The organism is Streptomyces ovatisporus (assembly GCF_042653885.1).
In the GTDB taxonomy this organism is placed as follows: domain Bacteria; phylum Actinomycetota; class Actinomycetes; order Streptomycetales; family Streptomycetaceae; genus Streptomyces; species Streptomyces ovatisporus.
Window position 1 is genome coordinate 1 of record NZ_JBHSFH010000004.1, and the last position, 115,343, is coordinate 115,343.

General features: G+C 69.9%; 91 protein-coding genes and 2 pseudogenes (1 of these 93 running past the window's edge). 55 read left to right on the forward strand and 38 right to left on the reverse strand.

Annotated elements, in window-relative coordinates:
• Positions 1–57 precede the first annotated feature (57 nt).
• From ACFPA8_RS04930 to efeO, 4 genes are all read right to left on the reverse strand, one after another.
• A complete protein-coding gene (locus ACFPA8_RS04930) occupies positions 58–747 on the reverse strand; it encodes a hypothetical protein (RefSeq protein ID WP_386442859.1) in 690 nt (229 codons plus the stop codon).
• Between the two features lie 82 nt (positions 748–829).
• Complete coding sequence (efeU, locus tag ACFPA8_RS04935) at positions 830–1,702, reverse strand: iron uptake transporter permease EfeU (protein ID WP_386442862.1); 873 nt, start codon at positions 1,700–1,702, stop codon at positions 830–832.
• Positions 1,703–1,725: 23 nt separating this feature from the next.
• Positions 1,726–3,063 (reverse strand): iron uptake transporter deferrochelatase/peroxidase subunit, encoded by a 1,338-nt coding sequence (gene efeB, locus ACFPA8_RS04940; protein WP_386442865.1) that lies wholly within the window; start codon positions 3,061–3,063, stop codon positions 1,726–1,728.
• Positions 3,064–3,073: 10 nt separating this feature from the next.
• Complete coding sequence (gene efeO, locus ACFPA8_RS04945; RefSeq protein ID WP_386442868.1) at positions 3,074–4,213, reverse strand: iron uptake system protein EfeO; 1,140 nt, start codon at positions 4,211–4,213, stop codon at positions 3,074–3,076.
• 146 nt (positions 4,214–4,359) lie between these two features.
• Between efeO and ACFPA8_RS04950 the strand changes: the two genes are divergently transcribed.
• From ACFPA8_RS04950 to ACFPA8_RS04965, 4 genes are all read left to right on the forward strand, one after another.
• Positions 4,360–4,803, forward strand: a complete 444-nt coding sequence (locus tag ACFPA8_RS04950; RefSeq protein ID WP_386442870.1) for a hypothetical protein — start codon at positions 4,360–4,362, stop codon at positions 4,801–4,803.
• Between the two features lie 264 nt (positions 4,804–5,067).
• On the forward strand, positions 5,068–5,565 hold the full coding sequence (locus tag ACFPA8_RS04955; protein WP_386442873.1) for a hypothetical protein: 498 nt from the start codon (positions 5,068–5,070) through the stop codon (positions 5,563–5,565).
• A 274-nt stretch (positions 5,566–5,839) separates the two neighbouring features.
• On the forward strand, positions 5,840–6,670 hold the full coding sequence (locus tag ACFPA8_RS04960) for a SigB/SigF/SigG family RNA polymerase sigma factor (RefSeq protein ID WP_386442876.1): 831 nt from the start codon (positions 5,840–5,842) through the stop codon (positions 6,668–6,670).
• 237 nt (positions 6,671–6,907) lie between these two features.
• Positions 6,908–8,131: an FUSC family protein gene (locus tag ACFPA8_RS04965; protein ID WP_386442879.1), complete on the forward strand. Its 1,224-nt coding sequence runs from the start codon at positions 6,908–6,910 to the stop codon at positions 8,129–8,131.
• Positions 8,132–8,320: 189 nt separating this feature from the next.
• Here the strand turns inward: ACFPA8_RS04965 and ACFPA8_RS04970 are convergent, their stop codons facing one another.
• Positions 8,321–8,626, reverse strand: a complete 306-nt coding sequence (locus ACFPA8_RS04970; protein ID WP_386442882.1) for an ANTAR domain-containing protein — start codon at positions 8,624–8,626, stop codon at positions 8,321–8,323.
• An 89-nt stretch (positions 8,627–8,715) separates the two neighbouring features.
• Positions 8,716–8,919 (reverse strand): hypothetical protein, encoded by a 204-nt coding sequence (locus ACFPA8_RS04975; protein WP_386442885.1) that lies wholly within the window; start codon positions 8,917–8,919, stop codon positions 8,716–8,718.
• Positions 8,920–9,184: 265 nt separating this feature from the next.
• On the opposite strand from ACFPA8_RS04975, the gene ACFPA8_RS04980 reads away from it, so the two are divergent.
• The 4 genes from ACFPA8_RS04980 to ACFPA8_RS04995 all read left to right on the forward strand — a co-directional run bounded on the left by ACFPA8_RS04980 (position 9,185) and on the right by ACFPA8_RS04995 (position 12,643).
• On the forward strand, positions 9,185–9,739 hold the full coding sequence (locus ACFPA8_RS04980) for a peroxiredoxin (RefSeq protein WP_386444610.1): 555 nt from the start codon (positions 9,185–9,187) through the stop codon (positions 9,737–9,739).
• A 7-nt stretch (positions 9,740–9,746) separates the two neighbouring features.
• Entirely contained in the window at positions 9,747–10,280 is a 534-nt protein-coding gene (locus ACFPA8_RS04985) for an alkyl hydroperoxide reductase (RefSeq protein ID WP_386442888.1), read from the forward strand.
• Between the two features lie 255 nt (positions 10,281–10,535).
• The gene (locus tag ACFPA8_RS04990) at positions 10,536–11,891 is read left to right on the forward strand and encodes a sensor histidine kinase (RefSeq protein WP_386442890.1); all 1,356 of its coding nucleotides are present in this window, start codon (positions 10,536–10,538) and stop codon (positions 11,889–11,891) included.
• A gap of 50 nt (positions 11,892–11,941) precedes the next feature.
• Positions 11,942–12,643 carry a response regulator gene (locus ACFPA8_RS04995; protein ID WP_386442893.1) on the forward strand — a complete coding sequence of 234 codons (702 nt, stop codon included), beginning with the start codon at positions 11,942–11,944 and terminating at the stop codon, positions 12,641–12,643.
• A gap of 133 nt (positions 12,644–12,776) precedes the next feature.
• On the opposite strand, the gene ACFPA8_RS05000 is transcribed toward ACFPA8_RS04995, so the two are convergent.
• The 5 genes and pseudogenes from ACFPA8_RS05000 to ACFPA8_RS05020 all read right to left on the reverse strand — a co-directional run bounded on the left by ACFPA8_RS05000 (position 12,777) and on the right by ACFPA8_RS05020 (position 20,617).
• On the reverse strand, positions 12,777–14,969 hold the full coding sequence (locus tag ACFPA8_RS05000) for a SpoIIE family protein phosphatase (protein WP_386444613.1): 2,193 nt from the start codon (positions 14,967–14,969) through the stop codon (positions 12,777–12,779).
• Between the two features lie 240 nt (positions 14,970–15,209).
• Positions 15,210–15,839, reverse strand: a complete 630-nt coding sequence (locus tag ACFPA8_RS05005; protein WP_386444616.1) for a class I SAM-dependent DNA methyltransferase — start codon at positions 15,837–15,839, stop codon at positions 15,210–15,212.
• A gap of 583 nt (positions 15,840–16,422) precedes the next feature.
• Positions 16,423–17,196 (reverse strand): annotated as a pseudogene (gene fomD / locus ACFPA8_RS05010) (cytidylyl-2-hydroxypropylphosphonate hydrolase); the annotation flags it as partial.
• A 169-nt stretch (positions 17,197–17,365) separates the two neighbouring features.
• Complete coding sequence (locus tag ACFPA8_RS05015) at positions 17,366–18,760, reverse strand: class II fumarate hydratase (protein WP_386442896.1); 1,395 nt, start codon at positions 18,758–18,760, stop codon at positions 17,366–17,368.
• Positions 18,761–18,913: 153 nt separating this feature from the next.
• Entirely contained in the window at positions 18,914–20,617 is a 1,704-nt protein-coding gene (locus ACFPA8_RS05020; RefSeq protein ID WP_386442898.1) for a fumarate hydratase, read from the reverse strand.
• Positions 20,618–21,028: 411 nt separating this feature from the next.
• Here ACFPA8_RS05020 and ACFPA8_RS05025 point away from each other — a divergent pair, with 411 nt between their 5' ends.
• The 3 genes from ACFPA8_RS05025 (at position 21,029) to ACFPA8_RS05035 (ending at position 23,008) form a co-directional block, all read left to right on the forward strand.
• Positions 21,029–21,739, forward strand: coding sequence for a DUF1707 SHOCT-like domain-containing protein (locus ACFPA8_RS05025; RefSeq protein ID WP_386442901.1), 711 nt, complete (start codon positions 21,029–21,031; stop codon positions 21,737–21,739).
• A 230-nt stretch (positions 21,740–21,969) separates the two neighbouring features.
• On the forward strand, positions 21,970–22,341 hold the full coding sequence (locus ACFPA8_RS05030) for a WhiB family transcriptional regulator (protein WP_045862824.1): 372 nt from the start codon (positions 21,970–21,972) through the stop codon (positions 22,339–22,341).
• Between the two features lie 136 nt (positions 22,342–22,477).
• Entirely contained in the window at positions 22,478–23,008 is a 531-nt protein-coding gene (locus ACFPA8_RS05035; RefSeq protein ID WP_386442904.1) for a GNAT family N-acetyltransferase, read from the forward strand.
• 13 nt (positions 23,009–23,021) lie between these two features.
• Here the strand turns inward: ACFPA8_RS05035 and glpX are convergent, their stop codons facing one another.
• On the reverse strand, positions 23,022–24,056 hold the full coding sequence (gene glpX, locus ACFPA8_RS05040) for a class II fructose-bisphosphatase (protein ID WP_386442907.1): 1,035 nt from the start codon (positions 24,054–24,056) through the stop codon (positions 23,022–23,024).
• Between the two features lie 178 nt (positions 24,057–24,234).
• Between glpX and ACFPA8_RS05045 the strand changes: the two genes are divergently transcribed.
• Positions 24,235–24,888, forward strand: coding sequence for a DUF4245 domain-containing protein (locus tag ACFPA8_RS05045; RefSeq protein WP_386442910.1), 654 nt, complete (start codon positions 24,235–24,237; stop codon positions 24,886–24,888).
• 45 nt (positions 24,889–24,933) lie between these two features.
• Here ACFPA8_RS05045 and ACFPA8_RS05050 read toward each other — a convergent pair whose 3' ends face one another.
• The 3 genes from ACFPA8_RS05050 to xseA form a co-directional block, all read right to left on the reverse strand.
• On the reverse strand, positions 24,934–25,527 hold the full coding sequence (locus ACFPA8_RS05050; protein WP_386442913.1) for a malonic semialdehyde reductase: 594 nt from the start codon (positions 25,525–25,527) through the stop codon (positions 24,934–24,936).
• 136 nt (positions 25,528–25,663) lie between these two features.
• Positions 25,664–26,020: an exodeoxyribonuclease VII small subunit gene (locus ACFPA8_RS05055; protein ID WP_386442916.1), complete on the reverse strand. Its 357-nt coding sequence runs from the start codon at positions 26,018–26,020 to the stop codon at positions 25,664–25,666.
• A 9-nt stretch (positions 26,021–26,029) separates the two neighbouring features.
• Entirely contained in the window at positions 26,030–27,244 is a 1,215-nt protein-coding gene (xseA, locus tag ACFPA8_RS05060; RefSeq protein ID WP_386442918.1) for an exodeoxyribonuclease VII large subunit, read from the reverse strand.
• Between the two features lie 138 nt (positions 27,245–27,382).
• Between xseA and ACFPA8_RS05065 the strand changes: the two genes are divergently transcribed.
• The gene (locus ACFPA8_RS05065) at positions 27,383–28,405 is read left to right on the forward strand and encodes a 4-hydroxy-3-methylbut-2-enyl diphosphate reductase (protein WP_386442921.1); all 1,023 of its coding nucleotides are present in this window, start codon (positions 27,383–27,385) and stop codon (positions 28,403–28,405) included.
• Positions 28,406–28,486: 81 nt separating this feature from the next.
• Here ACFPA8_RS05065 and ACFPA8_RS05070 read toward each other — a convergent pair whose 3' ends face one another.
• The gene (locus ACFPA8_RS05070) at positions 28,487–29,239 is read right to left on the reverse strand and encodes a DUF6542 domain-containing protein (protein ID WP_386442924.1); all 753 of its coding nucleotides are present in this window, start codon (positions 29,237–29,239) and stop codon (positions 28,487–28,489) included.
• Between the two features lie 196 nt (positions 29,240–29,435).
• Between ACFPA8_RS05070 and ychF the strand changes: the two genes are divergently transcribed.
• From ychF to mads5, 4 genes are all read left to right on the forward strand, one after another.
• Positions 29,436–30,524 carry a redox-regulated ATPase YchF gene (ychF, locus tag ACFPA8_RS05075; protein ID WP_386442927.1) on the forward strand — a complete coding sequence of 363 codons (1,089 nt, stop codon included), beginning with the start codon at positions 29,436–29,438 and terminating at the stop codon, positions 30,522–30,524.
• Positions 30,525–31,451: 927 nt separating this feature from the next.
• Positions 31,452–33,644, forward strand: a complete 2,193-nt coding sequence (locus ACFPA8_RS05080; RefSeq protein ID WP_386442930.1) for an AIPR family protein — start codon at positions 31,452–31,454, stop codon at positions 33,642–33,644.
• 262 nt (positions 33,645–33,906) lie between these two features.
• Complete coding sequence (gene mads2 / locus ACFPA8_RS05085; protein WP_386442932.1) at positions 33,907–36,093, forward strand: methylation-associated defense system DNA methyltransferase MAD2; 2,187 nt, start codon at positions 33,907–33,909, stop codon at positions 36,091–36,093.
• Positions 36,090–37,514: a methylation-associated defense system restriction endonuclease subunit S MAD5 gene (gene mads5, locus ACFPA8_RS05090; protein ID WP_386442934.1), complete on the forward strand. Its 1,425-nt coding sequence runs from the start codon at positions 36,090–36,092 to the stop codon at positions 37,512–37,514. Before mads2 ends, mads5 begins: the two co-directional genes overlap by 4 nt.
• 24 nt (positions 37,515–37,538) lie before the next feature.
• On the opposite strand, the gene ACFPA8_RS05095 is transcribed toward mads5, so the two are convergent.
• Together ACFPA8_RS05095 and ACFPA8_RS05100 are read right to left on the reverse strand one after the other, a co-directional pair.
• Positions 37,539–37,730 (reverse strand): DUF397 domain-containing protein, encoded by a 192-nt coding sequence (locus tag ACFPA8_RS05095; protein ID WP_386444619.1) that lies wholly within the window; start codon positions 37,728–37,730, stop codon positions 37,539–37,541.
• Positions 37,731–38,017: 287 nt separating this feature from the next.
• A complete protein-coding gene (locus ACFPA8_RS05100; RefSeq protein ID WP_386442936.1) occupies positions 38,018–38,317 on the reverse strand; it encodes a Scr1 family TA system antitoxin-like transcriptional regulator in 300 nt (99 codons plus the stop codon).
• Between the two features lie 612 nt (positions 38,318–38,929).
• Between ACFPA8_RS05100 and mads6 the strand changes: the two genes are divergently transcribed.
• From mads6 to mads8, 3 genes are read left to right on the forward strand one after another with little or no spacing between them, the layout of a single operon-like run.
• Positions 38,930–43,180: a methylation-associated defense system protein kinase MAD6 gene (mads6, locus tag ACFPA8_RS05105; protein WP_386442938.1), complete on the forward strand. Its 4,251-nt coding sequence runs from the start codon at positions 38,930–38,932 to the stop codon at positions 43,178–43,180.
• On the forward strand, positions 43,180–44,874 hold the full coding sequence (gene mads7 / locus ACFPA8_RS05110; RefSeq protein ID WP_386442941.1) for a methylation-associated defense system protein MAD7: 1,695 nt from the start codon (positions 43,180–43,182) through the stop codon (positions 44,872–44,874). Before mads6 ends, mads7 begins: the two co-directional genes overlap by 1 nt.
• A gap of 8 nt (positions 44,875–44,882) precedes the next feature.
• A complete protein-coding gene (mads8, locus tag ACFPA8_RS05115; protein ID WP_386442944.1) occupies positions 44,883–50,423 on the forward strand; it encodes a methylation-associated defense system ATP-binding protein MAD8 in 5,541 nt (1,846 codons plus the stop codon).
• Between the two features lie 419 nt (positions 50,424–50,842).
• On the opposite strand, the pseudogene ACFPA8_RS05120 reads toward mads8, so the two are convergent.
• Positions 50,843–50,955: pseudogene (locus ACFPA8_RS05120) on the reverse strand (transcriptional regulator); the annotation flags it as partial.
• A gap of 64 nt (positions 50,956–51,019) precedes the next feature.
• On the opposite strand from ACFPA8_RS05120, the gene ACFPA8_RS05125 reads away from it, so the two are divergent.
• From ACFPA8_RS05125 to ACFPA8_RS05135, 3 genes are all read left to right on the forward strand, one after another.
• Positions 51,020–51,322 carry a hypothetical protein gene (locus ACFPA8_RS05125; protein ID WP_386442947.1) on the forward strand — a complete coding sequence of 101 codons (303 nt, stop codon included), beginning with the start codon at positions 51,020–51,022 and terminating at the stop codon, positions 51,320–51,322.
• Between the two features lie 32 nt (positions 51,323–51,354).
• Positions 51,355–52,404 (forward strand): TerC family protein, encoded by a 1,050-nt coding sequence (locus ACFPA8_RS05130; protein ID WP_386442949.1) that lies wholly within the window; start codon positions 51,355–51,357, stop codon positions 52,402–52,404.
• Between the two features lie 364 nt (positions 52,405–52,768).
• Positions 52,769–53,404, forward strand: coding sequence for a hypothetical protein (locus ACFPA8_RS05135; RefSeq protein ID WP_386442952.1), 636 nt, complete (start codon positions 52,769–52,771; stop codon positions 53,402–53,404).
• A gap of 56 nt (positions 53,405–53,460) precedes the next feature.
• Here the strand turns inward: ACFPA8_RS05135 and ACFPA8_RS05140 are convergent, their stop codons facing one another.
• Positions 53,461–56,271 (reverse strand): LuxR C-terminal-related transcriptional regulator, encoded by a 2,811-nt coding sequence (locus ACFPA8_RS05140; protein ID WP_386442954.1) that lies wholly within the window; start codon positions 56,269–56,271, stop codon positions 53,461–53,463.
• 469 nt (positions 56,272–56,740) lie between these two features.
• On the opposite strand from ACFPA8_RS05140, the gene ACFPA8_RS05145 reads away from it, so the two are divergent.
• The 4 genes from ACFPA8_RS05145 to ACFPA8_RS05160 all read left to right on the forward strand — a co-directional run bounded on the left by ACFPA8_RS05145 (position 56,741) and on the right by ACFPA8_RS05160 (position 62,579).
• On the forward strand, positions 56,741–57,493 hold the full coding sequence (locus tag ACFPA8_RS05145; RefSeq protein ID WP_386442956.1) for a GntR family transcriptional regulator: 753 nt from the start codon (positions 56,741–56,743) through the stop codon (positions 57,491–57,493).
• Between the two features lie 171 nt (positions 57,494–57,664).
• Complete coding sequence (locus ACFPA8_RS05150; protein ID WP_386442959.1) at positions 57,665–57,901, forward strand: SPOR domain-containing protein; 237 nt, start codon at positions 57,665–57,667, stop codon at positions 57,899–57,901.
• A gap of 90 nt (positions 57,902–57,991) precedes the next feature.
• Positions 57,992–60,442 carry a SpoIIE family protein phosphatase gene (locus ACFPA8_RS05155; RefSeq protein ID WP_386442962.1) on the forward strand — a complete coding sequence of 817 codons (2,451 nt, stop codon included), beginning with the start codon at positions 57,992–57,994 and terminating at the stop codon, positions 60,440–60,442.
• Between the two features lie 343 nt (positions 60,443–60,785).
• Positions 60,786–62,579, forward strand: a complete 1,794-nt coding sequence (locus tag ACFPA8_RS05160; protein WP_386442965.1) for an ATP-binding SpoIIE family protein phosphatase — start codon at positions 60,786–60,788, stop codon at positions 62,577–62,579.
• Positions 62,580–62,706: 127 nt separating this feature from the next.
• Here the strand turns inward: ACFPA8_RS05160 and ACFPA8_RS05165 are convergent, their stop codons facing one another.
• The 6 genes from ACFPA8_RS05165 to ACFPA8_RS05190 all read right to left on the reverse strand — a co-directional run bounded on the left by ACFPA8_RS05165 (position 62,707) and on the right by ACFPA8_RS05190 (position 70,265).
• Complete coding sequence (locus ACFPA8_RS05165; RefSeq protein ID WP_386442967.1) at positions 62,707–64,473, reverse strand: serine hydrolase; 1,767 nt, start codon at positions 64,471–64,473, stop codon at positions 62,707–62,709.
• A gap of 345 nt (positions 64,474–64,818) precedes the next feature.
• A complete protein-coding gene (locus ACFPA8_RS05170) occupies positions 64,819–65,715 on the reverse strand; it encodes a succinate dehydrogenase/fumarate reductase iron-sulfur subunit (protein WP_386442970.1) in 897 nt (298 codons plus the stop codon).
• A complete protein-coding gene (locus ACFPA8_RS05175; RefSeq protein ID WP_386442972.1) occupies positions 65,715–67,694 on the reverse strand; it encodes a fumarate reductase/succinate dehydrogenase flavoprotein subunit in 1,980 nt (659 codons plus the stop codon). The genes ACFPA8_RS05170 and ACFPA8_RS05175 overlap by 1 nt, the downstream gene beginning before the upstream one ends.
• 30 nt (positions 67,695–67,724) lie before the next feature.
• Positions 67,725–68,600 carry a hypothetical protein gene (locus ACFPA8_RS05180; RefSeq protein WP_386442974.1) on the reverse strand — a complete coding sequence of 292 codons (876 nt, stop codon included), beginning with the start codon at positions 68,598–68,600 and terminating at the stop codon, positions 67,725–67,727.
• 118 nt (positions 68,601–68,718) lie between these two features.
• On the reverse strand, positions 68,719–69,024 hold the full coding sequence (locus ACFPA8_RS05185) for a hypothetical protein (RefSeq protein WP_386442977.1): 306 nt from the start codon (positions 69,022–69,024) through the stop codon (positions 68,719–68,721).
• 308 nt (positions 69,025–69,332) lie between these two features.
• A complete protein-coding gene (locus ACFPA8_RS05190) occupies positions 69,333–70,265 on the reverse strand; it encodes a bifunctional helix-turn-helix transcriptional regulator/GNAT family N-acetyltransferase (protein ID WP_386442980.1) in 933 nt (310 codons plus the stop codon).
• Between the two features lie 258 nt (positions 70,266–70,523).
• On the opposite strand from ACFPA8_RS05190, the gene ACFPA8_RS05195 reads away from it, so the two are divergent.
• From ACFPA8_RS05195 to ACFPA8_RS05225, 7 genes are all read left to right on the forward strand, one after another.
• On the forward strand, positions 70,524–72,752 hold the full coding sequence (locus ACFPA8_RS05195; protein ID WP_386442983.1) for an ABC transporter family substrate-binding protein: 2,229 nt from the start codon (positions 70,524–70,526) through the stop codon (positions 72,750–72,752).
• A gap of 186 nt (positions 72,753–72,938) precedes the next feature.
• Entirely contained in the window at positions 72,939–74,810 is a 1,872-nt protein-coding gene (gene typA / locus ACFPA8_RS05200) for a translational GTPase TypA (protein WP_386442986.1), read from the forward strand.
• A 258-nt stretch (positions 74,811–75,068) separates the two neighbouring features.
• Positions 75,069–76,709 (forward strand): peptide ABC transporter substrate-binding protein, encoded by a 1,641-nt coding sequence (locus ACFPA8_RS05205; RefSeq protein ID WP_386442989.1) that lies wholly within the window; start codon positions 75,069–75,071, stop codon positions 76,707–76,709.
• A gap of 14 nt (positions 76,710–76,723) precedes the next feature.
• Positions 76,724–77,647: an ABC transporter permease gene (locus tag ACFPA8_RS05210; protein ID WP_386442991.1), complete on the forward strand. Its 924-nt coding sequence runs from the start codon at positions 76,724–76,726 to the stop codon at positions 77,645–77,647.
• Between the two features lie 95 nt (positions 77,648–77,742).
• A complete protein-coding gene (locus tag ACFPA8_RS05215) occupies positions 77,743–78,780 on the forward strand; it encodes an ABC transporter permease (RefSeq protein WP_386442994.1) in 1,038 nt (345 codons plus the stop codon).
• A gap of 11 nt (positions 78,781–78,791) precedes the next feature.
• Complete coding sequence (locus ACFPA8_RS05220; protein ID WP_386442997.1) at positions 78,792–79,820, forward strand: ABC transporter ATP-binding protein; 1,029 nt, start codon at positions 78,792–78,794, stop codon at positions 79,818–79,820.
• A complete protein-coding gene (locus ACFPA8_RS05225; RefSeq protein ID WP_386443000.1) occupies positions 79,810–80,934 on the forward strand; it encodes an ABC transporter ATP-binding protein in 1,125 nt (374 codons plus the stop codon). The genes ACFPA8_RS05220 and ACFPA8_RS05225 overlap by 11 nt, the downstream gene beginning before the upstream one ends.
• On the opposite strand, the gene ACFPA8_RS05230 is transcribed toward ACFPA8_RS05225, so the two are convergent.
• On the reverse strand, positions 80,898–81,896 hold the full coding sequence (locus tag ACFPA8_RS05230; protein ID WP_386443002.1) for a hypothetical protein: 999 nt from the start codon (positions 81,894–81,896) through the stop codon (positions 80,898–80,900). The genes ACFPA8_RS05225 and ACFPA8_RS05230 overlap by 37 nt on opposite strands.
• Positions 81,897–82,371: 475 nt before the next feature.
• Between ACFPA8_RS05230 and ACFPA8_RS05235 the strand changes: the two genes are divergently transcribed.
• The 5 genes from ACFPA8_RS05235 (at position 82,372) to ACFPA8_RS05255 (ending at position 88,616) form a co-directional block, all read left to right on the forward strand.
• A complete protein-coding gene (locus ACFPA8_RS05235) occupies positions 82,372–83,415 on the forward strand; it encodes an ABC transporter permease (protein WP_386443005.1) in 1,044 nt (347 codons plus the stop codon).
• Between the two features lie 86 nt (positions 83,416–83,501).
• A complete protein-coding gene (locus ACFPA8_RS05240; protein ID WP_386443007.1) occupies positions 83,502–85,295 on the forward strand; it encodes an ABC transporter substrate-binding protein in 1,794 nt (597 codons plus the stop codon).
• A 141-nt stretch (positions 85,296–85,436) separates the two neighbouring features.
• A complete protein-coding gene (locus ACFPA8_RS05245) occupies positions 85,437–86,414 on the forward strand; it encodes an ABC transporter permease (protein ID WP_386443010.1) in 978 nt (325 codons plus the stop codon).
• Between the two features lie 10 nt (positions 86,415–86,424).
• A complete protein-coding gene (locus ACFPA8_RS05250) occupies positions 86,425–87,498 on the forward strand; it encodes an ABC transporter ATP-binding protein (RefSeq protein ID WP_386443013.1) in 1,074 nt (357 codons plus the stop codon).
• Between the two features lie 11 nt (positions 87,499–87,509).
• Positions 87,510–88,616 carry an ABC transporter ATP-binding protein gene (locus ACFPA8_RS05255; protein ID WP_386443016.1) on the forward strand — a complete coding sequence of 369 codons (1,107 nt, stop codon included), beginning with the start codon at positions 87,510–87,512 and terminating at the stop codon, positions 88,614–88,616.
• Positions 88,617–88,782: 166 nt separating this feature from the next.
• On the opposite strand, the gene ACFPA8_RS05260 is transcribed toward ACFPA8_RS05255, so the two are convergent.
• Positions 88,783–91,083: a S9 family peptidase gene (locus ACFPA8_RS05260; protein ID WP_386443019.1), complete on the reverse strand. Its 2,301-nt coding sequence runs from the start codon at positions 91,081–91,083 to the stop codon at positions 88,783–88,785.
• A gap of 218 nt (positions 91,084–91,301) precedes the next feature.
• Here ACFPA8_RS05260 and ACFPA8_RS05265 point away from each other — a divergent pair, with 218 nt between their 5' ends.
• The 4 genes from ACFPA8_RS05265 (at position 91,302) to ACFPA8_RS05280 (ending at position 95,160) form a co-directional block, all read left to right on the forward strand.
• Positions 91,302–91,496: a hypothetical protein gene (locus ACFPA8_RS05265; RefSeq protein WP_181764369.1), complete on the forward strand. Its 195-nt coding sequence runs from the start codon at positions 91,302–91,304 to the stop codon at positions 91,494–91,496.
• A 30-nt stretch (positions 91,497–91,526) separates the two neighbouring features.
• Complete coding sequence (mshB, locus tag ACFPA8_RS05270; protein WP_386443022.1) at positions 91,527–92,459, forward strand: N-acetyl-1-D-myo-inositol-2-amino-2-deoxy-alpha-D-glucopyranoside deacetylase; 933 nt, start codon at positions 91,527–91,529, stop codon at positions 92,457–92,459.
• Positions 92,456–92,944 (forward strand): DUF6113 family protein, encoded by a 489-nt coding sequence (locus ACFPA8_RS05275; protein WP_386443025.1) that lies wholly within the window; start codon positions 92,456–92,458, stop codon positions 92,942–92,944. The genes mshB and ACFPA8_RS05275 overlap by 4 nt, the downstream gene beginning before the upstream one ends.
• A gap of 128 nt (positions 92,945–93,072) precedes the next feature.
• Positions 93,073–95,160 carry a peptidoglycan binding domain-containing protein gene (locus ACFPA8_RS05280; protein ID WP_386443027.1) on the forward strand — a complete coding sequence of 696 codons (2,088 nt, stop codon included), beginning with the start codon at positions 93,073–93,075 and terminating at the stop codon, positions 95,158–95,160.
• 129 nt (positions 95,161–95,289) lie between these two features.
• Here ACFPA8_RS05280 and ACFPA8_RS05285 read toward each other — a convergent pair whose 3' ends face one another.
• On the reverse strand, positions 95,290–96,219 hold the full coding sequence (locus ACFPA8_RS05285) for a transglutaminase-like domain-containing protein (protein WP_386443029.1): 930 nt from the start codon (positions 96,217–96,219) through the stop codon (positions 95,290–95,292).
• Positions 96,209–97,288, reverse strand: coding sequence for a GNAT family N-acetyltransferase (locus tag ACFPA8_RS05290; protein ID WP_386443032.1), 1,080 nt, complete (start codon positions 97,286–97,288; stop codon positions 96,209–96,211). The genes ACFPA8_RS05285 and ACFPA8_RS05290 overlap by 11 nt, the downstream gene beginning before the upstream one ends.
• A 138-nt stretch (positions 97,289–97,426) precedes the next feature.
• On the opposite strand from ACFPA8_RS05290, the gene fdxA reads away from it, so the two are divergent.
• Both fdxA and dapC read left to right on the forward strand, forming a co-directional pair.
• Positions 97,427–97,753, forward strand: a complete 327-nt coding sequence (fdxA, locus tag ACFPA8_RS05295) for a ferredoxin (protein WP_027764481.1) — start codon at positions 97,427–97,429, stop codon at positions 97,751–97,753.
• A 153-nt stretch (positions 97,754–97,906) separates the two neighbouring features.
• Complete coding sequence (gene dapC / locus ACFPA8_RS05300; protein WP_386443036.1) at positions 97,907–99,010, forward strand: succinyldiaminopimelate transaminase; 1,104 nt, start codon at positions 97,907–97,909, stop codon at positions 99,008–99,010.
• A 117-nt stretch (positions 99,011–99,127) separates the two neighbouring features.
• On the opposite strand, the gene ACFPA8_RS05305 is transcribed toward dapC, so the two are convergent.
• A complete protein-coding gene (locus ACFPA8_RS05305) occupies positions 99,128–99,589 on the reverse strand; it encodes an ATP-binding protein (RefSeq protein WP_386443039.1) in 462 nt (153 codons plus the stop codon).
• 350 nt (positions 99,590–99,939) lie between these two features.
• A complete protein-coding gene (locus tag ACFPA8_RS05310) occupies positions 99,940–100,965 on the reverse strand; it encodes a VldE C-terminal domain-containing protein (protein ID WP_386443041.1) in 1,026 nt (341 codons plus the stop codon).
• A 51-nt stretch (positions 100,966–101,016) separates the two neighbouring features.
• On the opposite strand from ACFPA8_RS05310, the gene dapE reads away from it, so the two are divergent.
• Positions 101,017–102,096, forward strand: a complete 1,080-nt coding sequence (gene dapE / locus ACFPA8_RS05315) for a succinyl-diaminopimelate desuccinylase (protein ID WP_386443044.1) — start codon at positions 101,017–101,019, stop codon at positions 102,094–102,096.
• 164 nt (positions 102,097–102,260) lie between these two features.
• Positions 102,261–103,007: an LOG family protein gene (locus tag ACFPA8_RS05320; protein WP_386443047.1), complete on the forward strand. Its 747-nt coding sequence runs from the start codon at positions 102,261–102,263 to the stop codon at positions 103,005–103,007.
• 22 nt (positions 103,008–103,029) lie between these two features.
• Here the strand turns inward: ACFPA8_RS05320 and folP are convergent, their stop codons facing one another.
• The gene (folP, locus tag ACFPA8_RS05325) at positions 103,030–103,899 is read right to left on the reverse strand and encodes a dihydropteroate synthase (protein WP_386443049.1); all 870 of its coding nucleotides are present in this window, start codon (positions 103,897–103,899) and stop codon (positions 103,030–103,032) included.
• Positions 103,900–104,077: 178 nt separating this feature from the next.
• On the opposite strand from folP, the gene ACFPA8_RS05330 reads away from it, so the two are divergent.
• Together ACFPA8_RS05330 and ACFPA8_RS05335 are read left to right on the forward strand one after the other, a co-directional pair.
• Complete coding sequence (locus ACFPA8_RS05330) at positions 104,078–104,536, forward strand: DivIVA domain-containing protein (RefSeq protein ID WP_386443052.1); 459 nt, start codon at positions 104,078–104,080, stop codon at positions 104,534–104,536.
• Positions 104,526–105,134 carry a DNA-3-methyladenine glycosylase I gene (locus ACFPA8_RS05335; protein WP_386443055.1) on the forward strand — a complete coding sequence of 203 codons (609 nt, stop codon included), beginning with the start codon at positions 104,526–104,528 and terminating at the stop codon, positions 105,132–105,134. Before ACFPA8_RS05330 ends, ACFPA8_RS05335 begins: the two co-directional genes overlap by 11 nt.
• Positions 105,135–105,149: 15 nt before the next feature.
• Here ACFPA8_RS05335 and ACFPA8_RS05340 read toward each other — a convergent pair whose 3' ends face one another.
• Positions 105,150–105,938 carry an enoyl-CoA hydratase-related protein gene (locus tag ACFPA8_RS05340; protein ID WP_386443058.1) on the reverse strand — a complete coding sequence of 263 codons (789 nt, stop codon included), beginning with the start codon at positions 105,936–105,938 and terminating at the stop codon, positions 105,150–105,152.
• A gap of 306 nt (positions 105,939–106,244) precedes the next feature.
• Here ACFPA8_RS05340 and ACFPA8_RS05345 point away from each other — a divergent pair, with 306 nt between their 5' ends.
• Positions 106,245–106,412, forward strand: a complete 168-nt coding sequence (locus ACFPA8_RS05345) for a DUF3117 domain-containing protein (RefSeq protein WP_016469583.1) — start codon at positions 106,245–106,247, stop codon at positions 106,410–106,412.
• Positions 106,413–106,627: 215 nt separating this feature from the next.
• Here ACFPA8_RS05345 and ACFPA8_RS05350 read toward each other — a convergent pair whose 3' ends face one another.
• Entirely contained in the window at positions 106,628–107,314 is a 687-nt protein-coding gene (locus ACFPA8_RS05350; RefSeq protein ID WP_386443062.1) for an O-methyltransferase, read from the reverse strand.
• 162 nt (positions 107,315–107,476) lie between these two features.
• Here ACFPA8_RS05350 and sigE point away from each other — a divergent pair, with 162 nt between their 5' ends.
• From sigE to ACFPA8_RS05375, 5 genes are all read left to right on the forward strand, one after another.
• Entirely contained in the window at positions 107,477–108,250 is a 774-nt protein-coding gene (gene sigE, locus ACFPA8_RS05355) for an RNA polymerase sigma factor SigE (RefSeq protein ID WP_386443065.1), read from the forward strand.
• Positions 108,247–109,293, forward strand: coding sequence for an anti-sigma factor family protein (locus tag ACFPA8_RS05360; protein WP_386443068.1), 1,047 nt, complete (start codon positions 108,247–108,249; stop codon positions 109,291–109,293). The genes sigE and ACFPA8_RS05360 overlap by 4 nt, the downstream gene beginning before the upstream one ends.
• Positions 109,294–109,863: 570 nt before the next feature.
• Positions 109,864–111,090 (forward strand): S1C family serine protease, encoded by a 1,227-nt coding sequence (locus ACFPA8_RS05365; RefSeq protein ID WP_386443071.1) that lies wholly within the window; start codon positions 109,864–109,866, stop codon positions 111,088–111,090.
• A gap of 187 nt (positions 111,091–111,277) precedes the next feature.
• Positions 111,278–111,754: a sec-independent translocase gene (locus tag ACFPA8_RS05370; RefSeq protein ID WP_386443074.1), complete on the forward strand. Its 477-nt coding sequence runs from the start codon at positions 111,278–111,280 to the stop codon at positions 111,752–111,754.
• 206 nt (positions 111,755–111,960) lie between these two features.
• The gene (locus ACFPA8_RS05375) at positions 111,961–112,614 is read left to right on the forward strand and encodes a hypothetical protein (RefSeq protein ID WP_386443077.1); all 654 of its coding nucleotides are present in this window, start codon (positions 111,961–111,963) and stop codon (positions 112,612–112,614) included.
• A gap of 121 nt (positions 112,615–112,735) precedes the next feature.
• Here the strand turns inward: ACFPA8_RS05375 and ACFPA8_RS05380 are convergent, their stop codons facing one another.
• The 3 genes in view from ACFPA8_RS05380 to ACFPA8_RS05390 are tightly spaced (at most 57 nt apart) and all read right to left on the reverse strand, a layout consistent with a single transcriptional unit that may run on beyond the window.
• Positions 112,736–113,923 carry an Mrp/NBP35 family ATP-binding protein gene (locus ACFPA8_RS05380; RefSeq protein WP_386443080.1) on the reverse strand — a complete coding sequence of 396 codons (1,188 nt, stop codon included), beginning with the start codon at positions 113,921–113,923 and terminating at the stop codon, positions 112,736–112,738.
• A 57-nt stretch (positions 113,924–113,980) separates the two neighbouring features.
• Positions 113,981–114,649 (reverse strand): DUF1003 domain-containing protein, encoded by a 669-nt coding sequence (locus ACFPA8_RS05385; protein ID WP_386443082.1) that lies wholly within the window; start codon positions 114,647–114,649, stop codon positions 113,981–113,983.
• A protein-coding gene (locus ACFPA8_RS05390) for a magnesium transporter MgtE N-terminal domain-containing protein (RefSeq protein ID WP_386443084.1) crosses the window boundary here: on the reverse strand, positions 114,639–115,343 show its 3' portion. It continues 630 nt past the right edge of the window; only the last 705 of its 1,335 coding nucleotides appear in the window; the start codon falls outside the window, past its right edge; the stop codon is at positions 114,639–114,641. The genes ACFPA8_RS05385 and ACFPA8_RS05390 overlap by 11 nt, the downstream gene beginning before the upstream one ends.

Below are 115,343 nucleotides of genomic sequence, written 5' to 3' on the forward strand. Positions count from 1 at the left end.
AGCACTCGGAGGCAAGCCACCGATCAGCCGTGTGAACAACGCATCAGGTCAATACACCTAGAGGAGCGGGGCCGTCTCGTTGTGGGGCCCGGCGACGAGGTAGGGGCGGTGGCGGGCGTCGAGGTACTGGTCGGACGACCAGCCCCGGGCGGCCAGCACGTCCTGGCACGTGGCCAGGCCTTCGCGCGGTGACGGGTCGTCGCTGCCGGGTCGCTGCCGCCAGTCGACGCGTACGGATCGCGGAGCAGCCGGCCCCCGGGAGACCTGGTAGCCGCTGCGGAGGCAGCGGCGGGCGCTGCCGATGGCCGCGGGCGGCAGGCCGGAGGCCTGCAGGGCGAGGGAGACCGCGTGCAGGGGGCGTTGCCGCTCCCATTCGGCGGGCAGTCCCATGTCCTCGGCCGTGACGCGGCGGATCTCCAGGAGCGACGCCCAGGCGCGTTCGGCGGTACGAGCGTGGACCTGCCCGTCGTCGAGGGCTTCGTGGCCGGTGGCGGGGGTGAACGCGGTGGTGTCCGTACGGGGTGTGCCGGAGAGCTCGGCGCGGACGTCCCAGCCGGCGAGGGTGAGGTGAGTGCCGCCGGTCCGTCCGTGCCGTGCGGCGTAACCGAGGCGGCGCAGGCCCGCGCAGGTCTCCTCCGGGGCGTGGAGCCGGCCCAGAGCCGGGTCGGCCTGCAGGAGTGCCTGCCGCAGGCCGTCGGGCAGTTCCGCCGGAGCAGGGGGCTGCGGGCGGCGGGGTGGAGGGGCCACGTGTTCATTGTGTACGCGACACCGCCGACGTGGGGCCCTTCGGGCCCGCGCGGTGCTCGGGCCCTTCGGGCCCGCGCAGTGCTCAGCGCACGGGTTCCTCATGTCCGGCCCGGGCCGTGGACCGCCCTGCGCGGTCTCCGGAACCCACCTCCCGCGACGGCTTCTGCCTGCGCAGGAACAGGAAGAGCACGGGCACCAGGTAGAGCGTCCACACCCACGCCTGGACGACGGTCGGGTCGGGCTGGAAGTTGACCGTGCCCTTCAGCAGGATGCCGTACCAACTGTCCGCGGGGACCGCGGAACTGACGTCGAACGCCTTGTTCTCCAGACCGCCGAGGAAACGCGCCTCCTGAAGGTCGTGCACACCGTAGGCGAGGACGCCCGCCGCCACGACGATCAGCAGTCCGCCCGTCCATGTGAAGAAGCGGGCCAGGTTGATCCTCAGCGCGCCCCGGTAGAACAGCCAGCCCATGACGACGGCTGTGACGATGCCCAGCAGCGCCCCGACCAGCGGCCGGACCCCGTCGTCGGCGGCGTCCACGGACCTCCACACGAACAGCGACGTCTCGATGCCTTCTCGTCCGACGGCGAGGAACGCCGTCGCGACCAGGGCGCCCGTACCCATGGACAGAGCCGCGTCGAGGCGGCCCTCCAGCTCCGCCTTCAGATACCGGGCGGTACGCCGCATCCAGAAGACCATCCACGTCACCAGGCCCACGGCGGCGATCGAGAGCGAGCCGCCGATCGCCTCCTGGGCGGTGAACGTCAGCTCCTGCGTGCCGAATTGGAGCCCTGCCCCGAAGGCCAGGCTCACACCGGCCGCGATGCCCACCCCCGCCCAGACGGGCAGAAGCTTCGCACGGTTGTCGGTCTTGACGAGGTAGGCGACGAGGATGCACACGACGAGGCTGGCCTCCAGCCCCTCGCGCAGACCGATCAGGTAGTTGCCGAACACGACGTGTTCCTTCCGGGTGGAGTTCAGGAGAAGAGACGCCGGGCCCACCAGTCGCCGGAGTCGCGGACACCCGGCGGCACCGCGAACACCGCTGAACCCACGTGCCGGATGTACTCGTTGAGTTCCTTGTCCTCGCGGGCGAGGCGCTGTTGGAGCGGGATGAAGCCCTCCCGCACGTCCCGCTGGTAGGCGAGGAAGAACAGCCCCGCCTCCAGACGGCCGAGTCCGTCCGTGCCGTCGGTGAAGTTGTAGCCGCGGCGCAGGATGCGGATGCCGTTGTTGGTGTCCGGATGCGCCAGTTTCACGTGTGCGACGGGTGCCATCGCGGAGAGCCGCACGGGGTCGCGTTCGTGGCGGCGGCCCGCCGGAGCGCCCTCGCCCTTGCTGCGGCCGATCATCATCTCCTGCTCGGCCAGCGGAGTACGGTCCCAGATCTCGATGTTCATCCGGATCCGGCGTGCGACGAGGTAGGAGCCGCCCGCCATCCACTCCGCACCGTCCTTCTCCGCCGCCCACACGTGCCGCTTCAGTGCGGCCTCGTCGTCGCCGGAGATGTTGCGGGTGCCGTCCTTGAAGCCGAAGAGGTTGCGCGGGGTCTGGGCCATGGGCGTCGTGGACGAGGTCTTGCCGAAGCCGAGCTGCGACCAGCGGACGGCCACCCTGCCGAAGCCGATGCGCGCCAGGTTGCGGATGGCGTGCACCGCGACCTGGGGATCGTCCGCACACGCCTGCACGCACAGGTCGCCGCCGCTGCGCTTGCCGTCGAGGTCGTCGCCGGGGAAGTGGGGCAGGTCTTCCAGAGCGGCGGGGCGCCGCTTCCCTATGCCGAAGCGGTCCTCGCCCTGGGCGTTCTCGAAGAGGGACGGTCCTATGCCGAAGGTGAGCGTGAGCCGGGAGGGCTTCAGGCCCAGGGCCTCTCCGGTGTCGTCGGGCGGTGCTTCGGGCGGGCCGCCGACCGCTCCCGTGCCGACCGTGTCGCCGGCCGTCATCCGGGCAGCGGCGCGCGTCCACCGCTGAAGCAGGTCCGTCAGCGCCGCACGGTCCTCCGTGAGGACGTCGAACGCGGCGAAGTGCAGCCGGTCCTGTACGGGGGTGGCGATGCCGGCCTGGTGCTCGCCGTGGAAGGGCACTGCGCCGGCGGAAACCGCGGCGACGGACCCGGCGTCGCCTCCGTACCCGAGCGCCGCGGCCGTACCGCCCGCCGTCGCGGCACCGAGCGCCAGTCCCGCGCCGCCCCAGCCGAGCAGGGCGCGGCGGCCCGGGCGAGCGGGGCGCCGCTCTTCGGCTCCCCGGTCGCCCGGTGCGCCGGTGTGTTCCCCGGAGTCCGGTCCGGGGCTCTGGTCCTGGGAGTTCTCCGTCACGGCCGGCCCCTCATGAAGCGACTGCCGCGGCGAGCCGCGAGAGCGGTTCGGCCAGCGCGTTCACGCCGTTCGAGAGCTTCTTGCGGTCGCTCTTGCCGACGGTGTCGTACGCGACGAACCCGTCGCCCTCGCGGTGTTCGTCCAGCAGCTTGCCGATCGCGGCGAACTGCTTGTCCAGGTCTTTCGCCAGCTGGGCGTCCTTCTCGGCCGCCACCGGCTTGAGCAGTTCGTAGGCCTTCTCGGCGCCGTCGACGTTGGCCTGGAAGTCGACCAGGTCGGTGTGGCTGTAGCGCTCCTCCTCACCGGTGACCTTGCCGGTCGCCACCTCGTCGAGGAGTTCCTTGGCGCCGTTGGCCATGCTGGTGGGGGTGATCTCGGCCTTGCCCACGCGGTCGCGCCAGTCCTTGAGGTCCTTCATCAGACGTCCGGCGAGCTTCTTGTCCTCCGCGGAGAGCTTCTTCTCCTCCCACAGGGACTTCTCCAGCCTGTGCCAGCCCGTCCACTTCTGGCCTTCCTCCAGGCCGTCCACGCGCACGTCGACCTTGGGGTCGATGTCGCCGAAGGACTCCGCGACGGGCTCGGTGCGCTCCCAGCCGATGCGGGAGACGGCGTACTCCTTCTTCGCCGCCGCGACGTCCCCGTCCTCGACGGCGTCCGCGAACTTCTGCGCGGCGGGCACCGTTTCGTCGGCCTGCTTCTGCACGTAGGTGCGGTACGCGGCGACGGCGGCGTCCAGCTTGGGATCACGCTCGACGGCCGCGCCCTTGCCGCTCGCGGTCACCTTCTGGCGGATGCCGTCGCCCTTCATGCCGGGCTTGCAGGCGATCTCGTACTTGCCCGCCTTGATCTCGGTGGTGATCTCGGCCTTGGTGCCGGGGCCTATGTTCTCCCGCTCGGTGACGATGCGGTCGCCGGGCGCGTAGACGTAGACCTCGGTGACCTTGGTGCCCTTGTTCTCGACCTGGAGCTTCACGTTCCCCGCCGGGAACTCGTCGTCCGAGACCTTGCACGCCTTGTCGTCCGCGGTGACCTGCACACCACCCTTCCCGCCGGCCTTCGACTTCTCCGCGCAGCCGGTCAGGGCGACTGCTGCCAGCAGCGGAACGGCCGCTCCCGCTATGAGAGTTCGGCTTCGGGCGGAGGCGAACATGCTGTCTCCCGGTGGGCTGACGGACAGGTCGGGTGCGCCGGCGGTGCGGCGCACCAGGCGGAGCCATTTAAGCAAGGCTTACCTAAGTTGCAAAGTAGCAGGAGGCTCGCGGACTCTCGGCCGTGCCCCTGGCATAACCTCACGCCATGGACGCAGACCTCGAGTTCAGAGCCAAGGCGATAGCGCTGAAGTTCGGCCGGCAGCCCTTCCCCGTCGTCGGGATGCGTCCCCGGTACACGGCCGTCCAGGCCGTCGGCGGCATCCCCGACGCCCCCTCCCCGATCGAGCAGGTGCTGCTGGAAGCCGGCTTCGAACCGCTCAGGGACTTCAGCAGGTTCCAGATGGTCACCCACCCCGACTGGACCGTCCGCCTTCCCCTCGACGGCACCTACGAGATCGACTTCAAGGGCGTGACCCATATCACCGGCACGGTCACGACACCGCCCGAGTGGTGCGAGATGGTCCGCACGACAGGCAGCGTCCTGCTCGTCTTCCAGCGCGGCGACGGCGGTCAGGTGCACGGCGCTGACGTGGTGGAGGCCCTCGCATCCGGCAACACCTTCGCCGTCGGTGCCCGGCTGACCGGCTGACCAGGCGAAGACCCCGGCCCGGAGACAGCAGCAGCCCGCTCTTCTGGGCGGTCGGCGTTTGTTCGCGTACATCGGGGGAACCGGCAGAACACCCGCGCTGCGACTGGGGGGCTGCTGCCACGTCGACCGTGAAGCGAGGGGAACCGTGTTCGGCCGGACATGTGACCTATGGAGCAGGACGGGGCCGTACTCCGCCGGAAAGCTGTGGCGGGCGCGTGCCGAGCGGTACCCGGTGGCCGGTGGGGCGGCAGGAGGTGTGCGGCCATGGACAAGATCGTCATGATTCTGGCCGGACTGCACGACGCCGAAGCAGACCTCGCCCGCGCCTTCCGCAAGGTCGCCGAACGCCAGGAGGCCGACGAGGGGACCCACTACCCGTGCCGTGCCCTCGCCCAGCAGTGCGAGCAGTGCGCCCGGCGAGTCCGCCGCCTCGCCCGGCGCTACGACGAGGAACTCCCGGACCGAGGCGCCTCCGACGCCCTCGCAGCGGCAGCCGACTCGCTGCAGCAGAGACTCGCCGCGCTCACCGGGCGCCGTCCCTCCCAAGGGCTGCTCCTCCTGCGGGACTTGAGGGAGCTGTATCTCAAGGCCCAGCCCGCCGCCGTCCATCTGACGCTGCTGAAACAGGCCGCCCAGGCCGTACGGGACAGAGAGCTCCTCGACGAGGTGGCCGGCCTGGACGAGGAGATCCGCACGCAGCTGGAGTGGATCAGGACGCGCGTGCGGGAAGTCGCGCCGCAGGTCCTCGCATCGCAGGAGTGACGGCCGCGGTGCCGGCCCGGCGGCGCACGCGGGCAGCCGGCCACTAGGGCACTGGAGTTCCAGGGCCGGGAGCCGGAGCCCTTTCGCCACGAAGGCGGTTTTCGCATCAGTACGGGCACGTTTGTATCTCCGGCCGACGGTTAAACGGACGCCCAGTGCTTCGGACAGCAGGCACATCCGCGGGAGGCGACGGCCCGAGCCGGGAGTCTCCGTGGCTTCGCCCTGTCCTTCCGCGGAACCTGAGCTCGTAGTTCTTCGGGAGGGATGCAGTCTCATGACCGTGACGCCACTTCGTTTGCAGCCCCGTCATTCGCACGACGACGCCCCCGACACGGCTGCCGACTTCGAGAGGCTGGCGGTCCTCCCGAAGGGCCACCCCGAGGCCGACGACCTCCGCGAGAAGCTGGTGGCGGCCTGGCTGCCGATGGCGCACCGCCTGGCCCACAAGTTCCGCAACCGCGGCGAACCGCTGGAGGACCTGGAGCAGGTCGCCGCACTCGGCCTGTTCAAGGTGGTGGACCGGTACGACCCGTCCAGGGGCGTGGCGTTCGAGAGCTTCGCGATCCCCACCATCATGGGCGAGCTGAAGCGTCACTTCCGTGACCACACCTGGGACGTGCACGTACCCCGCCGTGTCCAGGACCTGCGCACCCGGGTCCGCAACAGCGTCCGCGCCCTCAGCACCGGCGTGGACGCCCGGCAGCCGACGATCGCTCAGGTCGCCGAGCACAGCGGCCTGAGCGAGGAGGACGTGCAGCTGGGCCTGGAGGCGCTGGGAAGCTACAAGTCCCTCTCCCTGGACGCGCCCGTGGGGGGCGGCGAAGGGGACGGCTTCGCCCTGCTCGACGGCATGGGCCACACCGAGCCGGGCTTCGAACTGACCGACTGGCGGGAGACGGCCAAGCCCCTGCTGCGCCGCCTGCCGGAACGCGAGCGCCGGATCCTGTTCCTGCGTTTCTTCCGCGGTCAGACGCAGTCCCAGATCGCCCGGCAGCTCGGCTACTCCCAGATGCACGTCTCGCGGCTGATCTCCGGCACGTGCGAGAAGCTGCGCCGCGAAGCGGAAGACGGCCGGGCTGCGGGGCGCGAGCCGGCCGCCGCCTGACGCGCGCCGAGCCGGGTCCCCCGCCGTACCCCGGGTACGGCGGGGGACCCGGCTCGGCGCCCTGGCCGCGTGGTCCCGCAGCGAACCGTCGAGGCGGGAGCGCGATCCGGAGTGCGATGCCGGACCCGGCCCGTCAGCCGTGGCCTGCGGCACCGCGGCTTCACTTCCTGCGTGGTGGGTACAGGAGACCGGCCGGAGCGGCCGGCAGCACAGCTCGTAGTCCAGGGGAGGAAGACGTTGTCCGAGGAAGCGGCGCCGCAGCGGAGGGAGCCCGCGGCCCGGGGAAGGGTGGCCAGGACACGGCAGTGGTTCCGCCGGGCCGGGGGGAGAGGCGGAGGTCACGAGCGCGACGCGCTGATCACCATCGGCAAGAGCGCGCTGGCCGCCGGCCTCTCCTGGTACGTCGCCAACGACGTGATGCAGGCGCAGAGTCCGGCGTTCGCCCCGTTCTCCGCCGTCCTGATCATGCAGGTGACCGTCTACCAGTCCCTGCTGCACTCACTCCGCTACGTCGGTGCCGTCGCGCTGGGGGTGTTCCTCCAAGGGGCGTTCGGCCTGCTGGGCGGACCGGACCTGCTGACGTTCGTGCTGATGGCGCTGGCGGCGCTGACGATCGGCAGGTGGCGGCCGCTCGGCTCGCAGGGTTCCAACGTCGCGACGGCGGCCTTCTTCGCCTTCTCCGCCTACCTCTCCGCCACCAGCACCGGCCAGGGCTTCATGCAACTCGGGCAGATCATCCTGCTCGTGCTGATCGGCTGCGGCGTGGGCGTCCTCGTCAACGTGCTGGTGCTGCCGCCGATGCGCTACCGCAGTGCGGAGAGCGGCATCCAGACCCTCGGGAAGACGTTGAGCGACCTGTTCGGAGACATCCATCCCGCCCTGCGGGAAGGGGAGTTGGACGAGGAGCGCACCAGGCACTGGCGTCGCCGCGCGTCCGACCTGGGACCGCTCACCGAACAGGCGCAGTCCTCCGTGCGGACAGCCTGGGAGAGCATGTACTACAACCCTCGCCGCCGGCTGCAACGGCACCACGGCCGCGCTTCGTTCACCGGCTACCAGGCGCTGGTGGACGCACTGGAGCGCGTCACGTACCAGGTGGCCTCGATGACGCGCAGCTTCGACCAGTGGCACGACGGTGACAGCGGGTCCGAGCACCGCGAATTCCTGTCGGGCTACGGAGACTTCATCGCCTCCCTCGCGCGGATCACGGAGCTCTTCAGCCGGATCGAGGAGGAGGAACTGCCGCAGCGGTCGCAGGAGGCGTGCAGCTATGCGCAGGAGGCGCAGCAGAGCCACGAGAGGCTCGCCGAGTTCGCCAAGGAGAGTTCGCTGCCGCTGGCCGACCCCTCCGAGCCGTACGGAATCCTCATCGGAGAGGCGACACGGCTGATGGACGAGTTCCAGTACACCTGCGACGTCCTCAAGCAGGCCGTCGACCGCCCCCCGGCCTGTCGGTCCTGACCGCCGCCTGTCCGCCGGTTCGCGACGTTCTGCTGCGCCGTCCGCAGGTGAGGGGGTGTAGGAAGCCGGAGCGCGGTTACCCAGACACACGCCTCACCGCTTCGGCAGAGAGGCGTTGGGGAAGTGCCTGCGTGCCGTCGGCCGGCGGCGTGCAGGTGCGCTCCCAGGACGCCGACCGGCGGACGGGGGTCAGAGCTTTCCGAGATCCGAGAGTGCGGCCTTGACCGCTTTCCGTATGGGGTGGGGCAGCGGTTCACCCTGAGTCGTGACGGTGATCTCCTCGGCCACGGTGTGCAGCTTCGTGTTGGTCTCCTGAGAAGCCGTCTTCAGCACCTGCCAGGCCTCCTCGGGAGTGCACGCGTACGTGGCCATCAGCACGCCGTGTGCCTGGTCGATGACGGGACGGGTCTCCATGGCCCGGCGCAGCTGCTCCAGCTCCGTCCGGGGTTTCTCCGTCTGCGGCTCATCTGCCTGCGGCTTCTCCGCCTCGCTCACGACGAGCTCCCCTCTCCGAAGTGACGAAGCAGGCCGGTTGCATCTCGGATCCTGTCGGGAGCATAACCACTTCCCGCGATCCCGCGAATTCAGTGCCAGACATCAGGGCCGCCCCCGCGCCACTCGATCAGCTCCGGGTCGTCGAGCCGGACAGTGCCGATGTCCATGCCCGCCCGGCGCAGGAACTCGGCCAGGTCCCGGGTGCCGTGGGCGAGGCCGAGGATCCGCCCGTCGGCGGTGACACGGCGCCCGCCGGACGGGCTGGGGGGATGCACGACGATCGGCGCAGCCATGGACCCAGCGTGCTCCACGCGGCGGCGACGCGCATCCGGAGAGGTGGGCGTGGGACGCAGGGGGCCCGGGTGTCGGGAAGACCACACGAGCGGGCTGCCCACGGAGCATTCATGCCGCTCTTCCCCTGGTCGGCGGGGGTTCGGGAGTCGCGGGCGAGTGGTCTGCGCGATTTTTGTGATCAATGCGCCTTGTGGCACTGTGGGTTCCGACAAGACCCTAGGAATGCTGCGCAAGTTGGGCATTCTTCCGCGCAAGGAGTGCACGTTGCTCACCGTCGGTGACAAGTTCCCCGAGTTCGAACTGACCGCTTGTGTCTCGCTGGAGAAGGGCAGGGAGTTCGAGCAGATCCACCACAAGACCCATGAGGGCAAGTGGAAAGTGGTCTTCTTCTGGCCCAAGGACTTCACCTTCGTGTGCCCGACCGAGATCGCCGCGTTCGGCAAGCTGGAGGAGGAGTTCGCCGACCGGGATGCCCAGATCCTCGGTGTCTCCGGCGACTCGGAGTTCGTGCACCACGCCTGGCGCAGGGACCACGAGGACCTGCGCGACCTGCCCTTCCCCATGCTCGCCGACACCAAGCACGAACTGATGCAGGACTGCGGCGTCCAGGGTGCGGACGGCTTCGCGCAGCGCGCGGTCTTCATCGTGGACCAGAACAACGAGATCCAGTTCACGATGGTCACAGCCGGGTCCGTCGGCCGTAACCCCAAGGAGGTCCTGCGGGTTCTCGACGCTCTGCAGACCGACGAGCTGTGCCCCTGCAACTGGACGCAGGGCGAGGAGACCCTCGACCCCGTCGAGCTGCTGGCAGGGGAGTGAGCGGGCGGTGGCTCTCGACGAACTGAAGTCGGCCCTCCCGGCGTACGCCAAGGACCTCAAGCTCAACCTCGGCTCCGTCATAGGCAATTCGGACCTTCCGCGGCAGCAGCTGTGGGGCACCGTGCTGGCCTGCGCCATCGCCTCCCGGTCGGGCATCGTCCTGCGGGCGCTGGAGCCCGACGCGAAGGAGAACCTGAGCCCCGAGGCGTACGAGGCGGCGAAGTCCGCCGCCGCGGTGATGGCGATGAACAACGTCTTCTACCGCACCCGCCATCTGATCTCCGACCCCGAGTACGGGACGCTCCGCGCCGGCCTGCGGATGAACGTCCTCGGCAACCCCGGCGTGGACAAGGCGGACTTCGAGCTGTGGTCCTTCGCCGTCTCCGCGATCAACGCCTGTGGGCAGTGCCTCGATTCGCACGAGCAGGTGCTGCGCAAGGCGGGCGTCGACCGCGAGACGGTCCAGGAAGCGTTCAAGATCGCAGCCGTCGTCCAGGCAGTCGGTACGACGCTGGAGGCCGAGGCGCAACTGGCCGCCTGAGCGGCCGCGGTGAGCGGAGGCGGCGCCCGGGCGGACGCGCGTGGCCGGGCCCGGACGCGACCGCGTACCGGAGCCGCAAGCCCTACGGAGAGGGTCCGCGAAACCTCGCGGACCCTCTCGACGTGCGTCCGGCGGCGCTCCGGAGCCCGCGCCGGTACACCGGAAGTCGCGCGGACCGGCCCGGGTGTCGTCCGATGGTCTCCGGGAGGTACGCGGCCCTGTGGTTCCGGGCGGTCCGGGCGTACATTCCGGACCGTGTCCCGTACCGCAGGCGACCGGATCGCCGACATCGGTCTCTTCTTCTTCGCGGCCTGCTTCGCCGTCCTGACAGCGGACGCGGTGCTCGTCGGCGAACACCCCTCTCCCGACGCGCTCTTCGCCGACCAGGCGACCGGGGCGCTCGCCTGCGCCGCGCTCTTCCTGCGGCGCCGCTGGCCGGTGCAGCTCGCCGTCGCCCTGCTGCTGGCGGGCGTCTTCTCGCACTTCGTGACGGGGGCGACGATCGTCGCCGTCTTCACCGTCTCCGCCGGCCGCTCACTCCGTACGACGGGCCTGGTGGCCGGCATCGCGTTCGCACCGGTCCCGTTCTTCCTCGCAGGCGGACCCGAGCTGGACGACCCGCGGACCGTCTCAGGCATGACGTACTTCGCGCTGGTGGCGGGGGCGATCGGCTGGGGTCTGTTCGTGAGGTCGCGGCGGCAGCTCATCGCCTCCCTGCACGAGCGGGCCGAGCGTGCGCACGAGGAGGCACGGCGAGCAGCGAGGGAGGACATCGCGCGGGAGATGCACGACGTGCTGGCGCACCGGCTGTCGCTGCTGAGCGTGCACGCGGGAGCGCTGCACTTCAATCCTGGGGCACCGGCCGAGGAGATCCGGCGAACGGCCGGTGTGATCAGGGAGAGCGCCCACGAGGCGCTCGACGACCTGCGGGAGATCATCGGAGTGCTGCGCGGGACGACGTCGTCCGAGGGAGCGCGCCCGCAGCCGGTGCTCGCGGACCTGGCGCGGCTGGCGGAGGAGTCGCAAGAGGCGGGCACGGACGTCACGCTGCGGGTGGAGACCGCCGCGGGGGCGCCGGACCGCGCCCTCGGCGGTCTCGGAAAGCCCGGTCTCAGGAAACCCGGTCTCGGAAAGCCCGGTCTCGGAAAGCCCGGCCTCGGGAAGCGCGCCCTCGGAGAGCGCGACAGCGCGAACGGCGGCCGCGCGCCGGTACCGCCTCCCGCCGTGGGCCGTACGGCCTACCGCATCGTCCAGGAGGCACTCACCAACGCACGCAAGCACGCCCCCGGGTCGCCCGTGACCGTGACGGTCTCCGGCGGCCCGGAGGAGGGCCTGACCGTCCTCGTCCGCAATCCCGCCCCGGCCGAGGACGATCCCCGATCACCGTCCGACGTACGGGAGTTCGCGCACTTCGCCCCGGAACCGCCCATGACGGCCGTCCCCGGCGCAGGTCAGGGGCTTGTCGGTCTCACCGAGCGTGCGGAACTCGCCGGAGGCAGCATGGAATACGGCCGGTTCGGCGCTGATTTCCGCGTCCGGGCCTGGCTACCGTGGGCGCCGAGACGGGGCCACCTGGAGGCCGCCGCTCCGGCCTCGGACCCCGCCCTGTGAGCGGGCCGCGGCCGCCTCCCCCCACCCGAATCGATTCCGAGGCCCCATAGGTGAACGCTTCCGCAGTACCCCCCGTCATCCGCGTGCTGCTCGTCGACGACGACCCTCTCGTACGTTCAGGGCTGCGGCTGATGTTCGGCGGGGCGCCGGACGTCGACGTCGTCGGCGAGGCGGCCGACGGCAGCGAGGTGCAGCCGCTCGTCGAGCGGCACTCGCCCGACGTCGTGCTCATGGACATCCGGATGCCGGTGGTCGACGGGCTGGAGGCGACGGAGGCGCTGCGCAGGCGTGAACAGCCGCCCGAGGTCATCGCACTGACGACCTTCCACACGGACGCACACGTACTGCGGGCCCTGCGGGCGGGCGCGGCCGGCTACGTGCTGAAGGACACCTCGCCGGAGGAGATCGTGGAGGCCGTGCGGAAGGTCGCGGCGGGCGAGCCCGTGCTGTCGCCCGAGGTCACGCGGCAGCTGATCTCGCAGGTGTCGGGCGGCGCGGACCGCGACAAGCGGGCGATCTGGGCACGCAGGCAGCTGGACGCCCTGGGGGAGCGCGAACGTGAGGTCGCCGTCGCCGTCGCGAAGGGCAGGTCCAACGCGGAGATCGCGGCGGAGCTGTACATGAGCGTGCCCACGGTGAAGACGCACGTGTCGCGCATCCTGACCAAGCTGAAACTCAACAACCGGGTGCAGATCGCTCTGCTGGCCAACGACGCGGGAGCGGACGGCGTGGACGAACGGAAACCGGGCTGAGGGCGGCTCGTCGGACGCCGTCACGGCTGAGGCGGCCCCTGGTGCAGGGACCGCCTCGTCGCCTCTCACCGGCCGGAGGCGCGGAGCCGCGGAGCCGGACGCGAAGTGCGGCAGGCGGCTCCCGGAACGCCTCTCAGCTCACCGGCAGTTCGAACCAGACCACCTTGCCCGTCGACAGGCGGGTGGCACCCCAGCGCCGCGCGAGCCGGTTCACCAGGTACAGCCCGCGCCCGCCCTCGTCGGTGGCGCGTGCCTGCCGCAGCCGCGGCAGTTGCGGCACGTCGTCACCGACCTCGCAGCGCAGGGTGTCCGTGCGCAGCAGCCTTAGCGTGATGGGGCGTTCGGCATACCGCACGGCGTTCGTGACGACTTCGCTCACCAGCAGTTCGACCGAGTCGCTCAGCTCCTCCAGGCCCCAGCGGGCCAGCGCGCGCCGCGCCAGCCTGCGTGCCTGTCCGGCGGTCTGCGCGCGCGGGTCGAGGAACCAGTACGCGACGTCGCTCGGCGCGATGCCGTCGAACCGGGCGGCGAGCAGCGCGATGTCGTCGTCGCGGTCGCCCGGGCCGAGGATGTCGAGCACCTCGTCGCACAGCGGTTCCAGGGGCGCGGAGGCGTCGGGCCGTGTGAGCCGCGCGGTCGCCGTCAGCTTCTCCCGCAGGTGCTCGATGCCCGTCCACACGTCACGCTGGCGCGATTCGACCAGCCCGTCGGTGTAGAGCAGCAGCGTGGCGCCCGCGGGGGCGTCCAGCTCCACGGCTTCGAAGTCGACACCGCCGACGCCGATCGGAGCGCCTGCCGGTATCCGCAGCACCTCGGCGCGGCCGTCGCGGTGCAGCAGCACGGGCGGCGGATGCCCGGCGTTGGCGATGATGATGCGGTGGGCGACCGGGTCGTAGACCGCGTACAGGCACGTCGCCATGCGGTCGCTGCCGAGCCGCTGCGCCTGCTCGTCGAGGTGGTGCAGCACCTCCTGCGGCGGCAGGTCGAGCCCGGCCAGCGTCTGCGCCGTCGTACGCAGCTGGCCCATGATCGCCGCGGACGTCATGGAGTGGCCCATGACGTCGCCCACCACGAGAGCGACCCTGCTGCCGGGCAGCGGAATCGCGTCGTACCAGTCGCCGCCGACCCGTGCGGTCTCGGCCGCGGGCAGGTAGCGGCTGGCGAGGTGGCAGCCGGTGGGCTGCGGCAGCTCGTCCGGCAGCATCGTGCGCTGCAGTTCGTCGGCGATGTACGCCTCGCGGCCGTACAGCACCGCCTTGTCCACGCCGAGTGCGGTGTGTGTGGCGAGCTGGGCGGCGATCAGCAGGTCGTCGGGTTCGAAGGCGGGACGTTCGGGCCTGCGCAGGAAGACCGCGGCCCCGATCACCCTTCGGCGTCCGCGCAGCGGGGCGAGTATCGCCCGGTGCCCGGACGGTACGTCCGGGTCCGTGCCCAGCAGTTCGGGGAGCGCGTCGCGGGCTGCGGGCGCGTCGGCGAAGACGGGGCGCACCCCCCGCAGGACCTCGGCCAGCGGACCGCCGTTGAGTACCTCCACGTACTCGGCGGCGCCCGCGGTGCCGTCGGAGACGGCCGAGAGGGAGGGGCCCGCCGTGCTCGCGGGATTCTCCTCCCCGGCCCGGTGTGCGCGTTCACCCGCTGCCGACGCGGCCGCCACCATGGCCGCCGGGTCGTCGGGGATGCGGTCGCTCCGGCGCAGCCGCAGCATCAGCGGGCCCGTCGGACGTTCGTCCCCCACGGGGAGGGGGTCGCGCAGGTAGACGAGGATCGCGTCGGAGTAGGCGGGAACGCTCGCCCGGCACAGGCCGAGCACGGTCTCGTCCAGGTCCATGCCTCGCGCGATGCGGCGGGTCGCGGCGCCGACGAAGCGCAGACGGTCGCCGCCGCGCCGTTCCCGTTCGGCGGCGTCGCCGTCGTCCGGCGCGCCGCCGTCCGGCTTCGGCGGGGTGGCGGGCGGGATGCCGGCGGCGGTCATCCCGCCGGTGTTCGGATGTGACACGGCACCGCTCTCCGCGGTCGAAGGTTGTGACGGAGCTTCTCGCGCCGCCTGTGGCGCGTGCGACGGCCGGGGTTCGGAGCCGGCGCCGTGCGCCGGGTCGGGCACTGCCCTGCCGGAACCCCCTCGGGCACCCGAGCCGCGCGGGCTCTCGGCACCCTGCCTCTTGGACGCCCGCGCGGACCCGGTCTGCGGCCGGGCGCCGGGGCGGGCCTGTTCCGCCCCGTCAGCACCGGGACGGGCCGCCGGGTGCGGCGCTTCGTCGTCCGCGCGCGAGGCGTGTGACGTGCCGGAGTCCCCGAACCCGCCCGGGGAAGAGGAGAGTCCGGGCAGCCTCGGGGGGCCGTCGGCGCCCGGATCGACGCTGTCCGTCCCCGGACCGCCGGCAAGGGGAGATGTGCCGGCCGGTACGCCGAAGGGGCCCGTCGCTGGGCCACCCGACGTGGCTCGGTCCACGGGCGGGACCGGCGGCACTGCTGTGCCGGTCGCAGGCTGTTCGTGCTCCGTCACGCGTTCGGTTTCCATCCATCCGGGGCTGCGCGTCTTACGCGCGTAGCAATCACTCCTCGCCTGCTACGGGCGTCGCCGGCACTGCAGGAAAAGCTGGATCTCAGGTGGTACGTCCGTACTCGCCGGAGCGTAGGCATAGGCGTCCTCCCCGACGATTTCGAATCCGGTGTCCTGAACGATCCTCCGCAACTCGTCCCGTAGATAGCCCGATACCCGAATCGTGTTGCCCAGGAACGGCAGCGTGAAGTCATCCACATCCGCTTCCACCATCGAGAGGGCCATCGGAGCACCCTCTCGCATTTGTTGGTGCAGCATGCGCAGAGCGAAGGGAATCTCCACGCGGGGCAGCATCAGCAGGGAGAAGAAGGCGGCGACGCCGTCGAACGGGCCCAGGCCCTGCTTCTCGACGTCGGCGATGTCCAGCCGCCGGAAGTCGCCCTCGGGAACGTGCTCGCGGGCCAGCTTCACCATTCCGGGTGAGAGGTCGATCCCGGTCACCCGGTGCCCTGCCTCCACCAGCTGGCGGGCCGTGGGCAGCCCCGTGCCGCAGCCGAGGTCGAGGACGTGGGATCCGGCGGGCAGTTGCTCCGCCAGCCACCTGCCGCCGGCGATCTGGCCCTCCTTGTGCGGGAAGGCCTCGTCGTAGCGGTCGCCGATCGCGTCGAAGGCCTCCGCCTGACCGTTCCGGTCCACGCCGTCCCAGTCGAAGTCCCTGTACGCGCCGCCGGTCCCGCCCTGCGGCCCCGGGGGGCTCCCACTGCCGTTCGTGCTGCTCACGATCGATCTCCTCTCTGGCCACGCGCCAAATCCCCGAGGGGGGAGGGGAGTTGTTGCAGCAGTGCGCCTACGGAGGTTGATCCTACGTTTGCAGTATGGGGGCGCAGCAAGGGGGAACGGGAGGTCGAAGCAGGCGCGTGTCGTCCGAAAGATCCGGCACATCCCCGCAAGTACGGAACAAGAGGAGCTCGGCGTGACCCGCCGCCCCCGGTTCCGGGCCGCGCGGCCCGGTGCGTACCGCCCGGGGAGGGCCCCACGGGAGCGGTGGCCGCCCGCCTGTGCACCGTAATCCGGACGGTCCGGGGTGCGACGGTCCGCTTCACGGACGCCTCGGCAGGTGTTCCGGCCGTCCCGCGGCGCTGCCCGCGCCGACTTCACGGTTCCCCGCGCCGACTTCACGGCTCTCCGCCCCGGCCCCGGAGCCGCTGTGCGCAGGGCCGGTCCGCCCGGTGCCGCTGCTGTCCGGGACGGCCGCTTCCGGCGCTGCGCCGCCCGGAGGCGGCCACCGGTCCCAGTCGTGCGGCAGGCGCGGCACCGGCCACCGCGGGTCGGGCCGCCAGTTCTCCCAGCCGTCGCGGAACGGCGGCGCCCATGAGCCGATCCGCTCCACGGCCGCGCGTCCCGCGGCACGTACCCGGGCGGCCAGCTGCTCGTCGACGAGTCCGGCGTGCTGTGCGGCTGCGAACTCGTCCTCGTCCCGCCACTCCCAACTGCGGTCCGGGTAGACGGCGATGTCGAGGAAGTGGTCCTCGGAGTCGATGCCGCCCGCCCACCGGTGACGGGGCTCCTCCAGGTTCACGTACCAGTTCTTGAACTGCCAGTCCCTCTCCCAGAACAGCCACACCGACCAGGGCTCTCCCGGGCGGGCGAGCTTCAGCACACCGGTGCCGAACCACGGCGACAGCACAGTCCTGCGGGGCTTGGTGTAGCGCGTCTCCAGCGGCTCGTGGTGCACGGGCGTGCCGTCCGCCATCTCCGGCTTGACGCAGACCGTGCCCGGCGCCACCCAGGCCGCCAGCAGGTCCGGGGTGTCGCGGACGACAGTGACGGGACGGCAGATGTGCGCGTGCCCGGAGCCGTTGGCCCTGTAGCGCCACAGGACCCGGGTGCCCGGCGCCCAGCGTGCGACCGGCCCGGCGCTGCCGCCGTTGCCGCGGTGGCGGTCCTGGTGGTCCGTGCCGCCCCGGCCGCCGTCGTGCGCGCCGGGGTCCGCACGCCTGCCGGCGCCGTGTGCGCCGTCCGCTCCCGTCGTCCCTGCCGTCTCCGCTGTCATGCGCAGATCCTAGGTGCGCCGGGACGGCACCGCCGTGAGCTGCGGCCCCACGTGACCGGCCGCGTGGACCCTCCACCGGCACGGGCGAGCGGCAGCGGACGTGCCGGGGTGCTCCGGGGGGCCTTGCGCTGCCGGCTCGCACCGGGCCGGGCCGTCGGCACGAATCCGGTCACGGATGCGTCATACGGAGGACGTCGAGCGCTTCGTCGAGCTGTTCCAGCGTGAGATCGCCCCGGTCCACGTGCCCTGCTTCCAGAACGGCCTCGCGGATGGTCTTCCGCTCCGCGAGGGACTTCTTGGCGACGGCCGCGGCGTTCTCGTACCCGATGTACTTGTTCAGCGGGGTGACGACCGACGGGGAGGACTCGGCGTACTCACGGGCACGCTCCTCGTCCGCCTCGATGCCGTCGACCGTGCGGTCCGCGAGCAGCCGCGAGACGTTGGCGAGCAGCCGGACCGACTCCAGCAGGTTCTTCGCGATGACGGGGAGCATCACGTTCAGCTCGAAGTTGCCCGCCGCTCCGGCCGCGGCGATCGTCGCGTCGTTGCCGGTGACCTGCGCCGCGACCATCAGGACGGCCTCGGGAATCACCGGGTTCACCTTCCCCGGCATGATCGAGGAGCCCGGCTGGAGGTCGGGGAGGGTGATCTCGGCCAGGCCGGTGCGGGGGCCGGAGGCCATCCAGCGGAGATCGTTCGTGATCTTGGTGAGGCTCACACCGACCGTACGGAGCTGCCCCGAGGTCTCCACGAGCGCGTCCCGCGCGCCCTGCGCCTCGAAGTGGTCGCGGGCCTCGGTCAGCGGCAGCCCGCTGGAGGCGGCGACCCGCTCGATGACGGCGGCGGCGAAGCCGGGCGGGGTGTTGATGCCCGTACCCACCGCCGTACCGCCCAGGGGCAGTTCGGCGAGCCGGGGCAGCGCGGACTCCAGGCGCTCGATGCCGTACCGCACCTGCGCCGCGTAGCCGCGGAACTCCTGCCCGAGGGTGACCGGCGTGGCGTCCATGAGGTGCGTGCGGCCCGACTTCACCACACCCGCGAACTCCTCCGCCTTGCGGCCCAGCGACTGTGCCAGGTGCTCCAGCGCCGGAATCAGGTCGCCCATGACCGCGGAGACCGCGGCGATGTGGATGGAGGAGGGGAAGACGTCGTTCGAGGACTGGCTGGCGTTGACGTGGTCGTTTGGGTGCACGGGTGCGCCCAGCCGCTCACTCGCGAGGGTCGCCACGACCTCGTTCATGTTCATGTTCGACGAGGTGCCGGAACCCGTCTGGAAGACGTCGACGGGGAACTCCTCGTCCCAGCGCCCCGTGACGACCTCCTCCGCCGCCGCGCGCACTGCCTCCGCCAACTCCGGCCGGAGGACGCCCAGTTCGCCGTTGACCTCGGCGGCTGCCGCCTTGATCCGGGCCAGGGCCCCGATGTGGGCGCGCTCGAGGCGCTGACCGCTGATCGGGAAGTTCCACACGGCGCGCTGCGTCTGTGCCCGCCACTTGGCGTCCGCGGGCACCCGCACTTCGCCCATCGAGTCCCGTTCGGTCCGGAACTCCGTGCTGTCGCTCATTCCTGCACCTCCGTACGGGGCAGCGTCCTCCACGCGGAAGGACATTCCCGGAGCGGGGCGTGTACCCCGCCCCGGTGCAGGCAGTGCTGCGCGCCGGTGCCGGACGCACGGGCAGACGCGCGCACGTGCGCACGGACAGACGGGCCGGCGGTGTTACGAGCCGGTGCGTACGGGGATCGAGGTGACGAAGGGCTGCGCGGGCCCGGGGTCTGTGAAGAAGTCGTTCCCCTTGTCGTCGACGACGACGAACGCGGGGAAGTCCTCCACCTCGATACGCCAGACCGCCTCCATGCCCAGCTCCTCGTACTCCAGGACCTCGACCTTCTTGATGCAGTCCTGCGCGAGCCGGGCCGCCGGGCCGCCGATGGAGCCGAGGTAGAAGCCGCCGTGAGCGGCGCACGCCTCGGTGACCTGGGGGCTGCGGTTGCCCTTGGCGAGCATGACCATCGAACCGCCCGCCGCCTGGAACTGGGCGACATAGGCGTCCATCCGCCCTGCCGTCGTCGGCCCGAAGGAGCCGGACGCGTAGCCCTCGGGCGTCTTGGCGGGGCCCGCGTAGTAGACGGGGTGGTCCTTGAGGTACTGCGGCATCTCCTCGCCCGCGTCGAGCCGTTCCTTGATCTTCGCGTGGGCGATGTCGCGGGCCACGACGAGCGTGCCGGTCAGCGAGAGCCGGGTCTTGACGGGGTGCTTCGACAGTTCGGCGAGGATCTCCGGCATGGGCCGGCCGAGGTCGATGCGCACGGCGTCGGTGTTGTCGGCGCCGGCGCCCTCCGTCAGCTGGTCCTCGGTCGTCTCCGGCAGGAACCGGGCGGGGTCCCGCTCCAGCTGCTCCAGGAAGACGCCCTCGGCGGTGATCTTCGCCTTGGCCTGCCGGTCGGCCGAGCAGGAGACGGCGATGGCGACCGGGCAGGACGCACCGTGCCGGGGCAGCCGCACGACCCGCACGTCGTGGCAGAAGTACTTGCCGCCGAACTGTGCGCCGATGCCGATCTTCTGCGTCAGCTCGAAGACCTGCTGTTCGAGCTCCTTGTCCCGGAACCCGTGGCCTGCGGGGGAACCCTCGGCGGGGAGCTCGTCGAGGTAGTGGGCAGAGGCGTACTTCGCGGTCTTCAGCGCGTACTCGGCGCTCGTACCGCCCACGACGATCGCCAGGTGGTACGGCGGGCACGCCGCCGTACCCAGGGAACGGATCTTCTCCTCCAGGAACTTCATCATGCTCGCCTCGTTGAGCACGGCCTTCGTCTCCTGGAAGAGGAAGGACTTGTTGGCGCTGCCGCCGCCCTTGGCCATGAAGAGGAACTTGTAGGCGTCGCCGTCGGTCGCGTACAGCTCGATCTGCGCGGGCAGGTTCGTGCCGGTGTTCTTCTCGTCCCACATGTTCAGCGGGGCCATCTGCGAATAGCGCAGGTTGAGCTGCGTGTAGGCGTCGTAGACGCCGCGGGAGAGGGCTTCCTCGTCGCCGCCGGCCGTGAGGACCTGCTGGCCGCGCTTGCCCATCACGATCGCCGTGCCGGTGTCCTGGCACATCGGGAGGACGCCGGCGGCGGCGATGTTCGCGTTCTTCAGCAGGTCGAGTGCGACGAAGCGGTCGTTGGCGCTCGCCTCCGGGTCGTCGAGGATGCGCCGCAGCTGTGCGAGGTGTTCCGGCCGAAGGTAGTGCGAGATGTCGTGCATGGCCTCGGCGGCGAGCTTGCGCAGCGCCTCCGGCTCGACCTGGAGGAAGGTGCGCCCGTCCGCCTCGAAGGTGCGGACGCCTTCCGCGGTCACGAGGCGGTACGGAGTGGGGTCCTCGCCCAGCGGAAGCAGGTCCGTGTAGGTGAAGTCCGGGCGGGACGAGCGGGGGCTGGCGGCCATCGGTGGAGTCTTCCTCTCGTACGGCTCTCGACTGCGGTGCACCTCCTTGGGTCCCCCGGGCCGGGCACGGGGGAGGAGCCAGGAGGAGAGCGCGTTGAACAGCGTAGAGCGCGCGGGCGGGCCCGTGGAGGTGAGGTCGGACTCAGCAGGACGGGCGGTACCGGTTCCGGCCACGGGTTAGGCCCTGTCTGACAAATCTCGCCTTGCTCGCGACGACTGGCACGCACATCCTCCCCCGCTTCGCGGGAGGTGCCCCCAGCGTTGTCGCATCGACCGAGTAGCCCACTACGAGGGCGATCCTCCGCCTTGCGGCTGCACGCACCATCCGTCGCGAGCACCGCCTGCGGCGGACGACGCCATTTGTCAGACAGGGCCTAGTCGCGATCTATCGCGTTTGGGTAGGCTGCTTCCGTGACTGATTCTCCGCTGGAAAAGAAGCCCGCGACCAGCCCCGAGGTCAAGGACGCCGCCCCGGCCGAAGTGGCCTCCGTGCGCGCCTCGGACGCAGACCGCGACCGTGTCGCGGACATCCTCCGCGAGGCGCTGGCGGAGGGCAGGCTCGACGCGGCGGAGCACTCGGACCGTATCGACGGGGTGTACGCCGCCAAGACGCTCGGCGAACTGGAGCCGCTGGTCCGCGACTTGCCACAGGGCCAGGGCCACGGCCCTGTGGCAAGTCGCGGCGCCGCCGCACACACCCCCGCCCCCGCATACGCGCCCGACGCGGGCTCCGCGTGCGGCCCGAAGGACAACCTCGTCGCCATCTTCAGCGGCTCCTCACGGAAGGGCCGCTACCGCGCCCCGCGCAAGATCAACGCTTTCGCCTGCTTCGGCGGCATCGAGATCGACCTGACCGAGGCCGTCTTCGAGCAGCAGCATCTGCTGATCAACGCGACGGCGATCTTCGGCGGCATCGACATCCGCGTCCCGGAGAACGTCACGCTCCGGCAGAAGGGCGCCGGGATATTCGGCGGCTTCGACGTGCGGACCGCCGAGGCGGACGATCCCAGCGCGCCGGTGGTGCTGGTGCAGGGTGCGGCGATCTTCGGCGGCGTCGACGCGAAGCCGAAACGCGGGAAGCTGCTGCGTGATCTCCGTGACCGGCTGCGCAAGGACCTTTGAGGGCAACTCCGAACCCTGCAAAGGGAGTTGAACGGGCCGACGGCAAGGCGCCACGAGAGGGTGCCGGGGCAGCTCACCGAACAGTGACCGCACGCATTCCTACGGTATGCATACCGGTGCGTACAGCGGGTAGAGCTGGGGCATCGTCTCTCGTACGGCGGCAGCGCGAACTGCCGTGCGCAGCAAGTCGGGGTGTAGTGAACCCACCGTCGTCTCGTCAGGAGTAGACCGTGCTGCAACCGCCGCATCAGTCCCTTCAGGCTGCCGCCCCCGTCCCCGCGCAGCGTGGCTCTGCGCGCGAGGACGAGGCGGGGCCCTGGCACTCGGAGGCAGTCTGCCGCCGGGATGAGGCGGGACTCTTCTTCGCTCCCTCGAAGGAGCCCACAGCGGCGCGGCTCTCCCGCGAGCAGGCCGCGAAGCGCGTCTGTGCCAGGTGCCCGGTGATGGTCGAGTGCCGCGAGCACGCCCTGGTGCTGCCCGAGCCGTACGGCGTGTGGGGCGGACTCACAGCGGCGGAGCGCCGTGTGGTCCTGGCCCGTCGCCGGCGGCGTGAGGCCGCCGCCGCGGCCGGGGACGCCGGACAGGTCTCGCGCATCGCCTGAGCGCACCCCGCGCTCGCCGCCCCTGGGCCCACACCGTCCGGGGGCTCCTTGCAGGTCGCACCGCAACCCGCGCACCGTGCGGACGCCCCTGCCGGGTTCACGTGTCCGCAACATGCCCCCGGCAGACTCCCGGCGCATGAGGATCGAGCAGGTCGCATGGGAGCACCCTGACGCCGTCGCACTGCGTGCCCGGCAGCGGGCCGAGATCGCCGAGAGGTACGGCACCCCGGACAGCGAGCCCGGTACGGCTCCGTCGGCGGTGGACATCCGTGTGTTCTCCGTGGCCTACGCGGACGGCGACGGCGAGTACGGCGCGCGTGCCGTCGGCTGCGGAGGAGTCCGCGACCTCGGAGACGGCGTGGGCGAGATCAAGCGCATGTACGTCGACCCGCCCTGGCGCGGTTCGGGCACGGCGCTGCTGCTCCTGCGCGCGCTGGAGGACTGGGCGCGTGAGCAGGGATGGAGGAGCCTCCGCCTGGAGACCGGCGACCGCCAGCCCGACGCCGTCCGCTTCTACACCCGCTCCGGGTACGAGCGGATCCCCAACTTCGGCGCGTACGCCGGCCTGGAGCGCTCCTGGTGCTTCGAGCGGTCGCTCCACGACCCCCCTGCCCGGCATGCCCCGCCGCGGGATCCCCGAGGCTCCCGGCGGCGGGACGCGGTGTAGCGAGAGGGGCCGGTCAGCGGGCGCGGTCGAAGTCGACGGAGCTGTACGCGCGCAGCTTGGACAACTTGTGGGTCGAGTCGATCATCCGGATCGTCCCGGACTTCGACCGCATCACCAGTGATTCGGTGTACGCCCTCTCGCCCCGGTAGTGCACGCCCCGCAGGAGATCGCCGTCCGTGATGCCGGTGGCCACGAAGAAGACGTTCTCGCCGCTGACCAGGTCCTCCGTGTGCAGCACGCGGTCCAGGTCGTGTCCGGCGTCGAGAGCGCGCTGCCGCTCCTCGTCGTCCGTCGGCCACAGCATGCCCTGGATGGTGCCGCCGAGGCACTTGATCGCGCAGGCGGCGATGATGCCCTCGGGGGTGCCTCCGACCCCGAGCAGCATGTCGACGCCGGTGCCCTCGCGTACGGCCATGATCGCCCCGGCCACGTCGCCGTCCGAGATGAACTTGATGCGGGCGCCCGACTCCCGGATCTCCTTGACGATGCCGTCGTGGCGCGGGCGGTCGAGGACGACGACCGTGACGTCGTCCGGAGTGCAGCCCTTCGCCTTGGCGATGCGGCGCACGTTGACCGCGGGCGGCGCGGTGATGTCGACGAACTCCGCCGCGTCGGGACCGGTGACCAGCTTGTTCATGTAGAAGACGGCGCTCGGGTCGAACATCGTGCCCCGCTCGGCTACGGCCAGCACGGAGACGGCGTTCGCCATGCCCTTGGCCGTCAGCGTCGTGCCGTCCACGGGGTCCACCGCGACGTCGCACTCGGGCCCCGTGCCGTCGCCGACCCGTTCGCCGTTGAAGAGCATCGGCGCTTCGTCCTTCTCGCCCTCCCCGATGACGACGACGCCGTTCATCGAGACGGTGGAGACAAGGGTGCGCATGGCCTTCACCGCGGCACCGTCCGCGCCGTTCTTGTCGCCGCGGCCCACCCAGCGGCCCGACGCCATCGCCCCGGCCTCGGTGACCCGGACGAGTTCCAGTGCGAGGTTGCGGTCGGGAGCCTCGGGACTGACGTCGAGCGGGGAGGGGAGGTGCTGATGATCGGTCATCGGGGCACACCTTTCTGCTCGGCTGGGCGTCTGCCGGGCTACTGAGGGTGTCTACGAGGGTACCCAGCATCCGTCAGAGTGAGCAGAGGGCCCCACGGATGAGCGCCCGCAGCCGCCCGCGTCGGCGGACGTCCGACCCGTCGTCCGGGCCGTCCCCGCCGTACGAGACGATGGGGACGTGGCAGCAGAAGCAGACAAGCGGCAAGGCAGGCGGACGGTGCGGGGCATGGTGCCCTCGCTCGCCGTCGTCCTGCTGGCGGCGGGGTTCATCTACCTCTTCGTCCCGCACGACGAGGACATCGACCCGGTCAAGCGCGTCGGCTACCGCGTCGAGCTGGAGTCGGCACGTCGCGCCGCCCCCTATCCCGTGCTGGCTCCGGAAGGACTGCCGAAGAGCTGGCGGGCCACCTCGGTGAGGTACGAGGGCGACCCGTCCCGGAGCGCCACCTGGCACCTGGGCTTCGTCACGCCGGACACCCAGTACGCGGCGATCGAGCAGAGCGACGCGGCACGCCCGGAGCGGTACGTGGCGGACGTCACGCAGGGTGCGCGCCGGACCGGCGGGACGAGCCGCGTCGGCGGTGTGGAGTGGACGCGTTACGAGGGTGAGAAGTACGACGCGCTCGTCCGCGAAGTCGGCGCGGCCGGGGACGGGAAGGGCGCCGCCGGCGAGGCGGGCAAGGGCGGGACGGACAAGGGCGACGCGGGCGAGGACGGGCGGAGGAACGGCGGCGCGGGCCACACCGTCGTCGTCACCGGCACGGCTTCCTTCGAGCAACTCGGCCGGCTCGCCGCCGCCTTGAGCGACGGCGGCGGGAGCGGCTCGCGCTGACCAGCCGGAACCGTTCCGCTCCGCGCGGACGGCCCCGTGCGCCTGCTACAGCGTCGTGCACACGTCCTCGTACGGCAGCCGCGGGGAACGCGGCCTGTACGCGTCCTCACCGGGCTTGCCGATGTTCACCACGAGCAGCGACTTCTGCTTGCCGTCGCCGAAGAACTCCTTGTCGACGCCGTCCCGGTCGAAGCCGCTCATCGGACCGGCGGCCAGCCCGGCCGCCCGGATCCCGAGGATGAAGTACCCGGCCTGCAGCGTGGCGTTGAAGGTGCCGTGCGCCTCCCGGGTCTCCGCCTCGGCGAAGAAGGTGTCCTTCAACCCGGGTGCGCGCGGAAGCAGTTCAGGCAGCCGCTCGTGGAACTCGAGGTCGACGGAGAGCACGGCGGTGAGCGGCGCGCCGGACGTCTTGGGCCGGTTGCCCTCCGACATGTGCTGCACCAGGCGCGCACGCGCCTCGGGGGAGCGGACGAGAGTGATCCGCAGCGGCGACTGATTGAACGCTGTCGGGGCGTACTTCACCATCTCGTACACCTCCCGCATCTGCTCGTCGGACACGGGCTCGTCGGCGAACGTGTGCGCCGTGTGCGCCTCACGGAAGAGCAGGTCCTGGGCGGCGGGATCGAGGGCGACTGTCATGTGCGGAAGCCTTGCCTTTGCGCGCGGTTGTTCGAGTACGGACGGTCCACCGTAAGCGGGAACCGTCCGCCGCTTCCATCGGGCCGGGACACCTCGCCCGGCGTCGCCCTGCCGGCGTGTGGCCGCCCCGACCGGATCAGTCCCGCTCGTCGGCGCCTTCCGCACCGGCCGAGTCCGCCGCGGAGAGGCCGGCTCCGGGCTCCTCGAATTCCTCGTCGGCCGCTGCCTCCGCCTCCAGCACCGCATCCAGCCGGGCGCGGGCGCCCTCCAGCCACTCCCTGCAGACCCGTGCCAGCTCCTCGCCGCGCTCCCACAGCGCCAGCGAGTCCTCCAGCGACGTGCCGCCCGCCTCCAACTGCTGGACGACGCGGACGAGTTCGCCACGTGCCTGCTCGTAGCTGAGCGCGGACAGCGCGTTCCCGGCGTCCGCCGCCGCGGCGGCCGGTTCCGGCCCGCTGCCGGGAGTCGTGTCCGAGGTCGTCTCCGAGGTCATGGGGCCACCCTAAGCGCGCGGACCGACAGTCACGCCGAACTCCCCCTCGGCGACCCTGGCCCGGAGCTCGTCCCCTTCGCGGATCTCCTCCGGCGTACGGATCACCGTGCCGTCCTCGCGCTGAAGCACCGCGTATCCCCGCTCGAGCGTCGCCGCCGGGGAGAGTGCCAGCACCCGCGCCCGCGTGTGCGTCAACTCGTCCTCGGCGCGCTCCAGACGGTGCCCCAGCGTGCGGCGGGCGCGCTCCAGCAGGTGGGCGACCTCCGCCCGGCGTTCCTCCACCATCGCGTGCGGATCGGCCATCGCGGGCCGGCTCATCACGTCGGTCAGGCCGCGGTGCTCGCGCTCCAGCACGGCGTTGATCACGCGGTAGGCCCGCGCCCGCAGCTCCCGCACCCGCTCGTGCTCCTCGCCGACGTCCGGCACGGCGTCCTTCGCCGCGTGGGTGGGCGTACGCGAGCGCAGGTCGGCCACCAGGTCCAGCAGCGGGGAGTCCGCCTCGTGCCCGATGGCCGAGACGACGGGCGTACGGCAGCCGGCGACCGTACGCACCAGCTGCTCGTCGGAGAAGGGCAGCAGATCCTCCATGCTCCCCCCGCCGCGCGTCACGATGATCACGTCCACCCCGGGGTGGGCGTCCAGCTCCCGCACGGCTTCGACGACCTGCGGCACCGCCCGTACGCCCTGCACCGCCGTGTGCCGCACCTCGAACCGGACGGCGGGCCACCGTTCGCGGGCGGTGTGCAGCACGTCCCGCTCGGCGTCGGAGGCGCGCCCCGTGATCAGCCCGATCCGGTGCGGGAGAAAGGGCAGCGGGCGTTTGCGCTCCGCCGCGAACAACCCCTCGGCCGCCAGCGACTTCTTCAGCTGTTCGAGACGTGCCAGGAGTTCGCCCATGCCGACGGGACGTATGTCGGCGGCCCGCAGGGACAAGGTGCCACCCCGCCCGTACCAGACGGGCTTGGCGTGCACGACCACGCGCGAGCCCTCACCGACGACGTCCTTGACGCGGTCGAAGACCTCGCGGAAGCAGGTGACGCTGATCGAGACGTCCCGCGAGGGGTCGCGCAGCGTGAGGAACGCCATGCCCGCACCCGGCCGCGGTGAGAGCTGGATGATCTGCCCCTCGACCCACACCGCTCCGAGCCGGTCGATCCACCCGCCGATCAGCCGGGAGATCTCACCGACCGGAACCGGAGCTTCGGGGGAGGTGATGAGAGCCATACGACGACACTAATGGCCGCCGAGGACACCCCGGTTCCCCTGCCGCTCCCGGGCCGCGACCAGGAGCGGTCCGTCCCGGTCGTCCCGCTGAGGGGTGTTGCGCACCGTCAACCGCGCGCTGGGCGGCTCGCCCTTACGATGGGACGCATGTCTGCAACGCCCTCCCGCCAGTCCGCCACAGACGCCCCCGACGAACGCCGCCGTGTCCTGCTCGCCGCGCCCCGTGGCTACTGCGCAGGGGTCGACCGGGCCGTCATCGCTGTCGAACAGGCCCTCGAACAGTACGGCGCCCCGGTCTACGTGCGCCACGAGATCGTGCACAACAAGTACGTGGTGAAGACCCTGGAGAAGAAGGGCGCGATCTTCGTCGAGGAGACGGGCGAGGTGCCCGAGGGAGAGATCGTCATCTTCTCGGCGCACGGAGTTGCGCCCGAGGTCCACAAGGAGGCGGAGCGCGGGAAGTTGGCGACGATCGACGCCACGTGCCCGCTGGTGACGAAGGTGCACAAGGAGGCCGTGCGCTTCGCCAAGGAGGACTACGACATTCTCCTGATCGGCCACGAGGGCCACGAGGAGGTCATCGGCACCAGCGGCGAGGCGCCCGAGCACATCACCCTCGTCGACGGACCGGACGACGTGGAGAACGTCGAGGTCCGCGACCCCGAGAAGGTCGTGTGGCTCTCCCAGACCACGCTCTCGGTCGACGAGACGATGGAGACCGTCGACGCACTCAAGGGCCGCTACCCGAACCTCCTCTCGCCGCCGAGCGACGACATCTGCTACGCGACGCAGAACCGCCAGACGGCCATCAAACAGGTGGCGCGCGACGCCGACTTCGTCCTCGTCGTCGGCTCCAGGAACTCCTCGAACTCCGTGCGTCTCGTGGAGACCGCCATCGCCCACGGTGCCCGCGACGGACGTCTGATCGACAACGCGGACGAGATCGACGAGGCGTGGCTCGAAGGCGTGACGACGGTCGGTCTCTCCTCCGGCGCCTCCGTCCCGGACGTACTGGTCGACGGCGTACTGGAGTGGCTGTCCGAGCGCGGCTGGGAGGACGTGGAGCTCGTCCAGCCGGTCGAGGAGCGCATGCAGTTCTCCCTGCCCAAGGAGCTGCGCCGTGATCTGCGCGCGGAGGCGGCAGCCCGCAGGACGGGCTGACACGGGGACGGACCCGCTGACGACGGCTGAGGGCCGGCTGCCCGATCGGGCAGCCGGCCCTCAGCTCATGTGCGGCGCCGGTCAGGCGATCTCGTCGGCCTCTGCCTCTTCCTGCGCCTTCGACAGAGCACGCAGGCGCGACCGCTGAACGACCAGCCCGGCCTTCCGCACGAGTGCGACGAGTCCCGCCAGCAGCGTGCCCGCGTAGAGCCAGACCGCGTTGACGGCCAGTGCGGGGAAGAGGCTCGTCAGGTGCTGCATGAAGCCCTGCGTGCCCGGCCCCCCGCTGATGAAGAGGAGCCCGGCGGTGAACGCCAGGGGGGCGGCCACGGGCGCCGTCCACAGATCGGCGGGGCGCACCCAGCCAGCGCACACCACGGTGGTCACGAGGAAGGCACCGCCGTAGAAGGTCACGGAGCCGCCGAACAGCAGCCTGTCCGTCCCGCCGGCGATCAGCATCAGCAGCACAGCGAGGGTTCCGACGCCGAGAGCCGTGAGCCGGGCGCGGGGCAGCCAGGAGAGGGCGTCGGTCAGCCTGGCCGGAACGAGGGGGAAGCGCAGTTGCGCGTGGTAGAGGGCAGCTGCTTCCGCTCCGGCATCGCCGCCGCCGCGGCGCCGGGCTCTCTGCGAGGCGGCTGCGGGCGGCTGTGCGGGAGCGAGCGGCGAGCCCCCGGGTGCGGCCGGAGCTGCTGCCGCTGCCGCGGCCCGCGGCTTGGCCCCCTTCCGGCGGCGTGCACGCTCCCCCTGCTCCTGACCCTGCGTCGGACTGTTCCCCTGCCCCTGCGCCTGACCGGGGCCTTTGCGGCCCGTATGTGCGCTGTGCTGCTGTTCCACGGCTCCAACGTAGGCGGCGTCACCGCCCTACAGCGGGGACGGACACGCGTTGGCCGTCAGTTCGAGCCGTAGACTGGTGGACCGGCCCGGTCACCGGGCCAGGTCCGGAAGCCCCTGACCGGCGGCGCGGCCCCAGGCCCAGACCGGACTCTCCCAGTCCCATCACCGCCTCATACTCGCTACGGGAAGTCGCCACGTGTCGCTCACGATCGGAATCGTCGGCCTGCCGAATGTCGGAAAGTCGACCCTCTTCAACGCCCTGACCAAGAACGAGGTGCTGGCGGCCAACTATCCGTTCGCCACGATCGAGCCGAACGTCGGCGTGGTCGGAGTGCCGGATCCACGGCTGCAGACGCTCGCCGAACTCTTCAAGTCGGAGAAGGTGCTGCCCGCCACGGTCGACTTCGTCGACATCGCCGGGATCGTACGCGGGGCGAGCGAGGGTGAGGGCCTGGGCAACAAGTTCCTGGCGAACATCCGTGAGTCCGACGCCATCTGCCAGGTCATCCGTGCCTTCCAGGACGACAACGTCGTGCACGTCGACGGCAAGATCTCGCCGAAGGACGACATCGAGACGATCAACACCGAGCTGATCCTCGCCGACCTGCAGACCATCGAGAAGGTGCTGCCGCGGCTGGAGAAGGAAGCCCGGGTCAAGAAGGACAAACAGCCCCAGGTCAAGGCCGTGCAGGAGGCCAAGGAACTCCTGGAACAGGGCCGCACCCTCTTCTCGGCGGGCCTGGCCCAGGGCAGTGAGCAGGCGGCGCCGCTGCACGAGCTGCACCTGCTGACGACGAAGCCGTTCATCTATGTCTTCAACGTGGACGAGGACGAGCTCACCGACGAGTCCTTCAAGGAGGACCAGCGCGCTCTCGTCGCTCCCGCCGAGGCCGTCTTCCTCAACGCCAAACTGGAGGCCGACCTCGCCGAACTGGACGAGGACGAGGCGCTGGAGCTGCTGCAGACGGTGGGCCAGGAGGAGCCCGGACTCGCCACGCTCGCCCACGTCGGATTCAACACCCTCGGTCTGCAGACGTACCTCACGGCCGGTCCGAAGGAGGCCCGCGCCTGGACGATCAAGAAGGGTGCGACGGCTCCCGAGGCCGCCGGTGTCATCCACACCGACTTCCAGCGCGGCTTCATCAAGGCGGAGATCGTCTCCTTCGAGGAGCTGGTCGAGGCCGGCTCGGTCGCGGAGGCCCGCGCCAAGGGCAAGGCCCGCATGGAGGGCAAGGACTACGTGATGCGCGACGGCGACGTGGTGGAGTTCCGCTTCAACGTCTAGCCGTAGGCGTCGCACCACCTCGCGGATCTGGCAAACATGCAGGTCAGATGGGGTCGCGTGCATCCGTGCGCGACCCTATAGTGTTTCCCGTGCTGGATCGGTGCTGGGTATTCTGACTTCCCGTCACCTGTTGTCTCCCCTGGTCATCCGTACCGTGCTGAATCGATGCTGGCTGTTGGCCATGTGAGCTTCGACGCCAGGTGGGGCATCAGTTGGTGTCGGGAGGGGGACTTGGACCGATACCCCACGGATTACACCGATCACGACAGAACTGGAATTGCCATAGCCGCTGGATTGCGCCCCGGGCGAATCCGACTGCATCGACACGGGGTCGCCCCTTGAACCGGTGGTTTCTGCCGCCACCGAGTTCCGCGGCGCCGCCAGGGTGGTGGTGCTCGATGAACGCATCGGAAGCCCCTCCGCCCTGTGATGCACAGCGGGATCGCGACCTGATGGAAGCGAACGTGATGGGAACAAGGCATTTCCCGAAGGAAGCGTTGTGAGTTTGAGTTCGAGCTGAGGTCCGGGATGGGTGTGCGCCGATCGTCGCAAGCTGTGGCTGCGTACCGCGGCCCGGGGCGTCCAATCGTGACAAGCGGCTTCCCGTGCATACGAATGCTGGAATGACGCGAATCGCCGCTGTTCACGGATGTCAGCACGCCATCAATATGTCCAGAGTGAGATCACCGAGGCTCTCCCCGTCGCCGCCCCATCGATCGATGCGCGGCTCGTCGAACGCCTCGGCCTGCAGCCCGACGGGCAACGCCTCCCACTGTTCGGGCTGGGCTGACCAGGTGCGCCTCCCCCAAGGGGCGGCGTAGGTGCGTGATCCGTAGAACCGGAAGGGACGTGTCGCGCCTGTCGGGATAGCCTCGGGTCGGGGTTTGTCGTGGTCGGCCACGAAGCCGTGGTGAGCGAGGGGGAGTTGTGCCTCATCCAGTTCAGGTCAAGAACCTGCGCAAGAAGCTGACCGAGCGGTTCAGGCCGCTGATCCCCATGAAGGATGTCGCCGGGCACCCAACGGAAGAGCAGATGTTCCTCAGCCGTGCGGTTGCCGCGCTGGCCGTCCAGATGGTGACAGAAAGGACGGACGAGGAGGCGGCTCAAGCGATCACGGACTGCGGCAAGGACGAAGGCATTGACGCCGTCGCCGTGCAGGGCCGGGAGATCGTAGTCGTCCAAGCCAAGTGGCACGACAAGGGGAACGCCGGCTTCGGCAAGCACGATGTCTCTGCCGTGGTGGACGGACTGCAGTACCTCTTCAATCGCGACTTCGAGCAGCTCGGCCCCAAGATGCCCCCGCACGTCGCCGATCTCACCACCGCCCTCTCTGCGCAGCGCCCACGGGTGACCCTCGTACTCGCACTGGTGACCGGCACCGAGCTGCACCCCAACGCCAGAGAGCGCCTCGTCGAGAAGATCCGGGCGCTGCACAAGCGAAACCCCGAGCTGGTCAGTCTGGAGATCATTGATCTGCCTGCCATGTACCAGGCCATCCTCGGGGAGAAGGCCCAGCGCAAAGTCGACCTCGATATCGAGCTGGCCAGTCCGGGACGGTTGGAGAAGCCCTTTCCCATCTACTACGGCACCGTCCCTGCCTCAACGGTCGCCGACTGGTACGCGGGCGAGAACGGCGACGCGCTCACGGCCCGCAACGTGCGCGATGCCCTGGACGACAGCGAGGTCAATTCGACCCTTCGGGACTCCTTGATCCGTAAGCCCGAGCATTTCCTGTACCTCAACAGCGGGATCACCCTCGTATGCGATCAGGCCGGACCCAAGGGTGTGGATCCGCCTGACCGATGGGCGCCCATCGGTTTGCACCTCGAAGGCGCCAGCGTGATCAACGGAGCCCAGACCGGGGACGCAGTATGTGCGGTGACGAAGTCCCACCCGGACCGTGTGGCACAGGCAAAGGTGATGGTCCGCATCATTTCACTGGAGGACTGCCCCGAGGACTTTGGGGACCAGATCACCATCGCGGCCAACACCCAGAACCCCATCGAGGCACGAGACTTGAGGTCCGTACAGCAGGAACAGACTGACCTGCGCGAGGACTTCCAGCTGTCCTTGGACCTGACCTACTCAGTCAAGCGGGGCGAGGCCGAGCCCGAGCGGCACGAGGGCTGCACCATGGAGACGGCGGCGCTCGCTCTCGCCGCCGTTCATCCTGACTCTGCTTTCGCGGCCGAGGCGAAGCGGAATCCGTCGCTGCTTTGGGGGAAGGCCAACTACCAGAAGATCTTCGGTTCACTGCCAACCGCCCACCGGGTGTGGCGCTGCGTCAATCTGTTCTGGGCCGTGGGCGACGCCCTGGACGGGCTCAGCGAAATCGACGGCAGGTCAAGCCGTCGCGTGGCGCAGGTGGCCGAGCATGCCCAGTTCATCCTCACTCATATTCTGTTTCACACCATGGAAGCGGTCGATCTGGACGACGAGGACCTCGAAGCGGCGTGGCGGGAACGGCTGTTCCAGGTTCCGGAACGGGTGCAGCAAGCAGCGGCGCACCTGGTCGACGTCATCGACGCGGCGTACGGACGGACCAGTCAGGTCGCCAAGGCCGTCACCTTGCCCGAGCGGGCCAGGGACGTGGTCAGCCGCCTCATTGATCTTCTGGCCGTGGGCGAGGAGGCTGAACCTGCTGCGACACCAACGGCCGTGACGCCGCCCGAGGCCGAGGCGGTGGTCGGAGCCGAGTCAACGGCAACGGCCGAGCCCACGTCCACTGCCCGTGAGGATCTCCTCCTGCGGCCGACGGTCGGCGGGCGCAGTACGCGTGCGGTCACCACGATCTTCACGCTGGGCCTCATCGAAGAGGGCACGCGGTTCGAGTTGCGGCCCGACACCGAGGCCGAGCACAGGAGCCTGCCGCGCTGGGTCCAGGAGGATCCGCGGCGTGGAAGGGCGGTTTGGCAGAACAGCAAGAGTCAGCCCCTGCTGTGGGAGGCGGACGGCCAGGCGTATTCACCATCCGGTTTGGTGCGCCGCATCCGCCGCGAGGCGATGGGCAACGACCAGCAGGTGCAAGGGCCGAAGTACTGGGTTGGCCCGGACGGACGTTCCCTGGTACAGATCGCCGAGGACGGTGGCGCAGAGACGGAGGAAGACGCCGCGGACTGAGGCCGGCGGTCTCGTGACCGGCCCCTGGCCACTGAAGGGGCGCGGAGCGGAGAGGACCCGTTCCGCGCTGGCCTACTCTTGGGCGGTGCCACCGGGGCTGCGGTGGACGACGTGAACTTGGGTAAGACGGGACAAGGCGGGCGCAATCGCGATGGCTGACGAACAGCTGGGCTTTGACATGCCTGGGCGAAATGACGGGATGTCAGGGGCGTCTCGGGAATCCGGAAATCGGAGGAAGTGGGATGAGGAGGTCACGGGCAAAGTGAGAAGGGAGGAAACCTCCGAGGAGGGCGCGGGACCGCGCCAGCTCCAGGACGACGAGGTCTTCGACTTCATTTCCGGCGACAAGGTGGTGAAGCTCACCGAGGCCGAGGAGGTGCGGCAGCGCATCGCGAAGGTACTCGTCTACCAGTACGGCATCGCCCCGACCGATATGGAGCGTGACTTCCCGATCCCGGTACTGAACCCGGAGACCGGCCGTAGGACGCGTCGCCGGGCGAGCATCGCGATTTTCAAGCCCGACGCGAAGCACGAGCGCGAGAACATCCGCCGGATCGTCATCACCAAGCCCCGCCCCAAGGACAGCCGCACCGTTTCCAAGATCCGCACGTTCGCGCACGCCAACGAGCAGGTCGAAGAAGTCGCCAACATGATGTTCGGGGCCGGGCCTGAGTGCCAGTACGGCATGTGGACGGACGACAAAGACCTGTACTTCATCCAGCGCGACCCGCACCGGATCGAGGATGAGTACCTGCCGATGCTGAACTGGCCGCGCGGCGACGCGACCCAGTTCGACGCACAGGGTGACCGCTCCTCTCTCAGTCTGATGCGCCGTGCCGATGAGACGATGCTCCGGTTCGCCTTCCGCCGCTGCCACGACTACATCCACGGGAACGAGGGTCTGCCCAAGGACGCCGCGTTCTGGCAGCTCCTCTACGTCCTGTTCGCCAAGATGTACGACGAGGAGCGGGTACGCGAGAGAGGCCAGGACGCCTCGCGCTTCTACGTCGACTCCTCCGACCTGAGGCTCCTCGCCAGCAGGGACACGGGAAGCCCCGAGGTCGCCCGGCGGGTCAAGGAACTCTTCGATGAGGTCAAGAACGACTACGCCGCACAGAACCAGTTCAGCCAGCACGACCGGCTAACTCTCAACGACGCCGCGCTCACCTTCATCACCAGTGAACTTTCCACGTACACCCTGCACGGCACTTCACTGGATGCGCTGGGCACCGCCTACCAGGAACTCGTCGGCGACAATCTGCGCGGGGACCGGGGCCAGTATTTCACCCCGAACGTCGCCACTCGGTTCATGGTCGAACTGCTCGACCCACAGCGCGACGAAACCGTTCTCGACCCATGCTGCGGTACCGGCGGCTTCCTCCGCGAGACCCTGCTGCATGTGCTGCACCGGGACTTTCTGCCGGACTTCGGGCGAGGGCTGCCCGTGCACGAGAAGGCCCGCCTGGAGACCCAGCGTCGCCCGAATCTGGCGGAGTACGCCCGAGAGCGGATCTTCGGCATGGACTTCGATCCCTTCCTAACCCGCGCCGCCTCCTTCGGCGTGATGATGCTGACCGGTGTCAAGGGCAACACCTTCCAGGTGGACTCCCTCCAGTTCCCCCGCATGGGGAAGCACATGCCGGGCTATGCCGCCGCCATGGAACGCCGGGACCGCGTCGAACCCGGTCAGGTCGACGTCCTGTTCACCAACCCGCCCTTCGGCACGGACATCCCGGTGACCGGACCGGTCCTGGACCTGTTCCGCAAAGAGGAGTCGGGCATGGAGAAGGAAGCGAGCATCGCTTACGGCTGGGGCAGGGCAGCAGACGGCTCGCTCAAGCGCGGCAAGGAGGCCACGTCCGTCCCGCCGGAGCGGCTGTTCGTACAGAAGGCCGTCGAGTGGGTCAGGCCCGGTGGCCGGATCGGCATCGTCCTGCCCAACGGCATTCTCTCCAACCCGGGTCCCGACGACGAGGCGGTGCGGCAATACATCCTCGACGAGTGCTGGGTGATGGCCAGCGTCGAACTCCCCGTGGAGCCCTTCGTGTGGGGCGCCGGCGTCAACATCCTCACCACGCTGCTGTTCCTGCGGAGGAAGACCGACCGGGAGAAGGTCGAGGATCGGTTGCACGACAACTCCGTCGACTACCCCGTGTTCATGGCCGTTGCTGAGAAGGTCGGCCACGATCGGCGCGGCAACCGGTTGTGGGTGCGGAACGCCCGGGGCGAGTACGAGTGGCACGAGGAGGAAGAGGATGACGAGATCCTCATCAAGAACGTCTCGGTGACACGGCGGATCACGCGGCGGAACAAGATCAGTGACAACGACCTGATGGACCTTCGGGATCGGCCTACTTACCATGACCGGCCCAACGTCATTGACAAGTACCACGAGTTTCTGAAGGATCACGGGCATGAACTCCCCTGGGCAAAGGGGGAGAAGGCGTGAAGGTCGCCGAACGGGGCAACCCCGCCAGGCGGGAATGGCTCAGCAGGCAGGGGTTGCGACTGGACGCGAAGCCCTACCTGTCGGGGTCGTTCGCGACCCACCGGCTGCTGGAACAGCTGCCGGTGGAGAAGGTTCCGCTGAAGGAGGTCACGGCGGGTCACGCCGGGGGTCTCTACAATGGACCGCAGTTCAGGCGGGTGTACCTCAACGACCCTGAGCACAGCGTGCCGTTCGTGGGCAGCAAGGACATGCTGGTCGCCGACTTCAGCGCATTGCCGCGGTTGCGAAAGGCCGACGCCGAGACACGGCAGTTGAGTTACCTGAGACTGGAGCCCGGCATGACGCTGATCTCTTGCTCGGGGTTCAACGCCGGGCGGCGGTCCTACGCCCGCCCGGACATGGCCGGTTACTGGTCTTCGCAGGACGTAATCAAGGTCGTACCGGACACCCAGAGGATCGGGGCGGGATACCTGCACGCCTTCCTCGCCAGCCGGTTCGGGGAAGCGCTGGTCAGGGGGACGGTGTACGGCTCGGCCGTCAAGCACATCGAGCCCCACCACATCGAGGACCTTCCTGTGCCGCGCTTCGGGGACGCGGTGGAGAAGGAGATCGACGAACTCGTCCAGGAGGCGGCCGAGTTGCGGGCCGAGTTCCAGGCAGACCTCGACGCGGCGACGCGAGATCTGTTCCGGACGGCGGGGATCGAGGATCTACTGGACCTGCGGTGGCATGCAGAAGGGCGGGATCTCGGGTTCGCGCAGAGCGGGATTTCGGCGACGAGCCTGCGGGCGCTCAACTTCCAACCACGAGCGCGGGAGATTCTGAAGCGGTTGTCATCCGTGGAGCATGTGACGTTGGGGGAGGTTTGTGCGGGGGGCCGGTTGCGAACCGGCAAGCGGTTCAGGCGTGTTGAGGCCAGTCCTGAATATGGTGTCCGATTGATCGGGCAGCGGCAATCATTCTGGATTCGACCAGAAGGGCGCTGGATCAGCGCCGATCAGGCACCTGATGACATCCTGCAGCAGGATGAAACGGTCCTTGTGGCTGCTCACGGCACACTGGGCGAAAACGAGGTGTACGGGCGGTCGGTTATGGTCACGGGTTCGTGGTTGGAGCACGCGTTCAGTCAGGACTTCGTGCGTGTCGTCAGTGGCGACTCCGCCTTCCCTGGCGCCTACCTGTTCGCGTTCTTCCGCTCAGAGGCCGCGTTCCGCGTTCTGCGCTCCATGAGCGTCGGGGGGAAGCAGCAGGAGTATCACACCACGCTGCTCCGCGAAATCCCCGTCCCCGTCCTGACCGAGGCCGACCGTGACCGCATCACAGCCACCGTCCGCTCTGCCTACAAGAAGCGGGACGAGGCCGATCGTAAGGAGGATTGCGCCCTCGCCAAGCTGGAGGAGGCCGTCACCTCCGAAGCGTGACCAGGACCCTATCCCGCAACTGCCTTACAGCGAGTTGTCCTTCACGCCCTCGACGAATCGCTGCCACGCGCCGTCGCGGAGCATGAGGACCGGACCGGAGGTGTTCTTGCTGTCGCGGACGGGGACCGTTCCGGGACAGCTGTCCGCGATCTCGAGGCAAGCGTCCCCGTCCTGGGGCCCGCTGTAGGAGGATTTGCGCCAGCGGGCGGTGCTCAGATCCGGGGTTGCTCACATCGCTCGAACTTCTCCATCATCGTTTCGATCAACGCCGCAGGCTTTCTTGTGATCGTACTCTCGCACACACCACTTGACGGTTTCCTTGTCGTCGAAGACCTCTCCTTTCCTGGGACCCTTCCTGGTACACGGTGGCCGAGTTGTCCGGGAGCGTGAGCAGGAGAGCGTGCCGCTCATCGGGGCGCAGTGCTTGCTTCGAACGTAGCGACCTGGATGGTTGTCGTGGAGGTTGTTCACCAACGGCAGCAGCGCCGCGAGCTGCTCGCACATCACTGCCGGACGCCCACGGCCTGTCGGAGAGCTCCTTCCCCGAGAATCCACCAGAAGTCCGGTGGGCAGTCTCGACGGAGGATCTCCTGGCGACCCAGGCGGGCCGCCACCAGGTCGTCGATCTCCCCGGGGCTCCTTCCCGGCTCGCCTTCGGTGAACCGCGCCCGCATGTACGCCTCGGTCTGGAGAAGTCCGGGGATGATGCTCGCGCCGAACTCCTGAACCCGCGCGGCCTTCGCCTCCAGCTCCAAACAGCGGTCGAACCGCCGGGGATTGTGCTCCTGCTTGAGGAAGCCCACACCCCCTGGAACAACTCGCCCGTCCCGAAGGACAGATCCAGCTTCTCCGGAAATGGCGGCAGCGGCAACCGCTCCGCGATCTCCACACCGTGCAGATGCGTCCTGCTGTATTTGACGATATCCGACAGCCATTCCAGGGAGAACCCGGCGAGCTGGCGCTGGCGGCGGAGTTCGGCACCGCACAGATCGCGTGCGGAGCGGGCGGGGGTGAGTTCGCGGGGGTGTGCTGCCATGGATGGTGCTCCCTTGCCGTGTTGAAGTGCGTTCCGCGTCCCTGTCGGAGGCGGGTTTCCCCTGCGCACGGTATCCACGGACGGTGACGCTGAGGGGTGCGAACAGTAAAGGCGTCAGGAGGCGTCCTTGACATCCTGTCCGGCACCTCGGCCCCACCCCTCGAGCCAACTTGCCCATGACACACGGGGCGAGCCATGCGGCGGTGCGGCATCGTGATGGATCACCTCGACGGGCACGTGTGGCTGCGCCGCAGCCGAAGTGAAGTGCTGTGAAAACCGTTACAGCGGCCGGTTTTTGGTGTTCTGTCAGCGGCGGGTCTTAAGGTGTCGGGTGTCGGGCGACACATCTGACGGCGTATGAGATCCAGGGGCGGGGGAGATGGCCCAGATCATCCCGATCGGTGAGCCGGCTAACGAAGCCGAGCTCATGGTGCTGCGCCATCTGCGGGAGCACGCGCCGGACGACTGGATAGTCGTTGCCAACTTCGAGTTGCCGTACGGGCCTGGGCGGCCGGTGTTCGAGGTGGACCTGGCGATCATCGCGGACCACGCCGTCTACCTTGCGGACACTAAAGGCGTGCACGGGCGGGTCGAGGTGCGGGGCGGGCGCTGGTATCCGCAGGGGGCGCCGTTTGCCAGCCCGGCGCGCAAGATCCGCAGCCATGCACGGGTCGCCGCGACTCTGCTCGGGCAGTCCGGGGCCGGGGGCGGCAAGCTCGGTTCGGTTTGGTGCGAGGGGCTGGTGATCCTGCCCTACCCGGGCTCCGCGCTGCACGATCCGGACGGTCGCGACGAGCCGAGTACCCATCACCTCGACGAGTTGGTGCCGTTCCTCAAGCGTCACCTCCCGCCCGGGAACAGACCCACTGGGGATATCTCTGCGCTGCGTGCGGACCTGGCGCGGGTCTTCCAGGCGGAGACTCGCCCGCCGTCCGGACGGCGGCGCTTCGGCCACTACGAGGTGGTGGAGGCCCTCCACGAGGCCGACCCGGGCGAGCAGGCCGGGGACGATGATGATCTCGCCAGCCGCGTCTCCGTATACCGGGTACGGTTGGCGGACCAGCCGCAGTCGGGGACGTACATCCTCCAGGCCCACGCCGTCGACCCGCTGCTGCCGGACAGCGAGCGATCCACCGCGCACGCGCGCATCGGCAACCCCATCCAAGCGCTCAATAAGCTTCCGGCTTGCCCGAACATCGTCCCGTGCGTCACGTCGTTCCCGCTGGATGAAGGGGAGGGGTACGCCGTCGTCCTGAAGGATGTCCTTGCCGAGGCGTTGCGGGTCAAGCTCGACGCGAAAGGGCAGGGGGCGCTCGGCGCCGACGCCAAGCGGCGCATCGTGGACGGGGTGCTCAGCGGGCTTGCCGTCGCGCACGCACACCGCGTAGTGCACCGGTACCTCAGCCCGGATACGGTGCTCGTCGGTCGCAACGGCGTCGCCATGCTGACCGGCTTCGACTACGCGCACCCTGGCCCCCCTCGCCCGCGCGAACTCACCCGCGGCATGGAGGCGTACAACCACCAGATCCCGGCCTACCTCGCCCCCGAGTGCCACCAGCGTCCCGGTACGTTCTCTCCCGCTGCCGACCTGTACGCGGCCGGCGTGCTCTTCCACGAGCTCTACACCGGCGAGCTGCCGTCCCTGGAAGCAGGCAGCATACTGCTGGACAGCCTCGACGAGGCCGACCGCATTGGCCCCGAACTCACGTTCATCATCCGTGGATTGCTGTCCGCCGATCCCGCCGACCGGCCACTCGCCCGTGAGGCGATCCGAAGGCTGGAGCAGGCCGACGCCGGACGCTCCCGCGCTCAGGTCCGGCGCCAGGAGCTGGAGCAGCCCGGTGATCCCTTCGACTGGCGCAATCCGCGCAGCTACGCCGACCTCCCGGAAGGTTTTCGGCTCACCGAGAAGTTCCGGGTGCGCAGCCAGCTGGGTCAGGGGCAATTCGGTGTCGTCTACCGGGTGTTCAACACTCTCGACGACACTGACGAGGTCCTGAAGATCCTCACCAAGGGACGCGAGTCCGCCGAGGAACGCCTCAAAGTCGAGTACCGCATTCTGCGGAAACTCCCTCCGCACCCCAATCTCGTGCGTCTCATCGATGCCGAGTGGCTGCCCAAGAGCGGTTTTCCCTACCTGCGCATGGAGTTCGCCGAAGGGAAAGACCTGAAGCGCGTCCTCGACGAGAAGCACACTCTCGGTCCGGCCGACGTAAGCAAGCTGCTCGATGACTGCCTGTCCGGCCTTTCCCATCTGCACGTCAACGGTGTCTTCCACTGCGACATCAAGCCCAGCAACCTTCTGTGGACAGTGGACGGCGCCCGCATTCTCGACTTCAACGCGGCTGTCTCCTCTGACTCCACGCTCACCCCCGTCCTCGGGTCGCCTCGCTACCTCGCGCCCGAGGCCACCGGTCTCAAGCGGCCCAGCCGAGAAGAGCTCACCGATCTCGACCTGTTCGCCCTGGGCATCTCCGCATACGAGGCGCTCACCGGTCGCTATCCGTGGAAAGACCAGGAGACCCCGCCGCGCGGCGCGGAGCCGCTCGACCCGCGAAGGCTGCCTGGACTCGCCGATCTCGCGCCCGAGTTCACCGCCGTCCTGCTCCGTGCCCTCGCTCCGCGCCGCTTCCAGCGCTACCGCGACGCCGAAGAGTTCCACTCCGCGCTGACCGCCGTGCAAGAGGTGCGGATCGTGCCACCCGCCCCAGCAGCGAAGCCCCACACAGCCCCGGGCGCTGACGACACAGCGGGGAGCAACCCGTTCGTCAGCCACCTGCAGACGCTATACAGCCAGAACGCCCGCACCAATGCGGGCACCCGCGGCCAGGACCCGGCAGCGCTCCCCCTCTACGTCGAAACCGCCCTCGACACCCGGCTGCGCCCTGACGTCCTCGCGGGGCGTCACCGGCTCGTGATCATCACGGGAAATGCCGGGGATGGGAAGACGGCCTTCCTGGAGCACCTCGCCGACGAGGCGCGCCACCTCGACGCCGTCTTCGGCGAACCCCGCGCCAACGGTGACGACTTCACCCTGAACGGCCGTTCCTTCCACACCAACCACGACGGCAGCCAGGACGAGGGTGACACAGACAACGACACCGTGCTGGACGCCTTCCTCGCGCCCTACCAGGGGGAAGACCCCACCGCCTGGCCCGAAGACCAGACCCGGCTCATCGCCGTCAACGAAGGCCGGCTCGTCGACTTCACCACCCGACACGAGGACCGCTACCCGCTGCTCGCCTCTACCGTCCAGGAAGGGCTGCGCACCGGCCGTGCGGCGCACGGCCTCACCGTCGTCAACCTCAACGCCCGCGACATCCTGGCCGATCCGGAGGGCGCCGGGTCGATCATGCATCGCATGGTCGCCGCTCTTGCCGACGAGCGGCACTGGGAGGCGTGCGCGTCCTGCACCCTCGCGCCGCGCTGCTACGCCCTCCACAACGCCCGAACCTTTGCTCACCCCACAGCCGGGCAACAGGTCACCGAGCGGCTCGCCACGCTCTACCGCACGGTGCACCTGCGGGGCCGCCTCCACATCACCCTGCGCGACCTGCGCTCAGCCCTCGCGTACACCTTCACCTCTGGCCGTGACTGCGCCCAGATTCAGGCGCTGTACGCGAGAGACGAGCCCGCGGCAGCCCAGGACATCCTCGACAGCCTGTACTTCACCAGCTGGGCCGGAATCCACACCGGTGAGACTGCCACCGGTGCCCCCCGTCCCGGCGAGCGTGACCGGCTCCTCAGCCAGCTGCGCGAGCTCGACGTCGCGGCCGTGCCCACTCCACAGCTCGACCGGCGCCTCGACTACGCCGGCCCCACCGCCGACCACGCACTTGTCTCCTTCGACCAGCGCGGCGACCTCGACGAGCGGTTGCTCACCGCGGGCTTCCGGGCCCTTCCCCGCACCCATCTCGCCGACCGTGCCCAGATCTCCGCACACCGCGCCTACCTTGCGGCCGCCCGGCGCCGCTTCTACTTCGAAAGCCTCGACGCCACACGCTGGACCAGTCTGCTGCCCTACCAGGCCGCCGACCGCTTCCTGCGTCTCTTGGCCGCCCGTCAGCCCGGCCCCGAGGAGCTCGACCAGGAGCTCGCCAGGCTCATCGAGGCGATCAACCGCGGGGAAGGGATGCCGCGCGCCGTCGGCAGGTGGGGCAGACATCTCGCGCTCCAGGTGCGCTCCGTGCCCGGCGGCACTCTGCGCAGCCACCGGCTGTTCCCTGCCGACAGCTTCACCCTCGCTGTTGCCGAGCCGCCCTCCTCGTCGTATGTGGAATCCAGCCCCCGCGAACTCGTGATCCGGCACCACCCCGAGGGTGGCCAGGCACACCGTGCCCAGCTGGTCATCCGCCTCGACCTGTATGAGCTGCTCGACAGGCTGCACCGAGGTCACCAGCCCGGCGTCGAGGACCGCCAGGGGCAGAACCTCGCCCTGGCCGTCTTCAAGAACGCCCTGGCAGCCACCTCCTACCAGGAGGCCCTTCTCAATGCGCCCGGATCGCCGCCCTACCAGCTCAGCCGACTCGCCGACGGTGCCCTTCGCCTGGCCCCGGCGCTGCCGCACGCTGACGAGCCCGGCCCTGGCAGACCTGACACCGGCCGAGCGGATGCGGAAGGGGCGCGCTGATGGCACTGCGCCGACGCGACACCGAGTTCAAGCACCTCGGTGTCTCCTATTTGGACTTCAAGCGCGTGCAGATGGACCGGGTACTCACCGGCTTCCTCATGCGCCTCAACCACAAGGGACTGACCAGCCGCATGGTTCGGCGCAACAACCTGTCGGTGCCGGAGTTCGCAGGCGAGTTCACCGACGAGCGCCATGCGGACAAGTTCCAGGGTTTCGCTGATCACCCCGACATGGCCCGGCGGTGGGTCGAGACCCAACTCCTCGACATGGTCAACCGAGGTAGGCCCACCCAAGCGGTCGCCGGCCTGCGCCCCCTGCATGGCCTCACCTACAAGTTCCGCGACTACTACCACTCCCGCCCCTACGGAGCCGACGCCCAGCTCTACCAGATGCTGCGATACGCCCGGGGCCCCTACGGCGCGCTCGCGCTCGACCAAATCCGGAGGTTCTTCTTCACCGGTCTCGACGCCACGAACTCACCACCTGCGCAGGCAGCTCCCATCGACATTGAGACCCAGGCGGTCCTCCACCTCAATAGCCAGGTCAGGGCGGACAGCCCGCACAGTGTCAAAGGCTGGTACTCGGCACCCCCGCTGTGCGTGGGACAGGCCGACCTCCTTGCCGACGATGTCGTACGGCTGCTGTCTCTCAAGGATCTACTGCCCCGAATCACGATGGTCGAGTACCTGAAGATCCTCTTCGCCTTTCACCTTGCCCTTGGCCAACTCAAGACGATGAAACTGCTACCGCAGGCCGTGGCCCGTTCGGCGGCCGACCCAGCCTGCGGCCATGACCGCTGCCCGGCCACTGCCGACGCAGCTGATCCGCTCGCCGGATGCCCCTTCCGCGTCGGACTCTTCGTCGACGTCGCCAGTGTGCCCGGCACTCCGGTCGCCGAACTCGCCGAGCGCAGCGCCGAGCACTGGCTGCGCCGCATCCCCGACTTCGTCCGCGCCGCCTACGGCGTCCGCAAGCTCGATGAGTTCGCCGAACACCTCGTCGGCCAGGGCAAGGAAACCAAGCCGGCACGAGGGCATTTCACCGTGCCCGAGCTGCTGCGCTTCGGTACCGACGACTACAGCAGGCCGCGCGAGGAGTTCTTCGGCTCCCGGCTCACCTCGATCACGGACGACACCCCCGTCAGCGAGCAGCCGGAGGAGGTCCGTCCCCTGCTGGACGAATCCATGAGGCTCGATCCCTTCGAGCGGTACCTAGAACTCCTGATGGCCTACCGGGGCCACTACCACCACAAGTACATCATCGACACGATTGACGCGCTGCTGCTCAAGAGCAGGCCAGGGGCGGCAATCGCCCAGCCCCACGGGGGCCATCGCCGATTCGTTCTGGACAGTGCCCTGCTGGAGGTGCTGGTGCAGGTGGCGCTGCTGCGTGTCAACCCCCGCGGCAGCTCCTCCCCGTACACCCACCACACCGTCTCCCTCCGGCTCGACGAGTTTCTCGCCCTGCTGCGTAACCGGTACGGCCTGTATGTCGACCGCTTGCCGGTTTCTGACGGGTTCAGCCCGGCGGGCATTGAGGAGCAACCGGCTTTGCAGGCCAACACCGAGGCGTTCACGACGCGGATGCGTGAGATCGGCTTCTACGACGACCTCTCGGACGCCTATCTCACTCAGGTGATCACCCCGAGATTCACGATCACCGAAGACGGCCAGGTCACTACGGGCGGAAGGTAGACGCGGACATGGGACGCGGACTGGTGGAGATCACAGAAGCCAACTGGCGGCAGGCCCTTGAGCACGTCATGCTCCCGCGTCTTGCCGAGCTGCTGCGCACTCGCGAACCAGGCCACTGCATGCGCATCGGCGCTCTCGATGCTGAGCTCGCTGCCCGCCTTACGCGCGGCCTGCGTTCGGCCGTGCCCGATGCCCAGGCGTACACCCTGGCGAACAAAGCCAACGGTGACGACACGTACATCACCAGCACCAAGCTCGTCGAACTGCGCAACCCAGATGAGCAGGGGCAGCTTCGGCCACCGCTGCTGGTATTCGTGCCGCCCGGGACCAAGGCCAGCGCGGAAGACTCCTTCTCCATCGCCACCTTCGAGGAAGTCTCCCTGCGGGAGGTGCACACCTGGCTGAAGCGGAACCTGCTCAAGGATGTCCCCGAGCTGCTGGCTGCCGGTGTCGAACAGCTCCTCGCCGAGACGGCCGACGCCGGAGACCGGACTGCCGCCCGGTATCTGCTCACGCTGAAGGAGAACGAGTACCACCCGGAGGCCGCTGGAGCGAGCATCCATCTGCTGGGCCTCATCCCGGACTTCCACCTCTACGCCGAACCGTCCCTGGTTGTCACCAAAATTCAGCGCAACAGGCGGACCGTAAAGAAGCTCACCGAGAGCTCTGCCACCGACCGGCAGCGCATCCTCGCTCTCGGCCTGCCACGCAACTCGGACGAACACCAGCTCTTCCTGCGCCGCCTCGTCGATTTCGCGGCAGCGACAGGGCTCTCCGATCCGCGGCGCTGGTGCCGGGCCATTGCCGCCGATCCGGAGAACTGGCCGCTCGCCTTCCACCACTGGCCGCAGGAGAACGACCCGGCCGACCAGAACGTACGCATCGAGGTCGACGACCTGAACGCCCTGCCCAAAGCCGGCGAGAACAGCGAGGACCTGCGAAACCACCCAGCCCTGGACCGGCTCTTCGGACAGCCCTACCTCTTGCCTGGAGGGCTCTCTTCCCTGCCCGTCACCTTCACCGTGGAGCCCGAGCCCCGAAGCATCACCGGAATCAAACGCTTCAAGATCGAAATCTGCGTCGAGACCGGAGACGCGGACGACAGTGCCCCGGTGGCCACCCCCACGGGGCTCACCGCGTCCGTGCCCGTGACTGTCAAGACCAAATCGGTACTCAAGAAACCCGTCAAGCTCAAGAAGGGACGCCGGAGCGCCGATTGGGAGGAGGGCTGGCACTTCGTCCGTGTCACTCCTCTCGACGGCAACGACGACGTGATGAATCTCGCCTCGGGCGGGCAGACCGCGGGCCGCAAGCCGTACGAGAGCGACCGCTTCTACGTGATCCCCGAGGGCGAGTTCGACGAACCGCCAGCCCAGCGCGGCCAGCACGCGCCCGGCCTCGCCCAAGCGGTCAACCGGCTGCGCTTCACCGCGCTCGCTGACGGACGCTCCCCCGACCGCGTGCAGTGCCGCGAGGTCGGTTGGGGACCGCGGAGCAGTCCTAAGACTCGGTCGCTGTTGGCGTCGTTCGGGCCGGCGGGACGCGTCACCATCGACCTGCCGAGAATCCTCGCTGACGCACAACAGCGCATCCTGCGCGATCCGTACGCCTTGTACGGGCCGGAGGTCACGGTGGACGCGGCGGGGGTTGCCACCCTCTCCGAGCCCACCGAGGCTACGGCCAACGCGCCTCTCGACGGCCCCCTGCGCGACTATGCCCTTGCGAGGGCAGAGCTTTTCAGCCGCTTCATCGTGCGCGAATCCCCGGACGGCACGGGAGACGTCCTGGTCGTGGAGGGGGTGGATCCACGGACGCTGCGCGAGGCCGTGGAGGCGTACGCTGAGGCGTATCTGTCCGCTGTCACTGCCTGCGTGCGGGCCCTGGACCGGCCCAACACCCCCGATGCTCAGCGGCGGTTGGCCGCACTGCACGGCCTTCTGCGCACCGACACCCTTGCCGTCCGCCTGCACGACACGGACGGCAGCCGACGCACTGTGATTCTGGTCGCGCCGACCCACCCCCTGCGCCTGCTATGGCTGAGCGGGCAGGCGGCCTTGGCCGACCTCTGGCTCGGCAGTCTCGAGGGGACCTCGGGGGGAGTAGTCCGAGCGCGGCTGGACAGCCTGGAGCGGCGGCTCGCTCCGCTGGGCTATCCGCTCGCTGTTCCGCTGGATTCCGGGGAACTCGCCTTCGCCAGCAGCCCTTTGAGCGACTACTGGCAGGTGTGCCTGCCCAGCGAAGCCGAAGACCCCCGTGAAGTAGTGGCGCGGGTGGCGGACGCGATGGGTGTCGACGCGGCGGCAGCGGCGGGCGGTGTGAGTGGAGACGAACTCGCCGACCGCGTGGAGAAATACATCCGTCTCCATCCCTATGTCGACAGCCTCGTGATCAACGCGCTCGGCGCGGGCCACGGTGAACTCCTCGCCGACATGCTGATCTCCCTCCAAGAGCGCCGCCACCTGTCCCATCTCCACTACACCGTGCGGCTCTTCGCCGCCGCGCCGGACGATCCGTGGACGGGTTCCGCTCTTACCGATCTGATGGCTCCGGCGAGCGGTTCGCGTTCAGCGGCCGCCGAGGCGTTCGCAACCCCTGGAGACCACCCGCTGCGACCCAAGCTGTCGGTGGTGATCCGCGATGCGACGGAACTCTCGACGTCGGTAGACGACTTTCCTGCGCACCTCACCTTCCTCTTCAACCCCTTCGGCGGTGAGAGCCATGACATCGCGCGTGGACGCGAGGGCACCGGGCGGGTCGCCGTCCACGGCCTCGTTCAGCAGATGGCCACCGAGTACCGGGAGGACGACGAGATCGCCGAATGGACCCGGCAACCCCGGCACGGTGTGACCGACCCGGTCACGGGGGCCGAGACGACGGGAGACCTTCTCGCAGGCCTGCCGAGAGTGCTGTCCGCTGCCCTGGTCGCGGCGAGCGCCGGCGAGCACCGGCCAGGGATGCTGCCGCAGATAACGGTCCGCCTGACCTCGGAGGACCGGAACCTCCTGCACGATGTTCACCGGATGAGTGACTGGGTCGTCACTGTGGACCGCACCCTCGGCGTTGAGTACTTCGATCACGGTCGGCGCGGACGCGCAGAGTACATCATCGACCATACGACCACGTCCCATGGCGGACTCGGGCACCAGATCGTCGTCTCCTCAAGGTCGTTGGACGAGATGAAGGCGCTCCTCGGACCCGTCCTCGCCGACCGTGCTCTCGGCATCCCCGAACGGCACATCCGGACCTTCTTCGACCAGTTGCGGGAGCTGTCCGGCAGCCTTGTGTTCAAGCTCGCGGCACTCGGTGAGAGCCAGCGCACCGAAGTCCTCGGTCTCGCCCTCACGCGCCTCTACCTCGGGGCACGCAAAGCCTTGCGCAACCAGATCCTTGTCCCCCTCGACATCCACCCCGAGCTCTACGATGAGGAGCGCAGTCGAGCAGCGGCGGGAGATTCGGAAGTCCGACTGCACCGTACGGACCTTGCCCTCTTCGATCTCGATGCCGAGCGGAGGACAGTGGTCTGCCGTCTGCTGGAGGTCAAGTGCCACACTGGCGGGGGCATCAGCACGTACCAGAGTAAGCGACAGCAGATCATCCGCCAGATCGAGAACAGCGAGCGCGTCCTCGGTCGGCGGTTCGACCCGGTACACGGACGTGCCGACCGTCCGCTCCAGAACGTAGAGCTGCGGGCACTACTGGACCAATATCTCGCCCGCGCAGGTCGGTACAGACTCTACGACCAGCAAGCAATGGACGAGGCACGCTGGCTCCTGGAACGCCTCGACCACGGCTACCGTCTCGAATTCACCCGCAGTGGAATCGTGTTCGACCTTTCCAAGGATGGCCTCGACACCGACCAAGAAGAGGGGGTCGCGTTTCACCGCATCGGCCGGGACCAGGCGGTGCGCCTGCTCGACGCCATAGAGACGGAATACCTTCCTGACTCCGCGAATGCCGCTCGGGTTGAGCCCGAGCTGCCGGGGCTGGAGGCACTCGACCGGCTGGCCGATGATTCCACCGCTGGGGCAACCACCCGGCTCAAGCCCCGCGCGCGTAACCGGCACATCCCCGAGGAACCCGCTCCTCTGTCCGACGATCCGGACGAGGACGAGACTGAGCTCTCCGGTGTCGCAGACGGCGACAGGACTGATTGTGTGCAGGACGCCGCACCGATGGTCACCGATCAGGTCGCGAGCGAGCGGGATAGCCGCGGGAGTTCCGCCGGCACGATCGATGAGTCTGGATCGGCAGCTCTCTCGCCGCATGCGAACACGCCCGAGAAGCAAGAGAAACAAGGTGACACACGTGGGAGCTCCGGCCCGGAGGGCGCCCTACCCAATGTACCGGAGACCGGGGATCCGGACATCGTTCTCGGCGTCTCCCGCCCGTCCCCGCAGTTCGGTCTGCTCGGCATGAGCGCAGGGCGCAACGTCGCCCTCGACCTAAATGAGACCCATGCGATCAGCCTGTTTGGAGTGCAGGGCGGCGGCAAGAGCTACACCTTGGGATCGGTGTTGGAGATGGCGAGCCTGCCGGTGGCAGGGGTCAACCGACTGACGAGCCCGCTGGCGAGCATCGTCTTCCACTACAGCGAAACCTCGGAGTACGAACCTGAGTTCCTCAGCATGATCCACGCCAACAGCGACGAGGGGCAACGAGAGGCCCTGCGCCGACGATACGGCGCACAGCCCGCCGGCCTGGATGACGTCGTCCTGCTGGTTCCCGAGGAATACGTGGAGGAGCGTCAGGCCCAGTACCCTGACGTTCTCGTGCATCCCCTGGCCTTCGCCGCGGCCGAACTGAAGATTGCCCACTGGAAGTTCCTCATGGGAGCCGTCGGTAACCCGTCAGGATATATCCGGCAGATGGGCAGAATTATCAAGGCGAACCGAGCCGATCTGACTCTGGACGCCGTCCGCCGCGGAGTCGAGGATTCGCACCTCGATGAGCATCTGAAGAGAAAGGCCAGGGAACGGCTCGATCTCGCGGGCGATTTCATCGATGATTCGGTGCGCATCAAGGACCTCGCGAGGCCGGGCCGTATGATCATTGTAGATTTGCGCTCCGACGACATCGAGAAGGACGACGCGCTCAGCTTGTTCGTCGTCCTGATGCACCTATTCTCCGAGACGACCGATGAGGGGCATCTCTTCAACAAGCTCGTCGTCTTCGACGAGGCTCACAAGTACGCCGACAGCGGTGATTTGGTGAACGGACTAGTGTCAAGCGTGCGCGAGATGCGACACAAGGGCATGTCCGTGATCGTCGCTAGTCAGGACCCGCCGTCAGTGCCGTCCGAGCTGATCGAGCTTTCCACCCACATGGTGTTGCACAGGTTCACATCGCCAGCCTGGCTGAAACACCTTCAGAAGGTCAATGCGGCGTTGTCGGGCCTGAACCCGGAGAAGTTGGCTGCGCTCAGACCGGGCGAAGCTTACGTGTGGTCAGGGAAGGCGACGGATGAGGCGTTCGCCAGGGGGGTCGTCAAGGTCGATTGCCGCCCGCGCGTGACGCAGCATGGGGGAGGGACGCGGACTGCCCTTGGGTAAGAGACGATGGAGTACGAAGTGCCTTGCCAATTCTGTCTATTGGAAGCCTGAAGAGCTCTCCTCAAAACAGGTCACAAGACACTTCGCTGATTCTGCCCCGTCCTGGCCGAACCCCACGCGACGGATCCGGCTCAGCAAGCAGGGCTTGATCAAGTTCTGTAGTTGCCCGGGTCGCTGGTGATGCCCAGCCCTGGATTGGGGGTGCTAGTTGGGGTTCGACCTGGCAGAAGGCGTCGGCACCCACCTGGGAGAAGCCGGGTATGAGCAGGTCACGTGCGATGCCGGGCCGGTGCCGCAGGGCCTGTCCGGCAGATGACGCAGGCGCTCACTTCGGCGTGCGAGCGGCCGTGCTGCCCGTCGGGTCCTTTCAGGCTGTTCACGGTCCGGTCGGCTCGGCGGCAGGCGGGGCCTCGCGGCCGGAGGGAGGCGCCGAGGAGGTCGCCGACGGGGGGTCGGCCTCCGAAGGATGGCGCAGGGCGACAGTGGGGTCGATGGTGTAGCGGTTGCGGCGGCCGACCCGGGTCCGGGTGACGCTTGAGGAGATTCCTCCCGATACGGGAAGGCTCTTGGCGTTATGACCCGAATGTTCTCCTGGCGTGCCCCCGGCAGCGCCCCGCCCCGCACGGGCGGGCCTCGCCCAGCCGGTGGCGGCGGTGCTGACCGACCGGATGGACGACGTGGCGGTGGCCGAAGCCGCCGCCCGGCTGGCGTTGGCCCGCCGCGGCCCGCTGCTGCTGATCGTCGTGATGCCCCGCGCCCGCCGCAAACCCGCAGGACTGGACGCGTTCACGCTGATCGGGGCCGCGGCCCTGCGCGGCGGGTCCTACGTACACCCGGTCGCCCCCGCCGCCCGGGCACCCTGCGGTCAGTCTCGCCCTGACCGCCCCTCCTGCTCGTGACCTGGCCCGCCCTGGGAGAGGAACCCTTCGCGATGAATGACCCGTCGTTTGCCGTCCCGGTGTGGGTGTGGGCCGCGGTCACCGTCGGCATCGGCATCATGCTCGCCGTCGACCTGCTCGCTCACCGCGACAACCACGTGATCGGCTTCCGTGAGGCCGCCATCTGGAGCGGCGTCTGGATCGCCATCGGCCTCGGCTTCGGGCTCATCCTCTGGGCGTGGCAGGGCGGGGAGGTGTCCTCCACCTACTACGCCGGCTACCTGATCGAAAAAGCCCTGTCGATCGACAACGTCTTCGTCTTCGCGCTGGTCTTCTCCTTCTTCGCCGTCCCCGACGCCTACCAGCACAAAGTCCTCTTCTGGGGCGTCATCGGGGCGCTCGCGGCGCGGCTGGTGTTCATCTTCGTCGGCGCGGAGCTGCTCCAGGTGTTCTTCTGGACCGCCTACCTCTTCGGCGCGTTTCTGCTCTGGACCGGCTACAAGATGGCTGTCTCCAAGGACGAAGAGGTCCACCCCGACCGCAACCCCATCGTCCGCCTGGTCAAGAAGCTCATCCCGACAGACCCCAAGTTCCACGGCGACAAGTTCTTCCTCCGCGTCAACGGCAAGCGGGTCGCGACCCTGCTGTTCGTGGTCCTGGTCGCCATCGAGGCCACCGACTTGATCTTCGCCGTCGACTCCGTCGCCGCCGTCCTGGCCATCACCACCAGCACCTTCCTGGTGTGGACCGCCAACGCCTTCGCCGTCCTGGGCCTGCGCAGCCTGTACTTCTGCCTCGCCGGACTGCTCCGCCGCTTCGCCTACCTCCACTACGGACTCGCGGTCCTGCTCGGCTTCGCAGGGATCAAGCTGATCCTGTCCGAGACCCCGGTCGGGAAGCTGCCCATCCCGCTCACCCTGGGTGTCATCGCCGGCACCATCACCGTCTCCATCGCCTGGTCGCTGATCGGTACCCGCAACCAGCCCACCGACAGCGACGACGACCCGGCCAGGACCGGCGGCGGTTCCGGCGGCGGCGGGACGGCTCCCGCACCCGGTCAGCCCGGTGCCCCGCGCCGCTCGGACGGGAAGGACGGCCGATGACCACGACCTGTTTCGGTGCGTTCCGCTTCCACGGGTGGGCGGCGGTGGCGTACGGACTCCTTGTCCGTGACGTACGGCCGGTGACGTCCGGCACGGCGTCCCGGAGGGGGCCGGTCTCCGCGGGGACCGGCCCCCTCCGCGTGTCTCTTCCCGCGGTACGGCGGGGCCGCCCGGGGCACGGCCCGGGTTTGTTTGCGTATCCGTGGTTCCGCCGGTCCGTATAGGCCCGTCCGTACACGCGCGAGTACTTTCCGGGTGATCGACCGCACGGGCTTGCGCTTCGCGCCCGTTCTATCGCGGCGACGTCCACGACGGGCAGAGCGTGCCGACGGGGCTCGTCGCGCCCCCAGACGAGGAGTTTGTCATGCGCACGTCGTTCAGAAGACTCGCCGGGGCTTCCGCCCTGGTGTTCGCCCTGGTCGCCGCGTACCCGGCCGCGGCCAGCGCGGGTGAGGGCGCCGACTCACCGCGTACCGGGACCGCCCGGGTCCAGCAGGTCTCGGGCGACTCGGAGTCCACCGCGGACGCCGAGGGCGCGAAGGCCGCCGAAGCCGAGGCAGCCAAAGCGGACAAGGCAGCCGAAGCAGCCGAGGACGGGAAGGCCCCCGGTGACGGGAAGATCGTCGACGGCGTCTCGCCGAAGCTGAAGGAGAAGCCGGACGGCCCGAAGGCGGCCTGGGGCTACCAGATCATGCCCTCGTGCGCCGGCCTCGAGGGCCTGATCCGCCAGGGCGCCAACTTCTGGCAGGGCGCCACCGAGACACCCGGCAGCGGCAAGCCGGTCGAGTGCACCACCAGCCTCATCGCCGACTGCTTCGGTACAGCCAACGCCGTCGGGTGCAACTACGGCCCGGGCCAGATGATGCTGCTCTCCACGCAGGTGAGCGACTTCGCGCTCCTCGCCGCGCACGAGTTCGGACACGAGTGGCACCCCCACTCCGCGGCGGGCTGCATGAACTGGGCGAGCGCCTACGAGGTCATGCGACCGACGATCTGCTGACACCGACCGGTGGCGGGCGGGCCGGACGCGTACGAGGCGTCCGGCCCGCTCCGTCGTCAGCTGCCCGTGCCTGTGTCCGGGCCGCGGTCCGCCCGTCCGCGCGGCGCCCGCTCCGCCAGCTCCTGCCGGAGGCCGACGCCCAGCTTGCGCATGGCCCGCGAGACGTGCTGCTCCACCGTGCGCGGCGACAGATGCAGCGTGGCTGCGATCTCCCGGTTGGTGAGCCCGCCGGCGGCCAGTTCCGCGACCTCGGCCTCACGGGGGGACAGCTTCTCCGCGTAGGCCGGACGCCCCCGGGGCCGCCTCCCCGCCGCCGGGTGACGGGCGCGCAGGGCGGCCCGCACGCGTGCGGCGTCCCAGGAAGCGCCCAGGCGGCTCAGCACCTCCACGCAGGCGGTCACTTCCTCGACCGCGGCGTCCACTGCGCTGCCCGTACCGAACGCGCAGCGGCCGGCACCCTCTGCCATCAGCGCCTGCGCATACGGGTACGAAAGCTGCCCGTAGGCCGCGCCCGCCTCCCTGAACAGGGCCAGTGCCTCCTGCAGTTCACCGTCCGCCTCCGCCAGGACGGCGCGGCACTGCAACAGGGCGGCATCCGCCGCAGGGGCGTCCCGTCCGGTCAGACCACTCGCGAACTGTGCCACCAGTCTCCCCGCGGTCCGGCGCCGGCCTGCGCGGACGTGGGCCTCCGCGGCCCAGGGCGCCAGTTGGGCGCCCCAGACCCACACCCCCTTCTCGGCGAGCCACGTCCAGGCCGACGCCGCCGCCGACGCCGCGGACCCGGTGTGCTCCCGGGCGAGGAGAAGCCGGATGCGGGCTCCCGCCGCCGTGGCGGCCACAGGCGTCTCGCATCCCTCGTAGGACGAAGGGTCGCCGGGCGGAAGCCAGTCGTCCGCCGCAGCCCACTCGCCCTTCGCCAGGGCGAGCAGGGCGAGTACGACGCGGGCGTTGTGGGTGATGCCGTCCTCCGCGACCATGCCCGTGCACCGTTCCGCGAGACCGTCCCAGGAACCGGTGAGCCAGTCGCGGAAGAGGGCGGTGCCGCTGCCGACCCGTCCGAGGAACGGCGCGTCGCTGCGGGCGGCCAGCTCCAGCCCCTCACGCAGCAGTCGGGCACCACGCCGGTGGTGGCCCAGGTACACGGCGCCGCTCGCGGTGTTGCAGAGGGCCCGTGCCGCCTGCTGAGCGTCCGCAAGGGCAGAGCTGTGCCGGGGGAGCCGTTCCACGAGCGGCCAGGCGCCGGGGTCACCGGTGGTCATCAGCAGCGTCGCGCGGCTCGCGGCGGCTGCGGTGAGCGCTGTGGAGTCCTGTGACGCGGCGGCCGCCTCCTCCGCCCGCCGCAGCCAGCCGGAGTTCTCGGACAGGGAGGCACCGGGGAAGAACGGGTTGGCCAGCGCCGCCATCGCCAGCGTGGCCAGTGCGGGACGTTCCGACAACTCGCCTACAGCGCGCCGCACTTCCTCGCGACCCTCGTGGAAGCGCCGTTTCTGGTTGTGCAGCAGCAGGCCGAGTTCGAGCCGTATCTCGCCCCTGACGGCAGCCGGGAGCGTCGGGTCGGCAACGGTCCTCTGCAGCACCTGGACGGTTTCCTCCGTCCGCAGGCCGAGCGTGGCGCCCCGGGCGAGCGCCAGGGCCAGCCGCGCCCGCCTCTCCGGGGGCGCGTTTCCCTGCGCGAGCGCCTGTTCCAGCAGGGCGACGGCTGCCTCGTCCTCCGTGACGGTTCCGCCGCCGTCGCCGTCAGCCACGTGCTCCGTGGCCCGCAGCCACTCCTCGGTCCGGCCGCAGCCCTTCCAGTGGCGGGCGACGCGGGCCCAGGGCACGGACTCGCGGGCGGTGAGCAACGTCGCCGCCCTGTGGTGCAGTTGCTCACGCAGCGGCCCGGGCAGTTGCCGGTACACGGCCGACGCCGCGAGGGGGACGTCGAAGCCGTAGCGTCCCTCCTCCGTCTCCTGCAGGGCCGAGGCGTCCAGCGCCGCGACGAGCGCGGCCCGTCCGTCGTCGCCGTGCAGCCCCGCGACGGCGGCCAGGTCCTGTGCGTTCTCCGGCTGGCCGACCACGGCGGCCGCCCAGACGATCGGACGGTGCTCCCCGGGCAGGGAGTCGACCTGGCCGAGCACCGACTCGGCCAGCCGGACGGGCACCCCCACCTCGTCCACGTCCCTGACGGTGAAGTGCTGCTGCTCGCCGCCCGCGTCCCGCAGCATCCCCAGCAGGTCCACGAGCACCTGCGGCACCCCGCCGGAGCGCTGCCGCAGGCCGGTGACCAGCTCGCCGGAACAGCGTTGTGTCCCCAGCAGCTCCTCGGCTGCGCTCCGTACTTGCTGCTCGTCCAGGGGTCTCAGGCGCCATCGCGCCACCGACAGCCGCGCCGGGTAGTCCACTGCCTGTCCCAGCGGCAGCCCCCTGTTGGCCAGTTGTCCGGGCCGGTACGTCAGCAGGGCCGCGAACCGCCCCGCCGGTGGTTCGCGCAGCAAGCCGCGCAGCACTTCCAGACAGCTCCCGTCCGCGTGGTGGACGTCCTCGGCGACGAGGAGGACGGGGCGGACGGGTCGGACGGATCGCACGGCGTCGAGTGCCGCTGTGAGAGTCCGCTGGGCGCTCGCTCCCGGCCCGGCGGCGGCCGGCGCCACGGCCTGTGCCGGACCCTCCCGGGAGCCCGGTCGCACCGGCTCGGAGACCACGACGGCTCCGGACGCCCGGAAGGAGACGGTCAGCCGCGCCGCGGACCGCGCCTGCGGCAACCGGGTCAGATGCTGCACCAGCCGGCTCTTTCCCATGCCGGCGGCTCCCTCGACCAGCAGCAGCGTAGGGTGCCCGGTCCCGTCCAGCGCCTCCGTCAGCCGCGCCTCCCATGCCCGTTCGCACACGACAGGCCGCTCCTCGTCATCGTTCCTCCCCGTGACGTTCGGTACGGGGAGGGGCTCGCACGCCTCCGCTGAGGTGACCGCTGCCTATCACACCGCCGCAGGGACGGACCAGGGCTCGCACCGGAGCCCCGGCCGCACCCCCACCGGAGCCCGGCACCGAGCTCCGGCCGGAGTCAGGGGTCCGGGGTCCGGAGTCCGGAGTCGGAGTCCCGCGTCCGACGCCCGCCCGGCACGGACGGTTGAACGCCGCGGCAACCCGTCCGGACAACCGTCCGTACCGGTCGGACGAGCACGCACGAGCAGCGAGATGTGGAGGCTTCACGGCCTTGTGTGGAGGCTCTGAGCAGCTACTCATCACTTCGGGTGAAACTCTGGGCGTACGTTGCGAGTCTCAACGGTGAGTTGCGAAGCTGTTGCCCATTGTCAACTTGACTACTTGTCGTGACTCTCGGGAACGGGGAGGGCACTCGTGCCATTCGGTGAACAGCCCGCCTATCTGCGCGTCGCCGGGGACCTTCGCCAGAAGATCGTCGGCGGTGATCTGCCGCCCCACACCCGGCTGCCCTCCCAGGCCAAGATCCGGGCTGCGTACGGCGTCTCCGACACAGTCGCCCTCGAAGCCCGCAAGGTGCTGATGGCCGAGGGGCTCGTCGAGGGGCGCTCCGGGTCGGGCACGTACGTGCGCGAGCACCCGGTGCCGCGCCGCGTCGCCCGTACCGGCTACCGCGCGCTGGGCGAGTCCACGCCGTTCCGGCAGGAGCAGTCCGACGAGGACGTGAAGGGCACCTGGGAGTCGCGCAGCGAGCAGGAGGACGCGAGTCCCCTCGTCGCGGAGCGGCTGCGCATCGAGCCCGGTGAGCGCGTGATGCGCACGCGGTACGTGTTCAGGGTCGAGGGGGAGCCCTCGATGATCTCCACCTCCTGGGAACCGCTGTGCGTGACGGGGCGTACCCCCGTGGTGCTGCCCGAGGACGGGCCGCTGGGCGGCAAGGGCGTCGTGGAGCGGATGGCGGCCATCGACGTCGTGGTGGACAACGTCGTCGAGGAGGTCGGCGCCCGCCCCGGACTGGCGGAGGAGATGATCGACCTGGGGGGCGTTCCCGGGCATTCGGTCCTGGTCGTGACCCGCACGTTCTTCGCGGGCGGACGCCCGGTGGAGACGGCCGACGTGGTGGTCCCGGCGGACCGCTTCCGTGTCTCGTACCACCTGCCCGTGAAGTGACGTCCGACGGCCGGGGCCGCGCTGGACGCCCCGGCCGTCGTGCGGTGCCTCTGGGTCCGTCCCGGCGCTTCGCAGCCGATCACCGCACCCGGGCGAACGTGTGGCCGAAAACCGTACCTCTTCGTGTAAAGCCGAATGCGCTGAGTGAGGACCAGGCGTAAGCTCCGGCATATGCGAAGCGTGAGCGGAGACGGCGAGGCTGTGCTGCCGTGGCATGTCATACGCGAGGACGGTGACGGCTACAGGTATCGCGTGGGCGGCTATTCCACCCGGACGGAAGCGCAGCTGGTCGCCGACCGCCTCGGCGGGAAGGGGGGTCGCGCGGCCGGAACGAGCCCCGGGGAGGGGAAGGGCGGCGGCCGCTATCTGGTCGAGCCCGCGAAGTGTGCGAGCGGCGAGTACGCCTGACTAGGCTCAAAATCGGGTATATGGACTACTAAGTCCTACTCGTCCGGAATGCCCGGACGGGTCAGCTACCCGATCAGGGACGTGGGCGGTGTGAGCACAGGACCCTCCGAGGGAGTGGCCTCGATCCTCGACACCCTCCGAGTCGGGACCGTCATGCTCGACGGGAACGGACGAATCCTGCTCTGGAACCCGATGACGGAGGAGATCCTCGGCTGGCGCGCCGAGCAGGTCACAGGGCATCGCATCCAGGACTTTCTCGAGGACGGCTACGGCGAGGGCGAACGCAAGCGCGACGAAGCGCTCAAGCGTGAGCGCCGCTGGCGCGGCACGATGAACATCCTGCACAGCGCCGGTCACCGCGTCGCGGTCGAGGGCAGGGTCTCGCTGCTGTACGACACCGGCGACCACCCCGTCGTGCTCGCCAACATCGTCGAGACGAGCAGGCTCCGCTCCGTCGAGCACGACCTCGCCGCGCTCGACGCCCTCTTCGCCTCCTCCCCGCTCGGCATCGCGCTCTTCGACAACGACAAGCGGTTCGTCCGCGTCAACGAGGCCCTGGCCAGGCTCGATCAGCTCCCGGCCGAGCAGCATCTCGGCAAGGACGTCCGCGAGGTCTTCCCCGACTGGATGGCGGAGGAGGTCTCGACCGTCCAGTCCACGGTGCTGGAGACCGGAGAGCCCGTCGTGGACGTGGTGATGCCGGCGCCGGACGGACCCGGCTCGCGCTCCGTGTCCTACAGCAGGCTCACCAGCAACAAGGGCGAAGTGCTCGGGGTGAGCTGCGTGATCATGGACATCACCGAACGGCGCGAGGCACTGGAGAAGATCGAAGCGGCGCGGGAGCGGCTGGCGCTCCTCGACGACGTGGGCGTCGGTCTCGCGGACCGCTTCGACGTGACCGCGATCTCGCAGGCACTCGCCTCCAGCCTCGTGCCCCGTCTCGCCGACTACGCGGGCGTCATGCTGATCGGTGCGGCGGCGCACGGCGGTGATCTGCCCGACATCGAGCTCCTCACCGGTACGCCGCTCTTCCAGCTCGGCGTCGCCGCCCGCGAGGAGAACCCGACGGTCAACCGGATGCTCCGCGTCGGCCAGGACGTCCCCTTTCTCGCGGACTCCTTCTTCGGCCGGACGCTCGCCACCGGCGTTCCCCATCTCGCGTCCTCGCCACGGGAGTTGCTGGCGGCCACCTATCCGGGCGACCCGAAGATGCAGGCGGCTCTGGACCTCGGCGTCCACTCGCTGATGGCCGTACCGCTGCGCGCCCGCGGGGTCGTGCTGGGTCTGCTGGTCGTCAGCCGGGCCGAGGGGCGCGAGCAGTTCAACCGTGACGACATAGCGCTGGCCATGGAGCTGGCCGACCGCGCCGGCATCTCCCTCGACAACGCCCGGCTCTACGCGCGTGAACGGGCCGGGGCCCTGATGCTCCAGCGCAGCCTGCTGCCCCAGAGGGTGCCCGAGCCGCCCGGAGTGCGCGTGGCGTACCGGTACGTGCCCGGCAGCAGCGGCACCGAGGTCGGGGGCGACTGGTTCGACGTCATTCCACTCGCCGGCGGCCGGGTCGCCTTCGTCGTCGGGGACGTGATGGGGCACGGGCTGCACGCGGCGGTGACCATGGGGCGGATGCGTACGGCGGTGCGGACCCTCGCCGGTCTCGACCTGCCCCCCGACGAGCTGCTGCGGCGGGTCAACGACCTCGCCGACGACTTCGTGCAGACCCCCGACGAGCCGCTCATCGCCACCTGTGTGTACGCGGTCTACGACCCGTCCACCCGCCGGTGCAGCCTGGCCAAGGCGGGCCATCCGCCGCCCATCCTCCTCACCGAGGAAACGGACGGCAGCTGGCAGGCGCACTCACTCGACCTGCCTTCGGGTGCGCCGCTCGGCGTCGGCGGCGTCCCCTTCGAGTCCTACGAACTCGAAGTGGTCGAGGGCTCCGTGCTGATCCTCTACACGGACGGACTCATCGAAGCGCGGGGAGAGGACATCACCGAGGGCATCGACCGGCTCTGCACGGTGCTCTCGGGCGGTCCCGCGGGGGAGGACCCGGACACTCCGGCCACTCTGGAGGAGGCCTGCGACAGCGTCATCGGCGACCTGGACGGCAGAACGGCCTCCCAGCCCATCGACGACGTCGCCCTCCTGATGGCGAAACTGGGAGGTCTCCCCCAGGGGAGCGCCGCGTCCTGGACGTTCCCCGCCGAGAGCTACGCCGTACGCAGGGCCCGCGAGGTCGTACGCCGGACGCTGCGCGAGTGGGGACTGGAGGCCCTGGAGGACACGAGCGTGCTGCTCGTCAGTGAGCTGGTCACCAACTCGATGAGGTACGCGCACGGACCCATCGGTGTGCGCATGGTGCGCGGAAGTTCACTGCTGGTCGAGGTCTCCGATCCGCTGCCCGACCCCCCGCGGGAGCGCAGCGCCCTGCCCGACGACGAAGGCGGGCGCGGCATCCGTCTCGTGGCCAGGGAGGCACGGCGCTGGGGCACGCGGCACGGGCCCATGGGCAAGACGGTCTGGTTCGAAATCGCCCTGCCCTGAGGGGTGTTCGGGGGCGCACGGCACGTCGCCCGGGAATGTCCCGGACGCGTCGTGCCGTATTTCTGTGCATGTGCGCCTTGTTCCGGATTTTCGCCCGCGCCCCTGCTCCTGATGTGCGCCCTCGCGCAAAATGGTTCGAACACCCCTGGCCGGGTTAGGAGTCTGGTGTCCCTGCAGATGTCAGGGGAGAGATTGCACGGAGGTGTGGGGCGGCACGGTTTTTGTGGGAACCGACAGGAACTGCAGAAATCTGTGCAGCGATCGGGAAGAGCGTGTTCCGGGTGCCTTACGCCTGCCACACTGCTCGGAACCGGTGCCACACTGGTCACGGGAAGGGGCGGCGTTGAGCGATATCCCTGTGGAGGCGGCAGGCAAGCCGGACGACGTTCGCCGCGCTCTCGCCCTGCTCAACGCGGCGGGGGCACGCATCGGCAACTCGCTCGACCTCGAGACCACCGCGCGCGAGTTGCTGGACGTAGGCGTCCCGCAGTTCTGCGACCTTGCGTCGGTCGACCTGTACATGGACGTTCTCGCCGGTGACGAACCGCGGCCCGTCGGCCCCGGCGACGGCAGCGGCGAACTGCGCCGCGTCGGATTCGCCAGTTCGGTGTCCGAGGCGCCGCCCTCGATCGCCCGCGAAGGCGCGGGCTCCACCAGCGCGTCGAGCCCGGTGACGGTCGGCGCGACGCACTGCTACCCCTTCCACACGCCGTGCGCGAACGCCTTGCGCAGCGGGCGGGTTCAGCACATACCCGGCCAGGACGGGACGGTGCCGCTGCAGTTCGGCGCCGTCGTGCAGTCCACGCTCGCCGTGCCGATGGTCGCCCGCGACCGGGTGCTCGGGCTCGTCCAGTTCTCCCGGGTCAAGGGCAGCGAACCGTTCGGGGAACGCGACGCGGCCCTCGCGGCCGAACTCGCCTCCCGCGCCGCCGTGTGCATAGACAACGCCCGCCTCTACCGCAGGGAACACGAGCGGGCGTTGATCCTGCAGCGCAGCCTCCTCCCGCCCGGCGACCCGGAGGCGGCCGGACTCGAGATCGCCTGCCGCTACCTGCCCGGCAACCCGGCGACCGAGGTGGGCGGAGACTGGTTCGACGTCATCGAACTCCCCGGGCACCGCACCGCCGTCGTCGTGGGCGACGTGATGGGACGAGGTCTGCGCGCGGCGGTAGCCATGGGTGAACTGCGCACCGCTGTACGGACATTGGCCCTCACCACCGACATGGAGCCGGCCGAGGTGCTCGGCGCCCTGGACGAGATCGCCCGCGGCCTCGGTGACGCGCCCGGATCCCAGCGCGGTGGCGACGACCTGGCGGAGGTCTACCTCGCCACGTGCATCTTCGCCGTGTACGACCCCGTGTCCCGCCGGTGCACGATCGCCAACGCCGGGCACCTGCCGCCCGTACTCGTCGAACCGGGCGATTCGGCGCTGATGATCGAGGTCCCCAAGGGCGTGCCGCTCGGAGTGGGCGGCGAGCCCTTCGAGGAGATCGAGACCGAGCTGCCCGACGGGTCGATGATCGCGCTGTACACCGACGGTCTCGTGGAGTCGCGCGACCACCCCATCGACGAGGGGCTCGGCGCTCTGCGTGCGGCCCTGACCGATGCCACCGAGGAGCTCGAGAACGTCGCCGACCGGGTGCTCACGACGCTCAACGTCCACCACGGCGAGGACGACATCGCCCTGCTGGTGGCCCGGGTGCAGGGACTGCCGGACGGTGCCGTCGGAGACTGGACCCTCTCGGCCGAGCCGCGTTCCGTGGCCCGCGCACGCGAACTGACACGGGAGCAGCTCGGCGCCTGGGACCTGGACGGTCTCGCCGACACGGCGGAGCTGCTGGTCAGCGAGCTGGTGACGAACGCTCTCCGGCACGGCGAAGGCGACATCCGAATACGGCTGCTGCTTGACCGGACGCTCGTGTGCGAGGTGTGGGACTCCGGCCTCGTCCAGCCTCGCCGCCGCCGAGCCCAGGTGACCGACGAGGGTGGACGGGGCCTCCAGCTTGTCGGGCTGCTGAGCGCCGGCTGGGGCAGCAGGCGGACGCACAGGGGGAAGACGGTCTGGTTCGAACTCGCGCGTCCCGGGCGGGACTCCAAGCCCGTCGATCCCACCGAGGCGCTGCTCAGCCTCTTCTGACCACGTCTCTCCTGACGGCGCCTCTCCCGGCTTCTCCTCCGGCCACGGCGCGAGTGCCACCGGCAGCCACCGTCTCACCGTGGCCCGCGGGGCCGCCCGCCTTTGCGGGAGCGGCCCCGGCGGAGCCTCAGTTCCCGGAGAGCTCCCAGCCTTCCGCCTTGACAAGGGCGTTGTCGCGCGGCCGGACGCTCATGAACACCGGACGGGAGCCGGCAAGTACCCGGACGTCGTCGAGGTAGATGCCGCGTCCCTGCTGATCCTCGTCGTTGACGTAGCGCCAGCGCACGCCCGTCACACCGTCGGGCAGCGACCCTTCGGCGTGCAGCCACTGGCGGCCGGAGAAGCCGGAGACGTCGCCCTCGGTGCGCCAGCGGTGGTCCCCCACCCGCAGGCGGAGCGGAACGGCCTTCCACTCCGCGTCCGCGCCCGTTCCGGTCGTGGCTTCGAGAGTGCAGATGTCGGAGGGCTCGGTGTCGTACCAGAGCCGGAAGGAGAGGGAGGCGTCCTTGCGGACGGCCTCCTTCAGCGGGACGTGCAGGGTGCTCGTCGTCCCGTTGCGCTGTCCCGAGTACCAGGCGGCCCGCGAGACCGCAGGCCGCACCGGGACCGCGCGCGCCAGGCGCCGGGCGGGGGCGCGGCGGTAGACGCTCTCGGTGCCCCACTCGCGGGTGGGGTGCACCCTGTTGGCCATGAAGACGAAGAGACTGCCGCTGATGGGGTCGCCCACCAGGCACGGGCCCGTGTAGCCGGTGTGGCCGAAGCTGACCGGCGACGTCATCGCGTCCATGTAGAAGCGCTGGTCCAGCTGCCAGCCCAGCCCGCGGGCCGCTGTGGCGCCCATGCCGGGGTTCTGGTTGGTGAGCATCTCGCGGATCCACTTCTCACCGAGGATCCTGTGCCCGCCGTACGTACCTCCGTTGAGCACCATCTGTCCGAAGACGGCGAGGTCGGACGCCGTGGAGAAGATGCCCGCGTGCCCGGCGACGCCGCCCAGGTAGTACGCCTTCTCGTCGTGCACGGAGCCGCGGACCATGCCTCTGCCCGTCCACGGCATGTACTCGGTCGCAGCGATGCGGCCGAGCTTCGACTCGGGCGGGTTGTAGCCGGTGTCGGTCATCCCCAGCGGCTCGGTGATGATCTGGGCGACGAGGTCGTCGAGGCCCTTGCCGGCGACCTCCGCCAGGAGGTGGCCGGCCGTGATGAGGCCGAGGTCGGAGTACGTGTAGTGCTCGCCGGGCGGGTTGTCGAGGGGTTCCGCGTAGATGGCGGCCAGCCGGGCCTCGTTGTCCGGGTAGGGCTGGAGGTCCATGTCGGCCTTCATGCCCGAGGTGTGCGTCACCAGCTGCCGTACGACGATCGCGGACTTGGCGGGATCGCTCTCGTCGAACTCGGGAAGGTAGCGCGTCACCGGCGAGTCCAGGTCGACCTCGCCCCGCTCCGCCATGCTCACGAGGACGACCGAGGTGAAGAGCTTCGAGACCGAGGCCACGTCGAAGATCGTGTCGCGGCGCATGGGGACCCACTGCTCGCGTGGCAGCTCGACCGCCGTCTGCGACGCCTCGTCCCACTTGGCATAGCGCAGCGCGTGACCACGGGCCTCTTGCTCGACGACGACGCCGTTCCTGGCGGCGAGCAGTACGAAGCCCGGGTGCGACGGGTGAGGACGTCCCGGACCGGGCCGCATGAACTCCTCGGCGGCCGGGACGATCTTCTCGACCTCCGCGCGCAGCAGCCCCGCGCGGTGCGGGCTGCCCGGCCGCAGCCGGTGCGGCCGGAATTCAAGATCGTCCGGTGTCACCGTCGGCGGCCCTCCGGAGCCGGAGCCGTACCAGGAGGCGGCCAGGGCGGGAGCGGAGCTCGGCCCCACGCCGTATGCCACAGCGAGGCTGCCCACGGTTCCAAGGAAGTGCCGACGTCTCATCGCGGTTCCCCTGCGCTGGTACGGACGATGCGGATGCTGACGCAACCGGTGCACCGCTTCCGGTGCGCCGGAGCTGTTCAGCGTATACAGCAAGACGGCCCTTGTGACGTGGAGACGGTGACGCCGTTGGTCCGACCACTGGAGTCACGGCCCGCTGCCGCTCCCGCACCGGCCGGAGCGCGGCGCGGAGCACGGCCGGGAGCGACCGCGGCAGAGCTGCGGACTGCTGCCGCAGATGCCGCGACGCTCCCGTCACGTGCTGTCACATGGTGTCACGCCTCGTCGTGCACGGCCTGGTGAGCGATCTCACGGAAGACCTCAGGAACGGCGACGGATCTTGTTGCCGAGCCAGACGATCGGGTCGTACTTACGGTCCGCAGCCCGCTCCTTGAGCGGGATGAGGGCGTTGTCGGTGATCTTGATGTGCTCGGGGCAGACGTCCGTGCAGCACTTGGTGATGTTGCAGTACCCCAGCCCGTGCTCGTCCTGGGCCGTCGTCTTGCGGTCCAGGCCGGTCTCCTCGGCGGCGTCCAGGGGATGCATGTCCAGTTCCGCCACCCGCATGAGGAAGCGCGGACCGGCGAACGCCTGCTTGTTCTCCTCGTGGTCACGCACCACGTGGCAGGTGTCCTGGCACAGGAAGCACTCGATGCACTTGCGGAACTCCTGGGGACGCTCCACGTCCTCCTGCTGCATCCGGTACTCGCCCGGCCCGAGGTCCTGGGGCGGTACGAACGCCGGCACCTCGCGGGCCTTGGCGTAGTTGTACGAGACGTTCGTGACCAGGTCCCGCACGATGGGGAACGCGCGCAGCGGCGTGATCGTGATCGTCTCCGTGCGTTCGAAGACGGACATCCGCGTCATGCACAGCAGCCGCGGGCGTCCGTTGATCTCGGCACTGCACGAGCCGCACTTTCCTGCCTTGCAGTTCCACCGCACCGCGAGATCCGGCGCCTGGGTGGCCTGCAGCCGGTGGACGATGTCGAGCACGACCTCGCCCTCGTGGACCTCGACCTCGAAGTCCGTGAGGCCGCCGCCGTCGATGTCGCCCCGCCAGACCCGGAAGTGCGCGATGTAGCTGGTGCTCGTCGCGTCCGGTGCGCCGCCGGCGACCGCACCCGGTGTGCCGGTGCCCGGAGCGGTGCCGGCTGCGTCCTCCGCGGCGGGGCGGATGTGTGTGCCCGCGCCTTCGCCCGCATGGGTCTCCGCGCTCATCAGGTTGTCAGCTCCTCGTCCGTCAGGTACTTGATCAGCTCCTCCTTCTCGAAGAGCTCCAGCAGATCCGTGCGGATCGGCGGCATGTCGCGGCGGTGCAGGTCGATGCGGCCCCGTTCGGCACGTTCGGCGGCCTCGCCCGGCTCCGTCGAGGCGTCGAGGGAGACCGGCTCGTCGGCGAGAGTGCACACGAGGTTCGAGCGCCGCCACTGACGGTCCATCTCGGGGAAGTCGTCGCGGGTGTGACCGCCGCGCGACTCGGTGCGGGTGAGCGCCGCCCGTGCCACGCACTCGCTGACCAGCAGCATGTTGCGCAGGTCGATCGCCAGGTGCCAGCCGGGGTTGAACTGGCGGTGCCCTTCGACGCCCGCGTACGTCGCCCGTACGCGCAGCTCCGCAAGCCGCTCCAGCGCCTGGGCCATCTCCTCCTCGCGGCGGATGATGCCGACGAGGTCGTTCATGGACTGCTGCAGGTGCTGGTGGAGGGTGTAGGGGTTCTCAGCCGGTGCGCCGTCGGGGACCTCCGCGGCACTGAACGGCCGCAGCGCCTCAGCCGCGGCGCTCTCGATCTGCTCCTCGCTGACGACGGGCCGGGCGTCCTTCAGCTCCGCCGCGTACTGGGCGGCGTGCAGGCCGGCGCGGCGTCCGAAGACCAGCAGGTCGGAGAGCGAGTTGCCGCCGAGCCTGTTCGAGCCGTGCATGCCGCCCGCGACCTCGCCCGCGGCATAGAGCCCGGTGACTCCCACGGCGGCCGCCGTGTCGGGGTCGACGTCGACGCCGCCCATCACGTAGTGGCAGGTGGGGCCGACCTCCATGGGCTCCGACGTGATGTCCACGTCCGCCAGTTCCTTGAACTGGTGGTGCATGGACGGGAGCCTGCGGCGGATCACATCGGCGGACATGCGCGTCGAGACGTCCAGGAAGACGCCCCCGTGCGGAGAGCCGCGGCCCGCCTTGACCTCGGCGTTGATCGCACGGGCGACCTCGTCGCGCGGCAGGAGCTCGGGCGGCCTGCGGTTGTTCGCCGGGTCCTCGTACCAGCCGTCGGCTTCGCTCTCCGACTCCGCGTACTTCTCTTTGAAGACGTCGGGGATGTAGTCGAACATGAAGCGCTTGCCGTCGGAGTTGCGGAGGACGCCGCCGTCACCGCGCACCGACTCGGTGACGAGGATGCCCTTCACCGAGGGCGGCCAGACCATCCCCGTGGGGTGGAACTGCACGAACTCCATGTTGATCAGCGAGGCGCCGGCCAGCAGCGCCAGCGCGTGTCCGTCGCCGGTGTACTCCCACGAGTTGGAGGTGACCTTGAAGGACTTGCCGATGCCGCCCGTCGCCAGCACCACGGCAGGCGCCTCGACGACGAAGAAGCGGCCCGACTCGCGCTCGTAGCAGAAGACGCCCGAGACCCGCTCTTCCCCGGGAGCGCCGCCTTCGGCCGGCGTCTTGAGGATGCGCGTGACGGTGCACTCCTGGAAGACCTTCAGCCGGGCCTCGTAGTCGCCGAACTCCTTGTAGTCCTCCTGCTGGAGCGCGACGGTCTTCTGCTGCAGCGTGCGGATCAGTTCCAGGCCCGTACGGTCGCCCACGTGGGCGAGGCGCGGATATTCATGGCCGCCGAAGTTGCGCTGGGAGATGCGGCCGTCCTTAGTACGGTCGAACAGCGCCCCCCAGGTCTCCAGCTCCCAGACCCGGTCGGGGGCCTCCTTGGCGTGCAGCTCTGCCATCCGCCAGTGGTTGAGGAACTTGCCGCCACGCATCGTGTCCCGGAAGTGAACCTTCCAGTTGTCACTCTCGTTGGCGTTGCCCATGCTGGCGGCGATTCCGCCCTCGGCCATCACCGTGTGCGCCTTGCCGAACAAGGACTTGCAGATCACGGCCGTACGCAGACCCTGCTCACGTGCTTCGATCGCGGCCCGCAGTCCCGCACCGCCGGCGCCGACGATGACGACATCCCACTGCTGGCGTTCGACTTGCGTCATTTGTGGAGCATCCCTCTCAGAGAAGCGTGGTCAGAAGAGCTGCAGATCGGTGATGGCACCGGTCGCCAGCAGGTACACGTACAGATCGGCAAGTCCCACGCTCAGCAGTGACGCCCACGCCAGCTGCATGTGCCGGGCGTTGAGCCGTCCGACCACGCTCCACATGCGGTATCGCACCGGATGCTTCGAGAAATGCTTCAGCCGCCCGCCGACGATGTGCCGGCACGAGTGGCAGGAGATGGTGTACGCCCAGATCAGCACGATGTTGATGAGGAAGACCACGGTCCCCAGGCCCATGTGGCCCCACTCGTAGTCCGTGTTGCGGAAGGCGAGCACGGTGTCCCACGTCAGGATGACCGCGACGAGGACTGCGGCGTAGAAGAAGTAGCGGTGGAGGTTCTGCAGGATGAGGGGGAAGCGCGTCTCACCGGAGTAGCTCTTGTGCGGCTCCGCCACCGCGCAGGCCGGGGGAGAGGCCCAGAACGAGCGGTAGTACGCCTTGCGGTAGTAGTAGCAGGTGAGACGGAAGCCCAGCGGGAAGATCAGGATGATCAGCGCGGGCGACAGGGGCCACCACTCCCCGAAGAGGGCCCAGTTGGGGCCGCCCTGCATCTGCTCGCAGTTCTCCGCGAGGCAGGGGGAGTAGAAGGGCGAGACGTACGGCGCGACGTAGTAGTCGGCGTTCGCGAACGCCCGCCAGGTCGAGTACACGATGAAGGCGAGCAGGCCGAGCGCGGTACCCGCGGGGGCGAGCCACCAGCGGTCGGTACGCAGATGGCGCTCGGCGAGCGCGGGCCGCGTGCCTGTCTGCACGCCTCCGGTGCCGGTCGCGCCCGGCGACGTGCTCGCGGTCTTCGAGCTGCCTGTACTGCTCGTATTCGGTTGGGGTTGGGTGCCAGTGGCCAACGGTTTCTCCGGTATGGGCGACTTGATAGCTGGGGCGGCCTCGTGACTGACGTCTGACGTGTTCCGGTCGTACCTGCCCGGAGGTGGCCGGGGCAGGTTCAGTCCGGCCGCACGGGGCTCACGGCGCGTGCCGGTCCTTCGCGCCCACCCCCTCGTCGTCGACGTCCGACCACAGGCCGTGGTCGTACGGCTTGTCCGGGATCGTGACCATCTCGGGGCGGACCGTGCTCGCCGACCCGGTGGCCGGTGAAGCCGCACGCAGCAGTGCCAGGGACTCCCGCAGATGGTCGGCGTCACTGCGGACTCGCCGGATCTCCAGCCCCGTACCGACCTGGCGCTCCAGGCGGTCGACGGTGCGGGTGAGTTCGTCGAGGCAGCGCTGGGCCGCCGTCAGGTCGTCGGACAGTGACGATTGAGGTGACATGACGTGCCTACCTCCGCTGGTGGTGGCGGCTGGCTGGTGTTCAGGAGCGGCTTGCGTGTCAAGGTGCGATGGCGAGTGTCGCGCGTCACTCTCCCCGTTGTGAAGGGCGCTGCACGGGTTTACCTCGTCCGGGGCACGATCACCGATTCCCGTCACCCGGTCGGCGTATGCGTGAGGGGTGCCGGTGCGGGGTGCCGGCACCGCCTGCTTCGGGCAACTACGCGCCGTGCGGGTGCAGTTGGACCGTCGGAAGAGCAGAAAGCAGAACAAGAGGAACAGAGCGGAAGAGAGAGGGAAGGGCGCCGGACTCAGAGCGTCAGCCGCCAGTCCTGGCCGACCAGGTCGTGCCCGAAGCTGTGGTGCGGCTCCTCCTTGACGAGTTCGAACCCCGCCCGCTGATAGATGCGCCGGGCGGCGGCCAGCACGTCGTTCGTCCACAGCACCAGCTCGCTGTACCCCGCGCTCCGCGCGAAGGCCACGCACTCGTCGACGAGACGGTCCCCGAGGCGGTGGCCGCGGGCGCCGGGGTCGACGAGCAGCAGCCGAAGACGCGCCGTGCCGGGAGCCTCGTCGGCGACGCACATCACGCAGCCCGCCCTGCGTCCGTCCAGCTCGGCGATCCAGACGGCCTCCCGCTGCGGATCGTGCCCCTCGGCGAACTGGGCGACGATCCGGGCGACCAGTGCTTCGTAGGTGCCGTCCCAGGAGAACTCGTCGGCGTAGACGGCGGCGTTGCGTTCGACGATCCAGCCCAGATCGCCGGGGCGCGGTGCCCGCAGTTTCGTCCGCGCGGCCTCCTCGCCGCCACGGGCGCTTCGGCGGCTGCCGCCGGTGCCGCGGCCGTCGAGTATGGCGCGGGCCGTGCGCAGCGTCTCCGTCAGCACGTCACGGTCCGGCTCCGGAATGCGGGCGAGCAGCGATTCGACAGCGCTCTGCGAACGCACCTCCAGCTGTTCGGCCGCACCCCTGCCGTCCTCCGTCAGGTGGACGCTCAGGCGCCGTCCGTCCCGCGCGGAGGGTTCGCGCTGGACGAGCCCCTTCTTCTCGAACCGGCCGAGCATGCGGCTCAGTTGCCCGGCGTCCACGGAGAGCGCGGCGCGCAGGTCCGCGGCGTCCGTCTGCGCGGAGTGCGCCAGTTCGTACAGCACGCGGGCCTCGGTGAGGGTGTACGGCGTGTGGAGGTGACGGCTGTAGTCCAGCGCGCCGATGAGGTTGGTGTAGAAGCGGTTGAACGCACGCATCTCTTGAACGGCTTCCGTGGGCATCCGCCCCCCCAATCTTTGACTGAGTCAAAGATATCCCTCTTCCCGGCCCTGTGCCGGGTCTTTCTGCCACGCACGGGTGGCATGCCGTGGCACCCGGCCGAGTCCGCGCGCCAGGGCGAGCGGCCTCGCTTTCAGTGGGCCGTAGACGTGATGAAACGCCTATGCCGCCGAACGTGTCCGCGCAGGCAGGGCGTGTACGGACAGTCGGTCCGCGGTCAGCCCCGGAGGTCAGCCATGAAAGCCGTGCCAGCCCTCGACACAGCCACTCGGCGATCCCTCGCACTCCTCATGGCCGGCGCGCTGCTCCCGCTGGCCGCGTGCACGTCCAGCGAGGACGGCCCGTCGTCCGAGGGCGGCGGAAGCGGTGCGTCGAGGGACGTCCCGCACGTGGGACGTGAACAGGTCGCCTCGGGCGGAACGATGCGCTGGGCCGTCGACTCGCTGCCCCGGACGCTCAACGCCTTCCAGCCCGCCGCCGACGCGAGCACGGAACGTGTCACGGGCGCGACGCTGCCCTCCCTCTTCACCCTCGACCCGGCGGCACGGCCGCAGCTCAACACGGACTTCCTGGAGGCGGCGGACGTCACCGAGAAGGAGCCCCGGCAGACGGTGGTCTACAAGCTGAACCCCAAGGCGCGGTGGAGCACCGGACGTTCGATCGGGGTCGCCGACTTCAAGGCGCAGTGGAAGGCGCTGGGGGGCAAGAAGAACTCCTACGGTGCGGCCCGCAACGCCGGCTACGACCGGATCAAGAAGGTCACCAGGGGGCAGGGCGCCCACGAGGTGAAGGTCGTCTTCCGCAAGCCCTACGCGGACTGGAAGTCGCTGTTCACGCCGCTGTACCCGAAGTCGGTGATGGGCAGCGCGAAGGGCTTCAAACGGGGGGCCCGCGCCTCGCTGCCGGCGTCGGCCGGACCGTTCAAGGCCCGGAGGATCCGCAGGAGCGACACCTCGGTCACTCTCGTACGCAACAAGGACTGGTGGGGCGACCCCGCCAAGCTGAAGCGGATCGTGCTGCGCGTCGTACCGCGGGACGAGCGGAAGTCCGCGCTGGCCCGCGGAAAGCTGGACCTGGCGGAGATCGACGTCTCCACGCTCCGCCGCATCGTCCGCGCCCACAAGGGCGAGGCGGGCGGGGAGGACGCCAAGAGCAAGTCGAAGCACGACGGCGAGCGCGGTGACGGCAAGCGCGGGTCCTCCTCGGCCAAGGAGGCGCGGAAGCGCGCCGTGCACGACCGGAACCTGCGTCACATCGCCGTACGGCACGCCTTCGAGCCCGCCTACACCCAGCTCGCGCTCAACGGCGCCGACGGTCCCCTCGCGGACGAGCGCGTACGCCGTGCAGTCGCCCGCGCCATCGACCGCGAAGCACTCGCCGAGAAGGCCCTCCGCGGGACGGGGTTGCCCGTCAAGCCTCTCGGCAGCCATCTGCGGATGATCGACCAGGACGGTTACGCCGACAACAGCGACGCTCTCGGTGACCAGGATGTGGAGTCGGCGCAGTCGCTGCTGGCCGAGGCCGGCTGGAAGGACGGCTCGGCGGAGTCGCGCCCCACGGAGGGTGCGGACGCGAAGAAGGCGGACGACGGCAAGCGTGACGGAGAGAAGAGCGAGAAGGGAGAAAAGAGCGAGAAGAGCGAGAAGGGTGAGAAGAGCGAGAACCGCGCCGCCGGGGCGCCCGCCCTCGCCCCCGTCGGCGCAGCCGAGGCCGCCCGCCTCGCCGGGCAGCCCCTCAACCTGTCCTCGGTCACGGCCGGACAGCGGGCATCCGTCCTGACCCAGGCGGCTCGCGTACAGCTGCGCAAGGCGCAGGAGAGCGGTTCGGAAAGCCGGATCCGCAAGGCGCGTGCCGCGCTGAAGAAGGCCACCCGCGCACGCGCGGACGCGGACGAGCTGCGGCTGCTGTCCGACGGCGGGGCGAAGACGCAGCGGACCAAGGAGGGCAAGCCGCTCACGCTGCGCTTCGTGCTTCCGGCGGGGCCGGGGTCGGAGTCGATCAGGGCCACCGGGGCGCGCATCGCCAGAGAACTGACCCGCATCGGGGTCCGTACGCAGATGAAGAAGGTCGCCGACGAGGACTACTTCGGCAGCCACATCGCCCAGGGGGACTACGACCTGGCGCTCTACTCGTGGCCCGGCACCGCCTACCCCGCCACCGACGCACGTCCCATCTACGCCAAGCCGGCGGCCGCTGCGGACGGATCGCTGCTGGTGGAGCAGAACTACACGCGCGTCGGAACGAACCAGATCGACCAGCTCTTCGACCAGGCTTCCGCGGAACTGGACGACGACGCCCGCAACGACCTGATCAAGCGTGCGGACGCCCGGATCTGGGCCGCCGCGGGATCAGTGCCGCTGTACCAGCGGCCGCAGCTGGTCGCCGCCAGGGAGAAGATCGCCAACGCCGGCGCTTTCGGATTCGAGACGCCGCGCTACCAGGACATCGGCTACGAGAAGCAGTGACCACCGCCCCCGGGGGCCGCGGAACGAGGCGCTCCCGGGGGGCCCGGAACGAGGCCTGAAATAGGCCGCAGGGTGGTCGGCCCTTACGATGGTCGACGGAGCCGCGGCGAGATCTGCCCGGCAGGGCGCGTGAGAGGCACCTACGCACCGCGCCGCACCCACGATCCGGGAGAAGCGCAGTCAGCCATGCCCACGCGCCATGACATCCGCAACGTCGCCATCGTCGCCCACGTCGACCACGGGAAGACCACCCTGGTCGACGCCATGCTCAAGCAGGCCGGGACATTCGCCGCGCACCAGCTGGAGTCCGTCGACGACCGCATGATGGACTCGAACGACCTCGAGCGCGAGAAGGGCATCACCATCCTCGCGAAGAACACCGCGGTCAAGTACCACCCGAAGGGCAGCGGCGACTCGGTCGTCATCAACATCATCGACACCCCCGGCCACGCCGACTTCGGCGGCGAGGTCGAGCGCGGCCTGTCGATGGTGGACGCCGTCGTACTGCTGGTCGACGCCTCGGAGGGCCCGCTGCCGCAGACCCGGTTCGTCCTGCGCAAGGCGCTCGAAGCGCGGCTCCCGGTCATCCTCTGCATCAACAAGACGGACCGTTCGGACGCCCGCATCGCCGCAGTCGTCGACGACACCTACGACCTCTTCCTCGACCTCGACGCGGACGAGGAGCAGATCGAGTTCCCCATCGTCTACGCGTGCGCACGGGACGGCATCGCCTCGCTGACGCAGCCCGAGGACGGCACCGTCCCCGCCGACAGCGACAGTCTCGAACCCTTCTTCACCACGCTGCTGGAGACGGTCCCCGCCCCCACGTACGAGGAGGACGCGCCGCTCCAGGCCCACGTCACCAACCTCGACGCCGACAACTTCCTCGGCCGCATCGCGCTGCTGCGCGTGAAGAACGGCACGCTGAAGAAGGGGCAGACCGTCACCTGGATGAAGCGTGACGGGAGCGAGCAGAGCGTCCGCATCACCGAGCTGATGATGACGGACGCGCTGACCCGCAAGCCCGCCGAGGAGGCGGGGCCGGGCGACATCTGCGCCGTCGCCGGCATCCCCGACATCATGATCGGGGAGACCCTCGCGGACCCGGAGAACCCCGTCGCGCTGCCGCTCATCACCGTCGACGAGCCGGCGATCTCGATGACGATCGGCACGAACACCTCGCCGCTCGTCGGCAAGGGCGGCAAGGGCCACAAGGTGACGGCCCGGCTGGTGAAGGACCGTCTGGAGCGCGAGCTGGTCGGCAACGTCTCGCTGCGTGTCCTTCCCACGGAACGTCCCGACGCCTGGGAGGTGCAGGGCCGCGGTGAGCTGGCGCTCGCCATCCTCGTGGAGACCATGCGCCGGGAGGGCTTCGAGCTGACCGTCGGCAAGCCCGAGGTCGTCACGAGGGAGATCAACGGCAAGCTGCACGAGCCGGTGGAGCGCATGACGATCGACGCCCCCGAGGAGTACATGGGCGCCATCACTCAGCTGATGGCCACGCGCAAGGGGCGCATGGAGACGATGACGAACCACGGATCGGGCTGGATCCGCATGGAGTGGATCGTCCCCGCCCGCGGGCTGATCGGGTTCCGTACGGAGTTCCTGACGGAGACGCGGGGCACCGGCATCGCGCACAGTCTCTTCGAGGGACACGAGCCGTGGTTCGGGGAGCTGCGTACGCGGCGGAGCGGATCGCTGGTCGCCGACCGGCCGGGTTCTGCGACGCCGTTCGCCATGATGAACCTCCAGGAGCGTGGAACGATCTTCATCGAGCCGGGCACCGAGGTCTACGAGGGCATGATCGTCGGTGAGAACTCACGGTCCGACGACATGGACGTGAACATCACCAAGGAGAAGAAGCTCACCAACATGCGCGCGGCCGCGGCCGATACGACGGAGAATCTCGTTCCGCCCCGGAAGCTCTCGCTGGAGCAGTCGCTGGAGTTCTGCCGCGAGGACGAATGCATCGAGGTCACTCCCGACACCGTGCGCATCCGCAAGGTCGAGCTCGACCAGAAGGCACGGTCACGGGCGGCGGCCCGCGCCAAGCGCTGAAGCCGTCCGTCCCGTCCCGGCACTCCGCCGGGACCCCGGCCGTCGTGGCCCCTCTTCCTCCGGTAACCCTCCCGGACGAACGAGGGGCCACAGTTTGTCGCGGGCCGCTGTATCCCGCGAGGCCCGAAATCCCGTGCCGCACGGGGCTGTTTCCGTCCGGGCCGCGTGCGTACGGCCGCCGCGACGCCGAGATGAAAATGCACAAAGGGTGTTAATTGGTCCGCAAGGCAAGACGTCTGCGGTACCGAGGAGGCACCCATGCGCGGAGCCACGCGTCTCACGTGGGCAGTCGGCTGTGCGACGGCAGTCACCCTGGCGGCTGCCGGGTGCGGCGGGGGAGGTGGTGGGGGCGCTGCCGCCGGATCGTCGGCCGGCGTCGTACGGGCCTTCTGGACCGACCCGCAGAACCCGCTGGAGCCGTCCAACACCAACGAGGTCCAGGGCGGCAAGGTCCTGGAGATGACCTTCCGGGGGCTCAAGCGCTACAACCCCGACACCGGCAAGGCGGAGAACGCCGTGGCCGAGTCGGTCGAGACGGACGACCAGCAGAACTTCGACATCACCCTGAAGAAGGACTGGAAGTTCTCCGACGGTTCACCGGTGACGGCCAAGTCGTTCGTCGACGCGTGGAACTACGGTGCGCTCGTCACCAACAAGCAGGTGAACTCGTACTTCTTCGAGTACATCGACGGCTATGACGACGTGCACCCCACGGACGAGAACGCCGAGCCCAAGGCGAAGACGATGTCCGGGCTGAAGGTGACGGGCAAGCACTCCTTCAAGGTGAAGCTCAACCAGAAGTTCTCCCTCTGGCCGGACACCCTGGGCTACGCGGCCTTCTCGCCGCTGCCGGAGAAGTTCTTCACCGACCACCAGGCGTGGCTCAAGAAGCCGGTCGGGAACGGCCCGTACAAGATCGACTCCTACACACAGGGCCAGGCCATGCGGCTGTCGGTGAACAAGGAGTACGCAGGCCCCGACAAGCCCAGGAACAAGGGTGTCGAGCTGAAGGTCTACACCGACCAGAACACCGGCTACACCGACCTCCAGGCAGGCAACCTCGACGTCTTCGACGAACTGCCCGCGGGGCAGTTGAAGAACGCGGAGAAGGACCTCGGCGGCCGCTACATCAATCAGCCCGCCGGACTTCTGCAGACCCTCTCCTTCCCGCTCTACAAGAAGGAGTGGCAGACCGGGAAGGCCAAGCAGGTACGGCGCGGCCTGTCGATGGCCATCAACCGTGACGAGGTGACGCAGAAGATCTACCACGGCACTCGCAAGCCGGCCTCGGACCTCACTTCTCCCGTCATCAAGAAGTCCGGGGGGTACAAGCCCGGGCTGTGCGGCGAGACCTGCACGTACGACCCGAAGAAGGCGAAGAAGCTGATCGAGGACGCGGGCGGACTGCCCGGCGGGAAGGTCAGCATCACCTCGAACGTCGACACCGGCTCGCACCGGCAGTGGATGGACGCCGTGTGCAACAGCATCAACAACGCCCTCGACAAGAACGACGCCTGCAGCGTCAATCCCGTCCCGACCTTCGGCGAATTCCGGAAGGACATCGCCGACAAGAAGCTGAAGAGCCTCTTCCGTACCGGCTGGCAGATGGACTACCCGCTGATCCAGAACTTCCTGCAGCCGCTGTACTACACCGGGGCCTCCTCCAACGACACCGGCTACACCGACAAGCGCGTGGACGGTCTCATCAACGAGGCCAACGAGTCCGGAGAGCAGGAGGCGGTGAAGAAGTTCCAGGAGGCCGAGCAGATCGTGCTGGAGGACCTCCCCGCCATTCCCCTCTGGTACCAGGACGGCAACGCCGGCTACTCGGAGAGGGTCAGCGACGTACGGCTGAATCCCTTCTCCGTCCCGGTGTTCACCGACATCAGAGTCAAGTGAGAGCGTGAACAGCGGTGGGGCGCTACGTCGTCAGGCGACTGATCCAGATGGCCCCGGTGTTCATCGGGACCACGTTCCTCATCTTCGTGATGGTGTACGCGGTCGGCGACCCGGTCAACGCGATGTTCGGCGAACGGGCACCCGACCCCGCCACGGCCGCACAGCTGCGTGCCGAATTCAACCTCGACAAGCCGGTGTGGCAGCAGTACCTGCTCTACATGACGGACATCTTCACCGGTGACTTCGGCAACGCGTTCAACGGACAGCCCGTCACACAGCTGATGAGCACCGCCTTCCCCGTCACGTTGCGGCTCGCCGTCATCGCCATCGTCATCGAGATCGTCTTCGGGATCGCCCTCGGTGTGATCACCGGGCTGCGCCGTGGCCGTCCGGTCGACAGTTCCGTGCTGATGCTGACGCTGGTCGTCATCTCGGTGCCCACGTTCGTGACCGGCACGCTCGTGCAGTACCTGCTGGGAGTGAAGTGGGGATGGATCGCGCCCGCCGTCTCCCCGGCAGCACCGGTCGGCGAGCTGCTGCTGCCGGGGGTGGTCCTGGCGTTGCTGTCGCTGGCGTACGTCACACGTCTCACCCGTACGTCCATCAGTGAGAACTCACGGGCGGACTACGTACGCACCGCGCTCGCCAAGGGGCTGCCGCGTTCGCGCGTCACGGTGCGGCACCTGCTGCGCAACTCGCTGATCCCCGTGGTGACGTTCCTCGGGACGGACGTCGGCAACCTCATGGCGGGCGCCCTCGTCACGGAGCGGATCTTCAACATCCAGGGGGTCGGCTTCCAGCTCTGGCAGGGCATCGTGCGGCAGAACTCGCCGACCGTCGTCGGTTTCGTGACCATCCTCGTGATCGTCTTCCTGCTCGCGAATCTGGTCGTCGACCTCCTCTACGCCGTCCTCGACCCGAGGATCCGCTATGCGTGAGCCCGAGCCCACCGGTACCTCCGAGCCCCTGAACGCTCCCGGCGCGTACCCCGCGCCGTCCCGTACCGCAGTGCTGTCGCCCGAGGGGGTGCCGCATGGTTGAACGTGCACCGGAGAGCCCGTCCGCGGCCGACGAACCTCCCGCGGGGGCAGCGGGAGCAGCGGGAGCAGCGGGAGCGGCACGAGGCGCGGGCACGGCGGGTGCGGCCGCCGAACCCGTCGGCTCCGGCGGCGAGGGACCGCGGAGCCCCGCCGTCCCGTCCGAGCCCGAGCCGGGCGGGCACGCGCGCAGCCTCTGGTCGGACGCCTGGCACGATCTGCGCCGCAACCCGGTCTTCGTCGTCTCCGCGCTGCTGATCCTCTTCCTGGTCCTCATCTCGGTCTGGCCGGAGCTGATCGCGACCCGCAATCCGCTGTCCTGCCGGCTGAACAAGTCCCTCGACCCGGCCTCGCCCGGCCACTGGTTCGGCTACGACACCCAGGGCTGCGACGTCTACACGCGCGTGGTCTACGGCGCCCGTACGTCCGTGACCGTCGGTGTGTGCGCCACGCTGGGTGTCGCGGTCGCCGGCTCGGTGCTCGGCGGACTGGCGGGCTTTTTCGGCGGCTGGTGGGACGCGCTGCTCTCGCGCGTGACCGACGTCTTCTTCGGCATCCCGATCATGCTCGGCGGGCTGGTCTTCCTCTCCATGACGGGGAGCCGTTCGGTGTGGACGGTGATCGCGTTCATCGTGCTGCTGGGATGGCCGCAGATCGCCCGTATCGCCCGCGGCTCGGTCATCTCCGCGAAGCAGAACGACTACGTGCTGGCCGCGCGTGCGCTGGGCGCCGGCAACGCCCGGATGCTGGTCAGGCACATCCTCCCGAACGCCGTCGCCCCCGTGATCGTCACCGCGACCATCGCACTGGGCACCTACATCGCGCTGGAGGCGACCCTCAGCTATCTCGGCGTCGGCCTGCAGCCCCCGACCGTCTCCTGGGGCGCCGACATCTCCGACGCCTCGCAGGGGATGCAGTTCCGCAACGCGCCGCACATCCTGCTCTATCCCGCGGCGGCGCTGAGCCTGACCGTCCTGGCGTTCATCATGCTCGGCGACGCGGTGCGCGACGCCCTCGACCCCAAGCTGCGCTGACGGAGGCGTACGTGACACAGACCGAGGCACAGCCGGTGCCGCCCCCGCCCTCCGGGCCGGCGCAGCTGCTCGAAGTACGGGACCTGCACGTGGAGTTCCGCACCCGGGACGGCGTCGCGAAGGCCGTCAACGGCGTGAGTCTCGACGTCGGGGAGGGCGAGACGCTGGCGGTGCTCGGCGAGTCCGGTTCCGGCAAGTCCGTGACGGCTCAGGCGGTGATGGGGATTCTCGACACGCCGCCCGGCCGGATCACCGGAGGCCGGATCCTCTTCGAGGGGCGGGATCTGCTCAAGCTGTCGGCGGAGGAGCGCCGCACGGTCCGCGGCGCGCGCATGGCGATGATCTTCCAGGACGCCCTGTCGGCGCTCAATCCCGTCCTCAGCGTGGGGTATCAGCTGGGTGAGATGTTCCGCGTGCACCGCGGCACCTCGCGCAAGGAGGCCAAGGCCAAGGCCGTCGAACTGATGGAGCGCGTGCGGATCCCCGCCGCACGGGCGCGCGTCGACGACTATCCGCACCAGTTCAGCGGCGGCATGCGGCAACGCATCATGATCGCCATGGCGCTGGCCCTCGAGCCCCGGCTGATCATCGCGGACGAACCGACCACCGCCCTGGACGTCACGGTCCAGGCCCAGGTGATGGAGCTGCTGGCGGACCTGCAGCGCGAGTACCGCATGGGGCTTGTCCTGATCACGCACGATCTCGGCGTCGTCGCCGACGTCGCGGACAAGATCGTCGTCATGTACGCCGGACGGATCGTGGAGTCGGCACCGGTCCGCGAGCTCTACCGGACGCCCGCGCACCCGTACACGAAGGGCCTGCTCGACTCCATCCCGCGGCTCGACCAGAAAGGGCAGCAGCTCGACGCGGTGAAGGGCCTGCCGCCGAGCCTGCTCCGCATTCCCCCGGGGTGCAGCTTCCACCCGCGCTGCCCCATGGCGCGCCCGGTCTGCCACGCGGACGAGCCGCCGCTGTACGAGGCCGGCCGGGGCAGGGCCAGCGCCTGCCACTTCTGGGAGGAGCTGCTCGATGCAGAGTGACAGCCTGGGCGGGACGGCACAGACCCAGGACGAAGAGGGCCCGGACGCACTGCCGGACACGTCCCCGGCAGCGCCCTCGTACGAGCCGCGCGAGGCGATCCTCGAAGTGCGCGGCCTGGTCAAGCACTTCCCGCTCACCCAGGGCGTCGTCGTCAGACGGCACGTGGGTGCGGTCAGAGCCGTCGACGGCGTCTCGTTCGACCTGCGCCCCGGCGAAACGCTCGGCCTCGTGGGGGAGTCGGGCTGCGGCAAGTCGACGGTGGCCAAGCTGGTGACGAGCCTGGAGGCGCCGACCGCCGGCAGCATCCGGTACAAGGGCGAGGACGTCACGCGTCTCTCCGGCCGCGCGCTCAAAGCCGTACGGCGCAACATCCAGATGGTCTTCCAGGACCCCTACACGTCACTCAACCCCCGCATGACGGTCGGCGACATCGTCGGTGAACCCTTCGACATCCACCCCGAAGCGGCCCCTCGCGGCGAGCGGCGCCGAAGGGTGCAGGAACTGCTGGACGTGGTGGGACTCAACCCCGAGTACGTCAACCGCTATCCGCACCAGTTCAGCGGGGGCCAGCGGCAGCGCATCGGCATCGCCCGCGGGCTGGCGCTCCGGCCGGAGATCATCGTCGCGGACGAGCCGGTCTCGGCCCTGGACGTCTCGGTCCAGGCGCAGGTGGTGAACCTGATGGAGCGGCTGCAGGACGAGTTCGGTCTCTCCTACGTCTTCATCGCACACGACCTCTCCGTCGTGCGGCACATCTCCGACCGGGTCGGCGTCATGTACCTCGGCAAGATCGTCGAGATCGGTACGGAGCGCGAGATCTACGAACACCCCACCCACCCGTACACCCAGGCCCTGCTCTCGGCGGTGCCCGTACCGGACCCGGCGGCGGGGGAGCAGCGTACGCGCATCGTGCTGGAGGGAGAGGTCCCTTCCCCGGCGAATCCGCCGTCCGGCTGCCGGTTCCGCACGCGCTGCTGGAAGGCGACGGAACGCTGTGCGCGGGAGGAACCGCCGCTGGAGGTCCCCGCGGGCTTCGCGCATGCGGAGGGGCCCGCGCACCACCCCTCGGCCTGCCACTACGCGGAGGAGAAGGAGCGGATCGTCCCGGAGTGAGGAGCGGCTCCGGAAGCCTGTCCGCCGCGGCCCGCGAGAGCGAGCAGCACGGCGAGCGACACGAGAACCTCGAACAGGGACGTGGCCATCGACAGCCGGTCGCGCAGGCCGAGGGTGCCGATGCTCTCCAGGAGACCGGCCTTCGCCGCGAACGAGAGGCGGAAAAGCCCGAGTCCGAGCAGGGGGGCGCATACGGTCATGCCCAGCGGCCGGGCGAGGTGCGAGCGCCGGAAGGCGGCGACCGAGCCGCCGGCCGCGAGCAGCGCGAGCGACCAGCCGTACCAACTCTCGGGCACGGCCAGGAGCGTGACCAGGGTGCGGTCGCCTGTGAAGTGGTCCGAGTACGTGTCCCAGCCCTGCTCCGCCCACGAGCGGACCTCCCAGGAGATGAGCACCACGGCCACCGCGGCCAGCAGCACCGACGCGGCGAGGCCGCCCGCGGGTGTGGGGCGGGCGGGAACGTCGTGGCGGCTGCCGGGGGAGGCGGCGGCATCGGCGCCGGTGCGGGCTCCGCCGGCCGGGCCGCGGCCGGCGACTGCTGTGACGATCAGCGCGACAGCCAGGACGAGCATGGCGATGTCGCTGATCAGGACCTTGGTCCGCAGTCCGTCCGAGACGCCGCCCTGGACCCAACTGGCGTTCAGGTTCCACAGGGTGGGGACGCGCAGCAGGATCGTCAGTGCGCCTGTGGAGAGGAGGATGCCCGCGGTCGCGGAGGAGAGCAGGGCTGTGACCGCGCAGACGGTGTAGAGAACCAGCAGTGTCGGCTCCACGAACGAGCTGGTCCAGATACCGTCCTGGGCGCGGAAGAGCAGCCCGGACCACATCCACCAGGCGTCGGTGACGTCGGCGGCCTTGCTGAAGTCGCGGACGATCCAGACGAGGTCCAGCGCGGCGAGCGCCGCGAGCAAGGCCGCGCCCGCGGTGTGCGCTCCGGGTCTCAGCGTGGTGAACCGACTCATGTCCCGCCCCCCGCGGTACGGATACCCGTGCGCCGCACCTTCCACCGGCCGGTCCGCAGTTGCTCGCGGCGGCAGATCCGGTACAGCATCGGACAAGCCTACTGCCGCTGCTCACGGCGACCGGGCCGGGGCTGCACGGCCCCGGCCCGGTCCTACGGCACCCGCACGGCCGTACGGAGTTCAGGGTGGCGAGTTCGTATATCGGAGCGGCGACAACTGAGTTGCGGCCATGTTAAAGCGTTTCAGGCGCGCTTATGACCATATGTCTATTAGGCCCGAGGGCCGTCAAGCACGCTGTGACCTCAATCTGCAAAACCTTCGCTCACTATGCGCTCGGGGTCCACATGCTGCCGCCGGTACCCCTTGACTGAGCAGTTATTCACTTGCAAAGTCTCCTCAACCCATGGCACCCAATGCCAGCTGGCCAACAGCCGGATCTATCCGCATAGATGACGAGCGCGGGGGCGCAATCACGATGACAAGTCCATCCCAGGCCGCGATCGCCGGGGCAGAGACCCCAGATCCCGACGGCGTCGGCCTGACCACCGAGCCGGTCGGCCGCGAAGGCAGCAAAGACCAGCAGGTGGGCCGGTCCCCCGGCCAACTGATGTGGATGCGGTTCAAGCGTGACCGCACAGGCGTCATATCGGCATGTGTCGTTCTCTCGATGTTCGCCGTCGCCGCCTTCGCGCCGGTGATCTCCTGGCTGTACGGCAAGGACCCCTGGACGCGGTACGGGCAGCTCGAAGAGGGCCTGCTCAACGACAACGGCTACCCGATCAAGCCCAACGGCGGCATCGACGCCGAGCACTGGTTCGGCCTCGAACCGGGTCTGGGCCGCGACGTCTTCATGCAGCTGGTCTACGGCATGCGCACGTCGCTCTCGCTGGCCGTCGTCATCACGATCCTCTCGGTCCTGCTGGCCATCGTGATCGGTGTCGCCGGCGGCTACATGGGCGGCAAGACGGACTACTTCCTCGGCCGGATCACCGACCTGATGATGTCTTTCCCGAACCAGCTCTTCTTCGTCGCCTTCGTCCCCGTCATCGGGGCCCTGATGGTCGACCCCCAGGACGAGATGCCCACGTGGCTCCGGGCCTGCGTGCTGATCTTCGTCATGTGGCTGCTGGGCTGGATGACGCTGGCGCGGCTGCTGCGCGGTCAGGTACTGACCCTGCGGGAGCGGGAGTTCATCGAGGCGGCCAAGGTCGCCGGCACCCCGCCCTGGCGGATCATCCGCAAGGAGCTGCTGCCGAACGTGGTCACGCCCATCCTGGTGCAGTCGACCTACATGCTTCCCAACTTCGTCACTGCCGTCGCCGGTCTCTCCTTCCTCGGAGTGGGCATGCAGAACTCCACCCCCGACTGGGGCCGGATGTTCGCGACCGGCGCCGAGGTGTACCAGAGCGACATCACTTACATGATCTTCCCCGGCGTCGCGATGGTGATCTTCATCGTCGCGTTCAACCTGCTCGGGGACTCGGTCAGGGACGCCTTCGACCCGAAATCGGGACGTTGACGACCGAGAAGAGGGGGGCGCTGCCACCCCGGCACCGCATCAGTCAGGCAGCAACGGACAATCGACAGGCAGGTGCTACCACCACCATGAGCAGATTCAGGATGCGTACGGCGCGCGTCTCCGTCGTCGGGCTCGCCGCAGGCGCGCTCATCCTCACCGGATGCAGCAGCGGCGGTGGCGGCGACGACGGGGGCGTGAGCAAGGAAGACGCCGCCAAGCAGCAGGTCAAGTACGAGTTCGGCGACGAGCAGGCCTCGACGGGTCCCGCCGAGGCGGTCAAGGGCGCGCAGAAGGGCGGCAAGCTGACCGTCTACCAGCGTGACAGCTTCGCCCACCTCGACCCCGCGCAGATGTACGTCAGCGACGAGGGCACCATGTCGACCCTCATCCACCGTCGTCTGACCACCTACAAGCGCGACAACAGCGGCAAGTACACCGTCGTCGGCGACCTCGCCAAGGACAGCGGCCAGTCGTCCGACGGTGACCGGACCTGGACGTACGAGCTGAAGGACGGGGTCAAGTGGGAGGACGGCTCCCCGATCACGTCCAAGGACATCCGGCACACCTTCGAGCGGCAGTTCGCGCCGTTCATCTCGGAGGGCCCGGTCTTCATCCAGCAGTGGCTGGCCGGCAAGAGCGGCACCGGCTACCGCAAGCTTCTGCCGGACGGCCCCTACAAGGGTGACCACCTGCCGAAGAAGGTCCTCGAGACGCCGGACGACAAGACCATCGTCTTCCACTTCAAGGACCCGCAGCCCGACCTGCCCTACGCACTGGGTATGGCCGGATACGCCGCGGTCCAGGAGAAGGGCGACACGAAGGAGAAGTACGACAAGAAGCCGGTGGCTTCGGGTCCGTACAAGATCGAGTCCTTCAAGTCCGGCAAGAGCATGAAGCTCGTCCGCAACGAGCACTGGGACGCGAAGACGGACGCGGTCCGGCACGCCTACCCGGACTCGCACGACATCCAGTTCGGTGTCTCCTACGAGGCGTCCACCAAGCGGCTCGCCTCCGACAGCGCCGAGAACCAGACCGCGGTCAGCTACAGCAACCAGGTCGACGCCTCCAGCATGCAGGAGGTGCGCTCCAACCCGGATGTGAAGAAGCGCTCGCTGGCGGGCTACCAGCCCTACGTCGGCAAGATCTCCTTCAACATGGACCGCCTGAAGAACAAGAAGGTCCGTGAGGCGATCGCCTACGCCCTGCCCGCGAAGTCGCTGATGCAGGCCTTCGGCGGTTCCGGCGGCGGCGAGCTCGGCGGCAGCTACCTCAGCCCGACCGTCGCAGGCCACACGGGTGCCGACCCCTACGGGAAGATCAAGAACCCGCAGGGTGATGTCAAGAAGGCCAAGAAGATCCTGAAGGACGCCGGCGAGACCGGCAGGAAGCTCACCTTCGCCTTCCAGAACTCTCCCGAGTGGCAGGAGTTCTCCATCGCGGCGAAGGACAACCTGTCGAAGGCCGGGTTCGACGTCCAGCTCAAGGACATCGTGTCGGACACCTACTACGACCAGATCGGCAAGACCGAGAACAAGTACGACATGTACCACTCCTCGTGGGGTGCCGACTGGCCGAGTGCCTCGACGGTGATACCGCCCACGCTGGACGGTCGTCAGGTTCAGGACGGTGCGTCGAACTACTCGCACTACAACAACCCGCAGATGAACAAGGAGATGGACCGCATCTCCAAGATCACGGATGCGGACAAGGCAGCCAAGGAGTGGGGCAAGCTCGCGGACGCCATCCTCAAGGAGGACCTGCCCGACATCCCGCTTATGTACTACAAGCAGATCCAGCTGCACGGTTCGAAGGTGGGCGGTGCCGTCCTGAACGACGTCATCAGCAGCATCGACCCGACCCAGCTGTACATCAAGAAGTAACAGCACCCACAACGCTGTTGCTCGCGCCATAGGTGGTGCCCGCCCCCTGGGGGTCCCCCAGGGGTCTTCCCCCAGGGGGCGGGCACCACCGGCCCGTCGCCCCGTCCACGAATCCGCTGCCCACGAGAGCTGCGTTCCGTCATGCTACGTTTCTTCAGCCGCCGGCTGCTCGGCGCGATCGTGATCCTGCTGGCCATCAGCGCGGTCACGTTCTTCCTCTTCTACGCGATACCGCGAGACCCGGCGATGCTCGCCTGCGGTAAGAACTGCACGCCGGACGCGCTGGAAGTCATCCGCAAGAACATGGGCATCGACAAGCCCGTACCGGTGCAGTACTGGGAGTTCATGTCCGGCATCGTCACCGGCCGTGACTTCGCCCAGGGCTCGTGCCCCGCCCCGTGCTTCGGTTACTCCTTCGCCAACTCGGACCCGGTCTGGGACACCATTCTCGACCGCTTCCCGACCACCGTGTCGCTGTCCCTCGGCGGAGCCGTCGTCTTCCTCACCATCGGTCTCGGCGCCGGCATGATCGCCGCCTGGAAGCGCGGCACGCTGGCCGACAAGGTCTTCAGCACCGCCTCCCTCGTGCTCAGCTCGATGCAGATCTACTTCGTCGGGCCGCTGGTGATGGCGCTGCTCGTCTTCAACCTGGGACTTCTCGATCAGCCCAAGTACGTGCCCCTCTCCGAGGATCCGGCCGGCTGGTTCATGGGGCTGCTCATCCCCTGGATGGTCATTCAGATCATCTTCACCGCGAACTACACGCGTCTGTCGCGTTCTTCGATGATCGAGCAGCTGGCCGAGGACCACGTCCGCACGGCCAGGGCGAAGGGCATGTCGGGGAAGTTCGTCTTCTTCCGCTACGCCTGGCGCGGTTCGCTCATCCCGATCGTCACCATCTTCGGTGTGGACCTGGGGTCCCTGCTCGGCGGCGCGATGATCACTGAGTGGACGTTCTCACTCCCGGGGCTCGGGAAGCTCGCGGTCGAATCCGTGGAGCAGACCGACCTCCCCATGGTGATGGGCGTGATGCTCTTCTCGGCGACCTTCATCGTCCTGTTCAACGTCCTCGTGGACGCCGCCTACGCGTTCATCGACCCGCGCGTGCGGCTGGCCTAGGAGTACCGCTGTGAACACCCTGACCAAGGAAGCGGACGTCCCGGCTCCGCGCGACGCGGGCGCCTCCGGTGCGTTCCTGTCCGTACGCGACCTGTACGTCCACTTCGACACCGAGGGCGGCACCGTCAAGGCCGTCGACGGCCTCTCCTTCAACCTGGAGCGCGGCCGCACCCTGGGGATCGTGGGCGAGTCCGGCTCCGGCAAGTCGGTGACCAACCTCTCGATCCTGGGCCTGCACAACCCGCGGAAGACCGCCGTCTCCGGCGAGATCCTGCTGGACGGCCAGGAGTTGACCGGCGCCCGGGAGAAGACCCTGGAGTCGCTGCGCGGCAACAAGATGGCGATGATCTTCCAGGACCCGCTGACGGCGCTCTCGCCGTACTACACCGTGGGCCGCCAGATCTCGGAGCCGTACCGCAAGCACACCGGTGCCTCCAAGCGTGAGGCGCACCTGCGGGCGGTGGAGATGCTGGACAAGGTCGGCATCCCCAACGCCAAGCTGCGCGTCAACGACTACCCGCACCAGTTCAGCGGCGGCATGCGGCAGCGCGCGATGATCGCCATGGCGCTCGTGTGCAACCCGGACCTGCTCATCGCGGACGAGCCGACGACAGCCCTGGACGTGACCGTCCAGGCGCAGATCCTCGACCTGCTCAAGGACCTCCAGCAGGAGTTCGGTTCGGCGATCATCTTCATCACCCACGACCTGGGCGTCATCGCCAACGTGGCCGACGACATCCTCGTGATGTACGGCGGCCGTGCCGTCGAGCGCGGATCCGTCAAGGAGGTGCTGCGGGAGCCCCGACACCCCTACACCTGGGGCCTGCTGACGTCCATGCCGCGGCTGTCCAGCGACGTCAACGAAGCACTGGTGCCCATCCAGGGCACACCGCCGAGCCTGCTCGCGCCGCCGCCCGGCTGCCCGTTCCACCCGCGCTGCGAGTTCGTCGACCAGGTGGCCGGCGACAAGTCCTGCTCGGGCGACCGGCCCACGCTCCCCGCGGGGCGCGGCGCCGCCTGCCACCTCACGGCCGAGCAGAAGCAGACCTTCTTCATCGAGCAGATCAAGCCCCGGCTGGGCTAGGGAGTATGACAATGAGCGAAGAACTCACCCTGACCAAGCCGCAGGACGCCGTACCCGGTTCTGGCGAAGCCCTGCTCGAGGTCGAGAACCTGACCAAGCACTTCCCGATCATGGGCGGCTTCCCCTTCAAGCGGCAGGTGGGCGCGGTCCAGGCAGTCGACGGGATCGACCTGAGCGTGATGCCGGGTGAGAGCTTCGGCCTGGTCGGCGAGTCGGGCTGCGGCAAGTCCACGACGGGTCGTCTGCTGACGCGGCTCCTCGAACCCACCAAGGGAAAGATCAGCTACCGGGGCAAGGACATCACGCACGCCAACCGCAGGCAGTTGGCGCCCGTGCGCTCCGAGATCCAGATGATCTTCCAGGACCCGTACTCGTCGCTGAACCCGCGGCAGACGGTGGGCTCCATCATCGGCGGACCGATGGAGGTCAACGGCATCAATCCGCCCGGCGGCCGCGAGAAGCGCATCCAGGAGATGCTGGAGACGGTCGGTCTCAACCCGGAGCACTACAACCGCTTCCCGCACGAGTTCTCCGGCGGACAGCGGCAGCGCATCGGCGTCGCCCGCGCGCTGGCCCTGGAGCCGAAGCTGATCGTGGCGGACGAGCCGGTCTCCGCGCTGGACGTCTCCATCCAGGCCCAGGTCGTCAACCTGCTCCAGCAGGTTCAGCGCGACATGGGCATCGCGTTCGTGTTCATCGCGCACGACCTGGCGATCGTGCGGCACTTCTCGCAGCGCCTCGCGGTGATGTACCTGGGGAAGATCGTCGAGGTCGGCGACCGCGACTCCATCTACAACCGTCCCCGCCACCCGTACACGCACGCGCTGCTCTCCGCCGTTCCCGAAGCCAGGCTCAGCGACGGCGAGGAGGAGGAGCGCGAGCGCATCCGCCTCGCGGGCGACGTGCCCTCGCCGATCAACCCGCCTTCGGGCTGCCGCTTCCGTACGCGCTGCTGGAAGGCGCAGGACAAGTGCGCGACGGAGGACCCGCCGCTCGTCCAGATCTCCGGCAACGCCGCGGGACACCTCACCGCCTGCCACTTCCCGGAGGAGGGATCGACGACCGCCCGCGAGGAGGACGTCATCCTCGACTCGGCCCTCAGGGCGATGGAGAGCTGAACCGGGCCGGCCAGGGGAGCACCGGTTCGCCGGTCGTCCACACCCGGGCCCCGGCACGACGGGCGCCGCCGCGGGAGTCTCCGCGGCGGCGCTTCCGTGTGCGGCGGGGGTGGCAGCCATGGCCCCCGGGCCCCCGATGGACGGCCCGGGGAGCTCCCGCGGGCCCTCAGGTCATGCCGAGCGTCCGCTTGAGGAACGCCACTTGGAGGAGCAGCAGATTCTCCGCGATCTGCTCCTGCGGCGTCATGTGGGTGACACCCGAGAGCGGCAGCATCTCGTGCGGGCGCCCCGCCGCGAGGAGCGCGGAGGAGAGCCGCAGGGTGTGCGCGACCACGACGTTGTCGTCGGCGAGCCCGTGGACGAGCAGCAGCGGCCGCTGCTGCTCGGCGGCGCCGGAGAGGCCGTCGTCCGTGATGAGGGACGTGCGCGCGTACACCTCGGGGTCCTCCTGCGGGGTGCCGCAGTAGCGCTCCGTGTAATGGGTGTCGTACAGCCGCCAGTCGGTGACGGGCGCGCCCGCGACGGCCGTATGGAAGACGTCCGGGCGCCGTAGCACCGCCATCGCGGCCAGGTACCCCCCGTACGACCAGCCGCGGATGCCGACGCGCGACAGGTCCAGCGGGTGGTCCGCCGCGAGGGAGCGGAGCGCTTCGACCTGGTCGTCGAGTGTGACGTCCGCGATGTCGCGGGACACCGCCTTCTCCCACGCGGGCGAGTGGCCCGGGGTACCGCGGCCGTCCGCGACGACCACGGCGAAACCCTGGTCCGCGAACCACTGCGACGTCAGGTAGGCGTTGTGGGCGGCCACCACACGCTGTCCGTGCGGACCGCCGTACGGGTCCATGAGGACGGGAAGCGGACCGTCGGCTTCCCGGTAGCCCGTGGGCAGTACGACGGCTGCGGGGATGTCCCGCGCGCCTGTACGCGTCAGGAGCGGTGCCGTGCGGAGCTCCGGTTCCTGCGCGTGGGAGGGGACGGTGCCGAGCGGGACGAGCCGCCGCGCGGAAGCGCCGGCCGGGGCGGCCGGGACGTCGGTCCCGGGCAGGCCCAGCACGCTGACACGTGAGCCCGCACGTCCGGGTGCGGCGGTGGACAGTACGAGCGTCGGGCCGCCGCGTACGGCGGACGCAACGTGCGCCGCACCGTCGTCCTCCCCGTCTGCGACGCGCTCACAGTCCGCGACGGAACCGTCGGCGGCGTAGCGGGCGAGGAACACGCCGATGTCTCCGACGCCCCGGGTCAGCGCCTCCGGCCCCTCCTCCCCTGACGGCCCCTCCTCCCCTGACGGGGCCGACGCTCCCGGGGAGGCGGAGAAGAGGATTCCGTCGGCGCTGACGTCGAGCACTGCCCGTACGTGCAGCGTGCCTGCCGTCGCGGCCTCGTCGCCGACCATCAGCGTCCGGGTCCCGGGGGTGTCCTCGATGCGCACGAGGCGGCCGTCCGGGGTCCATGCCGGGACGCCGGTGAACAGCTCCAGCCAGTCGGGGTCCTGCTCCTCGTGCACCGTGTCGGTGGCGCCCGTTCGCACGTCCACACCGAGGACGCGCTGGGCGCGCTGGTCCCGGGCCTGTACGAGCAGCAGCGGAGGACCGCCGGTCGACCAGTGCACGCGGGCGAGATACGGGTACCGCGCGGAGTCCCACTCGACGGGCCGGAGTTGCTCACCGCGCGGGTCCCCGCCCTCTCCGCCTTCCCCGCCCTCTCCGCCGTCCCCGCCGAGGCTCAGGAGGTGCAGGGAGACCTCGGCGTTGGCTGTGCCGGCCGCCGGGTAGGCCACCTGCGCCGGTTCCTGCTGCGGGTTGGCGGGGTCGGCGATCCACCACCGCTGCACCGGTGCGTCATCCGTACGGGCGACGAGCAGCCGGCTGCTGTCCGGGGACCACCAGAAACCGCGGCTGCGCTGCATCTCCTCGGCCGCGACGAATTCGGCCAATCCGTAGGCGACGGTCCCGGCTTCGGGAGCCGCCAGTTCGCGGTCGCCCGTGCCGTCCGTGCCGATGACGCGCAGGGCGCCGCCGCAGACGTAGGCGATGTGCCGGCCGTCGGGGGACAGCCGGGGATCCACCACGGGTGTGGGTGTGGACAGCTCCTGTGCGCTGCCCGCCAGGAGATCGCTGACGAAGAGACGCCCCGACAGTGCGAAGACGGCACGCTCGACGGCCATGTCAGTGGCATATCCGACGATTCCGGAAGATCCTTCCCGGCTCCGCTCGCGACGGGCGCGCTCCTCCGGGGACAACTCCTCCGCTGCGCCCCCCAGCAGTTCCTCGGGCTCCGCCGCGACGCGCTCCTGTGCTCCACCGTCGTCCCGCACCTGGCGCACCCAGAGGCGATTCGCCCGGTCAGTGCCTCCGGCTGAGCGGAGAAAGACGAGGCGCGAGCCGTCGGGCGAGACGGTGAACGCGCGGGGAGCGCCGAGCGTGAAGCGTTGGGTACGAGCGGACTGACGGGGAAAAGAGGTGGCCATGGGGCAGAGCGTAGGCCGGGCGGGCGCTCGGCGCGGTGGCCGGAACCGAATATGCGCCCCTCTTCTGCTCCCGTGCACCTGGCCCATGCCATCTGACGGGTAGTTATGATCCATTGCGCGAGGCGGGAGCCGGGTATGAAGCCGGTGGCCCGCTCGTGTCATGGGCTCATGCTGTCCGGAACCGTCCGCCGACCGCTCGTACTTGGAGGTGAACCGCCGTGGCACTCTCGATTTCGGCGGTCGTGCTGTTCTTGATCATCGTCGTGCTCCTGGTGAAGAAGTCCGGGCTCAAGGCCGGACACGCGGTGGTCTGCGTGCTGTTGGGCTTCTACCTGGCGAGCTCGTCCGTGGCGCCGACCATCAACGAGCTGACGACGAACGTGGCCGGCATGCTCGGTGACATCAAGTTCTGACGTCATCGTCGTGGTCGTAGGGTCGGGGGCATGAGCGCAGCCCCTGACCGCCGCCTGCTCCTGGTGCACGCACACCCCGACGACGAGTCGATCAACAACGGCGCCACCATGGCCAAGTACGCCGCCGAGGGCGCGCGCGTGACGCTGGTCACGTGCACCCTGGGCGAGGAGGGCGAGGTGATCCCGCCCGAACTGGCCCACCTGGAGCCGCAGCACGGGCAGGACGACTCCGTGCGGAACGATCCCGCTCCCGGCGGACTGACCCCGCTCGCGCGGCACCGTGCGGACGAACTTACGGCTGCCATGCAGGAGTTGGGGGTCGGCGACCACCGCCTCCTCGGCGGCCCGGGCCGCTACCGCGACTCCGGGATGATGGGCCTGCCGACGAACGACCGGCCCGGCAGTTTCTGGCAGGCACCCCTGGACGAGGCGGCGCTGCACCTGGTCCCCGTGATCCGTGAGGTCCGCCCGCAGGTGCTCGTCACCTACGACCCCGACGGGGGTTACGGGCACCCCGACCACATCAAGGCGCACCGCGTCGCGATGCGCGGTGCCGAGCTGGCCGCCGACCCGCGGTGCGAACCCGGCGCCGGCCGTCCGCACGAGGTGGCCCGGATCTACTGGAACTGCGTGCCCCGCACCGCGGTCGAGGAGGGGTTCGCCCGGCTGCGCACGGCCGGTGAGGGCTCCCCGTTCCCGCAGATCGCCCGGGCGTCGGACGTGCCGGGCGTGGTGGACGACACTGCGGTGGACGTCGCCGTCGACGCACGCGCGTACGCGAAGGCGAAGCAGGCCGCCATGCGCGCGCACGCGACGCAGATCACCGTCGTCGACGACTCGTTCGCCCTCTCGAACGGCCTCGGGCAGCCCCTGCTGAGCACCGAGTACTACCGCTCGGCAGGCTCCACGGGGCAGCATGACGGCGGCATCACGGAGGACTTGTTCGCAGGAGCGGGCGTATGAGCGGCGGCAGCGGAGACGGCGGTGCCGGGCGGCAGAGCGCCGGCGGGCAGCGGGACCGGCGGGACGGGCAGCCGCCCCGTGGCGGGCAGTTGCCGTACGGGTGGCCGCAGCCGGTGCCCGCCGCCCGGCCCGCCCGGCTGGGTGTCTACTTCGCGCTGCTCGTACTCGGCGTACTGGCCGGCGTCGCCGGTTCCCTGGTGCAGAGCGGCTGGTTCCCCGGTGGACTGCTGCTCGCGCTCGCCGGAGCGGTCGGACTCTTCTGGGGCGGCGCGAAGTTGTGCCGTACCAGGGTCGGAGCTGCCGCGCCGGGCGCGGGCTGGGCGGTCACCGTGGTGCTGCTGACCACGGCCCGGCCCGAAGGGGACTTCCTCTTCGGAGCGGGAATCGGCTCATATGTCTTTCTCCTCGGCGGGATGCTCGCAGCTGTGATGTGTGCCACGATCGCGCTGCCGGCACCACCGGTGCCAGGGCACAAGTACCACTGACGGGGCGGCTGTCCAGGGGATTACGTGGGACCGGGTCCCGGGGCGGCCGGCCCAAGTATGGTGGTGGCCGCCGGCGAGCCGCTTCGGACAAGCATGATGGGCGGCGAACCCAACCGGGAGTACCTGCTTTGAGTCGTGAAACTGACCGTTCGTCCTCGGGGCCAGAGGGCCAGGGCCGTGGCGGGCCGTACCCGCGGGGCGCAGAGCCGTACGGCTCTGGTGCCGCCGGGAACTCCGCCGATCCCGGAGAGGCCGCAGGCGCCGACCCGAACGCGGGCGCGAAGGGCCGCTCCGGCGACCGCAAGACCGAGACGACGCTGACCACGCGCATCCGGATCAAGATTCCGGGCTCGCGGCCGATTCCGCCCGTCGTGGTACGCAAGACGGTGAACGACGCGGATACCGACGGGACCCCGGGTGACGGCGCCCCGCGTCCGCTCTCGCCGGAGGAGGCGCCCTCCTCGCCCCTGCCGGGTCCGAGGGGCGCGGGCGGCGCTCCCGCTCCGGGAGGGCCCGGCGGCGCCCCGGGCAGCGGCGAGTTCACCCAGGAGACGAGCGACTGGTTCGCCCCCCGCAAGGGGAAGGCGGGTTCCGGGAGTTCCGGGAGTTCCGGAGGAGCGGGCGGCGCGGGTGCCCCCGGCAACTCCGGTGGCCCCGGAGGTGTTCAGGCCGGCGCGGGTACCTCCCCGGGGGCGGCCGAGCCCCTGTACGGCACGCACGACCCGTACGGAGGCGGCAACCCCTACGGCGTCAGCGAGTTGTACGGCCCGAACGCCGCCGACCCGTACGACACCGGCTCGCACCGGCTGCCCGGCGGCGGCACCCCGGCGCACGGCACGCCGTCGATCGGCGGCCCGGAAGGTTTCTCCGGCCCCCCGCCCAGTGCCCCACGGCCGCTGGGCCCAGAAGGGCCTCCGCCTGCGCCCATGGCCGACGGCACAGCAGGACCGACAACCGGCCCGGCACACGGCGACATGCCCCTGCCGCCCAGGCCCGGCGGACCGGTCGAGTCCCCCGCCGGTTCGACTCTCGGACTGGGCGCGGGGCCCGCCCCGTTCGCACCGGGAGGCGCGGGCGAGCACTTGCTGCCTCCGGCCCTCCGCGGCCCTGAGACCCCCGACGACCCCGCCGAACCCGTCGCCAGCGAAACGCTCACGGGCAGGGTCCCGCATGCTCCCGCAGAGGGCTCCAGCCCTCCAGCGGCGCCGCAGTTCCCGGGTGCCGCGGACGACTCCCCGGACTCCGACGACGAGACGTCCTCGGGCGGCCGCTCCAAGCTGGTGCTCGCCGGCGTCGGAATCTTCGGGCTTGTCGGCATCGCCTACGGTGCGGGTTTGCTGCTCGACCACGCCGACGTCCCGAACGGCACCACGGTGCTGGGCGTCGACATCGGCGGCACGAGCAGGCACGAAGCAGTCAACAAGCTCGACGCGGCCTTCGGGGACCGTACGACCCAGCCCTTCCGGATCGAGGCCAACGGCCGGCGGGCCGAGCTCAAGCCGAGCGTCGCGGGTCTGACTCTCGACACCGAGGCCACCGTGCGCGCCGCAGCGGGCCGTGACTACAACCCGGTCACCGTCATCGGCTCCCTCTTCGGCGCCGAACGCGACGCGCAGCCCGCGCTCAAGGTGGACAAGGAGAAGATGGACTCCGCACTGGCGACGGTCTCCAAGCAGACCGGCGACGGCGGTGCTCCCAAGGACGGCGCGGTCAAGTTCATCAAGGGCAAGGCGGTGGCGATCCCGGGGAAGCCGCACAAGGGCATCGACCCCGACAAGGCGAGCATCGCGCTGGAGGAGGCGTACCGCGACCGCGCGGCCACCGGCGACAACAGCCCGGTCCGGCTCCCCGTCTCCCTTCAGCAGCCGCAAATAGGGAAGACGGAACTCGACCGGGCCATCAAGGAGTTCGGCAAGCCGGCGATGTCCGGACTGGTGACCGTCAAGGCGGGCGACGCCTCGATCCAGTTCAGCCCGGAGAAGTCGCTGCCCAAGTTCCTGTCCATGAAGCCGGTCAACGGCACCCTCGTCGACACGTACGACCTGCCGGTGCTCCAGGATCTCTACGGCACGACCTTCGACGGTGTGAAGATCACGCGCGGCGACGGCAGCAAGTCCCCGGTCACGCCGCAGGACGTGGCGGGCGCGCTGCGGCTCGCGTTGAAAGAGACGGACCCGGCCAAGCGCGTCCAGGAGATCCCGCTCAACCCCCAGTGAGCCGGCAGCCGCGGGAACCTCGCACCGGGCGTGAGCCTGGCCCGGCGTGAACCCGTGCCGCGCCGAACGGTGCCGCGCCGAACCCGTGCCCCGCCGTCGGGCACCGGCGGCGCCACCGCGTCGGTCACGTCAGTTCAGTCGCGCCCTCGCCGCGTGCGCCGCCTTGTGCACGGCCTCCGCCGTCTCGGGCTCCACCTGTGCGACGGCTTCCGCGTACTCCTCCATCTCGGCGGCACCGCCGGGGAAGTCCCCGCGCTCCACGAGCAGTTGACCGAGCTCGTAGCGGAGACGCGCCGGGTGGCGGGGCAGCAGCAAGGACAGCTCCAGCGCCCACAGCTGGACGCTGGAGTGTTCCGGACGTGCCGCCGCCCACGCCCGGATGTTGTTGAGGATCCGCAGCACGATGTCGAGCGGGCCGGCCGGCTGGAGCATCGCCGGGGAGAGCGCCGTGGGGGAGCCGGTCGCTCCCGCGACCACCGCTTCCAGCTCTCCGGCGTGGAGCAGGCGTCCTCCGTCGTAGGGGTCGGCGAACGCCTGCGCGCCTCCGGCATCACCGGGATCGCCGAAGCCGACGACGAAGTGACCGGGCAGCCCCACCCCGTACACCGGCGCACCTGCCCGCCGCGCCACCTCCGTCCAGACGACCGAGAGCAGGATCGGCAGTCCTCGCCGGAGCTTCAGCACCGACTGGAGCAGCGACGACTCAAGCCGCCGGTAGTCGTCCGGGTTGCCTCTGAAGCCCATCTCCTCACCCAGCAGCCGGCGGAGCTCCGTGGCCCATCGTTCGGGCGTGCGTGCAGGCGCGTAGGGCAACAGACCGGCCAGCCTGTCCAGTTCGATCTGCGCGTCGAGTACGCCCGACTCGTCCGCGGCCACGTCCACGGGCGCATGCCGCACACCCGCCCGTACCCGCCCCGAGGGAACGGTCGCCGCCTCGACGCCGATCAGCAGGCACAACAGCGCCAGATCCGGTCGCTCCTCCCGCGCGGCTTCCGCGAACCGCTGTCTGTTGCTGCGCTCGTCGCCGTCCCCGCCCGTGCTTGCCTGCTCATCCGGCATGAGAACTCTCCTGGGGGGCGCGGCGGTAGTGGTAGGCGTGGTGGTCGGCGAAGCCCAGCCGGTCGTAGAGGGCACGGGCGGCGGCGTTGTCGCTCTCCACCTGGAGGTAGGCGGCCGACGCGCCCTCGGCGAGCGCCTGCCGGGCCAACTCGGCCATCACGGCGGTCCCCAGGCCCTCCCGCCGCCGGTCCGGCGCGACCTCGACGGCGGCGAAGCCCGCCCACCGTCCGTCGGTCACACACCGTCCGATGGCACTGGGCCCTTCCCGGCCGGGATCCCCGGGCACGGTGGCGAACCAGACGGACGGACCGCCGGTCAGCACCCGCCAGGCCGCTTCGGGCAGTTGCCCGGACCGCGGATAGAGGGAGAGCCACTCCTCGTCCGGTGTGCGGCTGAGCCGCACCCTCGGGTCCGGTTCCCTGTCGGCGAGGGGCGCCAGTGCGGCGATACGCAGCAGCGCGTAGCGTTCGCCGCTCCAGCCGCGCCGTTCCAGCTCCGCGGCGAGGAGTTCGTCGGTCCGTTCGCCGCCCGTGGTGACCTGCACGCGCGGCACCAGGTTCCGTGCCTCGTACCAGCGCTGCGCCGCCGTGACGGCCTCCTCCAGCGGCATCCCCGGATCGTCGAGCGGCAGTACGGAGTTGGCGCGTGCGGTGAAGCCGTCGCGCCGGGCTGCCGCCGCCCCGTCCGGGTGGGCGACGCTGCCGGACGGCTCCGAAGTGCTGGCCCTCAGTGTCCATCCGCCCAGTCGCCCGGTCTCCGCCGCGGGCCACCCGCGGGCCGCCACCTCGGCCAGTTCACGTACGCTCGCCACCGGAAGCCCCCTGCGGCGGGCCGGAGCGGCGGGCACGACCTTGCCGGCCACCAGCGCCGCCTCGTCGATCGGAACGCTCTGTCCACCACGGCGGGTGATGTGGAGTACACCCTCTTTCCAGGATGTGAGAACTCCGACCGTGTCGGTGAAGGTGGCGTGCCGTCCGCCGGATCCGGTCAAAGACCTCACCGAGACGCGTTTTCCCACGTCAGACGCGGTGATCCGGACTTCGAGGCGTCCGCCCGTGGTGAATTCCACAGCTCTACCCGCCCCTCCTGTTCGTCTCCGTACCGGGAACGGAGATACTAGGACGGGCATCGACGACGCCGCGCTCCCGCGCGCCCAGCGGCGGAGCCGGACACCGGTCCGCCGGCCCTATTGAGGAGGAACGACAGCGTGACCTACGTCATCGCGGAGCCTTGTGTCGACCTTAAGGACAAGGCCTGCATCGAGGAGTGCCCCGTCGACTGCATCTACGAGGGCCAGCGGTCCTTGTACATCCACCCGGACGAATGCGTCGACTGCGGGGCCTGCGAACCGGTCTGCCCGGTCGAGGCGATCTTCTACGAGGACGACACTCCCGAAGAGTGGAAGGACTACTACAAGGCGAACGTCGAGTTCTTCGACGAGCTCGGTTCGCCCGGTGGCGCCAGCAAGCTCGGCCTGATCGAGCGGGACCACCCGGTCATCGCCGCGCTCCCTCCGCAGAGCCACGACGAGTGACGACGACCGGGCAGCCGCCGCCGGGAGCGGCGGTTCCCGGCGCAGGCCGGTAGTCCCCGTCCGTAAGTCCCGTCCGTGGTCCCGCACGGCAGACCGGCACGACCGGCTGCCGTGCGGGACTGCGGCGTTTCCCACCGGAAAGTGAGTCACCCCGTGCCCCCTTCACCCGTCTCCGGGCTGCTCCCCGTCTTCCCCTGGGACAAGCTGGAGCCGTACAAGGCAGCTGCCGCGGCGCACGCCGACGGGATCGTGGACCTGTCCGTGGGCACGCCCGTCGACCCCGTCCCCGACGTGGTCCGGCAAGCGCTCGCCGACGCCGCGAACAGCCCCGGCTACCCGACGGTGTGGGGCACCGCCGAACTGCGGGACGCGATCACCGGCTGGTGCGAACGCCGTCTCGGTGCCGTCGGAATGACGCACCGGAACGTCCTGCCGGTCGTCGGCTCCAAGGAGCTCGTCGCCTGGCTGCCCACGCAGCTCGGCATCGGCCCCGGCGAGCGCGTGGCGTATCCACGGCTCGCCTACCCGACGTACGAGGTGGGCGCACGGCTCGCCAGGGCGGAGCCCGTACCGACCGACGAGCCGACGGAGCTGGACCCCGAGGGCCTTCGGCTGGTGTGGCTCAACTCCCCCTCCAATCCCACCGGGAAGGTGCTGGACGCGGGCGAACTGACGCGCACGGTCGCCTGGGCACGCGAACACGGGGTGCTTCTCGTCAGCGACGAGTGCTACCTCGAACTCGGCTGGGAGACCGACCCCGTATCCGTGCTGCACCCCGACGTGTGCGGCGGCAGCTACGAGGGCGTCGTCGCCGTCCACTCGCTCTCGAAGCGCTCCAACCTGGCCGGATACCGGGCCGCGTTCGCCGTCGGCGACGCCTCGGTCCTGGGCGAACTGCTCCAGATCCGCAAGCACGGCGGGATGATGGTGCCCGCGCCCGTGCAGGCGGCGACGGTCGCCGGACTCGGTGACGACGCGCACGTGGCGCAGCAGCGCGAACGGTACGGGGCGCGGCGTGCGGCGCTGCGTGCGGCGCTGGAGGCGAGCGGCTTCCGCATCGAGCACAGTGAGGCGTCGCTCTATCTGTGGGCGACACGGGACGAGCCGTGCTGGGACACCGTCGGCGAGCTCTCCAAGCTCGGTGTGCTGGTCGCACCGGGCGACTTCTACGGCACGGCGGGGGAGCGGTTCGTACGGGTCGCCTTCACGGCGACGGACGAGCGGGTCTCGGAGGCTGTGCGGAGGCTGACGGCCTGAGAGGGCTCGCGGCGGGGCGCCGCACCGGAGACGGGCAAGGGCCGCGGAGAGGCTTCTCCGCGGCCCTTGCCCGTGAGCGATGTGCCGGACGACGGGCTGTGCCCGCCGCGTTGCGCGTCAGAGACCGAGCGGCCCGCTCAGGCCGTTGCCGCCGGTGGCGAGGCCCTGAGCCGGTGCGACACCGCCCAGCGTCGTGCCCGGGCCCTGCGGCAGCTGGGCGTCCGGAAGGGCCGGAACCTTCTCGCGGAGGGCGTCGACGGGGCTGCCGGCGGTCTTGTCCGCGGCCGCCAGGGCGCGCGGACCGGCCGAGCGGGTGTCGGCGACGACAGCCTTCTCGACCTTCGGGGCGGTCTTGTCGAGGGTGCTGGTGGTGCTCTTCGGGGTGAGACCTTCGGCGGTGCTCCGCGCTCCCTCGACGGAGTGGTCGAGCGGGGTGTCCAGGTTGCTCAGCCCGCCCACGTCTGCGGTCGACGGCAGTTCGGCGGCGCTCGCGGCGCCGGCCGTACCGACGACCGAGGCGGCGCCAGCGGCCGTCAGCAGCACGGTCTTGGCGATCCGGCGCGTGAGAGGGAGGGACATGTTGCTCCTTTGACGGAGAGATCTACTGCTACGGAAACGTGATGCCTGCTCGCCGGGAGACTCGCCCGGTCGGGCGCTGTGCCTATCGCCCCGGCAGGGGGGAAAGTTGCGGGTCAGCGGGGTAAAGGATTGGCAATGCGTCGCATAATCGCTTCTCCCAATCCCGTTCCGGAGGTGCGCAGTTGACGCGCAATGCGACGTCAAGGCGCTGCGGTGGCGGGAGTGTTGGCGTCCGGAAGGGACGCGTCGGAGCACAGCGTGCGTCAGCACGGGCGTCCACAAGGGGCCGGGGGAATCCCCCGAAGGTGGAGGGGCGTCGGAGGTGTCGGACGGACCGGCTTCTCGGTGCCCTAGTCGGCCGTGGCCAGCCTCATGCGCACCGATGTCTGCTTGCTTCCCGTGCCGCTGTCCGAGCCCTCGCGGGTGCGCCAGCCCTGCTCCGAACTGGACGCGTCCCAGACGCGGTCGCCGAACGAGACCTGCGCGATGTGCAGTTCCGAGGCGTGTGCCACCGCCCAGTGGGCCAGTTCCCAGCCGCGCTCGTCCGCCCTTGCGGGGATGCGGACTTCGGGCTCCTTGCCGTCCGCCGACAGCCGGGCGGCGGCCTGTGTCCTGCTGTAGCCGCCGGCGCTCTCACGCGCGTCGCCGCCGTCGCTCTCGCGCAGGCCGACACCTTCGGCGGCAGCGGCCGGCACCGGCTTCTCCGATCCGGCCAGCACGTCCTTGCCGAACTCCCGCATCAGCCGCTCCCGTACCTGCGCGGGGCTGCCCGCCTTGCCGTCACCGCCCGCAGGGCCCGTCGTGCAGTTGAAGGCCGCGGCACGGCGGCCCGTCAACGCGGCGGTGAGAAGCGAGGCGTTGGCCTCGTGCTTCGCGTACGCCTGCGGGTAGCCGCTGCGCTGTACGCGCTGTGCCGCCACTGTGAGCGGCAGGCGCGAGTAGCCCGGGATGCGCACGAGACGGTCGTAGAACTTCCCCGAGGAGTACACGGGATCGGTGATCTGCTTCTGCGTCCCCCAGCCCTGTGAAGGCCGCTGCTGGAAGAGTCCGAGCGAGTCGCGGTCCCCGTGGCTGATGTTGCGCAGCGAGGACTCCTGCATCGCCGTGGCCAGCGCTATCGTGACGGCCCGCTCCGGCAGCCGCCGCTGTGAGCCGACCGCCGTGATGGTGGCGGCGTTGGCCGCCTGCTCCGGCCTCAGCTCGTAGTCCTTCGACTCGGCGCCGGCCGTACTGACGGTGCATCGCGCCGGCCCGGTGGCGCTGGTGACGTACTGAGCGGCGACGTAGCCGGCGATCGAGAACAGCACGGCGAACGCCGCAGCTATCCGCAGCTTCTTCGCGTGAGGCTTCGTGGGGCGGGTATCGGAGCGGGACACGGGCACCAAGGTAGCCGGTACGCCAACATCCCAGGGCCGTAGGCTGTTTTCATGCCGCACTACGCACTGGATCTGCAGCAGGACGCCGCCCTGCTCACCGCTCAGCTCGTCGACATTCCCTCCGAGAGCGGGAATGAGCGGGCCATCGCGGACGCCGTCGAGGAGGCACTGCGTCCCCTGCCGCATCTGAGCGTCGACCGGTACGGCGACAACGTCGTCGCCCGCACCCGCTTCGGGCTGCCCGAGCGGGTCGTCCTGGCAGGGCACATCGACACCGTCCCCATCGCGGACAACGTGCCCTCCCGGCTGGACGAGCACGGGGTGCTGTGGGGATGCGGCACCAGCGACATGAAGGCGGGCGTGGCCGTGCAGCTGCGCATCGCGGCGACCGTGCAGCAGCCCAACCGCGACCTGACGTTCGTCTTCTACGACAACGAGGAGGTGGAGGCCCACCGCAACGGTCTCGGGCACGTCGCCGCCGCGCACCCCGACTGGCTGGCGGGCGACTTCGCCGTACTCCTCGAACCCTCCAGCGGCCACGTCGAAGGCGGCTGCCAGGGAACGCTGCGCGTGGAACTGCGGACCAGCGGCGTCCGCGCGCACTCCGCCCGCGGCTGGCTGGGCGAGAACGCCGTGCACGGCGCCGCTCCGGTCCTGGCCCGGCTCGCCGGGTACGAGCCGAGGCGGAAGGTGATCGACGGCCTGGAGTACCGCGAGGGGCTCAACGCCGTGCGCATCGAGGGCGGCGTCGCGGGCAACGTCATCCCCGACGTCTGCACCGTCACCGTCAACTACCGCTACGCGCCGGACCTGGACGAGGAGCAGGCGCTGGCCCACGTGCGGGAGGTCTTCGCGGGGTGCGGGGACTGGGAGCTGACGGTCACCGACAGCTCGCCCGGCGCTCTGCCCGGACTGTCGCACCCGGTGGCGAAGGCGTTCATCGACGCCGTCGGCGGCGAGCCCGAGCCCAAGTACGGATGGACGGACGTCTCCCGCTTCAGCGCGCTCGGCGTGCCCGCCGTCAACTACGGGCCGGGCGATCCGAACCTCGCGCACAAGCGGGACGAGCACGTGGAGACGGCGAAGATCCTGCACTGCGAGGAGCGGCTGCACGCCTGGCTGACGTCCTGAGCGGCCGGTCCGGCCCGTCCGCCCGCGGGGGAGGTCTTCCGGAAGGGGTCTCCGTTCGCCTCGCGGTCACGGGTTCGGCGGCGGGAATCCCGCTGCGTGTCAACTCCGTTCCGGCCGTCCCTGCGTACGCTGAAACGAATGATCGCAGTCGGAGGGAGCACGAGATGAGCAGCCCGGAGAGTGGGCAGAAGCCGCGTGAGCAGCGTCTGGGCCCAGTGGTGCGCCGCCGTAAGCAGATGCAGGCCGAGACGACCGACCAGCGGCTGCTGGACACGACCGGGCCGGCCGACTGGGTCCACGAGGACCCGTGGCGGGTCATGCGCATCCAGTCGGAGTTCGTCGAGGGCTTCGGCGCGCTCGCCGAACTCGGCCCCGCCATCAGCGTCTTCGGATCCGCCCGTACGCCCCTGGACTCACCGGAGTACGAGGCGGGCGTACGCATCGGCCGGGCGCTCACCGAGGCGGGCTTCGGCGTGATCACCGGAGGCGGGCCGGGCGCGATGGAGGCCGCGAACAAGGGGGCGCTGGAGGCGGGCGGCACCTCGGTCGGGCTGGGCATCGAGCTCCCCTTCGAACAGGGGCTGAACCAGTACGTCGACATCGGCGTCAACTTCCGCTACTTCTTCGTGCGCAAGACGATGTTCGTGAAGTACGCGCAGGGCTTCGTGGTGCTGCCCGGCGGACTGGGCACGCTGGACGAGCTCTTCGAGGCGATGACCCTGGTGCAGACGCGGAAGGTGACCCGCTTCCCGATCGTCCTCTTCGGGAGCGAGTACTGGCAGGGCCTGATCGACTGGGTGCACAAGTCGGTGGTGGCCCAGGGCAAGGCGTCCGCACGGGACATCGAGCTCTTCCACGTCACGGATGACATCGAGGAGGCCGTCGCGGTGGTCACCAAGGAAGCCGGCTGAACCAGCCGGCCCGGTCACGTCCCTAGGCGAGCCCGCGCCTGGCCACGGCGGGCGGCCGGTGTCCCGCGACGGACGCGACCATGTCGAGCACCTCCCGGGTCTCGGCGACCTCGTGGACGCGGAAGACCCGCGCGCCGAGCCACGCCGAGACCGCCGTCGTGGCGAGCGTGCCGGTCAGCCGCTCCTTGACCGGCTTGTCCAGCGTCTCGCCGACGAAGTCCTTGTTGGACAGGGACACGAGGACGGGCCAGCCGGTGCGGGTCATCTCCTCCAGCCCCCGGGTGGCTTCGAGCGAGTGCCGCGTGCTCTTGCCGAAGTCGTGGCCCGGGTCGATGAGGACGGCGTCCCTGCGCACACCGAGAGCGACGGCACGCTCGGCCAGGCCGAGGGTCACCCTGAGGATGTCGGCCAGCACGCCGCCCTCGCCGTCGTAACTCACCCTGTGCGGGCGGGTGCGGGGTTCGGCGCCCCCGGCGTGCGTACAGACCAGGCCCGCGCCGTGCCGGGCGGCGACCTGTGCGAGCTCCGGGTCGACGCCGCCCCAGGCGTCGTTGATCAGATCGGCCCCCGCCGCGCAGACCGCCTCGCCGACCTCGTGCCGCCAGGTGTCGACGCTGATGACGACGTCCGGATGCCGTCTGCGTACCTCGGCGACGAATCCCGCCGTGCGGCGCACCTCTTCCTCGGCCGTCACCTCGTCGCCGGGCCCGGCCTTCACACCGCCGACGTCGATGATGGCGGCGCCCTCGGCCACTGCCTGCTCGACGCGTTCCAGAGCCGGTTCGTCGCGGAAGGTGGCGCCCCGGTCGTAGAAGGAGTCGGGCGTCCGGTTCACGATGGCCATGATCACGCTCTCGTGCAGCCCGAACTCGCGTGTCCCCAGGCGCAGCATCCGCCATCCCTTCGGTCAGAACAGGGGGTTCCACGCCGGTTCCTCCCCGGTGCCGACCTTAACCGGCGGGAAGCGGCGGTCCCCTTGGGGATCGGGCCGGTGTGTGTCGGCGGGGCGTGACACGATCGGGGACCATGGACTGCCGTAGTCATCCGGACGGACGTCGGGGGAGTTGGCCGTGTTCTGGTTCCTGCTGATCTCGCTTGCCGTGGTCGTCGCCGCGGTCACGCTCGCCGTGGTGAGCAGCGGCGGTGAGCGCGGCCGCGCCGCGTCGGGCGGGCTCGCCGACAGCTGGCCCGACCAGCTCGACGAGCCCCTTCCCGCCTCGCGCCCGGTGAGCCGCGCCGACGTCGACGCGTTGCGCCTGCCCGTCACCGCCCGCGGGTACCGCATGCAGCAGGTCGACGACGTGCTGGACCGCCTCGGTGCGGAACTGGCCGAGCGCGACGCCCGCATCGCGGAACTGGAGTCGGCACTGGCCGGTGCACAGGCCACGGCGATGGGGAGCGAGGCGTACGGCGGCCCCGGCACGGGGAACGCCGGAGGCGCCGCCGGCCGCCGCGACAACGGCGGCAGCGGCATCGTCCGTGGCGACGGTTCCGTCCAGGACGGCACGGAGCGCCCCGATGAGCGCTGAGGAGGGAACCGCGCGGCCCGGCCCGGACGGGCGGCTCCGCTGCCCCTGGGGCCTTTCGGCCGAGGACTACATCGCGTACCACGACACCGAGTGGGGCCGCGCCGTGCACGGCGACGACGCACTTTACGAACGCCTCTCACTGGAGGCGTTCCAGTCCGGTCTGTCCTGGCTGACGATCCTGCGCCGCCGCGAAGGCTTCCGTGCCGCCTTCGCGGGCTTCCGCATCGAGGAGGTGGCGGCCTTCACGGAGGCGGACGAGGCGCGCCTCCTGGCCGACACCGGCATCATCCGCAACCGCGCGAAGATCCAGGCGGCCGTCGCCAACGCGAAGGTCGCAGCCGCGCTGGGCGAGGGCGAACTCGACGCGCTGATCTGGTCCTACGCCCCCGACCCCGCGCGCAGAGCCGCACCCCGCACGCACGCCGACATCCCCGCCGTGACGGCCGAGTCGACGGCTCTCGCCAAGGACTTGAAGAAGCGAGGGTTCCGCTTCGTCGGGCCGACGACGGCGTACGCACTGATGCAGGCCTGCGGCCTGGTCAACGATCATCTGGCCGACTGCTGGGTGCGGGAGCGCATGCACGAGCCGGCGGAGTGATGCGCGGGCGGCGCGTCAGCGGCCCGTGAAGCGGGGCTTCTCCTTCTTCACGAAAGCCTCGACCGCGGCCTTGTGATCCTGCGACGCGCCTGCGCGTACCTGGAGTTCCGCCTCCTTCTCCAGCGTCTCGGCCAGCGAGTGGCCCGCGCCGAAGGCCAGCGACTCCTTGATCGCCGCGTAGGCCGCCGTGGGCCCCTGCGCCAACTCCCTTGCCACAGCGGCAGCCTGCTCCGCCAGCTCGCCGTCCGGGACGACGCGGTGCACCAGGCCCAGCTCCAGCGCCTCGCCGGACCGCACGCTGCGCGGGAAGAGCAGCAGGTCGGCGGCGCGTCCCGGACCGACGAGGCGGGGCAGCGTCCACGAGATGCCGGAGTCGGCCGTGAGCGCGATCCCGGCGAAGGAGGTGTTGAAAGCGGCCGATTCTGCGATCAGGCGGTAGTCGGCTGCGAAGGCGAAGCCCGCACCGGCGCCTGCAGCCACTCCGTTGACCCCCGCGACGACCGGTTTCGGCATGCCCGCGATGGCGAGCGTGATGGGGTTGTAGTGCTCCTCGACGGTGCTCAGCGCGTCGCCTCCGCCGCTCTCGAGAGCACCGATGTGTTCCTTGAGGTCCTGGCCGACGCAGAAGGCGCGCCCGTTGCCGGTGAGCAGTACGGCTCGTACGGCTTCGTCCGCCGCCGCCGCGCGGAGGGTGTCGCGCAGCGCCGACTTCAGCTCGTTGCTGAGGGCGTTCATCGCATCCGGGCGGTTGAGGGTGATCGTCGCGAGACCCTCGGTCACGTCATAGAGCACTGTGTCCGACATGGGGCCAGCATGGCCTAGATCAACGGGCGCCGACAGGGTGTCCCGGGGTGCTCGCACGGGTGCAGCGTGTGAACTGTGTCAAACAGTGAGGCGGTCCCGAGGGGCGTCGGCCCCGTGAGGCGGAGCAGTATCGCAGTCTCGCCGCCGGATTGAGTGGTTTTGTGCGAGAGCGAGTGAGAAGAGATGCGACCTCTTGTTGGTCATCGGGTCCTGCCATGCGGGATAATGACCCAGGAGCAATGTGTTCGATGCCGGTGACACGCGAGTTGTCGGCTGCATCAGCTGGTTTCAGGAAGGGGAACGAGCATGGCGGCCATGAAGCCGCGGACGGGTGATGGCCCGCTCGAGGTGACCAAGGAGGGGCGGGGCATCGTCATGCGCGTTCCGCTCGAAGGCGGTGGGCGACTCGTCGTCGAGCTGACCCCGGATGAGGCGACTGCTCTCGGTGAGGAGCTCAAGAAAGTCTGCGGCTGACGGCCGGCAGCCGCGCGGAGCGGCCGGGACGCGGACCGAACGTCCCGCCTTCCGAGAGTCTTCCACTGCCCCGGAGCGCGTCAGGTGCTCCGGGGCAGTCGTGTCCGCGGCCGCCCGACGGGCGCTTCCGCTTCCGGCGCGTGGGGCGCTGCCGCGGGTCCGTCCGCGACTCCGGGCGGCGGGGTGATCAGGGTCATCAGGGTCCCGCCCCCGGTTCACTGGCCCCGCTTGACCGCGCACAGCAGACCGTCGCCGACGGGCAGCAGTGAAGGCACCAGTTGCGTGCTCTCCCGGACCGTCCGCAGCAGTTCACGCAGCTTCAGCACCTCCGAGGGCTGGGGCGCCGAATCGACCGTGCGTCCGTTGGCGAACACCCCCTCGAAGCAGACCAGCCCGCCGTTGCGGAGCAGGCGCAGCGCCTCGTCGAAGTACGCCAGGCACTCGGCGCGGTCGCCGTCGCAGAACACCATGTCGTAGCCGCCGTCGGCCAGGCGCGGCAGGACGTCGAGGGCGGAGCCGGGGATGAAGCGGGCGCGGTTGCCGGCGAAGCCGGCCGCACGGAACGCCTGCCGGGCGAACTGCTGCTGTTCCGGCTCGACATCGACCGTCGTCAGCACGCCGTCGGGACGCATCCCGGCGAGCAGGTGGATGCCGGAGACGCCGGTGCCGGTACCGATCTCGGCGACGGCCTTGGCTCCCGTGGTGGCGGCCAGCAGGCGCAGCGTGGCCCCTGTGCCGGCGGATACTGCGCGCACGCCTGCCTGCCGGGCCCGTTCACGTGCCCAGCGCAGCGCCGCGATCTCGGCGTCGTCGACGAGCTCGGCGTCGTAGGCGTCGGCGAACGCCCAGCTCGACTGCCGGTTGCCGGTAATGGCCCTCTCCTGTCCCCGTCCTCCACGCAACCGTGACTGTATCCGTTGCCCCGGGAACCCGCTGATGGGACCGGGCGTTGAAAGGAGTGGAAGGTCTCAGGGGGTGTCGTGACGGAGTCGGTGCAGCAGGAACGGCGGCCCGGCCGTGAGCCGGTCAAAAGTGCTTATCCGGAGCTAACGGGCGAGGTGGCTATGGTTGGGGGTCCACTGGACACCACCAGAGCCGACAGGGGAGGTGCGGCTGCGGTCCGGGACCGTGGAATGCTGAGGCGTTTCCGCAGGTCCGGGGGCGAGCCGAAATCCGTGAGCGACATTGCTGACCAGGTCCACGCCGCCGATTCCGCGACCACGGCGACTTTCGACACCGATGCGGAGAGCCAGGCATGGACCCCTCCTTCCTGGGAGGAGATCGTCAGCACGCACAGTGCGCGGGTCTACCGCCTCGCCTACCGCCTCACGGGCAACCAGCACGACGCGGAGGACCTCACCCAAGAGGTGTTCGTCCGCGTCTTCCGGTCCCTGTCCACGTACACCCCGGGCACCTTCGAGGGCTGGCTGCACCGCATCACCACGAACCTCTTCCTGGACACGGTGCGCCGCAAGCAGCGCATCCGGTTCGACGCGCTCGCCGACGACGCGGCGGAGCGGCTTCCCAGCCGTGAGCCCACTCCGCAGCAGCACTTCAACGACACGCACTTCGACGCGGACGTCCAGCAGGCCCTGGACACCCTGGCGCCGGAGTTCCGGGCCGCGGTGGTGCTCTGTGACATCGAAGGTCTGTCGTACGAGGAGATCGCTGCCACGCTGGGTGTGAAGCTCGGCACCGTGCGCAGCCGTATCCACCGGGGACGTTCGCAGCTGCGCAAGGCGCTGCAGCACCGCTCTCCCGAGGCGCGCGCCGAGCAGCAGCGCGCCCTGAGCGCGGCCGCCCCGGGTGTCGGAAGTGGGGAGGTCGGTGCCGCGTGAGTGGCACAGGCATGGGGCGTCAGCTGCCGCAGCCCGAGAGAGGTCTCACTCCCGCCGAGCAGCATCTCGGCGACCGGCTGGCGGCTTTGATCGACGGAGAGCTGGGCCACGACGCCCGGGAGCGGGTGCTGGCCCACCTGGCGACCTGCCGGAACTGCAAGGCGGAGGCAGACGCACAGCGCCGTGTGAAGAACGTCTTCGCGGACACCGCGCCGCCGCCGCCCTCGGACGGACTTCTGGCGCGCCTGCAGGGGCTGCCCGCGGGAGGCCCGGACGGCCCGTCGGACGCCGACGGCTCCGGCGGCCCGCACCGTGGTGCGGGCGGCGGCCTGCTGGGCGGACGCCCCCGTACGTCACCGGGCTCGATGCCGGGCGGCTCCGGCAACTCGTCCTGGACGTTCGACTATCTGCGCGGCGGGCGGGCGGAGAGCGCGCTCTCGCCCAGCCGCGGCTTCGGGATACACGAGACGGACCGGCCGTCCTCGCGTGGGCGCCGCTTCGCCTTCGCCGCGGCGGGCGCCGTCTCGCTCGCAGCCCTCGCTCTCGGCGGAGGGCTCGGGCCCGGACCGGCGGGCAGCTCCCCCGCGGCCGCCAAGGGCGACGCCGGTGGCGCCTCGGCCAGCTCCGTCCGTACGACTTCGACCGCCACCGGTACCGAACGTGACCGACGGCGCCGGGACACCGGCGGTGTGCGGAGCGAACGCGGCGGCGCGCTCAGCGTGAATTCGGCAACCGGGAGCTCGGTCGGCGCAGCCGCGAAGACGGAACAGGACGTTGCTTTCCACCGCGGTGCTCCGTGGGCGGCACCGACAGCGCCGCGTTCCTCGCGGGAACGACCGGACACCGTGCTTCCGCTGCTGCGTGAAGTGCTCCTCGATTCGCCGCTCACGCGCTCCGCGTTGCCGTCGTTCGCCTACAACTCCTATGGCACGGAGCCGTACACAGGAACGACGGTGGACGCCTTCTCCGGCGGGGCGCCGGAAGAGAGCGCACCCGTTCCTGCGCCTTCTCCCGTCGTCACGGCGGCACCCCCGCAGGGCTGAGCCGGAAGCTGCGACGCCGCTTCACTGCACATGCTTCTCCGGACCTGATTGAATTCCGTTGCAACGAGGGTGATTTGTCCTGCGTGGGCGAGCAACGGGGAGAGCATGGACGAGAAGTCCGCAGAGTCGTGGCCGAAGTGGTGGAGCCGTCCACACGGGAATTCAGCCCGGCAGCCGTCGGTCTCGGCTCCCTCCTGCTCGTCCGTACCCCAGAACGCGGACCGGCCTGACAGCTCTTCGGACGCACAGCGTGAGAGTCCGCCGAGCGACGGTGCCGCCCCGCCCTCGGTGAGCGCGTCCGGAGCGGGCGCCGCGGCCGCCACGGGCGACAGGCGGCCACGGCCGGCGGCAGAGCCACTGCACGGTGCCGACCCGTACAGCACGCCGCCTTACGGTGGCCCGGGCCCGTGGGCTCCCGCCCCGCTGGTGCAGCGGCCTTCTGTGACGCCCGCACGGGGCGTTCCGTTGCCCACCACGGCAACGACACCCGCATCCGGCACGTCACTCCAGCCGGCACCCGCCGTGTCTGCCGACCGGGCGGTCCTCCCGGAGACCGCCGTCGCTCGCCCCGTGCAGCAGCCGCAGGAGCCGCGGATCTCCGTCGGTGCCCAGCGGCTGCGCCACGACCCGTGGGCCGTCCCCGCCCCCGCTCCGGCGCAGGACGGACCGGTCGAAGGCGGGCGCCGGGGAACCCGGTTCGTCGTCGCCGCTCTGTTGCTGTCCCTGGCTGCCGGGATCCTCGGCGGCATCGGAGGCGCGTACGCGGAGCGGGACGGCCTCGTGGGTGACATCGAACTCCCGCAGGCGGTATCCGGCGCGGATGCCGGCGCCAACCCGGGCAGCATCGCCGCCGTCGCGAAGGCGGCACTGCCCGGCGTGGTCACCCTCCACGTCGGCGAGGGCGACGGTTCCGCCACGGGCACCGGCTTCGTGCTGGACAAGCGGGGCCACATCCTCACCAACAGCCATGTCGTCGACTCGGCAGCCGACGGAGCCCGGCTTGACGTCACCTTTCACGACGGCCGTTCCGCCCGGGGAGAGGTGGTCGGGACGGACCGGGGTTACGACCTCGCAGTGGTCAAGGTCAGCGGCGTCCGGAGGCTCGTGCCCCTGCCGCTGGGCGACTCCGACTCCGTCGCGGTCGGTGACCCGGTCGTGGCCATCGGAGCGCCCTTCGACCTCGCCGGCACTGTCACGAACGGCATCATCAGCGCTACCCACCGCCCCGTCACCGCGGCAGGCGGCCCGGACGGCGGAGGCACCAGCTACGTGGACGCCCTGCAGACGGACGCGGCCATGAACCCCGGGAACTCCGGTGGACCGCTCGTCGACAGCCGGGGCCGTGTGGTCGGCATCAACAGCGCGATCCGGTCCGCCGACAGCGGCTCGGAACTCCCCGCAGGCGGCGAGGGCGGCAGCATCGGTCTGGGCTTCGCCATACCGGTCAACCAGGCACGGCGCGTGGCCGAGGAGCTGATCAACGAGGGGCGTGCCGTCCATCCGGTTCTCGGCGTCAGGCTCGACATGGCATACGGCGGCGACGGTGCGCGGGTCGCCACGGCGGGAAGCAGCCGGGACGGCAGGCCTGTCGTGCCGGGCGGTCCGGGCGACGAGGCCGGCATCCGGTCGGGCGACGTCATCACAGCGGTGGACGGGGCGGACGTGCACAGCGCGGAGGAGCTGATCGTCAAGGTCCGCAGTCACCGGCCGGGCGACGTGCTGGACCTGACCGTCCGCCGGGACGGGAAGTCGCGACCGGTGCGTCTCGAGCTCGGCGCGGCGGCTGACGACGAGTGATCCGCACGCGCTCCGGTCGCACGGGAACGAGTCCGTCCGGGGTCCGTGGCCGGGGTTGTCGGCCGCCTGCCTTGCACCGGATGGGGCAGCCGATGCCCGGGCGGGCTCCCACCGGAGCGGGCAGTCCGGGTACCGTGACATCGGGCCGTACTGCCCGTGAACGCATCAGGGATGAGGGAGCTGCAAGGTGTTCTTCGACATAGGACCCCTAGAGCTGGTCGCGCTCGTCATCCTGGCGGTCCTCATCTTCGGTCCGGAGAAGTTGCCCAAGGTGATCCAGGACGTCGCCGGCTTCATCCGGAAGGTGCGGCAGTTCTCGGACAACGCCAAGGAGGACATCCGCTCCGAACTGGGTCCGGAGTTCAAGGACTTCGACTTCGAGGACCTGAACCCCAAGACGTTCGCGCGGAAGCACCTCCTCGACGAGGACGACCTCGGGCTGAAGGAGATCCGCAACGGCTTCGACTTCCGGAAGGACATGGCGGATGTCACAGACGCCGTCAACGGGAGCGAGAACGCGGCTGGCACGGGCGGCGGCGGCAGCCGCGCGAACCTGACGAAGACCGCGGGAAGCGGAGTGGCGACGACCGACCCGCTCAGCAAGGACCGCCCTGCCCAGAGCCCCGCGAGCGATCCGCCGCCCTTCGACGCGGACGCCACCTGAGGCCCCTCCGGGCACTCCTGTACGCCGGCGAATCATCTGCCTCATCCGGGTCACCTGAGAGGCGCATCTCACGTCCCCGATGACGGTCCGATGTTTGGTCATGCCCGAAACGGCCGACCCGGGTGGCTATCCTCCCAGTGTCCGGGGTTCGCCGTCCGAGGGGGGCAGGCTGCCCGTGGCACAGGGCAAGGAGGAGGCGTCGCGCAATGGAGACGACGAGTCGGGTGGCCGGTGAACCCGGGCCCGCCGCACCGGAGGAACCCGGTGCCGAGCGGGCTGTGGACGGGTTCTTGACGGCTTCCTTCCCGTGGTACGGCCTCGACGAGGCTTTCACCGGGCCGCGCTGGCTGATGCAGGTCGGGACGGCGGCGGACGGCACGGTCGAGCACGGCTCGACAGGTCACGGCGAGGTTCCCTCGCTCAAGGTCGAGGCCAATCCGGACAACCAGCGCTTCGCCGTGACGGTCACGGTCGCCAGCCGTCCCGTCCGCCGCAGCGCTGACGGCACAGGGGTGCTGGAGGCGACCTCCGTGTCGACAGCGGCATGGCTGGCGGGCTCCGGATTGTTGTCGTGTACATGGCCACAGGAGATGGAGCGCGGCCTCCGTCAGGACTGGCTCGACCAGCAGACGAGCGTCGCCTGGGAGCTGGCCGACGATCTGGGCGGTGCCGGCTGGTCCACGCTCACCCTGCCGGTCGACGGCGTACCGACCGACTTCCACTATCGCGAGGCCGAGTACGGGTGGGTACTGGCGGGCGCGGCACAGGAAGGTGTCCACATCGGGGCGTACGGCCGGGGCATGAGCGCGTACGGTCTGGGCTTCGCCGTGGTCAAGGACATCACCAGCTACGAGCAGTGAGCGCGGGCCCGGTCGGCCGCCAGGCCCGCCGGGTCCGACGCTCAAGGGGCGCCCTCTCCGGAGGGCGCCCCTCTTGCGTGCGTCCGCGCGGCCTGCGTCCGTGCGCAGAGCGAGCGGGGCGTCAGAACTTGTTGCTGGGCGTGAGACCGAGGCTCATGCCCGACAGTCCGCGCTGCCGGGCGGCGAGCTTGCCGGCCACGTCACGGAGTGCGGCGCCCGCCGGGGAGTCCGGGTCGCTCAGCACCACGGGCTTGCCCTCGTCACCGCCTTCACGCAGCCGGAGATCGATCGGGATGCCGCCCAGCACCGGCACCTCGGTACCGGTGGTGCGGGTCAGCCCCTCGGCCACCCGCTGACCGCCGCCCGACCCGAAGACGTCGACCATCTCGTCGCAGTGGGGGCACGGCATGCCCGACATGTTCTCGATGACGCCGACGATCTTCTGGTGCGTCTGCACGGCGATGGAGCCCGCACGCTCCGCGACCTCGGCGGCGGCCTGCTGCGGGGTGGTCACGACGAGGATCTCCGCGTTGGGCACCAACTGGGCCACAGAGATCGCGATGTCGCCCGTGCCGGGAGGCAGGTCGAGCAGCAGGACGTCCAGGTCGCCCCAGTAGACGTCCGCGAGGAACTGCTGGAGGGCGCGGTGGAGCATCGGGCCGCGCCAGACCACCGGTGCGTTGCCGGGGGTGAACATGCCGATCGAGATGACCTTCACGCCGTGGGCCGACGGCGGCATGATCATGTCCTCGACCTGGGTGGGCCGTGCGTCCGTGCCCAGCATCCTCGGCACCGAGTGGCCGTAGATGTCCGCGTCCACCACGCCGACCTTCTGGCCCTCGGCCGCCAGCGCGGCGGCGAGGTTCACGGTCACCGAGGACTTGCCGACGCCGCCCTTGCCCGAGGCCACGCAGTACACGCGGGTGAGGGAGCCGGGCTGCGCGAAGGGCACCTCCCGTTCGGCCTTCCCGCCCTTGAGCGAGGAGGCCAGCTCACGCCGCTGCTCGTCACTCATCACATCGAGTTCGACGCTCACCCGTGTGACGCCCGGCACGCCCTGGACGGCCTCGGTTACGTTCGCGGTGATGGTGTCACGCATCGGGCAGCCCGAGACCGTCAGGTAGATCCCGACATCGACAGCGCCGCCGGGGGCGATGCCGATGGATTTGACCATGCCGAGGTCCGTGATCGGACGGTGGATCTCCGGGTCGTTCACCGTCGCGAGTGCGGCGCGTACGGCGTCCTCGGTGGGAGCCGTCGCTGCGGGACCCCCCTCCTGGGCGGACTCTGCGGGAGTGTCGGTAGCCATGCGGAAATGGTACGGCCGCCCGGAGGCGCACCCGAAGCCGCGGGTGGCGTCTTCCCGTCACACGGCGTCGTGAGGGCCCGGAGAGGAGTTCCCCCGGGACGGCTCCCGTGACTGCTGTCCGGGACGCTGCGCATGCTGCTGCGCGCCCTGCTGCCCGGACGGCTCCAGGTCCTTGACCATCTCCTGCAGTTCGGACCGGATCCAGTCCCGGGTGGCGACCTCCCCCAGGCCCATGCGCAGCGCCGCGATCTCGCGGGTGAGGAATTCGGTGTCGGCGATGCTGCGTTCGTTCTGCTTGCGGTCCTGTTCGAGGTTGACGCGGTCCCGGTCGTCCTGACGATTCTGCGCGAGCAGGATCAGAGGGGCGGCGTACGACGCCTGCAGCGACAGGGCGAGCGTCAGGAAGATGAAGGGGTACTCGTCGAAGCGCAGCGCCTGGGGCAGCAGCACGTTCCAGGCGATCCAGACGATGACGACGAACGTCATCCAGACGATGAAGCGGCCGGTTCCGAGGAAGCGCGCGATCTCCTCGGAGAGCCGTCCGAAGGCGTCGGGGTCGTACTCGGGGAGCAGTCTGCGGCGGGGGGCGCGGGGAACGTCCAGCCGTCCGCGGGTGTTGCTCCGCTCCCGCTCGCGCTCCCGCTCCCGTTCCCGCTCGCGCTCCCTCTCGCGTTCCCGTTCCCGTTCCCTCTCGCGTTCCCGGTCCCGGCCCCGGTCAGGCGTCATTCCGGCTCACCCCCTCCGGGTCGGTCTCGCGCGTCGTACCGAGGGGTTCCAGCGCGGCATCCTCCCGCCAGTCGTCCGGCAGCAGGTGGTCGAGGACGTCGTCGACCGTGACCGCGCCGAGCAGATGCCCGCCCTCGTCGACGACCGGGGCCGCCACGATGTTGTACGTCGCCAGGTAGCTGCTCACCGAGGGCAGTGTGGTCTCGGGCGGCAGGGGGCGCAGGTCCGTGTCGACGATCGAGCCGACAAGCGTGAAGGGCGGGTCGCGCAGCAGTCGCTGGAAGTGGACGACGCCCAGATACTTGCCCGTCGGCGTCTCGTCGGGAGGCCGGCAGACGAAGACCTGCGCGGCGAGCGGCGCGGAGAGATCGGGGTTGCGGATGCGCGCGAGCGCCAGCGCCACCGTGTCGTCCGGCTGGAGCACGATGGGCTCGGTCGTCATGATGCTTCCGGCGGTGCCCTCCTCGTACGACAGCAACCGCCGTACCGGATCGGCCCCTTGTGGCCTCATCAGTTGCAGCAGGCGCTCCTGCTCCTGCTCGGCGAGGGCCGAGAGCAGGTCGGCGGCGTCGTCGGGGTCCATCGCTTCGAGGACGTCGGCGGCGCGGCCGTCGGGGAGCTCGCCGATCAGCTCGATCTGGTCGTCCTCGGGCAGTTCCTCCAGTACGTCGGCCAGCCGGTCGTCGTCGAGCGC

Bases quoted from the DNA above. Each gene is read 5' to 3' on its own strand.
- ACFPA8_RS05305 (WP_386443039.1), bottom strand. From the start codon at position 99,589: ATGTCCCTCCCTCTCACGCGCCGGATCGCCAAGACCGTGCTGCTGACG.
- ACFPA8_RS05230 (WP_386443002.1), bottom strand. From the start codon at position 81,896: ATGAGTCGGTTCACCACGCTGAGACCCGGAGCGCACACCGCGGGCGCG.
- ACFPA8_RS05275 (WP_386443025.1), top strand. From the start codon at position 92,456: ATGAGCGGCGGCAGCGGAGACGGCGGTGCCGGGCGGCAGAGCGCCGGC.
- glpX (WP_386442907.1), bottom strand. From the start codon at position 24,056: ATGACCGATCATCAGCACCTCCCCTCCCCGCTCGACGTCAGTCCCGAG.
- ACFPA8_RS05055 (WP_386442916.1), bottom strand. From the start codon at position 26,020: ATGACCTCGGAGACGACCTCGGACACGACTCCCGGCAGCGGGCCGGAA.
- ACFPA8_RS04960 (WP_386442876.1), top strand. From the start codon at position 5,840: ATGACCGTGACGCCACTTCGTTTGCAGCCCCGTCATTCGCACGACGAC.
- typA (WP_386442986.1), top strand. From the start codon at position 72,939: ATGCCCACGCGCCATGACATCCGCAACGTCGCCATCGTCGCCCACGTC.
- ACFPA8_RS05245 (WP_386443010.1), top strand. From the start codon at position 85,437: ATGCTACGTTTCTTCAGCCGCCGGCTGCTCGGCGCGATCGTGATCCTG.
- ACFPA8_RS05020 (WP_386442898.1), bottom strand. From the start codon at position 20,617: ATGGCCGCCAGCCCCCGCTCGTCCCGCCCGGACTTCACCTACACGGAC.
- ACFPA8_RS05285 (WP_386443029.1), bottom strand. From the start codon at position 96,219: ATGCCGGATGAGCAGGCAAGCACGGGCGGGGACGGCGACGAGCGCAGC.
- ACFPA8_RS05380 (WP_386443080.1), bottom strand. From the start codon at position 113,923: ATGGCTACCGACACTCCCGCAGAGTCCGCCCAGGAGGGGGGTCCCGCA.
- mads6 (WP_386442938.1), top strand. From the start codon at position 38,930: ATGGCCCAGATCATCCCGATCGGTGAGCCGGCTAACGAAGCCGAGCTC.
- ACFPA8_RS05135 (WP_386442952.1), top strand. From the start codon at position 52,769: ATGCGCACGTCGTTCAGAAGACTCGCCGGGGCTTCCGCCCTGGTGTTC.
- ACFPA8_RS05065 (WP_386442921.1), top strand. From the start codon at position 27,383: ATGGGACGCATGTCTGCAACGCCCTCCCGCCAGTCCGCCACAGACGCC.
- ACFPA8_RS05195 (WP_386442983.1), top strand. From the start codon at position 70,524: ATGAAAGCCGTGCCAGCCCTCGACACAGCCACTCGGCGATCCCTCGCA.
- ACFPA8_RS05170 (WP_386442970.1), bottom strand. From the start codon at position 65,715: ATGAGCGCGGAGACCCATGCGGGCGAAGGCGCGGGCACACACATCCGC.
- ACFPA8_RS05345 (WP_016469583.1), top strand. From the start codon at position 106,245: ATGGCGGCCATGAAGCCGCGGACGGGTGATGGCCCGCTCGAGGTGACC.
- dapE (WP_386443044.1), top strand. From the start codon at position 101,017: ATGCCGCACTACGCACTGGATCTGCAGCAGGACGCCGCCCTGCTCACC.
- ACFPA8_RS05255 (WP_386443016.1), top strand. From the start codon at position 87,510: ATGAGCGAAGAACTCACCCTGACCAAGCCGCAGGACGCCGTACCCGGT.
- ACFPA8_RS05385 (WP_386443082.1), bottom strand. From the start codon at position 114,649: ATGACGCCTGACCGGGGCCGGGACCGGGAACGCGAGAGGGAACGGGAA.
- ACFPA8_RS05260 (WP_386443019.1), bottom strand. From the start codon at position 91,083: ATGGCCACCTCTTTTCCCCGTCAGTCCGCTCGTACCCAACGCTTCACG.
- ACFPA8_RS05375 (WP_386443077.1), top strand. From the start codon at position 111,961: ATGGAGACGACGAGTCGGGTGGCCGGTGAACCCGGGCCCGCCGCACCG.
- ACFPA8_RS05150 (WP_386442959.1), top strand. From the start codon at position 57,665: ATGCGAAGCGTGAGCGGAGACGGCGAGGCTGTGCTGCCGTGGCATGTC.
- ACFPA8_RS05335 (WP_386443055.1), top strand. From the start codon at position 104,526: ATGAGCGCTGAGGAGGGAACCGCGCGGCCCGGCCCGGACGGGCGGCTC.
- ACFPA8_RS04955 (WP_386442873.1), top strand. From the start codon at position 5,068: ATGGACAAGATCGTCATGATTCTGGCCGGACTGCACGACGCCGAAGCA.
- ACFPA8_RS05015 (WP_386442896.1), bottom strand. From the start codon at position 18,760: ATGAGCGACAGCACGGAGTTCCGGACCGAACGGGACTCGATGGGCGAA.
- ACFPA8_RS05205 (WP_386442989.1), top strand. From the start codon at position 75,069: ATGCGCGGAGCCACGCGTCTCACGTGGGCAGTCGGCTGTGCGACGGCA.
- mshB (WP_386443022.1), top strand. From the start codon at position 91,527: ATGAGCGCAGCCCCTGACCGCCGCCTGCTCCTGGTGCACGCACACCCC.
- ACFPA8_RS05340 (WP_386443058.1), bottom strand. From the start codon at position 105,938: ATGTCGGACACAGTGCTCTATGACGTGACCGAGGGTCTCGCGACGATC.
- ACFPA8_RS05050 (WP_386442913.1), bottom strand. From the start codon at position 25,527: ATGACAGTCGCCCTCGATCCCGCCGCCCAGGACCTGCTCTTCCGTGAG.
- ACFPA8_RS05320 (WP_386443047.1), top strand. From the start codon at position 102,261: ATGAGCAGCCCGGAGAGTGGGCAGAAGCCGCGTGAGCAGCGTCTGGGC.
- ACFPA8_RS05035 (WP_386442904.1), top strand. From the start codon at position 22,478: ATGAGGATCGAGCAGGTCGCATGGGAGCACCCTGACGCCGTCGCACTG.
- mads8 (WP_386442944.1), top strand. From the start codon at position 44,883: ATGGGACGCGGACTGGTGGAGATCACAGAAGCCAACTGGCGGCAGGCC.
- efeO (WP_386442868.1), bottom strand. From the start codon at position 4,213: ATGTTCGCCTCCGCCCGAAGCCGAACTCTCATAGCGGGAGCGGCCGTT.
- ACFPA8_RS05190 (WP_386442980.1), bottom strand. From the start codon at position 70,265: ATGCGTGCGTTCAACCGCTTCTACACCAACCTCATCGGCGCGCTGGAC.
- ACFPA8_RS05225 (WP_386443000.1), top strand. From the start codon at position 79,810: ATGCAGAGTGACAGCCTGGGCGGGACGGCACAGACCCAGGACGAAGAG.
- ACFPA8_RS05185 (WP_386442977.1), bottom strand. From the start codon at position 69,024: ATGTCACCTCAATCGTCACTGTCCGACGACCTGACGGCGGCCCAGCGC.
- xseA (WP_386442918.1), bottom strand. From the start codon at position 27,244: ATGGCTCTCATCACCTCCCCCGAAGCTCCGGTTCCGGTCGGTGAGATC.
- ACFPA8_RS04975 (WP_386442885.1), bottom strand. From the start codon at position 8,919: ATGGCTGCGCCGATCGTCGTGCATCCCCCCAGCCCGTCCGGCGGGCGC.
- mads7 (WP_386442941.1), top strand. From the start codon at position 43,180: ATGGCACTGCGCCGACGCGACACCGAGTTCAAGCACCTCGGTGTCTCC.
- ACFPA8_RS05235 (WP_386443005.1), top strand. From the start codon at position 82,372: ATGACAAGTCCATCCCAGGCCGCGATCGCCGGGGCAGAGACCCCAGAT.
- ACFPA8_RS05130 (WP_386442949.1), top strand. From the start codon at position 51,355: ATGAATGACCCGTCGTTTGCCGTCCCGGTGTGGGTGTGGGCCGCGGTC.
- ACFPA8_RS05240 (WP_386443007.1), top strand. From the start codon at position 83,502: ATGAGCAGATTCAGGATGCGTACGGCGCGCGTCTCCGTCGTCGGGCTC.
- ACFPA8_RS05175 (WP_386442972.1), bottom strand. From the start codon at position 67,694: ATGACGCAAGTCGAACGCCAGCAGTGGGATGTCGTCATCGTCGGCGCC.
- sigE (WP_386443065.1), top strand. From the start codon at position 107,477: ATGGTTGGGGGTCCACTGGACACCACCAGAGCCGACAGGGGAGGTGCG.
- ACFPA8_RS04950 (WP_386442870.1), top strand. From the start codon at position 4,360: ATGGACGCAGACCTCGAGTTCAGAGCCAAGGCGATAGCGCTGAAGTTC.
- ACFPA8_RS05215 (WP_386442994.1), top strand. From the start codon at position 77,743: ATGGTTGAACGTGCACCGGAGAGCCCGTCCGCGGCCGACGAACCTCCC.
- folP (WP_386443049.1), bottom strand. From the start codon at position 103,899: ATGCTGCGCCTGGGGACACGCGAGTTCGGGCTGCACGAGAGCGTGATC.